The sequence below is a fragment of the Hydrogenophaga sp. ZJX-1 genome (assembly GCF_048590325.1).
In the GTDB taxonomy this organism is placed as follows: Bacteria; Pseudomonadota; Gammaproteobacteria; order Burkholderiales; family Burkholderiaceae_C; genus Hydrogenophaga.
The window spans coordinates 111,070-202,085 of record NZ_JBMBRA010000009.1 but is presented as its reverse complement, the minus strand read 5'-3'; the positions used below and the strand labels follow the sequence as shown (position 1 = coordinate 202,085).

88 protein-coding genes and 3 tRNA genes are annotated in these 91,016 nt (G+C 66.5%); 29 read left to right on the top strand and 62 right to left on the bottom strand.

The genetic code is table 11. From position 1 onward, the window contains the following. The 12 genes from tuf to trpE form a co-directional block, all read right to left on the bottom strand. On the bottom strand, positions 1 to 1,127 hold a 1,127-nt coding region (gene tuf, locus ACN5W5_RS22155), incomplete at its 3' end, for an elongation factor Tu (protein WP_420049285.1). A gap of 44 nt (positions 1,128 to 1,171) precedes the next feature. Beyond that, positions 1,172 to 1,246 (bottom strand) — tRNA-Thr (locus ACN5W5_RS22150). 62 nt (positions 1,247 to 1,308) lie between these two features. Continuing rightward, positions 1,309 to 1,382, bottom strand: a tRNA-Gly gene (locus ACN5W5_RS22145). An 82-nt stretch (positions 1,383 to 1,464) separates the two neighbouring features. After that, positions 1,465 to 1,550, bottom strand: a tRNA-Tyr gene (locus ACN5W5_RS22140). Between the two features lie 57 nt (positions 1,551 to 1,607). After that, positions 1,608 to 2,354, bottom strand: a complete 747-nt coding sequence (locus tag ACN5W5_RS22135; protein ID WP_420050600.1) for a uracil-DNA glycosylase — start codon at positions 2,352 to 2,354, stop codon at positions 1,608 to 1,610. 10 nt (positions 2,355 to 2,364) lie between these two features. Continuing rightward, on the bottom strand, positions 2,365 to 3,165 hold the full coding sequence (trpC, locus tag ACN5W5_RS22130) for an indole-3-glycerol phosphate synthase TrpC (RefSeq protein WP_420050599.1): 801 nt from the start codon (positions 3,163 to 3,165) through the stop codon (positions 2,365 to 2,367). Further along, the gene (locus tag ACN5W5_RS22125; protein WP_420050598.1) at positions 3,158 to 3,307 is read right to left on the bottom strand and encodes a hypothetical protein; all 150 of its coding nucleotides are present in this window, start codon (positions 3,305 to 3,307) and stop codon (positions 3,158 to 3,160) included. Before ACN5W5_RS22125 ends, trpC begins: the two co-directional genes overlap by 8 nt. An 8-nt stretch (positions 3,308 to 3,315) precedes the next feature. Next, entirely contained in the window at positions 3,316 to 4,383 is a 1,068-nt protein-coding gene (gene trpD, locus ACN5W5_RS22120; protein WP_420050597.1) for an anthranilate phosphoribosyltransferase, read from the bottom strand. A gap of 15 nt (positions 4,384 to 4,398) precedes the next feature. Further along, the gene (locus ACN5W5_RS22115; protein ID WP_420050596.1) at positions 4,399 to 5,052 is read right to left on the bottom strand and encodes a LysE family translocator; all 654 of its coding nucleotides are present in this window, start codon (positions 5,050 to 5,052) and stop codon (positions 4,399 to 4,401) included. Between the two features lie 20 nt (positions 5,053 to 5,072). Further along, complete coding sequence (gene ltaE, locus ACN5W5_RS22110) at positions 5,073 to 6,146, bottom strand: low-specificity L-threonine aldolase (RefSeq protein ID WP_420050595.1); 1,074 nt, start codon at positions 6,144 to 6,146, stop codon at positions 5,073 to 5,075. Further along, positions 6,143 to 6,739, bottom strand: a complete 597-nt coding sequence (locus tag ACN5W5_RS22105) for an anthranilate synthase component II (RefSeq protein ID WP_420050594.1) — start codon at positions 6,737 to 6,739, stop codon at positions 6,143 to 6,145. The genes ltaE and ACN5W5_RS22105 overlap by 4 nt, the downstream gene beginning before the upstream one ends. Before the next feature lie 5 nt (positions 6,740 to 6,744). Further along, on the bottom strand, positions 6,745 to 8,244 hold the full coding sequence (gene trpE, locus ACN5W5_RS22100; RefSeq protein ID WP_420050593.1) for an anthranilate synthase component I: 1,500 nt from the start codon (positions 8,242 to 8,244) through the stop codon (positions 6,745 to 6,747). Between the two features lie 425 nt (positions 8,245 to 8,669). Here trpE and ACN5W5_RS22095 point away from each other — a divergent pair, with 425 nt between their 5' ends. Further along, on the top strand, positions 8,670 to 9,278 hold the full coding sequence (locus ACN5W5_RS22095) for a chalcone isomerase family protein (protein ID WP_420050605.1): 609 nt from the start codon (positions 8,670 to 8,672) through the stop codon (positions 9,276 to 9,278). A 29-nt stretch (positions 9,279 to 9,307) separates the two neighbouring features. Here ACN5W5_RS22095 and gph read toward each other — a convergent pair whose 3' ends face one another. Together gph and rpe are read right to left on the bottom strand one after the other, a co-directional pair. Next, entirely contained in the window at positions 9,308 to 10,003 is a 696-nt protein-coding gene (gene gph, locus ACN5W5_RS22090; RefSeq protein WP_420050592.1) for a phosphoglycolate phosphatase, read from the bottom strand. Next, complete coding sequence (gene rpe / locus ACN5W5_RS22085; RefSeq protein WP_420050591.1) at positions 10,003 to 10,680, bottom strand: ribulose-phosphate 3-epimerase; 678 nt, start codon at positions 10,678 to 10,680, stop codon at positions 10,003 to 10,005. The genes gph and rpe overlap by 1 nt, the downstream gene beginning before the upstream one ends. An 85-nt stretch (positions 10,681 to 10,765) precedes the next feature. Between rpe and apaG the strand changes: the two genes are divergently transcribed. Genes apaG through ACN5W5_RS22060 form a run of 5 tightly spaced genes read left to right on the top strand, consistent with a single transcriptional unit; the run spans position 10,766 to position 15,523 of the window. Further along, positions 10,766 to 11,167 (top strand): Co2+/Mg2+ efflux protein ApaG, encoded by a 402-nt coding sequence (gene apaG, locus ACN5W5_RS22080; RefSeq protein WP_420050604.1) that lies wholly within the window; start codon positions 10,766 to 10,768, stop codon positions 11,165 to 11,167. Positions 11,168 to 11,216: 49 nt separating this feature from the next. Then, a complete protein-coding gene (locus ACN5W5_RS22075; protein ID WP_420050590.1) occupies positions 11,217 to 13,442 on the top strand; it encodes a site-specific recombinase in 2,226 nt (741 codons plus the stop codon). Next, a complete protein-coding gene (thiL, locus tag ACN5W5_RS22070) occupies positions 13,439 to 14,449 on the top strand; it encodes a thiamine-phosphate kinase (protein WP_420050589.1) in 1,011 nt (336 codons plus the stop codon). Before ACN5W5_RS22075 ends, thiL begins: the two co-directional genes overlap by 4 nt. Positions 14,450 to 14,496: 47 nt before the next feature. Beyond that, a complete protein-coding gene (locus tag ACN5W5_RS22065; RefSeq protein ID WP_420050588.1) occupies positions 14,497 to 15,042 on the top strand; it encodes a phosphatidylglycerophosphatase A in 546 nt (181 codons plus the stop codon). 1 nt (position 15,043) lies between these two features. Next, positions 15,044 to 15,523: a CinA family protein gene (locus ACN5W5_RS22060; protein WP_420050587.1), complete on the top strand. Its 480-nt coding sequence runs from the start codon at positions 15,044 to 15,046 to the stop codon at positions 15,521 to 15,523. A 4-nt stretch (positions 15,524 to 15,527) separates the two neighbouring features. Here the strand turns inward: ACN5W5_RS22060 and ACN5W5_RS22055 are convergent, their stop codons facing one another. Further along, positions 15,528 to 16,691, bottom strand: a complete 1,164-nt coding sequence (locus tag ACN5W5_RS22055) for an Acg family FMN-binding oxidoreductase (protein WP_420050586.1) — start codon at positions 16,689 to 16,691, stop codon at positions 15,528 to 15,530. Between the two features lie 117 nt (positions 16,692 to 16,808). Between ACN5W5_RS22055 and ACN5W5_RS22050 the strand changes: the two genes are divergently transcribed. From ACN5W5_RS22050 to ACN5W5_RS22040, 3 genes are all read left to right on the top strand, one after another. After that, positions 16,809 to 17,696, top strand: coding sequence for a LysR family transcriptional regulator (locus ACN5W5_RS22050; protein WP_420050585.1), 888 nt, complete (start codon positions 16,809 to 16,811; stop codon positions 17,694 to 17,696). A gap of 11 nt (positions 17,697 to 17,707) precedes the next feature. Beyond that, complete coding sequence (locus tag ACN5W5_RS22045; protein ID WP_420050584.1) at positions 17,708 to 18,853, top strand: DNA alkylation repair protein; 1,146 nt, start codon at positions 17,708 to 17,710, stop codon at positions 18,851 to 18,853. A 207-nt stretch (positions 18,854 to 19,060) separates the two neighbouring features. Further along, the gene (locus ACN5W5_RS22040; protein ID WP_420050583.1) at positions 19,061 to 19,528 is read left to right on the top strand and encodes a CZB domain-containing protein; all 468 of its coding nucleotides are present in this window, start codon (positions 19,061 to 19,063) and stop codon (positions 19,526 to 19,528) included. Between the two features lie 30 nt (positions 19,529 to 19,558). Here the strand turns inward: ACN5W5_RS22040 and ACN5W5_RS22035 are convergent, their stop codons facing one another. Next, positions 19,559 to 20,365, bottom strand: coding sequence for a UPF0149 family protein (locus ACN5W5_RS22035; RefSeq protein ID WP_420050582.1), 807 nt, complete (start codon positions 20,363 to 20,365; stop codon positions 19,559 to 19,561). Between the two features lie 296 nt (positions 20,366 to 20,661). Continuing rightward, a complete protein-coding gene (locus tag ACN5W5_RS22030) occupies positions 20,662 to 21,516 on the bottom strand; it encodes an SDR family oxidoreductase (RefSeq protein WP_420050581.1) in 855 nt (284 codons plus the stop codon). A gap of 89 nt (positions 21,517 to 21,605) precedes the next feature. Between ACN5W5_RS22030 and ACN5W5_RS22025 the strand changes: the two genes are divergently transcribed. Together ACN5W5_RS22025 and ACN5W5_RS22020 are read left to right on the top strand one after the other, a co-directional pair. Continuing rightward, positions 21,606 to 22,067 (top strand): winged helix-turn-helix transcriptional regulator, encoded by a 462-nt coding sequence (locus tag ACN5W5_RS22025; RefSeq protein ID WP_420050580.1) that lies wholly within the window; start codon positions 21,606 to 21,608, stop codon positions 22,065 to 22,067. Between the two features lie 127 nt (positions 22,068 to 22,194). Then, entirely contained in the window at positions 22,195 to 22,440 is a 246-nt protein-coding gene (locus tag ACN5W5_RS22020) for a hypothetical protein (protein WP_420050579.1), read from the top strand. Between the two features lie 9 nt (positions 22,441 to 22,449). Here the strand turns inward: ACN5W5_RS22020 and ACN5W5_RS22015 are convergent, their stop codons facing one another. The 10 genes from ACN5W5_RS22015 to ACN5W5_RS21970 all read right to left on the bottom strand — a co-directional run bounded on the left by ACN5W5_RS22015 (position 22,450) and on the right by ACN5W5_RS21970 (position 32,133). Beyond that, a complete protein-coding gene (locus ACN5W5_RS22015; RefSeq protein WP_420050578.1) occupies positions 22,450 to 22,842 on the bottom strand; it encodes a glutaredoxin family protein in 393 nt (130 codons plus the stop codon). Next, positions 22,839 to 23,294, bottom strand: coding sequence for a putative toxin-antitoxin system toxin component, PIN family (locus ACN5W5_RS22010; RefSeq protein WP_420050577.1), 456 nt, complete (start codon positions 23,292 to 23,294; stop codon positions 22,839 to 22,841). The genes ACN5W5_RS22015 and ACN5W5_RS22010 overlap by 4 nt, the downstream gene beginning before the upstream one ends. Continuing rightward, positions 23,291 to 24,625 carry a THUMP domain-containing class I SAM-dependent RNA methyltransferase gene (locus tag ACN5W5_RS22005; protein ID WP_420050576.1) on the bottom strand — a complete coding sequence of 445 codons (1,335 nt, stop codon included), beginning with the start codon at positions 24,623 to 24,625 and terminating at the stop codon, positions 23,291 to 23,293. Before ACN5W5_RS22005 ends, ACN5W5_RS22010 begins: the two co-directional genes overlap by 4 nt. Before the next feature lie 147 nt (positions 24,626 to 24,772). Further along, complete coding sequence (rpoN, locus tag ACN5W5_RS22000; RefSeq protein ID WP_420050575.1) at positions 24,773 to 26,425, bottom strand: RNA polymerase factor sigma-54; 1,653 nt, start codon at positions 26,423 to 26,425, stop codon at positions 24,773 to 24,775. A gap of 112 nt (positions 26,426 to 26,537) precedes the next feature. Beyond that, positions 26,538 to 27,314, bottom strand: a complete 777-nt coding sequence (lptB, locus tag ACN5W5_RS21995; RefSeq protein WP_420050574.1) for an LPS export ABC transporter ATP-binding protein — start codon at positions 27,312 to 27,314, stop codon at positions 26,538 to 26,540. Positions 27,315 to 27,319: 5 nt separating this feature from the next. Further along, the gene (gene lptA, locus ACN5W5_RS21990) at positions 27,320 to 27,955 is read right to left on the bottom strand and encodes a lipopolysaccharide transport periplasmic protein LptA (RefSeq protein WP_420050573.1); all 636 of its coding nucleotides are present in this window, start codon (positions 27,953 to 27,955) and stop codon (positions 27,320 to 27,322) included. 139 nt (positions 27,956 to 28,094) lie between these two features. Beyond that, positions 28,095 to 28,733 (bottom strand): thiol:disulfide interchange protein DsbA/DsbL, encoded by a 639-nt coding sequence (locus ACN5W5_RS21985; RefSeq protein WP_420050572.1) that lies wholly within the window; start codon positions 28,731 to 28,733, stop codon positions 28,095 to 28,097. 72 nt (positions 28,734 to 28,805) lie between these two features. Continuing rightward, complete coding sequence (locus tag ACN5W5_RS21980) at positions 28,806 to 29,480, bottom strand: SPOR domain-containing protein (protein ID WP_420050571.1); 675 nt, start codon at positions 29,478 to 29,480, stop codon at positions 28,806 to 28,808. Positions 29,481 to 29,494: 14 nt separating this feature from the next. Next, positions 29,495 to 31,168 (bottom strand): arginine--tRNA ligase, encoded by a 1,674-nt coding sequence (gene argS, locus ACN5W5_RS21975; protein WP_420050570.1) that lies wholly within the window; start codon positions 31,166 to 31,168, stop codon positions 29,495 to 29,497. Positions 31,169 to 31,206: 38 nt separating this feature from the next. Beyond that, complete coding sequence (locus tag ACN5W5_RS21970) at positions 31,207 to 32,133, bottom strand: LysR family transcriptional regulator (protein WP_420050569.1); 927 nt, start codon at positions 32,131 to 32,133, stop codon at positions 31,207 to 31,209. On the opposite strand from ACN5W5_RS21970, the gene ACN5W5_RS21965 reads away from it, so the two are divergent. Both ACN5W5_RS21965 and ACN5W5_RS21960 read left to right on the top strand, forming a co-directional pair. Next, the gene (locus tag ACN5W5_RS21965; protein WP_420050568.1) at positions 32,132 to 32,464 is read left to right on the top strand and encodes a hypothetical protein; all 333 of its coding nucleotides are present in this window, start codon (positions 32,132 to 32,134) and stop codon (positions 32,462 to 32,464) included. The two genes, ACN5W5_RS21970 and ACN5W5_RS21965, sit on opposite strands and share 2 nt — an antisense overlap. Positions 32,465 to 32,615: 151 nt before the next feature. Next, positions 32,616 to 33,071 carry a PsiF family protein gene (locus ACN5W5_RS21960; RefSeq protein WP_420050567.1) on the top strand — a complete coding sequence of 152 codons (456 nt, stop codon included), beginning with the start codon at positions 32,616 to 32,618 and terminating at the stop codon, positions 33,069 to 33,071. A gap of 146 nt (positions 33,072 to 33,217) precedes the next feature. Here the strand turns inward: ACN5W5_RS21960 and ACN5W5_RS21955 are convergent, their stop codons facing one another. Beyond that, the gene (locus tag ACN5W5_RS21955; RefSeq protein WP_420050566.1) at positions 33,218 to 34,132 is read right to left on the bottom strand and encodes an HTH-type transcriptional regulator ArgP; all 915 of its coding nucleotides are present in this window, start codon (positions 34,130 to 34,132) and stop codon (positions 33,218 to 33,220) included. 119 nt (positions 34,133 to 34,251) lie between these two features. On the opposite strand from ACN5W5_RS21955, the gene ACN5W5_RS21950 reads away from it, so the two are divergent. From ACN5W5_RS21950 to ACN5W5_RS21940, 3 genes are read left to right on the top strand one after another with little or no spacing between them, the layout of a single operon-like run. Continuing rightward, positions 34,252 to 34,893: a LysE/ArgO family amino acid transporter gene (locus ACN5W5_RS21950; RefSeq protein WP_420050565.1), complete on the top strand. Its 642-nt coding sequence runs from the start codon at positions 34,252 to 34,254 to the stop codon at positions 34,891 to 34,893. A gap of 10 nt (positions 34,894 to 34,903) precedes the next feature. Beyond that, the gene (locus tag ACN5W5_RS21945; protein ID WP_420050564.1) at positions 34,904 to 36,577 is read left to right on the top strand and encodes a flavin monoamine oxidase family protein; all 1,674 of its coding nucleotides are present in this window, start codon (positions 34,904 to 34,906) and stop codon (positions 36,575 to 36,577) included. A gap of 21 nt (positions 36,578 to 36,598) precedes the next feature. Continuing rightward, positions 36,599 to 37,405 carry a carbon-nitrogen hydrolase family protein gene (locus tag ACN5W5_RS21940; RefSeq protein ID WP_420050563.1) on the top strand — a complete coding sequence of 269 codons (807 nt, stop codon included), beginning with the start codon at positions 36,599 to 36,601 and terminating at the stop codon, positions 37,403 to 37,405. Between the two features lie 34 nt (positions 37,406 to 37,439). Here ACN5W5_RS21940 and ACN5W5_RS21935 read toward each other — a convergent pair whose 3' ends face one another. From ACN5W5_RS21935 to ACN5W5_RS21915, 5 genes are all read right to left on the bottom strand, one after another. Next, positions 37,440 to 38,222: a trypsin-like serine protease gene (locus ACN5W5_RS21935; RefSeq protein ID WP_420050562.1), complete on the bottom strand. Its 783-nt coding sequence runs from the start codon at positions 38,220 to 38,222 to the stop codon at positions 37,440 to 37,442. Positions 38,223 to 38,285: 63 nt separating this feature from the next. After that, on the bottom strand, positions 38,286 to 39,218 hold the full coding sequence (locus ACN5W5_RS21930; protein ID WP_420050561.1) for a LysR family transcriptional regulator: 933 nt from the start codon (positions 39,216 to 39,218) through the stop codon (positions 38,286 to 38,288). A gap of 126 nt (positions 39,219 to 39,344) precedes the next feature. Further along, complete coding sequence (locus ACN5W5_RS21925) at positions 39,345 to 39,728, bottom strand: DUF4189 domain-containing protein (protein WP_420050560.1); 384 nt, start codon at positions 39,726 to 39,728, stop codon at positions 39,345 to 39,347. Positions 39,729 to 39,864: 136 nt separating this feature from the next. After that, positions 39,865 to 40,785, bottom strand: a complete 921-nt coding sequence (locus ACN5W5_RS21920) for a hydroxymethylglutaryl-CoA lyase (RefSeq protein ID WP_420050559.1) — start codon at positions 40,783 to 40,785, stop codon at positions 39,865 to 39,867. A gap of 16 nt (positions 40,786 to 40,801) precedes the next feature. After that, positions 40,802 to 42,037 carry a CaiB/BaiF CoA transferase family protein gene (locus ACN5W5_RS21915; protein WP_420050558.1) on the bottom strand — a complete coding sequence of 412 codons (1,236 nt, stop codon included), beginning with the start codon at positions 42,035 to 42,037 and terminating at the stop codon, positions 40,802 to 40,804. A 366-nt stretch (positions 42,038 to 42,403) separates the two neighbouring features. On the opposite strand from ACN5W5_RS21915, the gene ACN5W5_RS21910 reads away from it, so the two are divergent. From ACN5W5_RS21910 to ACN5W5_RS21890, 5 genes are all read left to right on the top strand, one after another. Continuing rightward, positions 42,404 to 43,801, top strand: a complete 1,398-nt coding sequence (locus ACN5W5_RS21910) for a sensor histidine kinase (protein WP_420050557.1) — start codon at positions 42,404 to 42,406, stop codon at positions 43,799 to 43,801. A gap of 24 nt (positions 43,802 to 43,825) precedes the next feature. Further along, positions 43,826 to 45,202: a sigma-54-dependent transcriptional regulator gene (locus tag ACN5W5_RS21905; protein ID WP_420050556.1), complete on the top strand. Its 1,377-nt coding sequence runs from the start codon at positions 43,826 to 43,828 to the stop codon at positions 45,200 to 45,202. A gap of 225 nt (positions 45,203 to 45,427) precedes the next feature. After that, positions 45,428 to 47,644, top strand: coding sequence for a malate synthase G (locus ACN5W5_RS21900; RefSeq protein ID WP_420050555.1), 2,217 nt, complete (start codon positions 45,428 to 45,430; stop codon positions 47,642 to 47,644). A gap of 302 nt (positions 47,645 to 47,946) precedes the next feature. Beyond that, positions 47,947 to 51,663 carry an HsdM family class I SAM-dependent methyltransferase gene (locus ACN5W5_RS21895; protein ID WP_420050554.1) on the top strand — a complete coding sequence of 1,239 codons (3,717 nt, stop codon included), beginning with the start codon at positions 47,947 to 47,949 and terminating at the stop codon, positions 51,661 to 51,663. Positions 51,664 to 51,718: 55 nt separating this feature from the next. Further along, positions 51,719 to 52,018, top strand: coding sequence for a hypothetical protein (locus tag ACN5W5_RS21890; protein ID WP_420050553.1), 300 nt, complete (start codon positions 51,719 to 51,721; stop codon positions 52,016 to 52,018). 24 nt (positions 52,019 to 52,042) lie between these two features. Here the strand turns inward: ACN5W5_RS21890 and ACN5W5_RS21885 are convergent, their stop codons facing one another. The 3 genes from ACN5W5_RS21885 to ACN5W5_RS21875 all read right to left on the bottom strand — a co-directional run bounded on the left by ACN5W5_RS21885 (position 52,043) and on the right by ACN5W5_RS21875 (position 54,905). After that, positions 52,043 to 52,852 (bottom strand): crotonase/enoyl-CoA hydratase family protein, encoded by an 810-nt coding sequence (locus ACN5W5_RS21885; RefSeq protein WP_420050552.1) that lies wholly within the window; start codon positions 52,850 to 52,852, stop codon positions 52,043 to 52,045. A gap of 68 nt (positions 52,853 to 52,920) precedes the next feature. Continuing rightward, entirely contained in the window at positions 52,921 to 54,180 is a 1,260-nt protein-coding gene (locus ACN5W5_RS21880; RefSeq protein WP_420050551.1) for a c-type cytochrome, read from the bottom strand. Then, a complete protein-coding gene (locus ACN5W5_RS21875; RefSeq protein WP_420050550.1) occupies positions 54,177 to 54,905 on the bottom strand; it encodes a c-type cytochrome in 729 nt (242 codons plus the stop codon). Before ACN5W5_RS21875 ends, ACN5W5_RS21880 begins: the two co-directional genes overlap by 4 nt. Before the next feature lie 60 nt (positions 54,906 to 54,965). Here ACN5W5_RS21875 and ACN5W5_RS21870 point away from each other — a divergent pair, with 60 nt between their 5' ends. Together ACN5W5_RS21870 and ACN5W5_RS21865 are read left to right on the top strand one after the other, a co-directional pair. After that, a complete protein-coding gene (locus tag ACN5W5_RS21870) occupies positions 54,966 to 55,214 on the top strand; it encodes a cysteine-rich CWC family protein (RefSeq protein WP_420050549.1) in 249 nt (82 codons plus the stop codon). Beyond that, complete coding sequence (locus ACN5W5_RS21865; RefSeq protein ID WP_420050548.1) at positions 55,214 to 55,438, top strand: hypothetical protein; 225 nt, start codon at positions 55,214 to 55,216, stop codon at positions 55,436 to 55,438. Before ACN5W5_RS21870 ends, ACN5W5_RS21865 begins: the two co-directional genes overlap by 1 nt. Before the next feature lie 112 nt (positions 55,439 to 55,550). Here ACN5W5_RS21865 and ACN5W5_RS21860 read toward each other — a convergent pair whose 3' ends face one another. From ACN5W5_RS21860 to ACN5W5_RS21845, 4 genes are all read right to left on the bottom strand, one after another. Next, complete coding sequence (locus ACN5W5_RS21860) at positions 55,551 to 55,889, bottom strand: hypothetical protein (RefSeq protein ID WP_420050547.1); 339 nt, start codon at positions 55,887 to 55,889, stop codon at positions 55,551 to 55,553. Then, on the bottom strand, positions 55,886 to 57,394 hold the full coding sequence (locus tag ACN5W5_RS21855; protein ID WP_420050546.1) for a DegQ family serine endoprotease: 1,509 nt from the start codon (positions 57,392 to 57,394) through the stop codon (positions 55,886 to 55,888). The genes ACN5W5_RS21860 and ACN5W5_RS21855 overlap by 4 nt, the downstream gene beginning before the upstream one ends. A 250-nt stretch (positions 57,395 to 57,644) precedes the next feature. After that, entirely contained in the window at positions 57,645 to 59,006 is a 1,362-nt protein-coding gene (locus tag ACN5W5_RS21850; RefSeq protein ID WP_420050545.1) for an ATP-binding protein, read from the bottom strand. A 91-nt stretch (positions 59,007 to 59,097) separates the two neighbouring features. Further along, entirely contained in the window at positions 59,098 to 59,757 is a 660-nt protein-coding gene (locus tag ACN5W5_RS21845) for a response regulator (protein ID WP_420050544.1), read from the bottom strand. A gap of 150 nt (positions 59,758 to 59,907) precedes the next feature. Here ACN5W5_RS21845 and ACN5W5_RS21840 point away from each other — a divergent pair, with 150 nt between their 5' ends. The 3 genes from ACN5W5_RS21840 to ACN5W5_RS21830 all read left to right on the top strand — a co-directional run bounded on the left by ACN5W5_RS21840 (position 59,908) and on the right by ACN5W5_RS21830 (position 62,735). Then, positions 59,908 to 61,401 carry a DHA2 family efflux MFS transporter permease subunit gene (locus ACN5W5_RS21840; protein WP_420050543.1) on the top strand — a complete coding sequence of 498 codons (1,494 nt, stop codon included), beginning with the start codon at positions 59,908 to 59,910 and terminating at the stop codon, positions 61,399 to 61,401. Between the two features lie 228 nt (positions 61,402 to 61,629). Continuing rightward, entirely contained in the window at positions 61,630 to 62,406 is a 777-nt protein-coding gene (locus ACN5W5_RS21835; RefSeq protein WP_420050542.1) for a class II glutamine amidotransferase, read from the top strand. Next, complete coding sequence (locus tag ACN5W5_RS21830) at positions 62,403 to 62,735, top strand: DMT family transporter (RefSeq protein ID WP_420050541.1); 333 nt, start codon at positions 62,403 to 62,405, stop codon at positions 62,733 to 62,735. Before ACN5W5_RS21835 ends, ACN5W5_RS21830 begins: the two co-directional genes overlap by 4 nt. 30 nt (positions 62,736 to 62,765) lie before the next feature. On the opposite strand, the gene ACN5W5_RS21825 is transcribed toward ACN5W5_RS21830, so the two are convergent. The 14 genes from ACN5W5_RS21825 to ACN5W5_RS21760 form a co-directional block, all read right to left on the bottom strand. Then, complete coding sequence (locus ACN5W5_RS21825) at positions 62,766 to 63,353, bottom strand: hypothetical protein (RefSeq protein ID WP_420050540.1); 588 nt, start codon at positions 63,351 to 63,353, stop codon at positions 62,766 to 62,768. A gap of 204 nt (positions 63,354 to 63,557) precedes the next feature. After that, on the bottom strand, positions 63,558 to 63,836 hold the full coding sequence (locus ACN5W5_RS21820; RefSeq protein ID WP_420050539.1) for a VF530 family DNA-binding protein: 279 nt from the start codon (positions 63,834 to 63,836) through the stop codon (positions 63,558 to 63,560). Between the two features lie 133 nt (positions 63,837 to 63,969). Further along, the gene (gshB, locus tag ACN5W5_RS21815) at positions 63,970 to 64,914 is read right to left on the bottom strand and encodes a glutathione synthase (RefSeq protein WP_420050538.1); all 945 of its coding nucleotides are present in this window, start codon (positions 64,912 to 64,914) and stop codon (positions 63,970 to 63,972) included. After that, positions 64,911 to 66,098 (bottom strand): benzoate/H(+) symporter BenE family transporter, encoded by a 1,188-nt coding sequence (locus ACN5W5_RS21810; RefSeq protein WP_420050537.1) that lies wholly within the window; start codon positions 66,096 to 66,098, stop codon positions 64,911 to 64,913. The genes gshB and ACN5W5_RS21810 overlap by 4 nt, the downstream gene beginning before the upstream one ends. 140 nt (positions 66,099 to 66,238) lie before the next feature. After that, positions 66,239 to 68,107 carry a potassium transporter Kup gene (locus ACN5W5_RS21805; protein ID WP_420050536.1) on the bottom strand — a complete coding sequence of 623 codons (1,869 nt, stop codon included), beginning with the start codon at positions 68,105 to 68,107 and terminating at the stop codon, positions 66,239 to 66,241. Between the two features lie 286 nt (positions 68,108 to 68,393). Continuing rightward, the gene (gene gshA, locus ACN5W5_RS21800; RefSeq protein WP_420050535.1) at positions 68,394 to 69,686 is read right to left on the bottom strand and encodes a glutamate--cysteine ligase; all 1,293 of its coding nucleotides are present in this window, start codon (positions 69,684 to 69,686) and stop codon (positions 68,394 to 68,396) included. Positions 69,687 to 69,919: 233 nt separating this feature from the next. After that, a complete protein-coding gene (locus ACN5W5_RS21795) occupies positions 69,920 to 71,200 on the bottom strand; it encodes a glutamate-5-semialdehyde dehydrogenase (protein WP_420050534.1) in 1,281 nt (426 codons plus the stop codon). A gap of 141 nt (positions 71,201 to 71,341) precedes the next feature. Then, positions 71,342 to 72,391, bottom strand: coding sequence for a DNA polymerase III subunit delta (gene holA, locus ACN5W5_RS21790; RefSeq protein WP_420050533.1), 1,050 nt, complete (start codon positions 72,389 to 72,391; stop codon positions 71,342 to 71,344). A 7-nt stretch (positions 72,392 to 72,398) separates the two neighbouring features. Then, positions 72,399 to 72,944, bottom strand: coding sequence for an LPS assembly lipoprotein LptE (lptE, locus tag ACN5W5_RS21785; RefSeq protein WP_420050532.1), 546 nt, complete (start codon positions 72,942 to 72,944; stop codon positions 72,399 to 72,401). 59 nt (positions 72,945 to 73,003) lie between these two features. Beyond that, positions 73,004 to 75,682: a leucine--tRNA ligase gene (gene leuS, locus ACN5W5_RS21780; RefSeq protein ID WP_420050531.1), complete on the bottom strand. Its 2,679-nt coding sequence runs from the start codon at positions 75,680 to 75,682 to the stop codon at positions 73,004 to 73,006. Between the two features lie 143 nt (positions 75,683 to 75,825). Next, on the bottom strand, positions 75,826 to 76,275 hold the full coding sequence (locus ACN5W5_RS21775) for an ExbD/TolR family protein (protein WP_420050530.1): 450 nt from the start codon (positions 76,273 to 76,275) through the stop codon (positions 75,826 to 75,828). A 55-nt stretch (positions 76,276 to 76,330) separates the two neighbouring features. Continuing rightward, complete coding sequence (locus ACN5W5_RS21770; protein ID WP_420050529.1) at positions 76,331 to 76,990, bottom strand: MotA/TolQ/ExbB proton channel family protein; 660 nt, start codon at positions 76,988 to 76,990, stop codon at positions 76,331 to 76,333. A 26-nt stretch (positions 76,991 to 77,016) separates the two neighbouring features. After that, positions 77,017 to 77,838, bottom strand: coding sequence for a 4-hydroxy-tetrahydrodipicolinate reductase (gene dapB / locus ACN5W5_RS21765; RefSeq protein WP_420050528.1), 822 nt, complete (start codon positions 77,836 to 77,838; stop codon positions 77,017 to 77,019). Further along, positions 77,835 to 78,428, bottom strand: coding sequence for an outer membrane protein assembly factor BamE (locus ACN5W5_RS21760; RefSeq protein ID WP_420050527.1), 594 nt, complete (start codon positions 78,426 to 78,428; stop codon positions 77,835 to 77,837). The genes dapB and ACN5W5_RS21760 overlap by 4 nt, the downstream gene beginning before the upstream one ends. Before the next feature lie 199 nt (positions 78,429 to 78,627). Between ACN5W5_RS21760 and fur the strand changes: the two genes are divergently transcribed. After that, the gene (gene fur / locus ACN5W5_RS21755) at positions 78,628 to 79,068 is read left to right on the top strand and encodes a ferric iron uptake transcriptional regulator (RefSeq protein ID WP_226463848.1); all 441 of its coding nucleotides are present in this window, start codon (positions 78,628 to 78,630) and stop codon (positions 79,066 to 79,068) included. 61 nt (positions 79,069 to 79,129) lie between these two features. Here the strand turns inward: fur and hprK are convergent, their stop codons facing one another. From hprK to ACN5W5_RS21735, 4 genes are all read right to left on the bottom strand, one after another. Further along, entirely contained in the window at positions 79,130 to 80,080 is a 951-nt protein-coding gene (gene hprK / locus ACN5W5_RS21750) for an HPr(Ser) kinase/phosphatase (RefSeq protein ID WP_420050526.1), read from the bottom strand. Next, entirely contained in the window at positions 80,077 to 80,547 is a 471-nt protein-coding gene (locus tag ACN5W5_RS21745; protein ID WP_420050525.1) for a PTS sugar transporter subunit IIA, read from the bottom strand. The genes hprK and ACN5W5_RS21745 overlap by 4 nt, the downstream gene beginning before the upstream one ends. A gap of 141 nt (positions 80,548 to 80,688) precedes the next feature. Further along, positions 80,689 to 81,018: a ribosome hibernation-promoting factor, HPF/YfiA family gene (gene hpf, locus ACN5W5_RS21740; RefSeq protein ID WP_177132680.1), complete on the bottom strand. Its 330-nt coding sequence runs from the start codon at positions 81,016 to 81,018 to the stop codon at positions 80,689 to 80,691. 152 nt (positions 81,019 to 81,170) lie between these two features. Then, positions 81,171 to 82,424 carry an MFS transporter gene (locus tag ACN5W5_RS21735; protein ID WP_420050524.1) on the bottom strand — a complete coding sequence of 418 codons (1,254 nt, stop codon included), beginning with the start codon at positions 82,422 to 82,424 and terminating at the stop codon, positions 81,171 to 81,173. A 67-nt stretch (positions 82,425 to 82,491) separates the two neighbouring features. On the opposite strand from ACN5W5_RS21735, the gene ACN5W5_RS21730 reads away from it, so the two are divergent. Then, complete coding sequence (locus ACN5W5_RS21730; protein WP_420050523.1) at positions 82,492 to 83,760, top strand: patatin-like phospholipase family protein; 1,269 nt, start codon at positions 82,492 to 82,494, stop codon at positions 83,758 to 83,760. A 205-nt stretch (positions 83,761 to 83,965) separates the two neighbouring features. Continuing rightward, positions 83,966 to 84,952 (top strand): magnesium/cobalt transporter CorA, encoded by a 987-nt coding sequence (gene corA / locus ACN5W5_RS21725; RefSeq protein WP_177132688.1) that lies wholly within the window; start codon positions 83,966 to 83,968, stop codon positions 84,950 to 84,952. Positions 84,953 to 85,164: 212 nt separating this feature from the next. Here the strand turns inward: corA and ACN5W5_RS21720 are convergent, their stop codons facing one another. From ACN5W5_RS21720 to ACN5W5_RS21705, 4 genes are all read right to left on the bottom strand, one after another. Next, the gene (locus tag ACN5W5_RS21720; RefSeq protein WP_420050522.1) at positions 85,165 to 85,920 is read right to left on the bottom strand and encodes a 5'-methylthioadenosine/adenosylhomocysteine nucleosidase; all 756 of its coding nucleotides are present in this window, start codon (positions 85,918 to 85,920) and stop codon (positions 85,165 to 85,167) included. 119 nt (positions 85,921 to 86,039) lie between these two features. Next, a complete protein-coding gene (locus ACN5W5_RS21715) occupies positions 86,040 to 87,728 on the bottom strand; it encodes a long-chain-fatty-acid--CoA ligase (RefSeq protein WP_420050521.1) in 1,689 nt (562 codons plus the stop codon). 213 nt (positions 87,729 to 87,941) lie between these two features. Further along, on the bottom strand, positions 87,942 to 89,363 hold the full coding sequence (gene pntB, locus ACN5W5_RS21710; protein WP_420050520.1) for a Re/Si-specific NAD(P)(+) transhydrogenase subunit beta: 1,422 nt from the start codon (positions 89,361 to 89,363) through the stop codon (positions 87,942 to 87,944). 14 nt (positions 89,364 to 89,377) lie between these two features. Next, positions 89,378 to 91,003 (bottom strand): Re/Si-specific NAD(P)(+) transhydrogenase subunit alpha, encoded by a 1,626-nt coding sequence (locus tag ACN5W5_RS21705; RefSeq protein WP_420050519.1) that lies wholly within the window; start codon positions 91,001 to 91,003, stop codon positions 89,378 to 89,380. Positions 91,004 to 91,016: the final 13 nt, after the last annotated feature.

Here is a 91,016-nt window from a genome sequence, read left to right as displayed (position 1 = left end):
CGCAGACCTTCTTCCATGGCGATCGGGGCAATCAGCTTGACCGTGATCGACACGTTGTCGCCTGGCATGACCATTTCCTTGCCTTCGGGCAGCTCGATCGAGCCGGTCACGTCGGTGGTGCGGAAGTAGAACTGCGGACGGTAGTTGTTGAAGAACGGCGTGTGACGGCCACCTTCATCCTTGGACAGCACGTACACCTCACCCGTGAAGTGGGTGTGGGGCTTGATGGAGCCGGGCTTGCACAGCACCTGGCCGCGCTGCACGTCTTCGCGCTTGGTGCCGCGCAGCAGGATACCGACGTTGTCGCCAGCCTGACCCTGGTCCAGCAGCTTGCGGAACATTTCCACGCCGGTGCAGGTGGTCTTCTGGGTGTCGCTGATACCGACAATTTCGATTTCTTCGCCGACCTTGACGATGCCGCGCTCGATACGACCGGTCACGACGGTGCCGCGGCCGGAGATGGAGAACACATCTTCCACGGGCATCAGGAAGGCACCGTCCACAGCGCGCTCGGGCGTGGGAATGTAGGTGTCCAGGGCGTCGGCCAGCTTCATGATGGCTTCTTCACCCAGGGGGCCCTTGTCGCCTTCGAGGGCGAGCTTGGCCGAGCCGTGGATGATGGGGGTGGCGTCGCCGGGGAAGTCGTACTTATCCAGGAGCTCGCGCACTTCCATTTCGACGAGTTCGAGCAGTTCGGCGTCGTCGACCATGTCGCACTTGTTCAGGAACACGATGATGTAAGGCACGCCCACCTGGCGGGCCAGCAGGATGTGCTCGCGGGTCTGGGGCATCGGGCCGTCAGCGGCGGAGCACACCAGCACGGCGCCATCCATCTGGGCGGCACCGGTGATCATGTTCTTGACGTAGTCGGCGTGGCCGGGGCAGTCAACGTGGGCGTAATGGCGGTTGGCCGTTTCGTATTCCACGTGGGCGGTGTTGATGGTGATGCCGCGGGCCTTTTCTTCAGGCGCTGCGTCGATCTGGTCGTAGGCCTTGGCGGCGCCACCGAACTTGGCCGCCAGCACGGTGGTGATGGCCGCGGTCAGGGTGGTCTTGCCGTGGTCAACGTGACCGATCGTGCCGACGTTGACGTGCGGCTTGGTCCGCTCAAATTTCTCTTTTGCCATTTTTCAGCTCCAAAATCAAAATTGCCGAAACACCAGAACAAATATGGTGCCCTTGGCGGGAATCGGACCCGCGACCTCTCCCTTACCAAGGGAGTGCTCTACCACTGAGCCACAAGGGCCAAGACACCCGGACAACCCGGATACCTCAGAAAACTTCAAACACCCAGCCATCAAAAGGACATGGAGCGGGAGACGGGAATCGAACCCGCGTGATCAGCTTGGAAGGCTGGAGTTCTACCATTGAACTACTCCCGCCCGAACCGTCTTCACACCCACAGGGGCTTCCAACATTCAGAGCGCTTCGATCCCAATCGCTCGCACATCACTTATCAATCACTGGTGGAGGGGGCTGGATTCGAACCAGCGTACGCGTAAGCGGGCAGATTTACAGTCTGCTGCCTTTAACCACTCGGCCACCCCTCCATAGCGCAGCCCAGCATTATGCCATGGTTTTTGACCTTGTTGCATCCCGACCTGTAATCACCACGCCACAGGCGCCTGTCCTGACGCTTTCAGCCAGTGGTTGACGGCGCCGAAATGGCCGCAACCGAGGAACGGTGCAGGACCCCGGCTCGCCGACAGGGGCGACGGATGGTTGGCACACAGCACCTGATGGCGGGCACCATCGATCAGTGCGGCCTTTTTCTGGGCGTGGGCGCCCCACAGGAGAAACAGTTTGGGGTCGCCTGCTTCGCTGCAAAGCCGGATCAGGGCGTCGGTCAGCACTTCCCAGCCACGACCGACATGGCTGGCGGGCAGGCCGTCTTCCACGGTCAGGCAGGTGTTGAGCAGAAGCACGCCCTGCCCGGCCCAGCGCACCAGCGAGCCTCCAGCCGGCGGGGTCAGACCCAGATCGCGCTGCAGTTCCTTGAACATGTTGCGCAGGCTGGGCGGAATCCTGACGCCGGGTGCAACAGAAAACGCCAGCCCCTCGGCTTGGCCAGGCCCGTGGTACGGGTCCTGGCCCAGGATCACCACCCGCACATCGGCCAGCGGCGTCAGCGCCAGAGCCCGCAGCGGCTGCGGCGGATAGATGACGGCACCGCTGTCGAGCCGCTGCCGCAAGAAGGTTTGCAGTGACTGCCCGGCGGCAGACGCCCAAAAGCCGTTGACCAGCGCCGCCCAGTCGGCCTGGACCGGCCACTGTGCGGGATCGGCCACCTGCAGCCGCGGGGTCGAGACCTCTGAGCCCGCCGTCACGCCACCCCAATCCAATGCGCCTTGCATCGGCCCGTGCTCAGGCAAACAGCTCGGCCAGCGCCAGACCCGGCTCGGGCGCGCGCATGAAGGCTTCGCCCACCAGGAAGGCATGCACACCCGCAGCGCGCATCTTGGTGACGTCGCCGCGGCCGAGAATGCCGGACTCGGTGACCAGCAGGCGGTCGGCCGGCACGTCGGACAGCATGTCCAGCGTGGTCTGCAGCGTCACCTCAAAGGTGCGCAGGTTGCGGTTGTTGATACCCAGCAACGGTGTCTTGAGCTTCAGCGCACGCTGCAGTTCGGCGCGTTCGTGCACCTCCACCAGCACCGCCATGTTCATGCTGAGGGCAATCGCTTCCAGATCGGCCATCTGCGCGTCGTCCAGACAGGCAGCGATCAGCAGGATGGCGTCGGCCCCCATGGCGCGGGCCTCGTAGACCTGGTACGGGTCCACCATGAAGTCCTTGCGCAGCACCGGCAGGTCGCAGCTGGCGCGGGCCTGCTTCAGGTAGTCGGCGCTGCCCTGAAAAAACTGCTTGTCGGTCAACACCGACAGGCAGGCGGCGCTGACCTGGCCATCGCCTTCGGCGTAGCTCTGGGCGATGTCAGCCGGAATGAAGTCTTCGCGGAGCACGCCCTTGCTCGGGCTGGCCTTCTTGATCTCGGCGATCACCGCAGCCTGGCCGGCGGCGATCTTGGCTCTTAGGGCACCCTCGAAGTCGCGCGTGAGCAAACGGCTTTCGGCGTCGAAGCGCACCACGTCCAGCGGCTTCTTCTTGCGCGCGGCGGCGATTTCTTCGTGCTTGACGGCCACGATCTTGTTGAGGATGTCACTCATGGGTTTTGTTTTCCTGGGATGGAGGCGTCTGGAGCACCTTCTTGATGACCCGGTGCATCACCACACCGGCCACGATGAACAGCAACGAAATGCCAATGGCGATCCAGGCGCCTTCGTTTTGCAACCAGACAGGCAGGTTCATGGCATCGATCAGGGGCCGACCGGCGCCGTGGCGGCTTGCGTGAAATCGGTCAGATCACGCAACTTCTGCGCAGCCGCACCGGACTCGATGGCGCGCCGCGCCAGCGCGATGCCCTGCGGCATGCCGTCACACACATTGGCGGCATAGAGCGCCACCCCGGCATTGAGCGACACGATGTCTTTGGCGGCCTTGATGGTCGGTTCGTCGCTGTTGTTCAACACGCCCATCAGCATGGCCTTGGAATCTTCGGGCGTTTCCACCCGCAAGGTGCGGTTGCTCGCCATCGTGAGACCGAAGTCTTCGGGGTGGATCTCGTATTCGGTGATCTCCCCGTTCTTCAGCTCGCCCACCATGGTGGCCGCACCCAGCGAGACCTCGTCCATGCCGTCGCGGCCGTAGACCACCACCGCGTGTTCGGCGCCCAGGCGCTGCAGCGCACGCACCTGGATGCCGACCAGATCGGGGTGGAACACGCCCATCAGGATGTTCGGCGCCGAGGCCGGGTTGGTCAGCGGGCCGAGGATGTTGAAGATGGTCTTCATGCCCAGCTCGCGCCGCACCGGCGCCACGTTTTTCATGGCCGGGTGGTGGTTCGGCGCGAACATGAAGCCCACGCCCACCTGTTCGATGCAGCGCGCGATGGCATCGGGCGGCAGGTTGATGTTGACGCCCAGGCTCTCCAGCACGTCGGCGCTGCCGCTCTTGCTGGAGACGCTGCGCCCGCCGTGTTTGCTGACCTTGGCGCCTGCGGCCGCGGCCACGAACATGGAGCAGGTGGAGATGTTGAAGGTGTGCGAGCCGTCGCCGCCCGTGCCCACGATGTCCACCAGGTGGGTCTTGTCGGCCACATTCACCTTGGTGGAGAACTCGCGCATCACCTGCGCAGCGGCGGTGATCTCGCCGATGGTTTCTTTCTTCACACGCAGGCCGGTGATGAAGGCCGCCATCATGACCGGTGACATCTCGCCGCTCATGATCAGGCGCATCAGGTGCAACATCTCGTCGTGGAAGATCTCGCGGTGCTCGATCGTGCGCTGCAGGGCTTCCTGCGGGGTGATCTTGTGGCTGTGGGGCATGGGTGTCTCCTGAACTTAGCGAGAAGGATTGTCCGACATGGCCAGCTTGAGGCCAAAGCCGACGAACATGGCGCCGGCGGCGCGGTCCATCCAGTGCATGGTGCGCTGCACGGCGCTCACGCGGCCCGCGGCCCAGCCGGCGAGCCAGGCATAGCCGAAGTTGATCGGCAGCGAGTTGAGGTTGAACAGCAGGCCGAGCAGCAGGAATGCCGTCACCTTGTCGGGCGCGCCGGGCGCGATGAACTGCGGCACGAAGGCCAGAAAGAACAGCGCGACCTTGGGATTGAGCACGTTGGTGAGGAAGCCGCGCCGGTAGATGCGCCGAAGGTCGGCTGGGACTTTGATCTGAGCGGCATCGGCGGGCACCACCGACGAACCGCCTTTGGCCAGCAGCAGCTTGATGCCCATCCACACCAGGTAGGCGGCGCCGATCCACTTGAGCACGGTGAACGCCGTGGCCGAGGTGGCGAGCAACGCGCTCACGCCGAGCGCTGCCGCGAACACGTGCACGAAGCAGCCGCTGACGATGCCCAGCGCGGCCACGATGCCGGCGCGCACGCCGCTCTTGAGCGCGTTGCTCACGATGTAGAGCACATCGGGGCCGGGCGTGAGGTTGAGCAGCCAGCCCGCCGCGATGAACAAGAGCAGTTGCGGGGTGTCGGGCAGCATGGTGTTCTCCGGGTGGAGGCTCAGTAGGGGCCGGTTCGCCCTGCGCCGGCTGGCGCAACGGGCGCCTCGACGAAAAAGCGGCGTACGGTGGCGATGGCGTGATCGATGCCGGCCGCGGCCACGTCGAGGTGGGTGACGAAACGCAGGCCGATCAAGCCGGTGGCCAGCACGCCGTTCGCCTTCAGGAAATCCAGCAGCGCCGGGCCTCTGCCATCGGCCACATCGACAAAAACGATGTTGGTCTCGGCCGATTTCACGGTCAGTCCCTCGATGCCGCTCAGACCTTCAGCCAGGCGGCGTGCGTTGGCGTGGTCGTCTGCCAAGCGGTCCACATGGTGGTCCAGTGCGTGCAGCGCGCAGGCGGCCAGCAGCCCCGCCTGGCGCAAGCCGCCACCGGCCATCTTGCGGATGCGTCGGGCGCGCTGGATCAGTTCCTGCGAACCACACAACGCGGAACCCACCGGTGCACCCAGGCCTTTGCTGAAACAGACCGAAAGGCTGTCGAAATGGTCGGCGATCTCACGCAAGCGATCGAAGGCGTCCTGCCCCGTCGCAGTCGAGGCCACCGCGGCGTTGAACACCCGCGCACCGTCCAGGTGCGTCGCCAGCCCGTGCTCACGCGCCAGCGCCGTCGCGCCCCGCAGATAGTCATCGGGCATGACATGGCCATTCCAGGTGTTCTCCAGGCACAGCAGGCGGGTGCGGGCGAAGTGCGGGTCATCGGGCTTGATGGCGGCGGCGATGTCGCCCAGCGCCATGCGGCCCTGCGAATCCTGCGTCAGCGGTTGTGGCTGCACGCTGCCGAACACGGCTGCGCCGCCACCTTCGTAGCGGTAGGTGTGGGCCAGTTGGCCGACGATGTACTCGTCACCCCGGTCGCAGTGCGCGAGGATGCCGCAGAGGTTGCTCTGCGTGCCCGATGGCATGAAGAGTGCGGCGGCCTTGCCGGTGATGGCGGCGATGCGCTCCTGCAGCGCGTTGACCGTCGGGTCGTCGCCGAACACGTCGTCGCCCAGGGGCGCGGCCATCATGGCGGCGCGCATGGCCTCGGTGGGTTGCGTAACGGTGTCGCTGCGCAGATCAATGGTCTTCATGCGGTCTGCTCCAGGAAGTTCTTGAGCATGGCATGGCCGTGCTCGGTGAGGATGCTCTCGGGGTGAAACTGCACACCTTCGATGGGCAGGGTCTTGTGCTTCACGCCCATGATCTCGCCGTCGGGTGTCCAGGCGGTGACCTTCAGGCAGTCGGGGCAGGTCTCACGCTCAATGGCCAGCGAGTGGTAACGGTTGACCGTGAACTGCTCGGGCAGATCGGCGAACACGCCTTCCTGCGTCGTGGTGATGACGCTGGTCTTGCCGTGCATCAGTTCCTGCGCACGGATGATCTTGCCGCCGAAGGCCGCGCCGATGCTCTGGTGGCCCAGACACACACCCAGGATGGGCAGCTTGCCTGCAAAGTGCTGGATCGCCGCGACAGAGATGCCGGCTTCGGCCGGCGAGCAGGGGCCGGGGGAGATCACCAGACGGTCGACCTGCCCTGCGTCCACACGGCGCTGGATCTCGTCCACGGTGATCTCGTCGTTGCGCACCACGGTCACATCGGCACCGAGCTCACCGAAGTACTGCACGATGTTGTAGGTGAAGGAGTCGTAGTTGTCGACCATGAGGAGTTGGATTTTTTTCGTCATGGTGCTCACTCCAGCCCTTCTTCCACCAGTTCCGCCGCGCGCAAGAGCGCTCTGGCCTTGTGTTCGGTTTCCCTCCATTCCATCTCGGGAATGGAGTCGGCCACGACACCGGCCGCGGCCTGCACGTAGAGCGTCTGGTCCTTGATGATGCCGGTGCGGATGGCGATGGCGACGTCCATGTCGCCGGCATAGCTCAGGTAGCCGCAGGCGCCGCCGTAGAGGCCGCGCTTGGTGGGTTCGAGCTGGTCGATCAGCTCCATGGCGTGCACCTTGGGGGCACCGGTCAACGTGCCGGCCGGGAAGGTGGCTTTCAGCACGTCCATGTTCGTCATGCCGTCAACCAGAGTGCCTTCGACGTTGCTCACGATGTGCATCACATGGCTGTAGCGCTCAACCGCGAAAGCCTCCGTCACCTTGACGCTGCCGATCTTCGCGATGCGGCCGATGTCGTTGCGTGCCAGGTCGATCAGCATCACGTGTTCGGCGCGTTCCTTCGGGTCGTTGACCAGTTCGATCTCGGTCGCCTTGTCCTTCTCGGGCGTGGCGCCGCGCGGTCGGGTGCCGGCGAGCGGCCGGATGATGACCTTCTGGCCCTCGTCCACCTGTTCCTGGCGCACCAGGATTTCGGGTGAAGCACCCACCACGTGGAAGTCCCCGAAGTGGTAGTAATACATGTAAGGCGAGGGGTTCAGCGAACGCAGCGCGCGGTACAGGCTCAGAGGGCTTTCGGTGTAGCGCTTCTTGATGCGCTGACCCACCTGCACCTGCATGAAGTCGCCGCCGGCGATCAGTTCCTTGGCACGCTCCACGGCGGCCAGGTAGTCGGCCTTGGCGAAGTCGCGTTCGGCCGGGAAACTCTGGCTGGGCTTGACCACCGGCGCGCTCACCGAATATTTCAGAGCCTCTTTCAGCTCGCGCACACGCTTCTTGGCGTTGGCATAGGCCTCGGGTTGGGCCGGGTCGGCGTAGACGATCAGGTAGAGCTTGCCCGAGAGGTTGTCGATGACAGCCAGTTCCTCGCACTGCAGCAGCAGGATGTCGGGGCAGCCCAAGGTGTCGGGCGGGCAGGTGTTTTCGAGCTTCTTCTCGATGTAGCGCACCGCGTCATAGCCGAAGTAGCCGGCCAGACCGCCGCAAAAACGCGGCAGCCCAGGGCGCAGCGCCACCTTGAAGCGCTGCTGGTAGGCGGCGATGAAGTCCAGCGGATTGCCGTGGTTGATTTCCACCACCACGCCATCGCGCACCACCTCGGTTTTGGCCTCGGCGCCAAAGCCACTGGCGCGCAGCAGGGTGCGAGCGGGCAGGCCGATGAAGCTGTAGCGGCCGAAGCGCTCGCCGCCGACGACCGATTCGAGCAGGAAGCTGTATTTGCCGTCGCCGCGCCCGTGGGCCAGCTTCAGGTACAGCGAGAGCGGGGTTTCGAGGTCCGCGAAGGCCTCGGCCATCAGCGGGATGCGGTTGTAGCCCTGGCTGGCCAGGCTCTTGAATTCAAGTTCGGTGATCATGTTCAGACGCTCCATCGGCTTCTGGCTGCGTCGCAGCGGGGGAAACCGTTTTTCTGGGGATCCCGGTCAGACCGGCTGCCGGGTTCGGGGAGTGGGGTGGCGCGGGCGGGTCAACAGGGACGGACCGGAACCAGCGCACCTCCGGGGGGGAATGCACGTTTACGCTGGCTTGCGCCAGGGCCAGGCTCCCCGGCCATTGCGGCTCGGCAGAATGCCCGTCAGGGATGTGCGTGTGTTGAACATGGGGCCAAAGTGTAGCAAAGCCGCCGCGAAAAACCCGCGGACACTGACTGCACGCTTTGGTTCTACGGTTGAACCCTGTTGCCGGAGTCCGGGTGGCACGTCAAAATCCGGATTTTACGAACGATCGTTCTTTTTTTAACTGTCCGACAGCCAGGACTGCCCAAAGGCACACCGCCATGAACATGCCCCATCGGGTCTTGCGTACCCTGCCCACCGCACTCCTGGCGCTTGCAGCGATCCTGAGCCTGGCACCCGGGCTATCGCGCGCGGCCACTGTCGAGGTGGCCGGCGTCAATCTGGACGACCGGATCACCGTCAACGGCAGCCCGCTGCAGCTCAACGGCGCGGGCGTGCGCTACAAGGCGGTGTTCAAGGTCTACACCGCCGGTCTGTACCTGGGGCAGAAGGCCACCACCACCGAACAGGTGCTGGCCGCGCCCGGCCCCAAACGCATGACCATCACCATGCTGCGTGACATCGATTCGGCTGAGCTGGGCAAGCTGTTTTCGCGCGGCATGGAAGACAACATGGAGCGCAGTGCGTTTTCCAAGCTGATCCCCGGCGTGATCCGCATGAGCCAGGTGTTCACCGATCACAAGAAGCTGCTCGCGGGCGAGACCTTCGTGCTCGACTGGGTGCCGGGCACCGGCACCGTGCTCACGGTCAAGGGCAAGGTCGAGGGTGAACCGTTCAAGGAACCCGAGTTCTTCAACGCGCTGATGCGCATCTGGCTCGGCCCCAAGCCGGCGGACTGGCAGCTCAAGGACGCGCTGCTGGGCAAAAAGAAGTAAATCGCGCTCCGCTGCTGCGCGGGTCGCGGTCAGTCCAGCAGTTCGGCCAACGAACCGATCAACCGGTCGTGGGGCGCGTCGGCGATCGGGTCGCCGTGGTTGTAGCCGTAGGTGACCAGCGCCACCGGGCAGCCAGCCGCGCGCGCAGCGATGCCGTCGTTCTGCGAATCACCCACCATCAGGGTCTGCGCAGGCTGTGTGCCCAGCGCCTCGCAGGTTTTCAGCAGTGGCAGCGGATCGGGCTTCTTGCGCTCGAAACTGTCGCCCCCGAACACCTGGCAAAAGAAACCGTCGAGGCCCTTGCTCTCCAGCAGCGTCTTCGCAAACGCCACCGGCTTGTTGGTCAGACAGGCCAACGGCAAGCCCACGGCCCGCAGGCGCTGCAGACCGTCCAGCACACCCGGGTACACATCGGCATGTTGTCCGTTGATGAAGTAGTAATGGTGCTGGTAGCGTTCCAGCGCCAATTCACCCACCTGCTCACGCGGCCAGCTCAGCGCCACACCGGCGGCGGCCACCACCTCGGGCAGGGCCAGCTGGTGGTCCAGCACGGTGCGCACCAGGTGCTCGGAGCCCTTGCCCACCGAGTGCTCGACCAGGGTGCGTTCCACCGGTGGCAGGCCCAGGTCGTCCAGCGTGCGGTTGAGCGCGACGACGAAGTCGCCCAGCGTGTCGACCATCGTGCCGTCGAGGTCGACGATCACGGCCTTGATGCCGGCCAGCATCAAGTGAGCGCCTTGCGCATCTCGTCGATGACACTTTTGTAGTCCGGCTTGCCAAAGATCGCGCTGCCGGCCACAAAGGTGTCGGCACCCGCCTCGGCCACGCGGCGGATGTTGTCGGCCTTGATGCCGCCGTCCACTTCGAGGCGGATGTCCCTGCCGCTGGCTTCGATGCGCTTGCGGGCGGCTTCGATCTTGCGCAGCGCGGAGTCGATGAAGCTCTGGCCGCCAAAACCGGGGTTGACGCTCATGATCAGGATCAGGTCGATGTCGTCGATCAGGTAGTCCAGCACATCCAGCGGCTCGGCGGGGTTGAAGGTGAGGCCGGCCTTGCAGCCTTTGGCCTTGATTGCCTGCACGCTGCGGTGCACGTGGGCCGAGGCGTCGGGGTGGAAGCTCACCAGGTCGGCGCCGGCGTCAATGAAGGCGCCCGCGAGTGCGTCCACCGGCTGGATCATCAGGTGAACGTCGATCGGCACCGGCGTGCCGTCGGGCTTCTTCGCGTGGGGCTTGAGCGCCTGGCAGACCATGGGTCCGAAGGTCAGGTTGGGCACGTAATGGTTGTCCATGACGTCGAAGTGGATCCAGTCGGCGCCAGCAGCGATGACGTTTTTCACCTCTTCGCCCAGGCGGGCAAAGTCGGCGGACAGAATGGACGGTGCGATGCGGTAGGTGGTCATGGCGCGTGGAAGGGGTTGGAACAGAACTGGCACCGATTTTCGCAGGCCCGGCAAGGATTTGCCGCGCCGCGTTAACATGCCGCTCATGTCGAAATACCAGTTGACCTGCGAGGTCGAACCCCAGTACCTGAGCGAACAGTCCACGCCCGACGAGGACCTCTACGCCTTCGCGTACACCATCACGATCACCAACACCGGGGATGTGACGGCGCAGCTGATCTCGCGCCACTGGATCATCGACGATGCCCGCGGCCACACCGAAGAGGTCAAAGGCCTGGGTGTGGTGGGCAACCAGCCGCTGCTGCGCCCCGGCGAATCCTTCCAGTACACCAGCGGCACGCGCCTGCACACACCCAACGGCAGCATGCGGGGCAGTTTTTTCTGCGTCGCCGAAGACGGCGAGCGGTTTGAGGCCCTGGTGCCCGAATTTGCGCTCAGCGCCAGCGCTTCAGACACGGGTCCGGGCACGGCCCGCGTGCTCCACTGAGCACCGCCGGCCGCGGCGCCGGCCAGCGGGCGCCCTCCTCGACGCTTTCATGACGCTCACCGAACTGCTCGACACGCTGGACCCCGAGGCGCCCCTGGCCCGCCGCCATCTCTGGCTGATGGACGCCCTGCGCTGGGTGCGCGGCGAAGCCGAAGACCCTCAGGCCAGCGTGGGGCGCGTGCGTCAGCTGCTGGCCACGGTCCGTGAAGACCCGGCCTGGCTGGCCCGATGGCACCGCTGGTGGGCCCGGTTCCTGCAGACGGTGGACCTCACGCCGCTGCTGGCCGACTTCGGCTTTGCCCCGCGCACGGCCTTCCTGAGCGAGCTCGGTCACCGCCTGCGCCGCAAGCTGCTGCCCGGCACCCCCGAAACCAGCGATATCACCGACCTGTTCGGGCTGTTGCTGCCGAGCCGCTTTGACGTGCGCTGGCTGCAGGCGCTGGACACCCGGACGCTGGAAGAGCTCCGCCAGGTGCTGCTCAGCGACGCACCCGTGGCGTCCGATCCGCAGGTCCCGACGCACTGGCAGGCGACCCTGCTGGACGCGCTGGTATTTTGCGTGGGCCAGGTCAGCGCCACCGGTTTCGCCAGCGAGATCCGCGGCCGCATGAGCCACGAGGAGCGGGCCCGACGCGCCTTTCACGCCCTGCCGGTGCAGGTCGAGGCTGTACGCCGCAGCGCCCTGCGCCATGGCGCGCGCAGCGGACAGGTGCGCCACGAGGTGAACAAGCTGCGCCGGCAGCTCGATGTGTGCCGCGTCGCGGCCCAGTCGGTCTATGCGCACCTGGACGAACACGGCGTGTCGGTCGGCATCGTGTTCCGGCTGCGGCAGCTGGCCGAACGCATCTTGCGCATCCAGCAGCTGCTCGACTGCATGCTCGCCGACCAGCCCGACCGGGCCACGGCCGCACTGCTGGCCGATCTGGCCCTGCTCGGGCAGGACAACCGCAGCATCCGGGCGCTGGTGGCCCACAGTTCCGGCCTCACAGCGGCCAAGGTGGCCGAACGCAGCGCCGAAACCGGCGAGCACTACATCACGCGCAACGCCGCCGAGTACCGCCAGATGCTGGGCATGGCCGCAGGCGGCGGCGCTGTCCTGGGCCTGACCACCTGGGCCAAGTTCGGCGTCATCGCGCTGTCGCTCTCGGCCTTCTGGGCCGGCTTCGCGGCCGGTTTGAACTACGCGCTGTCCTTCGTTCTGATCCAGTTGCTGCATTTCACCGTGGCGACCAAACAGCCCGCCGTGACCGCGCCGGCCATGGTCGCCAAACTGCGCAACATCCACGAGACGGGCGCGGTGCGGCGCTTTGTGGACGAAGTGGCCCACCTGCTGCGCTCGCAGGTTGCGGCCATCCTGGGTAACGTCGGCCTGGTGGTACCGGTGGTGGTGCTGATCAGCATCGCGCTGTTGCAGGCCACGGGCGCGCCGATGATCGATGCGGACCAGACCGCCCACGTGGTGGACTCGCTGCACCTGCTCGGGCCGAGCGTGCTGTTCGCAGCGTTCACCGGCGTGCTGCTGTTCGCCTCCAGCATCATCGCCGGCTGGGTCGAGAACTGGTTTGTCTACTACCGCCTCGACTCCGCCATCCGTTACAACCCGCGTTTCACGCGCACGCTGGGCGCCCAGCGTGCTGCACGCTGGGCGAAGTTCTTCCGCGACAACATCTCCGGCCTGGCCGCCAACATCTCGCTCGGCCTCATGCTCGGCCTGGTGCCGGCTTTTGCCCAGTTCTTCGGCCTCGGGCTCGACATCCGCCACGTGACCCTGGCCGCCGGTCAGCTCGCAGCGGCCGCGGTCACGCTGGGACCGGCGGCACTGGTCGATCCCGGCTTCTGGTGGGCGGTCGCTGGCGTGGTGGCCATCGGACCGCTGAACCTGGTCGTCAGCTTCTACCTCGCGTTTCGCCTGGCCCTGAAGGCGCAGAACATCAACGACGTCAACCGCAGCCTGATCCACCTCGCCCTGCGCCGCCGCCTGCGCAGCCATCCTCTGGGGTTCTTCCTGCCCCCGCGCACCGAGGTCGCGCCGCCGGCCGAAGACGTCAGCGACATCGAAGCCGCCTGGACCGAAGACACCCGGCGCGACGCCATGGACGAAGCCAGCCGGCGCTGGGCCGAAGCCTACCTGGCGCGCACGGCCGACGGCACCGCACTCGCCGACGACCCCTGGGAGCGCGGCATCGCCAGCCCGAACGCCGAGGCGGCCGGTGCAAGCGATGCGCCCGCCATGGGCGGCGCATCGGCGCGCCAGACCGACCCGAGCACCCCATGACACCCCGGGAAACCGCAGCGGTCTCCGCCGGTGGCGAGTTCGACCTCATCCGGCGGCACTTCCAGCGCACCGCCTCGCCAGCAGCACCCGCCGTTGCGCTGGGCATCGGCGACGACTGTGCCTTGCTGCAGCCCAGCCCCGGCTGCCAGCTCGCCATCTCCAGCGACATGCTGGTCGAGGGCGTGCACTTCTTTCCTGACGCAGCACCCGAGGCGCTCGGCCACAAGGCCCTGGCTGTCAACCTCAGCGACCTCGCGGCCATGGGTGCGCGCCCGCTGGGCTTCACGCTCGCGCTCGCCCTGCCCCGGGTGGACGAGGCCTGGCTCACGGCGTTCTCGCGCGGTCTCTTCGTGCTGGCCGACGCCCACGCCTGCCCGCTGGTCGGCGGCGACACCACACGCGGCCCGCTCAACCTCTGCATCACCATCTTCGGCGAGCTGCACCCGGGCCAGGCGCTGCGGCGCGATGCCGCACAGCCCGGCGACGACCTCTACCTCAGCGGCGCGGTCGGCGAGGCCCGGCTGGCGCTGGAACTGCTGCGGGGCACGCCCTGGGCCACCACCCACAGTACACCCGGTGCCCTGCCCCGGCTGCGCGAACGGCTGGAGCGTCCGACGCCCCGCGTGGCGCTCGGCCAGGCGCTGGCGGGTCTGGCCCATGCGGCCATCGACGTGAGCGATGGTCTCGCGGGCGATCTCGGCCACATCCTGCGTGCCAGCCGTGTCGGTGCGCACCTGGAACTGGCGGCCTTGCCCCTGCCGCCCGACCTCGCGGGCCTGCCCGAGAACCGGCGACTCGAATGCCTGCTGCAGGGTGGCGACGACTACGAACTGATCTTCACGGCGGCGCCCGGTGACCGGGAGCGGGTGCAAGCCGCGGCCCGCGCCTGCCAGACGCCGGTGCACCGCATCGGACGCCTCACGCCCGATGCCGGTCAGCTGCGCCTGATTGGCCCACAGGGCCAGACCGTGGCCGTGCCCACCCGCGGGTTCGACCACTTCGCCTGACCGGCCCCCCTGCGGCCTGCCCCGCACCCGCGTTCCATAATCGGTCCATGATGGATGACACCGATCTCCCGCCTCGTGAGCCCCCCGCGCAGCCCGCCCCGATGGCGCGCCCGACCGTGGCATTCCTGTTCGCCCACCCGGCGCATTTCATCGCCCTCGGCGCCGGCTCGGGTCTGGCCCGCTGGGCCCCGGGCACGGTGGGCACGCTCTGGGCGTGGGCCGTGTTCGCGCTGCTGCAGCCCTCGATGTCCCATGCCGGCTGGGCCGCGCTGATCGGGCTGGGCACCCTGATCGGCTGGTGGGCCTGCACCGTGACGGCGGTGCACATGCGGATTGCCGATTCGGGCCACATCGTCTGGGACGAGGTGGTCGCCTTCTGGCTGGTGCTCTGGCTGGTGTCGCCCACCAGCTTCTGGGGCCAGCTTTACGCCTTTGCGCTGTTTCGCGTGTTTGATGCCGTGAAAATCGGTCCCATGGCCTGGGCCGACCGGACCTTCAAGGGTTTTGGTCCGCGCGGCGGCTTCGGCATCCTGCTCGACGATTTCGCGGCGGCGCTGTGCACGCTGCTGGTGATCGCCATCTGGAGGTTTTGACGTGTCCACTGTTCCGTCGCTGGTCGAACAACTGGCCGCCGAACTCAAGGCGCGCGGCCAGATGATGGCCACGGCCGAGAGCTGCACCGGCGGCCTCATCGCGGGCGCCTGCACCGAAATCAGCGGGTCGAGCGACTGGTTCGAACGCGGCTTCGTGACCTATTCCAACGCCGCCAAGACCGAGCTGCTGGGCGTGCCGGCGGCGTTGATCGAGGCGCACGGCGCGGTGAGCGAACCGGTGGCGCGGGCCATGGCGGCGGGCGCTGTGGCCCATGCCCATGCGCACTGGTCGGTGGCCGTGACCGGTGTCGCCGGCCCCACCGGCGGCAGCCCCGAAAAACCGGTCGGCACCGTGTGGTTTGGCTGGGCCACGCCGACCGGCGTGTTCACCGAACACCAGCACTTTGAAGGCGATCGCGCCACCGTGCGCCAGGCCACCGTCGCTCACGCCCTCGCCGGGCTGTTGCAACGCCTGACCTGACCGCTCATGCACGGGGCGGCATGATGTGTGCGTCGACGCCTCGTCGGGGCGCCGGCCCCACGGGCGGCGCGTAGCCCAGGCGCGCCCACATCTGCACCCTGTGGCTCGCTGGCGGTACGGCCAGCAACTCGTGGATCGCCGCATACGGGCCCGCCTGTTCCGGGTATTCCTGCAACGCCTGTTGCAAGGGGTGCATGGACAGACCGTGCGCCGTCGCGGCCAGTTGCGCCCTCACATAGGCGCGGCCCGCGTTGATCTGGGTCCGGCGGTCGTTGCCCTCGGTCACCATCCAGAAGAACGCCGGCGTGCTCGCCAGCTTGGCGTTGAAGTCGTCGATCTGCCCGCGCAACGCCATGCTGTCCGGCGCCGACGGCTGGCTGCGGTCGAACAGGCCCAGCGCGGTGATGGCGCGCAACATCGGATCGTTGATGACGAGGCCATCGCGGTGCTGCACGATCTCCTTGGGACCGATGCGCAGCACCCGGTAAGACTCCATCAGCGTGCGCGGCGTGCTCAGCTCGATGCGCCAGGCCTCCATGGCGATGGCCCGGTGGCGCTGCAGCAGCTCGGTTTGTGCCGCGTCGATGAAACCGGTGCGCACTGTTGGCGATGCCGCGCTGTCCGAGATGGCCTGCAACGCAGCGGCATCGGGCACCCGTTGTTCGTAGGCCTCGCGGTTGGTGTGGCGGTGGAAGATCTGGGCAAACAGCGGATCGGGCCGCACCGAGCCATCGGGCACCAGGCGCACCCGCGCCGTCGGCCGGCCGTCCACCGAGCGCGCATCGAAGACGCCTTCCGGGAAGAGCTCGACCTCGGCCCGCAAGCCCCGCTGCCGCGCGGCCAGATCGAGCAGCTCCAGAAACGTGCCCTGGCTCATCATCATCTGGCGGGAGTACGGGTCGGTCTCGGGCAACAGGCGGGTTCGGTCCAGGAACAGCGTGATCTGGTCGGCCACACCCAGATCCACCAGCCAGGACTGTAGGTTGTGCGAATGCGGCGCCAGCACCGCGTGCGCCAGCAACCAGCGCCGCACGTCCCCGGTCGCCTGCGGCGGGGTCCAGGCCTGCAAGGCCTCGGGCGGCAGCTCGGCGCTGCAGCCCGCAACACCGGCGGTGGCGGCCAGCACGACCCCGCCTCCCGCGATCCGGACAAACTGTCTGCGTTGCATGAAAACCTCCTGCCGGGTCAAAGCCCGGATCAATGGCATCGCGCCGATGCCGTGGCCCATTGTGGAACCCGGGAGCAGATCGCACAATACAGAAACCGGCGTATCAGCTATTCAACTGTGAATACCAAAAACTTCAACTGGAACCTCGTGCCGGCCTTTCTGGCGGCCCACGAACACGGCAGCCTGCTGGCCGCCGCGCGGGCCCTGGGCAGCAGCCAGCCCACCGTGGGCCGGCACATCAGCGAGCTGGAGGCGCAACTGGGCACGGTGCTGTTCGAGCGCACCGGCCGTGGTCTCGCCCCCACACCCGCCGGACTGCGGCTGGCCGCAGCGGCGCGCGCCATGGAGTCGGGCGCGCTGGCCTTGCTGAGCAGCGTGGGCGCGTCGCAGTCCACACTCGAAGGCACTGTGCGGATTTCGGCCAGCCAGCCCGTCGCCTGTGTGCTGCTGCCGCCGCTGCTCGCCCAGATGCGCCAGGCCCTGCCCGGCATCCAGGTCGAGCTCGTCGCCAGCAACGCGGTGAGCAACCTGCTGCGCCGTGAGGCCGACATCGCGCTGCGCATGGTGCGCCCCGACCAGGCCTCGCTGGTGGCGCGACGCATTGGCCAGGTGGCTCTGAGCGCCTGCGCGCACCGCGACTACCTGGCCCGCCGCGGCACACCGGCCGAACCCACCGATCTGCTGCAACACGACCTGGTGGGCAACGACCAGGTACAGGACATTCCGCGCGGTTTTGCCGCCATGGGCCACCCCCTGCCGCGCGAACGCCTCGTGCTGCGCACCGACGACCTGATGGCCTACTGGAGCGCGGTGCGCGCGGGTCTGGGCATCGGCTTCGTGGCCGACTACCTGCTGCGCACCGACCCGGCGGTGCAGCGCGTGCTGCCGCAGTTGCGCATTCCGCCATTGCCCGTCTGGCTCACGGTCCACCGCGAAATCCGGAGCAGCGCGCGCATCCGCGCCGTCTACGATTTCCTTGCCCAGGCAGTGCCTCCATCCCTCTGAGCAAACCACCCATGGCCGAACCGTTCAAGAACCTCATCAACGCGGGCACGGTTGCCCGTGCCGGGCAACACCTGCAGCGTGTCTGGCCCGAATTCGACCGACCGCGCTTTGAACACCATGCCGGCCACGGGCTGGATGGGCTCGAATTCAAGGCCCGTGCGATGCAACTCGCCGACGCACTCGAAGCCACGCTGCCCCCGGACTTCGGTACTGCAGCGGACCTGCTCGAAGCCAGCCTGGCGCCACCGATTCCGCTCGACGCCCAGGGCGAACCGTCGGCGCTGAGCGCTGCGCAGAGCGACGCCGGTCTCTCGGGCTGGGTGGTCTGGTCCATGGGCGACTACGTGGCGCGCCGCGGCATGGCCGATGTGCCGCGCGCCCTGCGCTGCCTGCACGCGCTCACGCAGCGTTTCTCGGCCGAGTTTGCGATCCGCCCCTTCATCCAGCGGCACCCCGACACGACCCTGTCCACGATCAGCACCTGGGTGAACGATCCGAGCGCCCACGTGCGCCGCCTCGTGAGCGAAGGCAGCCGCCCGCGCCTGCCCTGGGGTCTGCGACTGCAGGCGCTGGTGGCCGACCCGACCCCCACGCTGCCGCTGCTGCGCGCCCTGCAGGACGACCCCAGCGCCTACGTGCGCCGCAGCGTGGCCAACCACCTGAACGACATCGCCAAGGACCACCCCGAGCTGGTCGCCGGCTGGGTGCACCAACACCTCCGTGCCGCCAGCCCGGCGCGCACCGCCCTGTTGCGCCACGCCAGCCGCAGCCTGATCAAACAGGGCCATGCGCCCACCCTGTCCGCCTGGGGTCTGGGCCAGGGCCTGCGGGGCACGGCCTCGCTCAGCCTCTCGGCCACCCGCGCCGCGGTGGGCGGCGAGATCGCGCTGGCGGTCTCGCTGGCGTCCTGCAGCCCACAGCCGCAGGACCTGCTGGTGGACTACGTGGTGCACCACGTGCGCGCCAACGGGTCCACTTCACCCAAGGTGTTCAAGGGCTGGAAGCTCTCGCTGGGCCCAGGCGAGCAGCGCACACTGAACAAACGCCACAGCCTGCGCCCGGTCACCACGCGCGTGCTCTACCCCGGCCCGCACCGCATCGAACTGCAGGTGAACGGCCAGACGCTGGCCCAGGCGGCCTTTGAGCTGCTGAACTGATCCCGCCGTCCGCCCCTCGGATCGGTCCACTCAGTGTGCAATGCGTCACACCACTGATGCATCCACACCAAAAAATGACGCCCCCAAGGCCGGTGTTGTCACTTCTGACAGGCTGCCCGCGTCCCGTTTGGCCCGCGCCACTAAGGTGACGGGTTGCACCCGCTGGCCCATGGAGCGATGGCGGGGCCTTGTCACACACCCCAAGCCATGAGATTCCAGCAACTGCGTCAACGCCTGCCCTGGCTGCTCTCGTTCATGCCTAACCGTTCCGCGCCGGGGGTATCGCGTCCTCCCGCGCCGGGCCCGACCGTCCCCCTGCCGCCCGAGCGCCTCGACACCCAGGCAGCGGTCATTCACCACCTGGAATGGTGTGTGCTCTTCAACGACCACCTGGCGGTGGATTCGACCCAGACCCACCACATCAGGCCGCTGCCCGATGCGCACCACTGCGATCTCGGCCAGTGGCTGGCCCGGATGCACCCGCGCATGGCCGACCGGGACCCACGCTTTCTCGATCTGCAGCAGGAGCACCTCCGGCTTCACACCATGGCGTCTCAGGCGCTGGCGCTGGCCCGCAACAACCGCATGGCCCGCGCAAGCACCCTGCTCAACACCGAGTTCGAACGCAGCCGCGCGCGCGTGCTGACCCTGTTGCGCGAGATGCAGAAGTCCTGATCCGGCAGCGCCTGCGTCAGGGATTGCGGTTCAGGCGCCGTGGCATTTTTTGTATTTCTTCCCGCTGCCGCAGGGGCAGGGATCGTTGCGGCCCGGCTCGTCCGCCTTGCGCGCCGGCTCCACGCGAGGCCCCAGGCTCTGCCAGATCTGGCGCAGGTCGTACACCGCCCAGATCGCCGCACCAAACGCATTCAGGCGCTCGTCGCTCACGCTCGGCGGGCCGTCTTCGCTGTGCATGCACACCGTGGGTTCGTCGGTGTCGTCTTCGGTCAGGACCACGATCGCCTCCAGCGCGTCGTTGAGCATGGCCACGACTTCCTTGTCGCGCGGCTCGGCCCATTCTTCGGCCCAGTTTTCCACCACGAACATGAAGCCCAGCGCCCACACCTGCGCAAACGCCGGCAGTTCCTGATCGCCGATTTCCGCGCGCTCCGCCTCGGGCAGCCCCGCCACGGCGCCGCGCACGTCCATCACCTCGGGGTGGTAGCTGCGCTCGTCCTCCAGCGTCTCCACATTCGCACCCAGCGCGCTGGCCACCTCGTTCCAGCGGCGTGTCCAGAGCGTCATGAACTGTGCGTATTGCGCTTCATCGGCGAACCAGGTGTCGCCCTCTTCGCCGCTGGCCACGCCGGGCTGGCTGTCGCCCGTGCCCAGCAACAGGGGCAGGAACTCGTCGGGCAACACCAGGCGGCGCGTGCACAGCAGCGCGGCCATGGCGCCTTCGCAGAACTCCCACTGCGGCACGTCTTCGCCACGCGTGCGCAGGTCGTCCAGGATGGCGTCCAGCGCATCAAAGTCTTCGTTGTCCATCGGCAGGATCGGGGGTTCAGAGGTCATGTTGAAGCGGGGTCGGTTTTTACGATGCGGGCAGTGTAGTCCCTCACCTCCCTGAAGGCCCGCATGCTCGAACGCCTCAACGCCCTCGACCCGGTGGCCTGCTTGACAGCGCTGGACGGTCAGCGCACGGGGGTCAGCACTGTGCGGTGGTTCATCCCGTTCATGAAGTGCACGGGGCTTGCTTCCATCCCGGTGTCAGACGCATCAAAGCAGGTGCCCACCGTTGTGCGAGCAGGCGCCTGAAAGACCGGGACCCGGGCGGGCCAAACCCGGGCGGACCTTTGACCGCTGGCCCGTCAAGCCGCCAGAGCGGCCTTCACCACATTGGCCAGCGGCGTGGTCGGGCGGCCGATGAGCTGGCTGAGCTGGTGGCCGTCGTCGAACAAGCCGCCTTTGGAGGCACCCACGTCGGAGTCGGCGAGCAGTGCGGCGAAGCCTTCGGGCAGGCCCACCTGCATGAGCGCCGCCTTGTACTCGGCCTCGGGCATGTCCTTGTAGACGACCGGCTTGCCGGACTGTCGGGCGATCTCGGCGGCGAGATCGGTCAGGGTGTAGGCGGTGTTGCCGGCGAGTTCGTAGACCTTGCCGGCCTGATCTTCTATCGTGAGCACAGCGGCCGCAGCGGCGGCGTAGTCAGCGCGCGCGGCGGAGGCGATGCGGCCGTCTTTCGCACTGCCCATGACCGCACCGTGTTGCACGGCGGCGCCGACGCTGCCGGTGTAGTTTTCGGTGTACCAGCCGTTGCGCAGCAGCACGAAGGGAATGCCCGAATCGCGCAGCATGGTTTCGGTCTCCTTGTGTTCTGCGGCCAGGCCGAGCGGCGAGCTGTCGGCGCGCAGGATGCTGGTGTAGGCGAGCAGCTTCACGCCAGCTTTCTTTGCGGCGGCGATGACGGCGGCGTGTTGCGGGGCGCGCTGGCCGACTTCGCTGGACGAGATCAGCAGCAGCTTGTCCACGCCCTGCAAGGCCGCTTCGAGCGTGGCGGGCTGGGTGTAGTCGGCCTGGCGGACCTGCAGGCCGAGCGCGGCGAGGTCGGCGGCCTTCTCGGGGCTGCGCACGGCGGCAACAATCTCGCTGGCCGGCACGGTCTTGAGCAGGTTCTGGATGACGAGGCGGCCGAGCTGGCCGGTGGCGCCGGTGATGGCAATCATGGAAAAACTCCTTGTGGTGATGGACAGAGGAGTGGAGAATACCGACCTAACAAACTTTTTGTAAGTACGCACACAAAGGTAAGTACCCTATGAATGCCAACGAACCGTCGCCCGATGCGGAAACCCCCGCCCTCGCCACGCTCATGGAGCGCGGCGAGCTGTTCGCGGCCGAGTGCCCCTCGCGCACCGTGCTGCAGCACGTGACCAGCCGCTGGGGCGTGCTGGTGCTGGTGGCGCTGCTGGCGGGCACGCACCGCTTCAGCGACCTGCGCCGCAAGATCGGCGGCGTGAGCGAGAAGATGCTGGCGCAGACGCTGCAGTGGCTGGAGGGCGATGGTTTTGTGCTGCGCACGCAATACCCTGTTGTGCCGCCGCACGTGGAATACAGCCTCACGCCGATGGGCGTGGAGGTGGCGCGTCAGGTGGAAGGCCTGGCGGACTGGATCGAGGGCAACCTCGGCCGCATCCTGAGCGGGCGGCGCGAACGGGCCGATGCGCGGGTGGCCACGCCGCTGCCCGGCGTGCGCGCCGGTGTGCGGACGCCGGCATGAGCGCCGCACCGGGCCGTTCCCAAGCCAGTTCGCACCGCGGCCCGCAGGGCGAAGGTGCTCCAGTGAGCGCCGCCCGGCCGTTCCGAAGGCGCTCGGCCCCGCTGTGCGCAGCACGGAGGGTCGTCCAGTGAACACAGCGCCGGGACCCTTGAGCCTGCGTCCGGTGAACGAGGGCGTGTTCGCCGTGCTGGACGCCACCGGTCAGCCCGTGGGCAACTTGAAGCGCATCGGCGCGGTGTGGAAGTTCAAGGCCGTGGGCAGCACGGCGCAGGGCGAGACCGTGCCCGGCGGCGGGCCGCTGACGGAGCGGCACAACACGGTGTTTGAGCGGCCGGATGCGGCCGAGGTGAGCGCGGGCTTGCTGGCCGGCTGAGCCCGCCGCTCAGGCCTTGGCGAAACGCCCGCGCAGGTAGCCGATGATCGCGGCCGAATCGACCAGCCACTGGCTCTGGCCAGACGCATCGGTGATCTTCAGGCAGGGCACCTTGGTCGCGCCGCTGCCTTGTTGCAGCTCGGCCCGGTGGGTGGCGTTGTGCTGGGCGTCGCGCTGCTCGATGGGCAGCGAGAGGCGGCGCATCTCCTGCCGCACCTTGATGCAGAACGGGCAGGTGCTGAACTGGTAGAGCGCGAGGTTCTGGCACTGCAGGTTGACGGTGGTTTGAGCGGCGGGCTCGCGCACCACGCCTTTCGGCTGGGTGAGTCTCTCTTTCAGCAGCATGAACGGGCCGAGCACGGTGCGCAGGGTTCTGAAGAAGGCGCGGACGATGGTTTTCATGGGGTGATGTGTTGGGGTTGAATGGCCGCGGGCGCCCATTGGCGGCTCACGCTCACACCGAGTGTGGCCAGCCGTTTGGCCATGCAGAGCACGGCCTTGTCTTTGCTCAGCAGCACGGCCGTGTGGGCGACGGCGAGGTCGATGAACTTCTGGTCGTCGGCGTCCTTGCAGGTGTAGGGCGCCTTGGGGGCGATGTCTGCGGGCTGTGCGCGGGCATCGAAGGCGGCGAGCACGGCCTCGGCGGTCAGGGACCGGGCCTCCAGGCGTTTGACCACCTGCGGGTAGGCCAGCACGCGGCGCAGTTCTTCGCGCATGACGGGCGTGGCCAGCCAGCGGCTCTGCGGGTCGGCCAGGGCCGCGCGCAGCGGCAGCGTGGCCGGGTCTTCGTAGACAAACAGGTCGAGCACGACGTTGGTGTCGAGCACCAGCGTCACCGGATCCGTTCTGCTCATGCCGCGGGCGGAATGGCGTCTGGGGCACGCCTTGCGGTGAGATCAAACCGGAACAGGCGGCATTCGATCGGACCGTTCCACAGCGGCACGCGGCGCGACTCCTTGAAGCGCATCTTGCCGGGCAGCTTGAGGTCGGGCGTGAGCAGCCAGGCGCTCCAGCCGGCGTAGTGGCTTTTCCAGTGGGCGGCGAGCTGCAGGAAGAATTCGCTGCCGTCGCCGCCGTCACTCATCTGCGCGCTCTCGCGGCCCAGGCCGGGCGCGGGTGGAGCGGCCTTGCCGGCGGTGAAGGTGCGCGGTGCGCGCGGCTCCATGCGCTGGGCGCGGGCACTGGCATTCTCACCGGCCACGCCGGCCGCGGCGATGCGCTCGCCGTAGGGCGGGTTGAGCAGCATCACACCGGGCTTCTGGGTGGGCGGCAAACGTTGCAGCGCATCACCGCCACGCAGTTCGATGGCGTGGGCCACGCCCGCGCGCTCGGCGTTGCGTTGCGCAAAATCGACCATGCGGAACGAGACGTCGCTGCCGAACACGATGGGCGCGTGGCCTTCGGGCCAGTCGCGCATGTCGCGCTCGGCTTCGTCCTGGATCGCTGTCCACACGTGCTGCTGGTAGGGCAGCATCTTTTCAAACGCAAAGCGGCGCAGCATGCCAGGCGGTATGTTGAGCGCGATCTGCGCCGCCTCGATCACCACCGTGCCGCTGCCGCAGCAGGGGTCGTACAGCGGAGTGATGTCGTCCAGCGATTCGGCCGCGCCGCCGTTCCAGCCGGTGGCGGCGATCATGGCCGCGGCCAGGGTTTCCTTCAGCGGCGCGTCGCCCTTGTCTTCGCGCCAGCCGCGTTTGAACAGCGGTTCGCCCGAGGTGTCGATGTAGAGCGTGAGTTCGTCGGTGGTCAGGTGGGCGTAGATGCGCACGTCGGGCCAGGTGGTGTCCACGCTGGGGCGCTCGCCGCGTTTGTCGCGGAAGCGGTCACAGATGGCGTCCTTGATCTTCAGTGCGGCGAAGTTGAGGCTGGTCAGCGGGCTGTGCTGCGCGGTGATCTCGACCTTGATGGTCTGCTGCGGCGTGAACCAGATTTCCCAGGCGATCTCGCCGGCCGCGTTGTACAGGTCCTGCTCGCTGCGGTAACCACCGTGCCACAGCTGCACCAATACCCGTTGAGAGAGTCGGCTGTGCAGGTTCAGACGCATGGCGTCGCGCCACGAGGCCTTGATGCCCACGCCGCCGCGTGCCTTGAAGGCCAGCGGTTCGTTGGTGATGCGCTGCACCTCGTCGGCGAGCATGTCCTCCACGCCAGCGGCGCAGGGGAGAAAGAGTTTGAGCTGGTTCACGGCAGGTACTGAAGATGTTGAGCGCGGGTGCGTCCGCAGGTGGCGACTACGCGGCCCAGCTTCCGGCACGTGCCACGGAACTGGCTTTGCCAGGCCGCGGGTGCGGTCCCCCTTGAGGGGGGAGACGCGAAGCGGCGCAGGGAGTGTTCACAGCGCTTTGCGCAGGTTGGCCGGCGCGATGCGCAGCGCCTCGCGGTACTTGGCCACGGTGCGGCGCGCGCATTCGATGCCCTGCTCCTTGAGCAGGTCGGAAAGCTGATTGTCGGACAGCGGTTTCTTCGGCTCTTCCGAGGCGATGAACTGCTTGAGCAGGGCGCGTACCGCGGTGCTCGACGCGTTGCCCCCAGTTTCGGTACCGAGCGAGGATCCGAAAAAGTACTTGAGCTCGTAGGTACCAAACGGCGTGGCCATGTACTTGGCGGTCGTCACGCGGCTGATGGTGGACTCGTGCAGGCCCAGCTCGTCGGCGATCTCGCGCAGTACCAGCGGGCGCATGGCGAGTTCACCGTGCATGAAGAAGTTGCGCTGGCGCTCGACGATGGCGCTCGACACGCGCAGGATGGTGTCGAAGCGCTGCTGGATGTTCTTGATGAACCAGCGCGCTTCCTGCAGGCGCTGCTGCATGGCGGCGTGGCCGGCTTCACCGCCGTTGTCGCGACCACCGCGGTTTTGCCGCATGGCGTTGGCGTAGACGTCGTGCACACGCAGGCGCGGCATCACGTCGGGATTCAGGATGACCTTGAAACCCCGGCCGGCGCGCGTGACGATGACGTCGGGCACGACCACGTTGCGCTCGACATCGATGAAGCGGCGCCCGGGTTTGGGTTCCAGCCGGGCGATGATGGCCAGCGCAGCACGGGCGGTTTCATCGTCGATGCCGCACAGGGCACACAGGCGCTTGATGTCGCGTTTGGCCACCAGTTCCATGGACTGGTTGCAGATGGCCAGCGCCGCGCGAGCTTCGGGGGAGTTGCGCAGCTCCTCGATCTGCAGCCGCAGGCATTCGCCGAGGTTGCGCGCGCCCACACCGGTGGGCTCCATGTGCTGCAGCAGGCCCAAGGCCATGCGCAGCTGGGCTTCAGCGACCTCCAGCTCCTCGATCCCGGGAGCGGCCGCCTCGCGGCCGTGCATGAGCCGCCAGAAGCCCAGGGCGAGCTCGGCCAGGTCGTCTTCCAGGTAGGCGTCGTCGTTGAGCGACTCGATCAGGAAATACAGCGCCGCCTGGTCTTCGTCGCTCAGCCGCAGACAACGGGCCTGCTCGTGCAGGTGGTCCTGCAGACTGACGGGGCTGCGGGCCAGGTCGGCTGCGCTGGCGGTTTCGTCGTCGTCGCCGCCCGAACCGCTGTTGCGCGCGGGTGCGTCACCGCCCCATTCGCTGTCGTCGGGCGCCATCTCGACCGTGCCATCGCCTTCCCAGCTTTCTTCCACCGGGGTGGCACCGTCGAGCCGGCTTTCAATCTCGTCGCCAGAGCCGCTGTCAGCGGGCGTGTCGGACGTGCTGCTGACGCGGTCGGGCAGCGGGCCGTCGTATTCGGTCGGCGCGGCCACGGCGTCGGCCACCGGCAACGCGGCCTCGGCGATCTGTTCGCCCGCGCTCACCGGCGCATCGACCTGCTCCAGACCGAAGGCTTCGCGCTCGGCGATGTCTTCGGTGCGCTCCAGAAACGGGTTTTCGTCGAGCATCTGCTCGACCTCCTGCGCCATTTCCAGCGTGGAGAGTTGCAGCAGCCGGATGGACTGCTGCAACTGGGGCGTCAGCGCCAGATGCTGCGAAACACGCAGGGACAGGCCTTGTTTCATGCCTGGAAGTACAGCAGTGCGAAACGGAGATTCGCCGCCGGGCCGCCCCAAGGCGAATCAGCCCCCTCGGGGGGCAGCGAAGTACATGAAATGACGATCGTGGAGGTCATGTTCACATGCGGAAGTTCTCACCCAGGTACACACGGCGTACTTCGGCGTTTTCGATGATCTCGGCCGTCGTGCCGCTGGCCAGGACGTGACCGTCGCTGATGATGTAGGCGTGGTCGCAGATGCCCAGGGTTTCGCGCACGTTGTGATCGGTGATCAGCACGCCGATGCCGCGGGACTTCAGGAACCCGATGATGTGCTGGATCTCCAGCACGGCAATCGGGTCGATACCGGCAAAGGGCTCGTCCAACAGGATGAAACGCGGGCGCGTGGCCAGGGCACGGGCAATCTCCACCCGGCGCCGCTCGCCACCGGACAGGGAGGGTGCGGGCGAATCGCGCAGATGGTCCACCCTCAGATCCTTGAGCAGTTCGTCGAGCCGGCTGGCGATTTCAGGTTCGCTCAGGGCATGGCCATCCACATCGTGCTGCAACTCCAGCACGGCGCGCACGTTTTGCGCCACCGTGAGCTTGCGGAAGATCGAGGCTTCCTGGGGCAGGTAACCCAGGCCCATGCGGGCACGGCGGTGGATCGGCAAGGCTTCGATGCGCTGGCCGTCGAGCAGGATCTGCCCACCATCAGCGCGCAGCAGGCCCACGATCATGTAGAACGAGGTGGTCTTGCCCGCGCCGTTGGGGCCCAGCAAGCCGACCACTTCACCTTTGTCGACCTTGAGGGAGACATCCTTGACCACCTTGCGGCTGCCATAGGCCTTCATCAGACCCTGAACTTCCAGACTGCTGCGCACCGCCATCGCCGGTGGCGTACTGGCCATGGGCATGGTCGTCACTGCTTCTTCTCGTTGAGATTGGTGCTGGGGCGCAGTTGGGCTGGATCGGTGGCGGGAGCGGGTGCCGCATCTGCCTCCGGAATGGGTGTCAGCATCGCCCGCACCCGACCCGAGGGGTTGGCGGCGGTGCGGTTGGCGGGGCCACCCTTGACGGTGAACACCTCGGTCAGGCTGTTGTAGGTGATCTGGTTGCCCACGCTTTCGTCGTTGAGCAGGGTGCCGCGGTAGCGGCGCAGCACGGCGCTGCCGGTGAACACCACGGTCTGGGCCTTGCCGTCGTATTCGATGCGCTCGCCCTCGCCTTCGATCCACTCGTCCAGGCCCTCGCGCTTCTGGCGGAAGAAGCCAGGCGCTGCCGCCGTGCCGGTCACCACGCCGAACTGGTTGCCCTGCGGGTCCTGGCGCACGTCCATCTTGCTGCCCCGCATGACGATGGTGCCCTTGGTGATCAGGACGTTGCCGGTGAAGACGCTGGTCTGCCGCGTGTCTTCGTAGCGCAGCGAGTCCGCCTCGATGTTCATGGGCTTGTCTTTGTCGGCCAGCTCCGCCTGGGCCGCGCCTGCCAGCACCAGACCGGCCATCGAAGCCAGGAAGCGAAGGGTCCATCGGGGGGGAAAGTGGTGTGTGGGCATGGCTTTAGTGGGGCACAAATCTTGCATTCATTGTAACGGCGCAAAGCCGACTTGTTGGCGATCGGCACTCAATCGACAGCCCCTGAAAACACAAGACCCGCCAGATGCGGGTCTTGTCTCGAGCTGGGGGAAGCAAAGATCAGGCTTTGCGCGCTTCGACGATGAGCGAATCGGCAATCAGCATGGTGCGTGGCCCCTGTCCGCCGATGTAGAAACGGCCCGCCACGCCCAGTGCCGGCGTGCCCTCCACGTCGTAGGCGTTCTGCAACGCAGTGGCGGCCTCGGCCATCTTGACGGCACTGCCGTTGAAGAAGCCGATGAACTTTTCACGGTCGACGCCCTGCTTTTCCACCCACGCGATGATCGCCGGCGCCGTGGTCAGCGGCAAGCGCTCTTCGTGAAAGGCCTTGAACACCTTCCCGTGCAAGGTGTCGACCAGGCCCATGGACTCCAGTGCGAAATACAGGCGCTGCATGGGCACGAACGCCTGGGTGAACGCCACCGGCACGCGACGCACCTTCACGTCGGCGGGCAGCTTCTTGATCCAGGCGTTGAGCAGCGGTTCGAAATTGAAACAATGGATGCAGGAGTAGGCAAAAAACTCCACCACCTCCACCTGCCCGGGCGGCGTGCTGACCGGCACCGGCTGGCTCAGGCGGACATAGTCCTTGCCTTCCTTGAACCCGACGCGCTGGGCCCAGGCGGGGCTGATGCCAAGGCCACTGGCGGCGAGGGCACCGGCAGCCAGCAGAGAACGGGAAATATCGCGGCGTTGCATCAAATCAAACTCCTTGTGTTGGCCTGCTTGGTCTCAAGGGCCCGGGCAAAAGTTCCGGAACACGCACCCGTCTCAGCGCTGAACGCGCACCAGGGCGGCTTCCACCCCGTTGATCTCGAGTTGCTCCAGTGTCGCGTCGGCCATGGCTTTCTGGCTGAATGGTCCGACGCGCACCCGGAAAACGGCGCGCCCCGACTGTTCCCGCTCGCTGATGTCGGCCGCCATGCCCAGCATGGCTAGACGCGCGCGCTGGGCTTCGGCTTCTTCGGGTGCACGGAAGGCGCCCGCCTGCACGAAGTACGTGAAAGGATCGGCAGCCGCCGGCGCGCCGGCCGACGGGGCTCCCCCATTGGCGGCACCGGTGCGCGAGCGCATCAGTTCACCGAGGGGATCGGCCTGCGTGGGCGCCGTTGCCGGCTGCGGGGCGACGGGCTTGCCAGCGGCCGGACTTTCCGCCGGTGCGGCCACGACCGGCGCGGGCGCCGGGTCCGGGATCACCACCATTGGCGGCACGGTCGCCGGGCTGGTGCCCAAGGCGGCGTTCGGGTTCCAGCCCTTGTTGCGCTCGGCTTCCTCCACATCCTGCGCCGGCTTGCGCGACACGCCCCGGTCGACAAAGGGCACCGGGACGCGCGTGACGTACACCGCCACCGACAGCGCAATGCCCAGCCCCACGAGCAGGCCGATCACGAAGCCCGTGAGCGTGCCGCCAAAGTGTTTCCGGGCCAGCAGGGTAGGTTTTTTCATGGGGAACATCAGCTTCACATCTTTTGTGGGGCGCTCACGCCCAGAACCGCCAGACCATTGTGCAACACCTGGGCGGTGGCTTTCACCAGCGCCAGACGGGCCAGCTTCACCGCCTCGTCGTCCACCAGGATGCGCTCGGCGTCGTAGTAGCTGTGGTAGCTGGCGGCCAGCTCGCGCAGGTAGAAGGTGACGTCGTGCGGCGCGAAGTCGCGCGCGGCGTCGGCCAGCATGGCGGGGTATTTGGCCAGCAGCAGCATCAGCGCCTGCGCGGCCGGGCTCTCCAGCGCCGCGAGGTCCACGCCGCTCAGCGTGGCCGGGTCGCCGCCCCAGGAAGCCAGCACCGAACAGATGCGCGCGTGCGCGTACTGCACGTAATAGACCGGGTTGTCGTTGTTCTTCTGCACGGCCAGGTCGACGTCGAAGGTGTATTCGGTGTCGGGCTTGCGGCTCAGCAGGAAGAAGCGCACCGCGTCTTTCGACGTCCATTCGATCAGGTCGCGCAGCGTCACGTAGCTGCCGGCGCGTTTGCTGATCTTGACCTCTTCGCCGCCCTTGACCACGCGCACCATGGTGTGCAGCACGTAGTCCGGATAGCCCTCTGGAATGCCCACGCCCGCGGCCTGCAGGCCGGCGCGCACGCGGGCAATCGTGCCGTGGTGGTCGGTGCCCTGGATGTTGATCACCTTGGTGAAACCGCGCTCCCACTTGCTGATGTGGTACGCCACGTCGGGCACGAAGTAGGTGTAGGAACCGTCGCCCTTGCGCATCACGCGGTCCTTGTCGTCACCGTAGTCGGTGGACTTGAGCCACAGCGCACCGTCCTGCTCGTAGGTCTTGCCGGCGTCGCGCAGCTTCTGCACCGTGGCGTCGACCTTGCCGCTGGTGTAGAGGCTGGATTCGAGGTAGTAATGGTCGAACTTGACGGCGAAGGCCTGCAGGTCCAGGTCTTGTTCGTGGCGCAGGTAGGCCACGGCGAAGAGGCGGATGTCGTCGAGCGCGTCCACGTCGCCGCTGGCGGTGAATTCGCGGTCGTCGGAGTGCACCGTCTTCCTGGCCAGGTAGTCGTTGGCGATGTCCTGGATGTAGTCGCCGTTGTAGGCGGCTTCGGGCCATTCGGGGTCGCCGGGCTTGAAACCTTTGGCGCGCAGCTGGGTGCTGTTGGCCAGGGTGCCGATCTGCACGCCCGCGTCGTTGTAATAGAACTCGCGGTGCACGTCCCAGCCCTGGGTCTGGTACAGGCTGCAGATCGCGTCGCCGAGGGCGGCCTGGCGGCCGTGGCCCACGTGCAGCGGGCCGGTGGGGTTGGCGGAGACGAACTCGACCATCAGGCGCTGGCCGTTGCTCGGCGCCATCCCGAAGCGTTCGCCGCCTTCGAGCACTTCTTTCACGATCTGCTGCTTGGCCGCGGGCTTGAGGCGGATGTTGATGAAGCCGGGGCCGGCGATGTCGATGTCGCTCACCCACTGCTGGTACACCGGCTGCTCCAGCAAGGCCGTGCGCAGACTTTCGCCAACCTGGCGCGGGTTGAGCTTGAGCGGCTTGGCCAGCTGCATGGCCGCCGTCACGGCGAAATCGCCATGCGCCGCCACCTTGGGCGATTCGAAGGCGGCCTTGGCGCCCGCGCCGGGCGAGAGCGCGTCGAGCGCGGTGGCCAGACCGGCCAGCAGTTCCTGTTTGATCTTGAGCATAGGGATGGGATTTTAGGCGGCGGGCCTGGGTGGTCGCTTCAGGCCGGGGCTGAGCCAGCCGACACCTCGCCCGAGAGCCAGCGCGCCCAGTGGTCGGTGCAGGCGCGCACCTTGGGCAGGCGGTGGCGCTCGGGCAGCATTACCGCGTAGATCGGCACGCGGCTGCGGCCGAACCAGGTGTCGAGCACCGGCACCAGCGCCCCGCTGGCGAAGTGCGCACGGGTGAGCAGGTCGTTGAGCCGGGCGATGCCCACCCCCTGCAGCGCCAGCGCCATCGTGAGGGCCGAGTTGTCGCTGCGCGTGTGCCCCTTCGCCAGGTAGAAGGCGCCCGCGGGCTGCTGCGCCCGCGGATCCCAGGGCCAGCGGTTGAGCCCCGGGCTGGCGCTGCTGGTGATGAGGCGGTGCGCGGCCAGCTCGTCCGGGTGCTGCGGGGTGCCGAAGCGCGCCAGGTAGGCCGGCGAGGCGCAGAGCTGGCGCCCGTGTTCGGCGATCTGGCGCGCCACCAGGTTGTCGCCCTGGGGCGATCCGGTGCGGATCGCGATGTCCACGCCTTCGCGCGCCATGTCGCTCATGCGGTCGTCGGCCAGCACCTCCACCTGCAGCTGTGGAAAGGCCTCGTACAGCGAAGGCAGGCTCGGGGCGATCACGGTTTCGGCCAGCACCGGGCTCACCGCCAGACGCACCCAGCCGCTGGGCCCGCTGCGGCTGTGGCGCAAAGCGGCGGCCAGCTCGTCGCGGGTGTCCACCAGCCGACGCGCGTGGGCGGCGAAGGTATCGCCCTCGTCGGTGAGCGACAGGCCGTGGGTGCTGCGGTGCATCAGACGTGCGTCGCAGCGCGCTTCCAGCCGCACCAGGGTGCGCGACACCTGGCTCACCGGCATGTCGCGCTCGCGCGCCACCGCCGAAAGCGAGCCGAGCTCGGCCACGCGCAAAAACAGGGCCGCATCGTCCAGATCGAGTTTCATGACCGGCATCGTAGTGGTTTTGCATAAATTGCAAAACCTATATGTGATTCCTGCTGTTTCCAGCGAATGGTCAATTCAATACAGTGAAAACATCCCTGCTTCACCGGAGACCACCATGCCCAGCAACACCCTGCCCGATCCCCACGACTATCCCCGTGCCCGACGCGATGCCGAACATCTGCGGCGCGAGATCCTGGACGACTTCTGGCGCGGTGCCGACGCCGCCTGGGCGCGCATCCAGCTTGACGCAGGTGCCAGACTGGTTCGCAGCACACAGCGCCTGCAGGCCCGGTTGCGGCACCGGCACGCGAAGGTGCCTGTCTGCACTTGACGTGAAGCCTCGGTCTTCAAAGAAGAATCGTGCGGGAAAGCCCGGGGACCCGTTGTCACGGACCCGCCCCGTGGGTGCGGTATCGTCACCGGGCCCGGCTCCGGGCAACCCGCGCCCACGGCCCGGGACAGAACCCATCGCATGCAAAGCCATGAAAAAACTGTTGACCCTGATCGCCCTGACGGGCGCCCTCTCCGTGACCCTGGCCCAGACCACGGCCGCCCCGGCGGCGACCCCCGCGCCCGCTCAAGCCACAGCGGCCGCACCCACGGGTCAGCAAAACCGCATGGTCACCTGCAACAAGGAGGCCGGTGCGAAGAACCTGGCGGGCGAGCCGCGCAAGGCGTTCATGAAGTCGTGCCTGAGTGGTGACACCGCACAGACCTCGCAGCAAAACCGCATGGTGACCTGCAACAAGGAAGCGGGTGAAAAAGCCCTCAAGGGCGATCCGCGCAAGGCGTTCATGAAGACCTGCCTGAGCAGCGACACCGCCACCGCGCCCGTCACCCAGCAAAGCAAGATGACGAGCTGCAACGCCGAAGCCACCGCCAAGGCACTGAAGGGCGACGAGCGCAAGGCGTTCATGAGCACTTGCCTGAAAGGCTAACCCCCAGGCGAGCCAACCCCCTGCGCCGCTGCGCGGCTTCCCCCTTGAAAGGGGGACCACACCAGCGGCCTGGCAGAGCCAGTTCCGCGGTGTGTGCCGGGTTGTGCACGCGCTCCGGGCGTCGCCCTGGCAATCCCCTTTGGTCGTCAACCGGTTTGCACCGGCGGCAGGCTGGCGTGGGCCGCGGCCTTGACCGCCTGCGTCAGGCGCTGGGCCGACAGCGGCTCGCGCGCCCAGTGTTGCCAATACAGCACCACATCCACCGTGGCGCCGGGCAGCACCTCCTGCAACCCCGGCCGCAGGGCCAGGTGCTGCTCGGGCACCATGCCCCAGCCCAGGCCGAGTTCGATCGCGGTCTCGAACGCTTCCACCGCGGGGGCGAAGTGCCTCGGGTAGTTCGGCTGCTTCAGGCCAAAGTGCTGCGCCAGAAACGTGTCCTGCAACGCGTCCTTGCGGTTGAAGATGATGGCCGGCTGCGCCAGCAGCTTGTGCGGTGATACCGCGCCGCGCGGTGTGCGGCAGCGCTGCGCCATGGCCGGTGCGGCCACGCAGCGGTAGCGCATCACGCCCAGCGGCTCGGCCACGCAGCCCCTCATGGGCTCGGCGAGCGTGGTCACACAACCCACCACGTCACCACTCTTGAGCGCATCGTGCGTGTGGTCCTGGTCGTCGATCAGGATCTCCAGCAACAGGTGGTGGCGCTGCAGCAGCGGCGCCACGCCGGGCAGAAACCAGCCCGCCACCGAATCGGCGTTGATCGCCACGCTCAGGCTCTGCCAGCGCACGCCGTCTCGCGCACCCACGCCGCCACCCTGCAAACCCGCCAGCAGGTCCGACTCCATCAGCCGCAGCTGTTTCACATGGGCCAGCAGCGCCTGCCCCGCGGGCGTGGCGCGCACCTGCTTGCCGCGCACCAGCAGGCGCTGACCGAGCGTTGCTTCGAGCGATTTGATGCGCAGCGACACCGCCGCCAGCGTGAGCGACAGCGCCTGCGCGGCCGGCCCGAAGCCGCCCTGTTCGACCACGGCGGCAAGGGCTTCGAGCTGGCGGGCGTCAAGCACGATCAGATTAAATATTTATTGAGTTATCAGAGTTTAAGTTAACTTCATTTAATTTTTGACGATCCCGGCGCACACTGGCGGCCCGTTCCGCACAACAACAGGTTTCCCCGGAGTTCACCATGGTCCTCGCCTTCCCCACCTTCACCGCCGGCATGGTGCTGAGCATGTCGCTGATCATGGCGATCGGCCCGCAGAACGCCCACGTGCTGCGCATGGGCCTGCAGCGCCAGCACCTGTGGCTCACAGTGGCCGTGTGCGCCGTGGCCGACATCGTGCTCATCTCGCTCGGCGTGCTCGGTCTGGCGCAGCTCGGCGGCCTGAGCGACAAGCTGCTGGGTGCGCTGGTGGGCGCAGGCATGCTGTTCCTCGGCGTCTACGGCTGGCAGGCGTTCCAGCGTTTCCTGAAGCCTCAGGCCCCGGTCTCGCTGGGCGACGAAAGCGGCGCACAACACCGTGCACCTGCGCCCGTGACACGGCGCCAGGCGGTGCTCTCGGCGCTGGCCTTCTCGGTGCTCAACCCGCACGCCTGGCTCGACACCGCCGTGCTCATCGGCAGCGCCTCGCTCGCCTACGGGCAGGGCAGCACCACGTTTGGCCTGGGTGCGGCCGCCGGCTCGGTGGTGTGGTTCGTTTTGCTCGGCGCGGCGGCGTTCTGGCTTGGCCGGCGCCTCAATTCGCTGCACATCTGGCGCTTGCTGGACGGCGCCGTGGCGCTGATGATGTGGGGCACGGCCGCCTGGCTTCTGACCAGCCTGTTTTGAGACGCCCACCATGACCGCCACCCGCACCGCCGACGCCCCCGTCACCATCTTCGGCCCGGACTTCCCCTTCGCCTTCGACGACTGGATCACCCACCCGCAGGGGCTGGGCGAGTTGCCGCCCGAGCGGCTGGGCAGCGAGGTCGCCATCGTGGGCGCGGGCATGGCCGGCATGGTGGCGGCCTACGAGCTGATGAAGCTGGGCCTCAAGCCCGTGGTCTACGAGGCCTCGCGCATGGGCGGGCGGCTGCGCTCGCAGCCGTTTGAAGGCGGCCAGGGCGTGGTGGCCGAGCTCGGTGGCATGCGCTTTCCGGCGTCGAGCACGGCGTTTTTCCACTACGTGAACCGGCTCGGCCTGCAGACCCGGCCCTTCCCCAACCCGCTCACCCCCGCCGCGGGCTGCACCGTGATCGACCTCGAAGGCCAGACACACTGGGCGCGCGGCCTGGTCGACCTGCCGCCGCTGTTTGCCGAAGTGGCCGAGGCCTGGGCCAGCGCACTCGAACACGGTGCCGGTTTCAGCGGCCTGCAGCAGGCGCTGCGCGAGCGCGACGTGCCGCGCCTCAAAGCCCTGTGGGACCGCCTGGTGCCGCTGTGGGACGACCGCACGTTCTACGACTTCGTTGCGCAGTCGCCGGCGTTTGCCGCGCTCTCGTTCCGCCACCGCGAGGTGTTCGGCCAGGTGGGTTTCGGCACCGGCGGCTGGGACTCGGACTTCCCCAACTCGATGCTGGAGATCCTGCGCGTGGTGCTGACCGGTTGCGACGAAAACCAGCACCTGATCGTGGGCGGCGCGCAGCAGGTTCCCGTGGGCCTGTGGCACCACGCACCCGGGGCACATGAACTGCGCCACTGGCCCGCCGGCACCACGCTGGCCCGCCTGCACCACGGTGCGCCGCGCCCGGGCGTGACCGCCATCGCGCGAGCACCCGACGGCCAGCTCGCGCTGACCGACACCTGGGGCAATACACGCCACTTCCCGGCCGTGCTCACCACCTGCCAGAGCTGGCTGCTGACCACGCAGATCGCGGTGGAAGAGTCGCTGTTTTCGCAGAAGCACTGGATGGCGCTGGACCGAACCCGCTACATGCAGTCGAGCAAGACCTTCGTCATGGTCGACCGCCCGTTCTGGAACGACCTGAAGGCCGACGGCTGGCCCACGCTGGGCATGACGCTCACCGACCGGCTCACGCGCGGCACCTACCTGTTCGACAACGGAACGGACAAGCCGGGCGTGATCTGCCTGAGCTACGCCTGGATGGGCGACGCGCTCAAGATGCTGCCGCACGACACACAGAAGCGCGTGCAACTCGCGCTGTCGGCGTTGCAGAAAATCTACCCCGACGTGGACATCGCCAGTCACATCATCGGCGACCCGATCAGCGTGTCGTGGGAAGCCGACCCGCATTTCCTCGGCGCCTTCAAGGGCGCCCTGCCCGGCCACTACCGCTACAACCAGCGCATGTACAGCCACTTCATGCAGGACGCCTTTCCCGAGGCCGAGCGCGGCATTTTCATCGCGGGCGACGACGTGTCGTGGACGCCGGCCTGGGTCGAGGGCGCGGTGCAGACCTCGCTCAACGCGGTCTGGGGCATCGTTCACCACCTGGGTGGCTGGTGCCATGCCGCCAATCCGGGGCCGGGCGAGGTGTTCCAACAGATCGGGCCCATGGCCTTGCCCGACTGACGGCCCCCAGCCGTTGACCCCATGAACACCGAGCCCCTCACCCTCGCCCTCTGGCAAACCGACTACGCGGCCACGCCGGTCGAGGCGCTGCAAGGGCTCGATGACGCGGCAGCACAGGCCCGTGCGCAGGGCGCACAGCTGCTGGTCTGCCCCGAGATGGGCCTCACCGGCTACGCCATCGGCGCCGAACGGGTGCAGGCCCTGGCCGAACCGGCCGATGGCGCGCTGGCGCAGGCGGTGGCGGCCACCGCGCAGCGCCACGGCGTCGCCATCGTCTACGGCTACCCCGAACAGCACCCGCAGGGCCGGCCCTTCAACGCCGCGCAGGCCATCGGCCCCGACGGTCGGTCCCTCGCCCGCTACCGCAAGACCCACTTGTATGGCGACCTGGACCACGCGCAGTTCAGCGCGGGCGACGTGGCCTCGCAGGTGTTCACCTGGCGCGGCTGGCACCTGGGTCTGCTGATCTGCTACGACGTGGAGTTTCCCGAGACCGTGCGCCTGCTGGCGCTGCAGGGGGCGGACGCGGTGCTGGTGCCCACGGCCAACATGGCAGCGTTCGACGAGGTGCAGAACCTGCTGGTGCCCGCACGCGCCTGCGAAAACCGGGTGTTCGTGGCCTATGCCAACGCCTGCGGCCACGAACCGGGCATTGACTACGGCGGACGGAGCACCGTGGCCGGCCCCGACGGTGGTGTGTTGACCCGCGCTGGCCGCGAAGGGGGCCTGCTGTTCGCCACGCTGACGCGGGAAGCCCTCGACCTTGCGCGCCGGTCGTCGCCGTGGTCCGCGAGGCGACCGGATCTCTACGGTCCGCTGGCGGGTTGACGCTCGCAGGGCCGAAAGGGTCAGCGGCCGGACTTCAGATTTCTGCCGCGCCCGGCGCCTGCGAACGGATGAAGCCCAGCACCGACGCACCCTGCGTGTTGGTGAACAGCGAACGGTCGCCCACTTCGCAATTGGTGGCCGTACCCGACGACGTCAGTCCCACCACGCCCTGGCGGCCGCCCACGGCCCGGTAGACCGGGCCGCCGGAATCGCCTGCGCAGGCATTGCTGAGTTTGCCTGTGAAGGTGAAACCCACGTGATTTTCGTTGACCATGGTCAGGCTCGCATAACCCACCGCGAGCTCGAACCCCGGGCCGCCCCAGCCCGAGAGGAACACCTCGTGGCCCACGCTCGACGGCTGGCTGACCAACAGGGGCATGGTGGGGTTGGGCATGCCACCGGGCAGGGTCACCACGGCCGCATCGTTCACATAGCCGCGACTGCTCTGGGCGAAGCCGGGATGGGCCACCCAGCCGCTGGCGAACAACGCCGTGGAACTGCCGTCGGCGCGCCACACGGCGGCGGCCACCCGCCGCGTACCGGCGGTCACACAATGCGCCGCCGTCAACACCTTCACCGGTGTAAGCAGCACGCCCGAGCAGATGCTGGAGCTGCCGTCCGCACCCACCACCACCAGCAGGATCACCGGTGTTTTTTCAGGCGAAGCGCAGTTGCTGCCGTTCGCGATCTTGGGCTGCACACCCACGCTGCCGCACAGCTCTGCCGCGCTGGGCAGCGACACGTCGTCGCCACCACCACCGCAGCCCGCCAGCAGCAAGGCCATCACCACACCCAGGTATTTGAATCCGTGTTTCATGTCATCCCTTAAGAATCCGACCACCCGCCCGCGGCGGCACGAAGCCCAGACTGTAGCGCCAGATCAGACGCGACCGACCGACCAGAAATCGGGTTGCCCATAATGGTGCTTGAGGAAGTCTATCCACAGCCGCACGCGCAACGCCAGGTGCTTGCGCTGCGGGAACAGCGCGAAGATGCCGTTGGGCGGCGCGGCGTAGTCCTCCAGAACGGCCTCCAGCCGACCGGCCGCGATATCGGCCTCCACCTCCCAGATGCTGCGCCAGGCGATGCCGTAGCCGGCCAGACACCATTCGTGCAGCACCTGCCCGTCCGAGCAGTCCAGCGGCCCCCCTGGGCGCAGGTGCACGAGGTCGGTGCCACCCCCTTCGGCCGCCGGCACCGCAAAGGCCCAGCCGCGCGTCTGCGAGGCATCGCTGGACAAGGTGAGACAGTCAAAGCGCGACAGATCGGTCGGCGTGGCGGGCCGGCCGTGTTGCTGCAGGTACTTCGGCGTGGCCACACACAGCCGGCGGTTGTCGGCCAGGCGCACGCTCACCAGCGACGAGTCGGGCAGATCGCCCACGCGCACCGCGCAGTCGTAGGCTTCGCCGGCCACGTCCACCACGCGGTCGCTCAGGTTGAGCGAGATCGTCACCTCGGGGTGCAGTTCGCGAAAGCGCGGCACCAGCGGCGCCACGTGACGGCGGCCAAAGCCGGCCGGCGCGGTGAGGCGCAGGTGTCCGCTGGCCTTGACGCCGCCGGCGCTGACGCTCGCCTCGGCGTTGGCGAGGTCGGTCAGCAGGCGCTGGCAATCCTCCAGGAAGGCGCTGCCTTCGTGTGTGAGGGTGATGCGGCGCGTGGTGCGCACCATGAGCTTGACGCCCAGGCGCGACTCCAGCCCGTCGAGCCGGCGCCCGATGATGGCCGGTGCAACCCCTTCGGCTTTGGCGGCGGCGGTGAGGCTGCCGCGGGTCGCCACGGAGGCGAACGTTTCGAGCTGCTTGAGCTTGTCCATGGAGCCGCAGATTACCTCAACAAAAGAGGGTAATCAACGGAAATCGTGCGTCAATTTTTAACCAAATCCGCCACACTGAGGCGGTGCGACCGGCAACACCGGCGCGCTGCAGCGCTCAAGCGCAGCTCAGTTGCACCGCGCTTCGAGGTTGGGGATCGGACCACAACCCTCCCCGCCCTGGGCGGTACAGGCGTTGTTGGCCGCTGTTTGCGCATCGAAGGCCGTACCCGCCCCTTTCGCGACCACCACAAAACCACCACCGGCCTTGGTGCCCGCGGAGACCGCACCGCACTGCTCGAACTGGAGCACCACCCGGCAATCGCTGGCATCGCATTCGTCGCGTGCTTCGTCGTTGGCAATCGACTGCGTCAGCTCGCCGGAAGAGAAGCCCACGCGCCGCGTCGAATCGCTCACGGCCACCGATCCATAACCATCGTCGTTGCCGCCGCAGGCGGTCAACAGCAGGGAAGCCACGCACACAGCACACAGGCTCCACAGCGATGTTTTCATACCCAACCTCCTCTGAAAAACACAACAGGCATGAACGCGAACCCCGCGTTCCGCAAAGAGTTTATTCCAGCCGAGGGCTTGCATCCACCACGGAAAGCCGCCCCGGCCCCGGCTGGCGGGGTGGCCTTCCTGAACCTCAGGCGCGCCAGCCTCTGGGCAGGCCGGCTTCGGGCGTCATGCCGTAGACAGGCTCGCCGGGCAGGCCGGCTTTGAGCGGTTCGCGCGCGGCAAAGAGTTGCTGAAGATCGATCCCGGTGGACACGCCCATGGCCTCGAACATGAAGACCAGGTCTTCGGTGACCACGTTGCCGCTGGCGCCGGGCGCGTAGGGGCAGCCGCCCAGACCGCCGAGCGAACTGTCGAAGCTGCGCACACCCACATCGTAGGCGGCCAGGCAGTTGGCCAGACCGAGGCCACGCGTGTTGTGCATGTGGGCCGCGCCGGCGTGCGCGCCCAGCTCGGCGCGCAACCGGGTGAACAGGCGGCGCACCTGCGCCGGGTGGGCCATGCCGGTGGTGTCGGACAGGCCGACTTCGTCCACGCCCGCATCCACGCAGGCGAGCGCGAGGCGGATCACGTCGTCTTCGGCCACCGCGCCCTGCAAGGTACAACCGAAGGCGGTGGACAGGCCCACCTCCACCGGCACGCCGGGCGCCACCTCGTTGCGCAGCGCGACCACGCTGCGCAGTTCTTCGACCATCTGCGCGCTCGTCTTGCGCACGTTGGCCAGCGAATGCGCTTCACTCGCGGACACCGGCAGGGTGAGCTTGTGCACGCGAGCCGTCAGCGCGGCCTCGGCGCCGCGCCGGTTGGGCACCAGCGCCATCACGCGCAGACCGGGCAGCGTGAGTGCGTGCCGCACCACCTCGGCCACATCGGCCATCTGCGGCAACAGCTTCGCGGGCACGAAGGAGCCGACTTCGATCTCGCGCAGGCCGGCCGCGGCGAGTGCGCTGATCCAGCGGCACTTGTCCGCCGTCGGCATGGTGGCCTTGACGGACTGCAGTCCATCGCGCGGGCCGACTTCGCTGATGTGGACGTCGAGAGAGGTGCTCATGGTTGAGGCCCCCGGTTCAGGCCACGGCCGCGAGCGCACGAAGGCGTTCGATGTCGGACGCCGCGTAGCCCAGGCCTTGCAGCAACTCGCTGGTGTGTTGCCCCGTCGTGGGGGGCTGCAGGCGCACGCCGAGGCGGTGGCCGTCCATGGTGAAGGGGAACAGCGTGGTCTTGGCGGTCTGTCCGGCGCGCGCACCATCGGGCAGGGTGATGTCGGCCAGGCCGCCGGTGGCCAGCAGGTGCTCGTCGTCGTACAGTTCCTCGGGCTTGCGGATCGGCGCGAAAGGCAGACCCACTTTTTCGAACAGCGCGGCCAGTTCGGCGGCGCTGCGGTGGGCCAGCCGCTCACGCAAGATCGGCAGCAACTGGGGGCGCAACGTCACGCGGGCATTGTTGTCGGGATAGCGCGGGTCGGCCTTGAGGTCGGCGAAACCGAGCGCATCGCAAAACGTGGCCCACTGCGCGTCGCTCACCGCGGCCAGGAAAATCTGTTCGCCATTTTTCACGGTGAACACGTCGTACACCGCCCAGGCCGAAATGCGCTCGGGCATGGGCGCAGCCGCCTGGCCGGTGATGGCGTACTGCAGCATGTGCTGGCCGACCAGAAAGACGTTGTTCTCGAACAGCGCGCTCTGCACCTCCTGACCCTTGCCGGTGATGCCGCGCTGGATCAGCGCGCCCAGCGCGCCGATGGCGCCGAACATGCCGCCCATGATGTCGTTCACGCTGGTGCCGGCGCGCAGCGGATCACCCGGGCGACCGGTCATGTAGGCCAGGCCTCCCATCATCTGCACCACTTCGTCGAGCGCGGTGCGGTGGTCGTAGGGGCCAGGCAGAAACCCCTTGTGGCTGACGTAGATGCAGCGCGGGTTCACCTGCGACAGGGTCTCGTAGTCGAGCCCGTATTTCTTCATGGTGCCGGGCTTGAAGTTCTCGGCAACGATGTCGGCACTCGCCGCCAGGCGGCGAGCGGCGTCGGCGCCATCCGGGTGGTGCAGGTTGATCGCGATGCTCTTCTTGTTGCGGTTGAAGAGCGGGAAAAACCCCGCGCCCGAGCCCAGCAGGTGGCGCGTGCGGTCGCCGTCGATGGGTTCGACCTTGATGACCTCGGCCCCCATGTCGGCCAGCACCATGCCGCAGGTGGGGCCCATGACCATGTGGGTGAACTCGACCACGCGCAGGCCCTTGAGCGGCTGCGGGATGGTGGAGGCTGTGGCGTTGGGCTCGGCGTTCATGGGTTCGGATTCGTTCATCAAGGTACACATCATGCCCGCACCCCCTGTGCCGGATCGAACCCTCGTGGGCCCCATGGGCAAAAGATGGACGGCATTTTCCGGCGTCCATGCGGCAGATCATGTGGGAACACCCGGGCGGATCGAGGGTAGCGCCCTGACCCTGTCGTTACAAAGAGTCGCAGGGGTGTTACCCCAGCTTGGGCGCCATGCGATCCGCTGCCAGCCAAGCACCGGTGGCCACTTTCGGCGGTGCGGCCATGGCTCGCCATGGCGTCGCAAGATACCCAGTTCTCGGTATTGACAGCCCCAGGGGCCGCTGGCAATGTAACCAACCGTACACGCCGAATTCCTTGCGCGCCGGAACTGGACACCAGGTTACCCAAAATGACCGTTTCCGAGATCCTGAGGCCCCCACAGCCGCTGAACCTGCGCAAACGGTTCGCGCTGGCGAGTCTGCTTGTGATCTCGGCGATTGCCATCGTGCTTGGCCTGGTCCTGTCCAACGTGCTGACCGAGCGCATGTTGCAGCGCGAGGGCGAAGTCTCCCGGGCCTTCCTGCAGAACGTCCTGACGACCGACCAGTCGGCCGAGTTCCTCGCCAACCCCACTGACCCGGCGCTCCGTCAACGCTTCCTGCGCTCCATGGAACACGTCGTCGCCATGCGCGACACCGTGCGCTCGAACGCCTATGGGCTCGACAAGTCGGTGCTGTGGTCCACCAACAAGAGCCTGGTCGGCCGCAAGTTCGAGGACAACCCCGAGCTCGACACCGCGCTCATGGGCCGCCTCGAAGTGCATGCGGAGAGCATCAGCATCGAAGAAGCGTTCAAGGACAGCAAAGCGGAACACGTCGGCATGTCGCAGCATGACGGCTTCTTTGTCGAAACCTACATGCCGATCCTGGCCCAGGACAGCAACCGGGTGCTGGGCGTCATGGAACTCTACAAGTACCCCACCCAGCTCAACGCGGCGATCCAACGCGGCCTCTGGCAGCTCTGGATCGCCTGCTTTCTTTGCGCCATCGGCCTCTTTGTCACCCTGTACTGGATCGTTGCGCACGCCGACAAGACCTTGCGCGACCAGCAGTTGCGCCTGACCGAAGCGCAAAGCCTGGCCTCGGCGGTCGAGTTGGCCAGTGCCGTGGCCCACAACCTGCGCAACCCATTGGCCTCCATCCGCTCGGCGGCCGAACTCATGAACGGCGGCCACCTCGATGAAGATGAAATCAGCGAAGTCAGCGAGGAAGTGATCGACGCCGTGGACCGGGCCGACCGCTGGATCACGGAGCTGGTGCACGTGTCCCAGGCGCCCCAGCTGCAGCCCGAAGCGGTGGACCTGGGGCCGCTGGTCGACACCTGCCTGCTGGAGATGGCCCCCGAGATGAACCGCCGCCACATCGTCTGGAAGGTGGACAGCGTCACGGCCCTGCAGGTCGATGCCCACCCGGCCACCCTGCGGCAGATCCTGTTGAGCATCATGGCCAACGCCATCGAAGCCATGCCCGGCGGGGGGCACCTGGACATCAGCTGGTGCAGCACGCCCACCCTGGCCGGCATCCGGCTCGCGGACAGTGGCACAGGCATCTCGGACGAAGTGCAACAGCGCCTGTTCCGCCCGTTCTTCACCACCAAAGGCGGTGGCCTGGGCATCGGTCTGGCCCTCGTCAAGCGCATGGTCGAGCAGTGGCAGGGCCACCTCACGCTGGCGCCGGCAGGAGCGAAAGGCACCGTCGTCGAAATCCTGCTGCCCCGTTCCGCGCCCTGCCTGACCCAACCGGCCTGAAAGCCCCAACCCGAGAGCTGCACCATGGCAACCCTACTGGTCATCGAAGACGAGCCGATGCTGGCGAAGAACATCGCACGCTTCTTCCAGCAACACCACCACACGGTGGAGATCGCCGGCGATGGCGTCGCGGGCCTGGAGGCAGCCCGCCGTCTCATGCCCGACGTGGCGATCGTGGACTACCAGTTGCCCGGCATCAACGGGCTCGAAGTGATCCGCGAACTGCACCGCAACGACGACCAGGTGCGCACCGTGATGGTGTCGGGCCACGCGAACGTGGCGGTCGCGGTCGACGCCATGAAAGCGGGCTCTTTTGACCTGCTCACCAAACCGGTCCCTCTCAAGACCCTGAAAGACGTGATCGACCGGGCCCTGGTGGAAGCCAACGCCCGCCGCGCCCTCGACTACTACAAACGCCGCGAGGCCGAACACGGCGGCATCGAATGCATCCTCGGCGAATCGCGCCCCATCCAGGCCCTGCGCGAACTGATCCAGGTGCTGATCCAGAACGAACCCTCCGACGCCTCCCCCGTCGCCCCGATCCTGATCTGCGGCGAGACCGGTTCCGGCAAGGAGCTGGTGGCCCGCGCCTGCCATTTTTCCGGCCCGCGGGCCGGGGGCGCCTTTGTGGAAGTCAGCTGCGCCTCGCTGCCCGCACACCTCATGGAGGGCGAACTGTTCGGTCATGAAAAGGGCGGCGACCACGCCGAACGGCGCATCGGGCTTTTTGAGGCGGCGGACGGCGGCACCCTGTTCCTCGACGAGATCGGCGAACTCGATCTGGGCCTGCAGGCCAAACTGCTGCGCGTGCTGGAAAACCTCCGGGTGCGCCGGCTGGGCGCCGTGACCGACCGGCAGATCAATGTGCGTGTCGTGGCCGCGACCAACCGCGATCTGGAGGCGATGATGCGCGCCGGGCAGTTCCGCGCCGATCTGCTGTACCGGCTGCGGGTGTTCGCGGTCCGCGTGCCACCGCTGCGTGCCCGCGGGAGCGATCTCTGGCTGCTTGCGCAGCACTTCACAACCGTGTTCACCAAGCGCTACAACAAGCCGCCCACCACGCTCGACCCCTCCGCCGAGGCCGCTCTGCTGCAACACACCTGGCCGGGCAACGTGCGTGAACTCAGCAACGTCATCGAGCGTGCCGTGCTGCTGAGCACCGATGGCCGCATTTCCTCCACCGACCTGCTGCTCACGCCCAGCGCGCCCGTGGACTTCGCGGAGAAACCATCCGAGCAGCCGGTCTTCGCCCGCAACGACGAACTGGAGCGCTCGCACCTCGTGCGCGCCCTGGAAGAAACCCACTGGGACCTGCCGGCGGCGGCCACGATGCTGGACGTGAGCGTCGACACGCTGCAGCAGCGCATGGACCGGCACGGCCTGTATGCGCCCGCCAAATGAGTGATGCATTGCCGCTCCGATGCGGCAAATTACCATCATAAAAGTCACTTATCAATCGGTCCTCTGTTATTTAATACCGATCCAGGTATGGAATAACATCGTCCCTCGTGTATCCCGGTATGGGCGATTTCCTTCTCCCGTGCATGGCGCGGCCGCCTCTGGTCCGCGCAGTCCGGGACACCTGACACCCCTGCCCAGTTCGTTTCACCTGTTCGAGGTATTGCCATGTCCGCCACCACCGCACGCACTTCCGTTCACGGCCTGCAGGTCGCCACCGCGCTCTACGACTTCATCAACCTGCGCGTGCTGCCCGGCACCGGCGTGAGCGCCGAAACCTTCTGGAAAGGCTTCGACGCCATCGTCGCCGACCTCGCCCCGAAGAACGCCGCCCTGCTGGGTGAACGCGACCGCCTGCAGGCCGAGCTGGACACCTGGCACAGCGCCAACCCCGGCCCGATCACCGACATGGTGGCCTACCGCAAGTTCCTGGAGACCATCGGCTACCTCGTGCCCGTGCCCAAGAAGGTCAAGGCCACCACCAAGAACGTGGACGACGAGCTCGCCACGCAGGCCGGCCCCCAGCTGGTGGTGCCGATCCTGAACGCGCGCTACGCGCTGAACGCCGCCAACGCGCGCTGGGGCAGCCTGTACGACGCGCTCTACGGCACCGACGTGCTGAGCGAAGACAAGGGCTGCGAGAAAGTCGGCAAGAAGGGTGGCTACAACCCCAAGCGCGGCGCCAAGGTCATTGAATACGCGCGCCACGTGCTCGACCGTTGCGCCCCGCTGAAGAAGGGCTCGCACGTCGGCTCCACCAGCTACAAGGTGAACAAGGACGGTGAACTCGTCGTCGGCCTCGCCGAAGGCGGTACCAGCAAGCTGGCCGACAAGTCGCAGTTCATCGGCTACCAGGGCGAGGCCAAGGCGCCCAGCGCCGTGCTGCTCAAGCACAACGGCCTGCACCTGGACATCCAGATCAACCGCGCCACAGCGATCGGCAAAACCGACGCCGCTGGCGTGAGCGACCTCGTGGTCGAAGCCGCGCTGTCCACCATCCTGGACCTGGAAGACTCCGTGGCCGCGGTGGACGCCGAAGACAAGCTGCTGGCCTACCAGAACTGGCTCGGCATCCTGCAGGGCACGCTGGTCGAATCGTTCGAAAAGGGCGGCAAGACGCTCACGCGCGGCCTGAACGCCGACCGCGAATACACGGCACCCAACGGCAAGAAGGGTGTGCGCCTGCACGGCCGCTCGCTGATGTTCGTGCGCAACGTCGGCCACCTCATGACCAACCCCGCCGTCCTGTGGGGCGCCGAGGGCAAAGAGATTCCCGAAGGCATCCTGGACGCGATGGTCACCACCACCATCGCCATGCACGACTTGAAGCGCACGAAGAAGGACGCCATCCGCAACTCGCGCAAGGGCTCGGTGTACATCGTTAAGCCCAAGATGCACGGCCCGCGGGAAGTGGCGTTTGCCAGCGAGCTGTTTGGTCGCGTCGAGCAGGTGCTGGGCCTGCCGGACAGCACCGTCAAGCTCGGCATCATGGACGAAGAGCGCCGCACCTCGGTCAACCTCAAGGCCTGTATCGAAGCCGCCGCCAGCCGCGTGGCCTTCATCAACACCGGCTTCCTGGACCGCACCGGCGACGAGATGCACAGCGCCATGCTGGCCGGCCCCATGGTGCGCAAGGGCGACATGAAGACCAGCGCCTGGATCCAGAGCTACGAGCGCAACAACGTGCTGGTGGGCCTCTCCTGCGGCCTGCGCGGCAAGGCGCAGATCGGCAAGGGCATGTGGGCCATGCCCGACCTGATGAAGGCCATGATGGAGCAGAAGATCGCCCACCCCAAGGCCGGAGCCAACACCGCCTGGGTGCCCAGCCCCACCGGCGCCACGCTGCACGCCCTGCACTACCACCAGGTGCTGGTGTCCGACGTGCAGAAAGAGATGGAGAAGATCGACGCCAACGCCGAGCGCGACAACCTGCTCACCGGCCTGCTGACCATCCCCGTGACCGCCAACCCGAACTGGACCGCGGCCGAGAAGCAGCAGGAACTCGACAACAACGCCCAGGGCATCCTGGGCTACGTGGTGCGCTGGGTGGACCAGGGCGTGGGCTGCTCCAAAGTGCCCGACATCCACAACGTGGGCCTGATGGAAGACCGCGCCACGCTGCGCATCAGCAGCCAGCACATGGCCAACTGGCTGCACCACGGTGTGGTGACCGAGGCCCAGGTGCGCGAGACCTTCGAACGCATGGCCGCCGTGGTGGACCAGCAGAACGCGGGCGACCCGTTCTACAAGAAGATGGCCGGCAACTTCAAGACCAGCATGGCCTACCAGGCCGCCTGCGACCTGGTCTTCAAGGGCCTGGCCCAGCCCAGCGGCTACACCGAGCCGCTGCTGCATGCCTGGCGTTTGAAGGTCAAAGCGGCCTGACGATCACGCGGAGCCGAGGAAACGGAAACGGCGCCCTGCGGGGCGCCGTTTTCTTTGAGCAGATGATGGCCTGCTTTGCTTAAAAATTAGGCAGATAGATAATAAACTGACGCAAAGATCTTTGTTTTACAAACGTTATTTCGGGTTTTTGATTTCATTGTCCAAACCAAAAAAATAATGAACAAGGCATCCCGCGCGCTGCACCGACCTGGCTGACGCGCTCAACGCGTCCCACAGTGCCCACAAGTGCCGACGGGTACCATCGCATTCAACGTCATTCCAGAAGAAGCTGAGCCACACATATGAACGAATGGGGATTCACCGGTGAAGTCAAGAGCTGGATCGATCAGATCGCCAAGCTCAACTCCAATCTCCCATTTGCTGGCGCAAGGGTCGAAGACGTTGGCAAAGGCTCCCAAAAGCGGCGCGACCTGACACTGATCGACCGGAACGGAGAAGCCATCATGACCGGCGAGGTCAAGCTTCCCGACGCACCCGACGGGGGAAGCCCCTATCGGGCCGAAGTGGTCAAAGATGCGCAGCAAAAAGCACTGCGTGCAGGCGTCAAGTTCTTCTTCACCTGGAACGTGAACGAGTGCGTTCTTTGGGAAACCGCGACCGCTGGCGCCGGACTGAAAGACCGCGCCTATGAACGCTGGACGGTCGCCGCACTGACCAACCGCGCTCAACTGGAGGCGGCTCCCGTTCAGGCCAAGATCCATGAATGGCTCGTCGTCTTCTTGCATGAAGCGGCCCGGATACTGAAGTCCGGCAAGGTGGGCGGTGGGCGGACGCCCGACGTCAAGTTCGTTGAGGCACTGGAAGCCGCGCTCACGGTTCCCATTCGGCACACCCACGAAGCCTTGGCCAAGCGGTATGTGAGCAATCACAGCTTCAAGCGCGACCTCGATCAATGGATGGTGTCACTCGGCTGGACCGTGGTGAGCGATGCAGAAGGTCTGCACGATCTGCTGGAGCGTGCCGCCAAGTTCGGCTGCTACCTGTTCGTCAACAAGCTGGTCTTCCACGAAGCGCTTCTGAAGAAGTATGGCAAGACAATGGCGCCGCTGAACGCGCCACCGGAAATCACCACTGGCGACGACCTGCAAATGCGCTTGCAGCATTTCTTTGCTGAAGCAAAACAAGTCACAGGTGACTACGAGACCATCTTTGGCGATGACCCCAAAGACATGGGGCGCCGCATCCCGTTCTACGCCGATGCCGCTGTGCAAGGCTGGCGCGGCCTGATCGACCAGATTCACGAGTTCGATTTCTCCAAGCTCGACTACGAAGTGGTCGGCAGCATCTTTGAACGTCTGATCGGCCCGGAGGAGCGCCACAAATACGGCCAGTTCTACACGCGCGTTGAAGTGGTGGACCTGATCAACAGCTTCTGCATCCGCACCGGCGATGCCAAAGTGCTGGACCCAGCCTGCGGCGGTGGAACTTTTCTGGTGCGCGCCTACGCGCGCAAGAAGGTGTTGGCTGAAAACCGCAACCACCGGGACTTGCTCACCGACGTATACGGCACCGACATTTCCCAGTTCGCCGCGCACCTGACGACGATGAACCTGGCCACCCGCGATCTGGTGGAGGACGAAAATTACCCACGCGTTGGGCGCTCGGATTTTTTCAATGTGTTGCCCGATTCACCCTTCGTCAAGCTTCCGCAGAAGCTGAAGTCGGAAGGGCTTGGGATCAAGTACCAGAACATCTCGATCCCACCGCTGGATGCCGTGATTGCCAACCCGCCCTATGTGCGGCAGGAAGACATCCCCCGGGCCAAGAAGAAGCCCAAAGATGGTGGACCTGAGGCGGGCACCAAAGAGTTCTACAGCCGCAGAGTCGAACAAATGGCCAAGGCAAAGTTGCCTGGGCGATCCGACCTGCACTGCTATTTCTGGCCGCATGCATCCACCTTCCTCAAACCAGAAGGCATGCTCGGCTTCATCACATCCAGTCAATGGCTGGATGTGGAATATGGGTTCCATCTGCAACGCTGGTTGCTGCAGAACTTCGAAATTCTGGCCGTGCTGGAAAGCCCGGTAGAACCTTGGTTCGTGGGTGCTCGGGTGGCAACCACGGTCACGATTGCTAGGCGCTGTGACAACTCGGCCAAGAGAGCAGCGAATACGGTTCGCTTCATCCAGCTGAGAAAACCGCTGAGCGAACTGCTTGAACACGACGACACCACTTTGGGTGCCGTGCTGGCAGCCGACGCGCTGCGCGACGAAATCCTGCAGATCGCGGAAGACGTGACGCACAGCCGGTATCGCGCCCGCTTGGTGAACCAAGGCCTGCTCTGGCAAGAAGGTGTTGAGCTGGGCCGCATCATGCGCGGTGAGGAACCCGCGGCAGATGAAGCGGACGGTGAAGAAACCTCCGACGAAGGGTCGGACACGCACAAGGCCGCGGACGACTACTACGGTGGCAAGTGGGGTGTCTACGTCCGGGCTCCGGATCTCTGGTTTGAGCTTACGAACCAGTTTTCTCAGAAGTTTCGACCGCTTGGCGAGCTGGTAGAAATCCGGTTCGGCGTGAAGAGCGGCAAGGACGACTTCTTCTATCCAAAAGACTCAACAGCAGATTGCCTCGCGGCCTTCGCTGATCCGATCGGATTCGAACACGAGTACGGCGTGTCGCGCTCCCAGGTTGAAAACGGCAACATAAAGCTGGTTCTCGCCGGAGAGAAACGCGGCGAACTGCACGCCATCGAGTCCGAGTACCTTGAACCCGAGGTCCACAGCCTCATGGAAGTCAAGGGCTTCGTCGCGCGTGCGAGCGACTGCTCCCGATTGATCTTCCTTGCACCATCGCCCAAGAGTGCTCTGAAGAAATGGGCCAAGGCTTATGTGAAGTGGGGAGAAGAACGAGGCGTTCACCTGGGCTCCACTTGCGCGCAGCGGGTGACCAAGGAAAAGGAGTGGTTCGACCTGACCGGACATCGGCGTGGCGTCGCCTATTGGCCCAAGGCGCAGCAGTACAAACACGCCATACCACTCAACAGTGACAACCTGCAAGCCAACTGCAACCTCTACGATTTGTTCCCGGCGGAAGGCGTCAGTGGCAAAGCACTCGCAGCGCTGCTGAACAGCACGCTGGTCATTCTGGCCAAGCATCAATTTGGTCGGCCTGTGGGCGTTGAGGGCAACCTAAAAACAGAAATCGTCGATGTTTCGATGATGCTCGTACCCGACCTCAGGCTCGCACCTCGCAAGACGATCCTGTCTTTGGAGGCGGCCATGGATGCGCTGGCCGAACGCGAACCCAAGCAGTTGCTTTCAGAGCGTCGGCTCAGAACCATGGCTTTCGAGAAATCGGGCAAGCATGCGGAACTGGAACTGCTGGCAGACGACTGCGAACTGGACATGCCAGATCGCCGCGCGCTTGATCACACGGTGCTTGAACTGCTCGGCGTCAAGTCCAAGAAGGAGCGAGACGAGTGGATCAACCGGCTGTACGACTACCTGCGCCAGTTCTTTGAAGAAACCCGCCGCAAGGAAGAGCAGGCGATCGTCAACAAGAACACCACCAAACGCAAAGGCGCGGTGAGCCCGCAAGACCTGGCCACGCAACTGGCGGCTGAACTCAATACGCATGAGCCCCACCTGTTCCGCTCGTACAAAGATTTCTTCAACGAGTCGGGTGTCGGCGACAGCTGGATCGCCCGGGAAGTGCCCGCCGATGGGGTACCCGAATTGCACGCCGATCTGCACGACGTGGGTGTGCGCTTCATGCGCGGCAAAAAGCAAACCGAGTTCATCCGCATGCCATCGGAGGCTCACGCCGAGCTGGCGGTGGTGGCGATCCGGGAAATGCGCCGAGAGACGGTTCAACTGCCCCGCGCCGACATGTCCTGCGTCACCTTGCTCCGCGACTACCAGGCTTTCTTGGACAAGCGCGACCAGCGCTTGCGCGACACCATTGCCGAACGGGTCGCAGACGAGGAGGTTCAAACCAACGTGTTCGAATTGCTGATCGATCACGTGCGCAAAGGTGCACGGGCACCGACCATCTGAAGCGCGTTACTGAAACCGACATGAGCCGTCTCGCCAAGCCACGTACCGGTAGAACGTGTCATTGAACTACCTGATCTTCGACGCCAGCGACGATGGTGAAGGCACCGGCACCTGGGACGCCATGGCCAGCGTGCGGGCAGAGCAGTTGCCTGATGTGATGAAGGAGGTGCAGGCCGTGCTGGACTGGGCCGCACGCCACAGCCCCGGCCCGCGCGGGCCGCTGGACGAAGGCGGCGCCTGGGACGCCGACCAGCAGGTGCAGACCGACGGCGACTGGACCACGGTGACGTTGACGATCACCGGGCCGTGGGAGTGGGGTGAGGCGCTGGTGGCGCGGTTTTCTGGGAGCGTCTGAATCGAATTGCCGATCGGTAGCGGCTCAGCGCCCTTTGAACACCGCCGCCCGCTTCTCTTTGAACGAAGCCACACCCTCTCGTGCATCCTCGCTGTTCGCCAGCCGCTGCTGCACCGCATCGAACTCGGCCATGGCGACCAGCGGCCCCTGCTCCACCGCCTTCCACACGTTGAGCCGCGTCGCCACCACGGCCAACGGGGCCTGCTGGGCGATCTGCGCCGCGATGCGCAGGGCTTCGTCGAGCTCCTGGCCGACGGGCACCACGCGTTGCACGAAATGCAGGCGCAGCGCCTCGGCGCTGTCGAACACGTCGCCGGTCAGCAGGTGCAGCAGCGCATTGCCCAGGCCGGCGCGTTCGGCCATGCGCAGCGTGGCGCCGCCGGTGGCCATGATGCCGCGCTGGACTTCGAGCTGCGAGAAGCGGCAGTTATCCGCCGCGACCACGATGTCGGCCGCGAGCATGAGTTCGATGCCCAGCGTGTAGGTGATGCCTTTGACCGCCACCACCATCGGCTTGGTGCGGCGGCGCCAGCCGGCGTCGCCCAGGTTGAGCGGGTCCACCAGGCCGTGCGGCACGGCGTACTCGCCGCGCTGCATGAGCGGCGCGAAGATGGGCAGGTCGAGGCCGGCGGTGAAGTGCTCGCCGTGGGCGTGCAGCACGCCCACGCGCAGCGCGGGCTCGTCGTCGAGCCGGGTGTAGGCCTCGGCCAGTGCGCGCAGCATGGCCGGGGTGAAGCCGTTGCGCTTGGCCGGACGGTCGATGCCGATCAGCAGCACATGGCCACGCAACTCGGTGCTGATGCGGCCTTCGTCGGAGGATGTGGCGGTGTTCATGGCACCATGGTAGTGACCCGGTGCCCCCCCGCGCGGTCACCCAGGCGCCACGCGACGCCGACCCAAGCTCAGCGAATGCGTTGCACGTCCAGTGAAGACACCGCGCCCGCCTGGTTCCCCCAGCTCTGGCGGACGAAGCTGGCCACCGCAGCGACCTCGGTGTCGTTCAGCAGGGTGCGGAACGGTGGCATGCCGTAGGGCTGCGGATGGCCGGCGGTGGCGGGTGCAAAGCCACCGCTCAGGATCGCCTGCACCGGGTTCACGGACGACGCCATCGTGACGGCGCGGTTGCCGGCCAGCGGGGGGTAGGCCCCGGTGGCGCCTTGCCCCTGGGCACCGTGGCAGTCAACACAGTGCCGCTGGTAGAGCTGTTCGCCCAGCGCCTTTTGCGAGGCGTCGGCCGCTTCGAATTCGGCCGCTGGCACGGGCTGCGGCGGCACCGCCTGGAGGTAGACGGCCATGGCCCGCAGGTCCTCGGTGCGCAGGTGTTGCGTGCCGTGGAACACCACCTCGGCCATGGGGCCCATGACCGAAGCCCCGTCCACGCTGCCTTGCTGCAGCAGTGCAACGATGCGTTCGACGGCCCACGGCTGCACGCCTGCCTGTTGCGGGTCGCGCAGCGAAGGCGCGAGCCAGCGACCGTCGGGCATGGCACTGGCACCCAGGGACCCTGTGGCGCCGCCCAGGGCGTTGCGTTCGCTGTGGCAGGCGGCGCAGTGGGCCGGCCCGTTGACGAGGTAGGCGCCCCGGTTCCATTCGGCGGACTGCGCGGGATCGGGCTGGAAGCGACCGGGCTCGAAATGCACCAGCCGCCAGACGGCGAGCGCGGCCTGGGTGTTGTAGGGGAAACGCAGGCTGTGCGGCTGGTTGGCCTGTCGCACCGCGGGCAGGCTGCGCAGGTAGGCGTGCAGGTCGGCCACGTCGGCGTCCGGCATCTGCGTGGTGTGGGTGTAAGGGAAAGCGGGGTACAGCAGGTGGCCGTCGCGCGAGCGGCCTTCATGCAGGGCACGCCGGAAGGCCTCGGGCGACCAGCGGCCCAGGCCGGTTTGTGGGTCGGGCGTGAGGTTGCCGGCGACGATGGTGCCAAAGGGCGTGGCGATGCCACGGCCACCGGCATAGGCTTCGCCGCCGCGTGCGGTGTGGCAGGCCATGCAGTTGCCGGCACGCGCCAGGTAGGCCCCGCGCGCCACCTGCTCCGGTGTGGCGGGTGGCCACGTGGCTGCCTCGGGCAGGGCCTCACCACGCAGTTCGGACCACACGGCCGCCGTCAGCACGCCGCAGGCCAGGAGCAGCACCGCCAGCGCGGTGCGCAAAGGGGTGAAGCTCATCGCGCACCCCCGCTGCGCTGGGGCGAAAGGCCGCATTTCAGTGGCAGGGTCTCGCGGGTCGGCGGTGCCGGGTGCGCATCCGCGGGCACGGGCTGGGCCGCGAGCCAGCTGGACACGGCGGCCACATCGGACGGAGCCAGGCGCTTCGCGACGTGGGCCATGCAATCGGGCACAAAGGCCTGGCGCAGGCCGGTCTGCCAGGCACCGAGCTGGCCGACCAGGTAGTCGCGCGGCAGTCCCAGCAGGCCCGGCACGGCGGGGCTGACGCCGGTCAGGGCCGCTCCGTGGCAGGCGGTGCAGGCGGGCAGTTCGCGCGCCGGGTCGCCGTGGCGCACCAGGGCTTCGCCCCGCGACAGTTCGGCCGGCGGCGCGGAGGCTGGCTGCGGCGGCGGGTAAGGCAGATCCAGACCGGCGAAGTGGCCCGCGATGTCGCGCAGGTAGGCGTCGTTCAGGTGGTCGAGCAGATCGCGCATGCCGGCGTTGTTGCGCCGGCCCTCGCGAAAGTGCAGCAACTGGTGGTACAGGTAATCCGCCGGTTTGCCGGCGATGCGCGGGAAGTAGCCGGCGTTGGTGGCGCGGCCTTCCTGGCCGTGGCACAGGGTGCAGGCCATCACGCGCTGGGCCAGGGTGTCGGGCACCACGCGCAGCGGTTCGGCGGCGATCACGGCGCCGTGCCAGAGCAGCGCCGCGAGGACGAGGAAAATGGGGGTTCGAAGGAGGGGCATGGACGCTTTGAAAGTACCACAGCCATTCGGTCGGTACACTGATCAGATCGCGCCATTTCCATGCAGACCACCGCCTTGTCCACCTTGTCCATCGACCCGACCCGTTGCCCGCTGTGTGGCGGCGACAACCGCTGCGCGATGGAGGTCGAAAAGGCCACGGGCGAACCCCAGCCGCCGTGCTGGTGTGTCACCGCAACCTTCACGCCCGACCTGCTGGCGCGCTTGCCCGCAGAGGCACAGGGCCAGGCCTGCATCTGTGCACGCTGCCTCGCCCGCTTCAACGCCAACACCCAAGAAAGCACCCCCTGATGGCCTGGCTCGACCGCTTCCCCCTGGGTCTTCTGATCGCCGTCGCGCTCTGGCTGACGGTGGCGCCCATCATTCCGGAGCCGCACCTGATCGAGAAGCTGCGCATGCTCAGCGAGGGCACGCTGGTCAAGCCCATCGACATCTTCGACCTGCTGCTGCACAGCGTGCCGCTGGTGCTGCTGGCGGTGCGCCTGTGGCGCAGCGCCCGGCGCGGCCGAAGCTGAACGACAACGCTCGCAGGCAGCGGCGCTGCACAGGGCAGCGCCGGGCCTGCTTAGCCGGACGGCCAGTGCCGTCCCCTTGAGGGGGTCGCGCGCAACGCGGCGGGGGTGGTCACTAATTCACGACAAACGCCAGCACCAGGGCGCCCAGGGCCAGCAGGCCCAGCGCGCCGATGAACACGTTTTCGCCCAGGGCCTCGAAACGTGAACCGCCGTCGTGCACGCGCATGGAGACGAACGAGAGCACCGCGCTGACGAGGAACACCAGCGCGTCCACCGCCAGCAGCTTGTCAACCACCACCCGCCCGGCGCTGAAGGGGCTGAGCAGGCTGATGTAGAGCGCCGTCAGGCAGACCCCGATCATGGTGGCCGAGGTCGGCAGGATGTGGGCCGACAGCCCGCTGTGGCGCCGGGGACCGTCCACGCAGGCCTCGGCGTGCGGCGCTGCCTTCATCCGAGGCGCACCGGCACGAAGATGGTTTCGCCGTCGCGCCGGATCAGCAGCGCCACCGACTTGGCCGACTTCGCCACCGCGGCCCGGACCTGGTCCACGCTCTGCACCGGCGTGCCGTTGACCGCCATCAGCAGGTCACCCGGCTGCACGCCGGCGAGCGCCGCAGGCCCGCCCACGTCCTCGACCACCAAGCCCGAGCTGACCCCGGCTCCGCGCCTTTCCTGCGGCTGCAGCGGGCGCAGCGCCAGACCGAGCTTGCCCTGGCCCACGCCATCAGCGGCCTGGGCCACCTGGGTCTTCTTGTCGCTCGCGTCACCGAGCTTGGCGGTGAGCGTCTCGGTCTGGCCCTGGCGCCAGACCTCCAGCGTCACCTGACTGCCCGGGGTGGACTGGCCGATCAGCGCCGGCAGGTCGCCCGAGGCCACGATGCGCTGGCCGTTCGCCTGGCGGATCACGTCGCCCGGCTTCAGCCCCGCCTTGTCGGCCGGGCCACCGGCCTCCACGCTGGCGACCAGCGCACCTTCGGGCTTGTCGAGCTTGAAGGAGTCGGCCAGGGTCTGGTTCACTTCCTGCACCGCCACGCCCAGGCGCGCATGGCTGGCCTTGCCGGTGGCCACGATCTGGTCCTTGACCTGCGTGGCGATCTCGATGGGGATGGCGAACGACAGGCCCTGGTAGCCACCGGACTGGCTGTAGATCTGCGAGTTGATGCCGACCACCTCGCCGCGGCTGTTGAACAGCGGCCCGCCCGAATTGCCCGGGTTCACCGCCACGTCGGTCTGGATGAAGGGCACGAAGCTGTCGTCGGGCAGCGAGCGGCCCTTGGCGCTGACCACGCCGGCGCTCACGCTGTTCTCGAAGCCGAAGGGCGAGCCGATGGCCAGCACCCACTCGCCGACCTTGAGGTCGCGCGCACTTCCCAGCGGCACGGTGGGCAGGTCCTTGGCATCGATCTTCAGAACGGCCACGTCGGTCTTCGGGTCCGAGCCCAGCACCCTGGCCTTGAACTCGCGCCGGTCGGTGAGCTTGACGATGACTTCGCTGGCATCGCGCACCACGTGGGCGTTGGTGAGGATCAGGCCGTCGGCACCCACAACGAAGCCCGAGCCCTGGCCGCGCACCGGCTGCGAGCGCTGGCCTGGCGCACCACCGCCCTGGCCCTGGAAACGGCGGAAGAACTCGAAGAACGGATCGTCCGGATCGATGCCGGGAGGCAGGCCGCGCGCCGCGGCGGCCTCTTCGCCCTCGGCGGAAGCGTGGCGCACGCCGCTGACACTGATGTTGACCACGGCCGGTCCGTAGCGTTCGGTGATGCGCGAAAAATCGGGCGCACCCTGCGGGGTGGCCGGCTGGGCCATGCTGCTCGCGACCGGCGCGCTGGCCGATGCCGATGCCGCCGCCCGCGCGGGGCCGCCGGCCATGTAGGTGGCACCGGCGCCGCCGAGCAAGCCGGCGGTGAGCAGGGCGAGAACGAGGCGGGTGGGTGAGAGGGTTCGGGTGTTCATGTGTGCTCCTTGTGAAGCCATGGGTTGGACATGGCTTCACTGTCGAAGCAAACACTTAGACCGGGCTTAAGCACCACGGCGGGCAGGGTTTGCCTTGTCTTCCATCTGATGTGATCGGACAGCGCCTGCCGCAACCAGCAGTGAATCGGCTCTCCACCGGTCGCGTGCCAACACCGTTGTTGGCCAAGGCGAGTGCGCTCAGGCCTTGGCGCGCGAGGGGCACCGAACGGGACACAGACGGTCCATCTGTTCACCCAGGATGAAAAGCCACCCGCACGCGCAAGCCCCCCAGCGTGGGCGAAGCATCCAGCTGCAGCGTGGCGCCGTGCAGATCGGCCACCGCCTTGACGATGGCCAGCCCCAGGCCACTGCCGGAGGACGCCGCCTCGGGCACGCGGTAGAAGCGGTCCAGCACACGCCCGCGTTCGGCCTCGGGAATGCCCGGCCCGCTGTCTTCCACGCTGAGCTCCAGCGGGCCCGTGCCGGCGCGCAGCGCCACATCGACCCGCCCGCCCGCCGGGGTGTACTTGACCGCGTTCTCCAGCAGGTTGCGCACGAGAATGCGCAAGGCCTCGGCGTGGCCGCTCACCCGCGCGGCGTCGGCCTGGGCGAGGCCGAGGTCGATGCTGCGCACCTGGGCCGCAGGCGCCATGTCGGCCACGGCCAGGCGCACCAACTCGTCCAGCGCCACCGGCTCGGGCCGCTCCCCCGACGCCGCATTGGCCTGCTGGCGCGCCAGCACCAGCAGTTGCTCGATCAGCCGCGTGGCACGGTCGATGCCCGAGCCCAGGCGCTCCAGCGCGCGCTCGCGCGTGGCGTCATCGGGTGCGCGCTGCAGGCCCTGCACCTGCAGTTTGAGCGCGGCCAGCGGCGAGCGCAGCTCGTGCGCGGCGTCGGCCACGAAGCGCTGCTGCGCGTCAAAGGCCTGCGCCACGCGCCGCAGCAGGCCGTTGAACTCGTGCACCAGCGGGCGCACCTCGTCGGGCAGGTCGGTCTCGGTGAGCTCGGTCAGGTCGTCGGCCTGGCGTTGTGCCACCTGGCGCTGCGCGCGCGCCACCGGCGCCAGCGAGGTGCTGACCACCCAGCCCACCAGCAGCATGAGCAGCGGCGCCAGCAGCAGGATCGGCACCGCCGTGCGCAGCGCGAGCGAGCCGGCCATGCGCTGGCGCACCGCCATGTCCTGCGCCACCTGGATCACGAAGCTGCGCGCCTGCACCGAAAACACGCGGTAGCGCGTGCCGTGCGCGAGCACGTCGGTGAAGCCCAGCACCGCGCGCTGCGGCAGCTCGGCGCGCGCGGCCGACTCGAACACCAGCTCGCCATCGAGTGTCCAGATCTGCAGCACGAAGTCGAAGTCCTGCCCCTCGGCGGGCACGGGGATCACCCCGGTGACGAGGCCCTGCGGCAGGCCGGCGCGCAGCGACAGCGCGGTCTGCTGCATGTGGTAGTCAAAAATCTCGTCGGTCTCGGCGCGCGCGGCCCGCCAGGCCAGCCCCGCCTGCAACAGCGCGGTGGCCAGGATGGCCAGCAGCACGAACACCAGGAGCCGGGCGCGCAGGGATGAGAGGTAGCGCTTCACGTCAGCACTCCCGCCAAAGCGCCGATGGGGCATGGAACCTCTACCCAGAGGTGCCGTGGAACCGGCTTTGCCGGGCCACAAGCACCATCCCCCTGGGGGGAAGCCGCGAAGCGGCGCAGGGGGTTCATATCTTCTTCACCATGTAACCCACGCCACGCACGTTCTGGATGATGTCCGGCCCGAGCTTCTTGCGCAGGCCGTGGATGTAGACCTCCACCGCGTTGGAGCTGACCTCGTCTTTCCAGCCGTAGAGCTTTTCTTCCAGCTGCGGGCGCGAGAGCACCAGACCGGGCCGCGCCAGCAGGGGCTCGAGCACCGCCCATTCGCGCGCCGACAGCACCACCGGCTGGCCGTTCACCGAGACCTCGCGCGTGGCCGGGTTGATGCTCACGCCCTGGTGTTCGTACACCGGCTCGGCGCGCCCGGCGGCGCGGCGCAGCAGGGCGCGGATGCGCGCGAGCAGTTCGTCCATGTCGTAGGGCTTGAGCACGTAGTCGTCGGCCCCGGCGTCCAGCCCCTCGATGCGCTGCTGCACCGAATCGCGGGCGGTGGCGATCAGCACCGGCAGGCGGTTCTTGCGCGCGCGCAGCGCCCGCAGCACCGACAGGCCATCGCGCCGGGGCAGGCCCAGATCGAGCAGCAGCAGGTCGTAGTTCTGGGTGCGCAGCGCCGTGTCGGCCAGCTCGCCGTCTTTCACCCAGTCCACCGCGTAGTGTTCGGCGCGCAGCAGATCGAGCACGGACTCGCCGATCATGGTGTCGTCTTCAACCAGCAGCAGCCGCATGGTGGATTCCTTTGGAGGACCGGGGGTCGAACGGCCCACACGGTCATTCTGCCAGCGCGCCCCGAGCCAAGCTTAGGCGAAACTTAGGCCGCATCCTGTGCCGGGCATTGCGCGGGCGGTTATCGTTGCAGGGTCCCCATCCTCCCCGCCATGACACAGCCCACCGACCATTCCATCACCGCACTGCGCGAGCGCTACGGCGAACGCTACCGCTGGTTGCTGCTGCTCTCGGTGATGGTGGGCACCATGGCGTCGATCATGTCGTCGACCATCATCAACGTGGCGATCCCCGACATGAGCCAGCACTTCACGCTCGGCCAGGAGCGCGCGCAGTGGGTCACCTCGGGCTTCATGGCCGCGATGACCGTGTCCATGCTGACCACGCCCTGGCTGCTGGCGCGCTATGGCTACCGGCGCACGTATTCGGGCTGCATGTGGCTGCTGATGGCCGGCGGCGTGGCCGGCGGTTTTGCCAATCACTTCCCGCTGGTGCTGGCGGCGCGCGTGGCCGAGGGTCTGGCGGCGGGCGTGGTGCAACCCATTCCCGCCATCATCATCCTGCGGGCTTTCGAGCCGAACGAGCAGGGCCGCGCCAGCGGCATCTTCGGCATGGGCGTGGTGCTGGCACCGGCCATCGGCCCCAGCATCGGCGGCCTGCTGGTCGACGGCTTCGGCTGGCGCTCCATCTTCTTCATGGTGGTGCCGTTCTGCATCGCGTCGCTCTGGCTGGCGCAACGCTTCGTGCCCGGCACGGCACCGGGGGGGGGCGCTGCCAACACCCAGGGCGCCGGGCTTGACTGGCGTGGCCTGCTGCTCGCCACAGTGGGCACGCTGTGCCTGCTCAACGGCCTGGTCGACCTGCAGGGCGGCACCGCTGCCAGCGCCGCCGGCCTGCTGGGCGGCGCGGCGCTGGCGCTGCTGTTGTTCGTTTGGCTGCAGCGGCGCACGCTCAAGCGCCGGCTGCGGCGGCCCGACGAAGGCACCGACCCGCTGATGAACCTCTCGCTGTTTGCCGACCGGCGCTTCGCCATGGGCAGCATCGTGGCCTTCATCTACGGCATCGCGCTGTTCGGCTCCACCTACCTGCTGCCGGTCTACATGCAGATGGGGCTGGGGCTCTCGCCGTCCTACGTGGGCAGCATCCTGCTGCCGGCGGGTCTGGTGCTGGCGATCACCATCGCCATCGTCGGGCGCCTCGCCGACCGCCAGCCCACGCACCGGCTGGTCACCATCGGGCTGGTGTTGCTGGCCGCCTCGTTCGCCCTCATGTTCACGATCGACCTGCGCCGACCCAGCCACATCATTCCGCTGCTGGTGACCTGGGCGATCCTGGGCCGCATCGGGCTGGGCTTCATCCTGCCCTCGCTCAACATCGGCGCCATGCGCGGCCTGGAGCGCAGCCACATCCCGCAGGGGTCGAGCGTGATCAACTTCCTGCGCATGCTGGGCGGCGCCGCGGGCGTCAGCCTGTGTGGCATCGTGCTCGAATGGCGCGTCGCCGCCCACGGCTTCCGGCTCGACACAGCCAACCCCAACCCGGAACGGCTGGCCGCGTTTGACGAGACCTTTGGACTGCTCGCCGCGATCTGCGCCCTGGCGATCATCGCCGCGTGGCGGCTGCGAACGGAGCGCGCAGCCGACTGAGAAGCTGATCCTGCGGTGGACCCGCGCAACCCGACAGAAGCGGCGCCCCACAGCGAACAGTCCGCCGCACAATACAAGCTCTGCCACCACAAAGCCTCCGACCGAGGCGCGACGCTGGAGCGAGGAAGCCCTCACCCAGCACGCACCGTGGAACCGGCTTCGCCGGGCCACTGGTGCGGTCCCCCTTCCAGGGGGGAAGCCGCGCAGCGGCGCAGGGGGGTCTTCCAAATGTGCCAACTGCTCGGACTCAACTGCGCCACCCCCACCGACGCCTCGTTCAGCTTCACCGGTTTCTGCCAGCGCGGTGGCAACACGGGAGAACACGCCGACGGCTGGGGCATTGCTTTCTTTGAAGGTCGCGGCCTGCGGCTGTTTGTGGACCACCAGAGTGCGGCCCGGTCGCCGATGGCGGAGTTTCTGCAGAAATACCCGCTCAAGAGCAAGAACATCATCGCCCACGTGCGCAAGGCCACCATCGGCGAGGTGTCGCTGGAAAACGCCCACCCGTTCACACGCGAACTCTGGGGACGGCACTGGGTGTTTGCCCACAACGGTGACCTGAAGGACTATTTCCCTCCGCTGCACAGCCACTTCCGTCCCATCGGCAGCACCGACAGCGAGCGCGCGTTTTGCTGGCTGATGCAGGAGCTGTCCAAATCCCACGCCAGCCTGCCCAGCACCGAAGAGCTCACGCTCACGCTGCGCGAACTCGTGCCCCAGGTGCGCCACTTCGGCAGCTTCAACTTTCTGCTCTCCAACGGCGAAGCGCTGTGGGCGCATTGCAGCACCAAGCTGCACTACCTCGTGCGCCAGCACCCGTTTGCACTGGCCACCCTGATGGACCAGGACTGGACCGTCAACTTCGCCGATCTCAACCATCCCGGTGACCGCGCCGCCGTGATCGTCACAACGCCCCTCACCCACAACGAGACCTGGACCGCCTTCGAGCCCAACGAGCTCAAGGTGTTCGTGGACGGCCTGCCCGTGGCGGAGAAGACCGCTTGAACGCCTGGCTGACACTGGGGATCGCGATCGTGGCCGAGGTCATCGGCACGACCGCGCTCAAGGCCAGCGAAGGGTTCACGCGGCTCGGTCCTTCGGCCATCGTGGTGGCGGGTTATGCGGTGGCGTTCTACTGCCTCTCGCTGGTGCTCAAGACCATCCCGGTGGGCGTGACCTATGCCATCTGGTCGGGCCTGGGCATCGTGCTCATCACGCTGGTGGCCTATGTGGTCTATGGGCAGAAGATCGATCTGGCCGGCTTGCTCGGCATGGGCCTGATCATGGCGGGCGTGGCGGTACTCAACATCTTCTCAAAAACCGCCGCGCATTGAAGCCTGCGCGCACGGTGCGCCCTCAGCCCGTCAGAGCACCTTGAACAGCTTCTCACGCAGCTCCGGCAGGCGCTTGGCGCCCATGCCGTGGTTGGACATGCTGCTCGCCCAGGCGTGGTAGACCACACGCAACTGCTCGGTGGTCTCGGCATGGAAGATGTCGTGCACCAGCGAAACGCGCATGTTCTGGCCAATGATGGAGTTGACGGAGTTGATCATGAAGTTGCGCGCCATCTCGTTGTCTTTGGCGCTGCGTGATCCGGCGCTCGGCAGGCCCGGTATCTCGCTGGACGACGACTCGACCCCCTCATTTGTCGCCGTCGACGTTGCCGTCGCTGCAGGGGCTGGGGCTGGGGCAGCAGCGGCCTGCGAGGCCATGGGTTTGGTGCGCGCCTGCGCCTCGACGCAATCCAGTGTCAGCAACTGACCCAGGATCTCTTCAATGTCGCCATTGCCGCTCAGAAAAGGGGCGAGTTCGCTGCCCGAGCGTTTGCCATCGACCAGCACGAGGATGCGGCGCACCAGCGGCGACAAGCCGAGCGATCGGGTCTGGATTTCCTGTTGCCCAACGGCCGTTTTGGCATAGACAGCGGTGGTCAGATCAAAGGTTTCGGGCATGGAACGTGTGGTGTGTCGGTGTGGGCAGGGCACCCTGAACACCCGCTTTTACTGCACCCGTTCGTGCGCAACAAGGCGGGAATGCCATGACATGGCACGAAAGCACTTCTTTTGACTGACAAATCCGGGCCCGAAGTCCGGTGCAAACGATGCCCCCGTGGTGCATGCACGACACACGCCCACGCAAGGGATGTTGCTATGCAATTAAGTACGGCCCCGGGGACCGCCGGCCCGCCGCTCTTCGCGCAGCATGAAAAGGTACAGGCCTTCGACCTTCTCGCGCGCCCACGGCGTCTTGCGCAGGAAGCGCAGGCTGGAACCCACGCTCGGGTCCACGTTGAAGCAGCGCACCGGGATGCGCTGGCCCAGTTCTTCCCAGCCGTAGTGGTCGGCCAGCGCGGTGACTATTGTTTCCAGCGTCAGGCCGTGCAGCGGGTTGCGCGCCTGTTTCGTCGGCTCTGCGGGCTTTTCGATGTCGCTCATGTTGATTTTTGGGACCGCCGGAGCGCGATCCCTGTGCATGCCAAGGTGGCGCCCAGGGCACCGCCGGGCCGGTTTTGCCGGACGGCCAGTGCCGTCCCCTTGAGGGGGTAGCGCGAAGCGCTGCGGGTGAGGCTCATCTCAGGGCGGCCTCCAGCGCATCGACGAACATCGCCGGCACGTCGAAGCCGGTCTGGTCGGTGATCTCCTGGAAGCAGGTCGGGCTGGTGACGTTGATCTCGGTCACGCTGTTGCCGATCATGTCCAGCCCCACCAGCAACAGGCCACGCGCGGCCAGCACGGGCGCGATGGCTTCGGCCACGGCGCGGTTCTCGTCGGACAGCGGCTGGGCCACGCCCTTGCCGCCGGCCGCGAGGTTGCCGCGCACTTCGTTGCCTTGCGGAATGCGTGCCAGCACGAAGGGTGCGACCTTCCCGCCGATCAGCAGCAGGCGCTTGTCACCCTGTGCGATCTCGGGCAGGTAGGCCTGCGCCATCACGCTCGTGGCCCCGCCCTCGTTGAGGGTTTCCACAATCGACCCCAGGTTCATGCCATCGGCACCGACGCGGAAAATGCCCGTGCCGCCCATGCCGTCAAGCGGCTTCAGGATGATGTCGCGGTGCTCGGCGTGGAACGCCCGCAGTTCGTTGGCGTTGCGCGTCACCAGGGTCGGCGGCGCGAAGGCCGCGAACTCCATCAAGGCGAGTTTTTCAGGGTGGTCGCGCAGCGCACGCGGGCTGTTGAACACCTTCGCGCCTTCGCGCTCGGCCTGTTCGAGCAGGTGCGTGGTGTAGAAGAACTCGCTGTCAAACGGCGGGTCTTTGCGCATGAGCACGGCATCAAAGCTGTGCACAGGCTCCAGCGCCTCGCTGGTCACGGTGTACCAGTCGTCGGCGTGGTTGTTGAGCTGCAAATGGCGCACCTGCGCGATCACGGACTGGCCGCTGCGCCAGCTCATGAAGCGCGGCTCGGTGCTGGCCACGCGGTGGCCGCGCTTTTGCAGCTCGCGCATCATGGCGAAGGTGGTGTCCTTGTAGATCTTGAAGGACTCGATGGGATCGGCAACGAAGAGGATGTTCATGGCGTGTCGGTTTTCTGAGCCCTGTACTGTTGCACAAACAGCGCGAGCGCGCCGGCGACCACGCCCCAGAAGGCCGAGCCGATGCCGGCAATGACCACACCGCTGAGCGTGACAAGGAAGGTGATGAGCGCGGCTTCGCGGTGGCTGTCCTCGCACAGCGCGGCGTGCAGGCCGCCACCGATGCTGCCCAGCAGCGCCAGACCGGCGATCGCCAGCACCAGCTCTTTCGGGAACGCGATCAGCAGACCGGTGACGGCCGCGCCGAACAGGCCGATCAGCACGTAGATGGCGCCGCAGGCCACCGCCGCGGTGTAGCGCTTCTTCTTGTCCGGGTGCGCCTCTTCGCCCATGCAGATGGCGGCGGTGATGGCGCTCAGGTTGAGCGCAAAGGCACCGAAGGGCGCGAGCACCAGCGTGACCACGCCGGTCATGGTGATGATCTTCGAGATCGGCATGTCGTAGCCCGCTGCGCGGATGGCCACCACCCCCGGCAGGTTTTGCGAAGCCATGGTGACGATGAACAGCGGCAGCGCCAGGCTCACGAAAGCGCTGAAGGTGAACTCGGGCGCTGTGAACACCGGCCTGGCCCATTCCAGCGTCAGCGCGCCCGCGTTGAACTGGCCCCGGGCCAGCACATACACCACCGCCACGCCCAGCGTGAGCGGCACCGCATAACGCGGCAGCAGGCGCCGGCCCAGCAGGTAGGCCAGCAGCATGAGCAACACCAGCGGCAGCGCGGTCTGCGCCGCCGCAAACGCCTGCAGGCCAAAACGCGCCAGCACACCGGCCAGCAGCGCCGAGGCGAGGGCCATGGGAATGCGGTTCATGATGCGCTCGAACGAGCCGGTGGCGCCCGCGAGTGCGATCAGCACGGCGGAGGCCATGAAGGCACCGACAGCCTGCGGCATGGTGAAGCCGCCCGCCAGCCCGGCCGTGGCCAGAACGGCCGCGCCGGGCGTGCTCCAGGCCACCATCACCGGCTGCTTCCAGAGGAGCGAGGGGATGGCCGAGCACAGGCCCATGCCCAGGCCGAGCGCCCACATCCACGAGGTGATGAGTTCGGGCGTGGCGCCGAAGGCCTGTGCGGCCTGGAAAACGATGGCCACCGAACTGGTGAAACCCACCAGCACGGCCACGAAACCGGCCGTGGCGGCCGACAGGTTCAGGTCACGGAAAAAAGACATCGGGCGATTGTGCAGGGTGAAACGCCCCCCGCGCCGTGCCTGACGGCGCGTCACCCCCCAAGGGGCGATGCGAGTGGCCCGGCAAAGCCGGTTCCACCGCATCCTTGGTTCGGTCACGCGCTCCGGGCATATGGAGCGACCTAAATCTCTATTTTTGACCCCAGCTCAATCACCGCATTGCTCGGCAAATTGAGAAACTCGGCCGCAGCGCCCGCGTTGTGGTGCATCTGGGCGAAGATCTTTTCGCGCCAGGGCGCCATGCCGCTGCCCAGTGTGGGCACAACCAGGTCGCGCGAGAGAAAGTAGCTGGTGGTCATGGGCTCCAGCTCGCAGCCTTGGGCACGCATGAGCCGCAGCGCCTTGGGCACATCCGGGTCGTCCTTGAAACCGTAGTGGATCACCACCTGCCAGCAGTCGTGCCCCAGCGGCTCGACTTCCAGCCGCTTGTCCAGCGCGATCCAGGGCACCTCGTGGCTGCGCACCGTGACGAACAGGTTCTGCCTATGCAGCACCTTGTTGTGCTTGAGGTTGTGCAGCAGCGCATTGGGCACGGTGCCGGTATCGGCCGTCAGGAACACGGCCGTGCCTTCCACCCGCAACGGCGGGGCCAAGAACACCGCTTCCAGAAAGCTGTCGAGGTCCAGCGATTCGGCCTGCTGCTTGGCCGCCATCAGGGCGCGACCCTGCTTCCAGGTCATCATGAGCGCGAACACCACGCCGCCGATCAGCAGCGGGAACCAGCCGCCAGCGAACAGCTTGAGCAGGTTGGAGCTGAAGAAGGCCAGATCGACCACGAAGAAGAAGCCGGTCGCCAGCAGGCACAGCCACAGCGGGTACTTCCAGCCGTAGCGGATGACGAAGAAGGTCAGCACCGTGGTGATCAGCATGTCCAGCGTCACGGCGATGCCGTAGGCCGCGGCGAGGTTGGTCGACGACTTGAACATCACCACCGCGAGCACGATGGCGGCAAACAGGCCCCAGTTGACGATGGGCAGGTAGATCTGGCCGGTGTCGTGCACGCTGGTGTGATGCAGGTTCAGGCGCGGCAGGTAGCCGAGCTGCACCGCCTGCTTGGTCACGCTGAAGGCGCCGGAGATCAGCGCCTGGGAGGCGATCACCGTGGCCATGGTGGCCAGCCCCACCAGGGGCAGCAGCGCCCAGTCGGGCGCCATGTTGAAGAACGGGTTCTTCACCGCTTCGGGGTCGGCCAGCAGCAGCGCGCCCTGGCCGAAGTAGTTCAGCGTCAGGCAGGGCATGACGATGGCGAACCAGGCCACGCGGATCGGCTTCTTGCCGAAGTGCCCCAGGTCGGCGTAGAGCGCTTCTCCGCCGGTCACGCACAGCACCACCGCGCCCAGGATGATGAAGGTGGTGCCCGGCTGCTGCCACATGAAGCGCAGCGCGTGGTGCGGGCTCAGCGCCGCGAGGATTTCAGGATGACCCACGATGTGCGACACACCCAGCACCGCAATCGACACGAACCACAACACGGTGATCGGGCCGAAGAACTTGCCAATGCCGCCGGTGCCGCGTTTCTGCACGAAGAACAGGCCGAACAACACCACCAGCGTGATCGGCACCACGTACCGCTTGAAAGCCGGGGAGACCACCTCCAGGCCCTCGACCGCCGAGAGCACCGAGATCGCGGGCGTGATCACGCCGTCGCCATAAAACAGCGAGGTGCCGAAGATGCCGATGGCCAGCAGCCATTTGCGCAGCTCCGGTTTGTCCTTCACCGCCTGCGACGCCAGCGCCAACATGGCGATCAGGCCGCCCTCGCCCGCGTTGTCGGCCCGCAGCACCAGCACCACGTACTTCAGCGAGACGATGACGGTCAGGGTCCAGAAGACGATCGACAGCACGCCATAGACGTTTTCGTGGGTGAAAGGAACGTGGCCCGATCCGAAGATTTCCTTGATGGCGTACAGCACGCTGGTGCCGATATCGCCATACACCACACCGATGGCGCCCAGGGTGAGCGCGGTGAGCGAAGATTTGTTGCTGGACACAAAAACACCCGGGACTTGTCGGCCCGGGTTCGGCTGTCAGGATGGGGGCGATTCTGCGCTCACGGCCCTCGCGCCGCCAGTAGGCGGGATCGCTGAAAGGGCCATGACGTGACGGATGTTGCAACGCAACACCCCGTCGACAACCGAGGTCCCCACCCGCCACGTCGCAAAACCCGACTTCAGCCGGAGCGGCGCGCCTGTGACCCGGATGCGGTGGAACCGGCTTCGCCGGGCCACTCGCACCACCCCCTTCAGGGGGTGACGCGCTGCAAGCGCGGCGCGGGGGTCATTCGTATATTTCAGCGTCCGGGTCGGTGGCTTCCAGCTCGTAGCTCGCGGCCAGCATGGCCAGGCGACCGATCACGCCGTACATGTAGAAGCGGTTGGGCACACTGGCGCCCGGCTTCACACCCGGTTGCGGCAGCTGCGCACTCTGCTCGAAAGCCAGCGGCACGAAGCTGGAGCCCGGTGCGTTGAGGTTCTCGTCCACGCCACGTTGCGCGTGCACGCGGTAGAAGCCGCCCACCACATAGCGGTCCATCATGTAGACCACCGGCTCGGCCACCGCCGCGTTGATGCGCTCGTTGGTGAGCACACCCTCCTGGATGATGACCTCGTGAACCGGCTGGCCGGCCTGCACCGTGGCCATGCGCTCGCGCGTTCCCATCGACAGGGCATCGATGTCCTTGGCATCGCGCACGGTGAGGATGCCCATGCCACCGGTGCCGTTGTCGGCCTTGACCACGACAAACGGCTTCTCGTTGATGCCGTATTCCTTGTACTTGCGGCGGATCTTGCCGAGCAGCGCGTCGGCGTTGGTGCGCAGGCATTCCAGACCATGCTCTTCGGCAAAATTGACCTGGCCGCACTGGTTGAACATCGGGTTGATGAGCCAGTGGTCCATGCCCAGCAGCTTGCCGAAGCGCTTGGAAACCTCTTCATACGCCTTGAAGTGGTTGCTCTTGCGACGCGTACCCCAGCCCGCATGCAGCGGCGGCAGCAGGTACTGTTCGTGCAGGTCTTCCAGGATGCCGGGCACACCGGCGCTGAGGTCGTTGTTGAGCAGGATGGTGCAGGGGTCAAAGTGCTTGAGGCCCAGGCGGCGCTTGCTGCGGATCAGCGGCTCCAGCGTGACCGACTCACCGCCGGGCAGGTCGATGGTGGTGGGCGCCTTGATGTCGTTGGACAGCGAGCCCAGGCGCACATTGAGCCCGGCCTGGTAAAAGATGCGCTGCAGTTGCCGCAGGTTGCTCAGGTAGAACACATCGGTGCTGTTCTCAGGCACCAGCAGCAGGTTCTTGGCCTCGGGGCAGATCTTCTCGATCGCGGCCATGGCAGCCTGCACCGCCAGCGGCAACATCTCGGGCGTGAGGTGGTTCCAGCCGCCGGGGTAGAGGTTGGTGTCCACCGGCGCGAGCTTGAAACCGGCGTTGCGCACGTCCACCGAGGTGTAGAACGGCGGCGTGTGCTCCATCCACTCCAGCCGGAACCAGCGCTCGATCACGGGCGTGGATTCCAGGATGCGCTGTTCGAGTTCGTTGATGGGGCCGGTCAGGGCGGTGACAAGATGCGGAACCATGTGGACCTTTTGATGAGGACTGCCCTGCCCATTGTAGGGAGCAGAATTGGCAGTCGAAAGGCAGAAATGGGGACGATCGGCGCACCTGCAAGACTGGGGTGACCGAAATTCAGACCATCCGCCAACCCGCTGAGCTCGCAAGGGTTTCATCCAGGGACACCGCCAGACCGGCTTTGCCGGACGGCAGGTGTCGCCCCCCTTCCAGGGGGTGGCGCCGAAGGCGACGCAGGGGGTCAGTTCCGAACCTCACCCTCGCCGAGCACCACGTATTTGAGCGAGGTCAGACCCTCGACACCGACCGGCCCGCGGGCGTGGAACTTGTCGGTGCTGATGCCGATTTCGGCGCCCAGTCCGTACTCGAAACCGTCGGCGAAGCGGGTGCTCGCATTCACCATCACGCTGGCCGAATCAACCTCACGCAGGAAACGCTGGGCATGTATGTGGTCGGTGGTGAGGATGGCGTCGGTGTGGTGGCTGCTGTAGCGGTTGATGTGGGCGATGGCTTCATCCAGGCCATCGACGATCTTCACGCTGATGACCGGCGCCAGGTATTCCTCGCTCCAGTCGGCCTCGCTGGCAGCCTTCACGCTCGCGCCGGGCACACCGGCCAGGATGGCCATCGCCGCCGGGCAGCCGCGCATTTCCACACCCTTGGCGGCGTAGATGGCACCGATCTTTGGCAGAAAGTCCGCCGCCACGCCGCGCGCCACCAACAGGCTTTCGGTCGCGTTGCAGGGGCTGTACTTCTGCGTCTTGGCGTTGTCGGCCACCTTGACCGCCATGTCGATGTCGCAGGGCTGATCCACATAGGTGTGGCAGTTGCCGTCCAGGTGCTTGATGACCGGCACCTTGGCCTCGGCGCTGATGCGCTCGATGAGTCCCTTGCCGCCGCGCGGGATGATCACGTCCACGTACTGCGGCATGGTGATGAGCTGGCCCACGGCGGCACGATCGGTGGTGGGCACCAGCTGCACGGCGTCGGTCGGCAGACCGGCGGCGGCCAGCGCCCGCTGCACCAGCGCGGCCAGAGCACGGTTGGAGTCGATGGCTTCGGAGCCGCCGCGCAGGATGCAGGCGTTGCCACTCTTGATCGACAGGCTCGCCGCCTCGATGGTCACGTTCGGGCGGCTTTCGTAAATCATGCCGAACACGCCGATCGGCACGCGCATCTGGCCGACACGGATGCCGCTCGGCATCTGCTTCATGCCGGTGATGTCGCCAATGATGTCGGGCATGGCGGCCAGCTGCTCGCAGCCTTCGGCGCAGGTTTCGATGACCTTGGGCGTGAGTTTGAGGCGGTCCACCATCGGCTCGGTGAGTCCGGCGGCACGGGCGCGCTCCAGATCCTTGGCGTTTTCGGTCTGCAAGCCGTCCACATTGGCGCGCAGCAGCGTGGCCAGCGAGCGCAGCGCCTTGAGCTTGGTGGCCGCACTGGCCTTGGCCATCAGCGCCGAGGCGGCCTTGGCCTGGCTGCCCAGCGTGTTCATGAGTTCGGTGGTGGAAGTCGCGTTCATCTGGTGATTTTCGCACCTTGCCTTGAATCCTGCCGCAGTCCGGAGCGCGTGACCGAACCTGCACACACCGAGGAACCGGCTTCGCCGGACGAAAGGCGTGGCCCCCTCCTGGAGGGAAACCGCGTCAGCGGCGCAGGAGGGTCACACTTTGCAGGCCTGGGTCACCCGCAAGGCCATCTGGTGCAACGCCAGCCATGGGTCGGCTGGCCAACCACTGGCTTTGAGACCTTTGACGATGCCGTCCACGGTGTGGGCGTCGTCCAGCCATCTGGCCAGACTGGCCGCCGAGATCAGCGGCAAGGCGCGTTCCATGAGTTTTTCCTTCAAACCCCAGACGCGGTTTTCGCGCAACGCCATCGGCAATGGACGACCCGCATCCATGGCACTTCGGACCCGGTTGAGCGTGCGGATGTCTTCCGCCAGCGCCCAGTGCACCAGCACAGCGGCCTCGCCTTCGGCCTGCAGGCCATCGAGCATGCGCTGCACGCGCAGCACCTGCCCGCCCAGCACCGCCTCGGCGAGCTTGAACGGGGTGTAACGCGCCACGTTCAGCACGGCATTTTCAACCTGCTCCAGCGACAGCTCACCCGGCGGATGCAGCAGGCCGAGCTTCTGGATTTCCTGGTGCGCGGCCAGCAGGTTGCCCTCGACCCGGTCGGCAAAAAACTGCAGCGTGCGCTGGCCTTCTTCCCCGGCCGCCACGCGTTGCCCCTGCTGCTGCAGGCGCTGCGCGATCCATGCGGGCAGCGCCTGTCGCTCCACCGGGTCCACCTTCACCGTCGCGCCAAAACTGTCGAGCGCGGCAAACCAGGCGCCCTTCTGGGTGGCGGCATCGAGCCGGGGCAGGATCACCAGCGTGAGCGTGCTGTCGTTGTCCCGCGCGGCCTCGGCCATCTGCTGCAGCACCTGCGAACCGTCTTTGCCCGGCTTGCCCGAGGGCACACGGATCTCGATCAGCTGCTTGTCGGCAAACAGGCTCATGGAGCCGCCGCTGGCCAACACCTCGCCCCAGTCAAAGTGCGCACCGGCCACGGTGTGCACGGTGCGTTCGGTATAACCCTGCTCGCGGGCGGCGGCGCGGATGGCGTCGGCCGCCTCCTGTATCAGCAGGGGTTCGTCGCCATGCAGGGTGTACAGGCTCTTGAGCCCGCGTTGCAGCTGGCTGGCAAGCTGCGTTGCAGAAACCTGCATGACGCCCTTACAGCGACTTCACCGCCGCCAGGCGGCGCATGATCTGCTGCACGATGTCGCTCTGCATGTCGTTGAACATCAGCTGCTCTTCGGCCGCTTTGGCCAAAGCACCGGTTTCGGTGAAGCTGATGTCGCGCTCCTGCAGCATTTCGGTTTCGTCGATCAGGTATTTGCCACTCGATGTGCTCAGGCGGAAGCGAAAGCGCGTGCGCAACTGCAGTTCACGCACCTGGCCGGAGGTGGTCTGCCCCACGACCACGCGCTCGCGCTGATCGGTGAGGACTGCCAGGACCACCTGGACGGGTGGCTGGCCCGCCACCGCAGCGGTGTTCACGACCTGAATCCCGGCAGCAGCGAGTTCGCGCTGCAAGGCCCGGGACACCGGGGTGGCGACGAAATTTGTAAACCGCAGCGATGTGAACGCAAAGCTGGGCGCCTGACGCAGAGCAAAACCGCAACCGCTCAACCCTCCGGTCGCCAGCAGGATACCCGCGCCGGCCAGTCCGGCCCACACCACGCGCCGACGGGCATCAGCGGGCATATCGCTTGACATGGAGGCAGAACGTGGTGTCATGGCAGATGGTTTCGATATGGGATTCATGGCTCAAGGTTTTATACCACCACGTTGACCAGACGCCCCGGCACCACCACCACCTTCTTGGGCACAGCGCCGTTGGCCTGCTTGACGAAGGCCTCGCTGGCCAGCGCCGCGGCTTCGATGGCGGCCTTGTCGGCGGCGGCCGGCACCGTGATGCTGCCGCGCAACTTGCCGTTGATCTGCAGCATGAGTTCGATCTCGTCGCGCTGCAGCGCGGCCTCGTCGGCCTGCGGCCAGGGCGCGTCGAGCAGCTCACCCGAGGTGGCGGCGTAGCCGAGTTCGGTCCAGAGACTGTGCGCAATGTGCGGCGTGGCCGGGTAGATGCAGCGCAGCAGCATGCCGAAGCCTTCGGCCAGCGCGGCGTTGTCACCAGCGGAGCCGTCGGCCTTGAAGTCGTCCAGGGCATTGAGCATCTTCATCGCGCCGGAGACCACAGTGTTGTACTGCATGCGCTGGTAATCGTAGTCCACCTGCTTGAGCACGGTGTGTACCTCCAGGCGCAGCGCCTTGGCGGCTTTGGAGAGCGACTGCTTGCCCACGCCGGCCGCGAGCGCACCCAGGCCAGCCGTGGCCGAGAGCTTGTTGCCAAAACCCCAGACCCGGCGCAGAAAACGGTAGCTGCCCTCCACGGCCGCGTCGTTCCACTCCAGCGTGGCTTCCGGCGGCGCGGTGAACATGGTGTACAGGCGGGCGGTGTCGGCGCCGTATTTCTCGATCAGGTCCTGCGGATCGACGCCGTTGTTCTTGGACTTGGACATGGTGCCCACGCCCTCGTAGTCGATCGCCGTGCCCACCGGCAGGTCGCCCACGGCCTTGATGAGCTTCGCGCCGATCACCTTGCCGGCTTCGTCCAGTACATGCTCCACGTCCTGCGGCCAGAAGTAGTCCTTGCCGCCCTTCTCGGTGCGGCGCGAGTAGATGTGGTTGAGCACCATGCCCTGGGTCAGCAGCTTGCTGAAGGGCTCGTCCACCTTCACCAGGCCGAGGTCGCGCATGACCTTGGTCCAGAAGCGTGCGTACAGCAGGTGCAGGATGGCGTGTTCGATGCCGCCGATGTACTGGTCCATCGGCATCCAGTAGTCCGCACCCTCGGCCACCATCTTCTCGCTGTTGGTCGGATCGCAGTAGCGCATGAAGTACCAGGACGAGTCCACGAAGGTGTCCATGGTGTCGGTCTCGCGCCGCGCGGCTTTGCCGCAGATGGGACACACCACGCCAGCGTGGAAGCCTTCGTGTTTGTGCAGCGGGTTGCCCGAACCGTCGGGAATGCAGTCCTGCGGCAGCACCACCGGCAGGTCCTGCTCGGGCACCGGCACCGCACCGTGTTCGGCGCAGTGGATGATGGGAATGGGCGTGCCCCAGTAGCGCTGGCGGCTGATGCCCCAGTCGCGCAGGCGGAAGGTGGTTTTCTTTTCGCCCAGGCCTTGGGCGGCCAGCAGCTCGGCGACCTTGTCCACGGCGGCCTTCTGGCCCAGGCCGTCGAGCACGCCGGAGTTCACGCACGCGCCGCGCTGCTTGTCGGCGTACCAGTCGGCCCAGGCAGCGGTGGAGAACGTCTCACCGTCCACCGCCACCACCTGCTGGATCTTCAGGTCGTATTTCAATGCGAACGCAAAGTCGCGTTCGTCGTGCGCGGGCACGCCCATCACGGCGCCGTCACCGTAGCTCATGAGCACGTAGTTGCCGACCCAGACCTCGACCTGTGCGCCGGTGAGCGGGTGCGTGACGAACAGGCCGGTGGCCATGCCCTTCTTTTCCTGCGTGGCGAGCTCGGCTTCGGTGGTGCCGCCGGTCTTGCACTCTTCGATGAACGCCGCCAAGGCAGGGTTGGTCAAGGCGGCGTGGTGGGCCAGCGGGTGCTCGGCGGCCACGGCGCAGAAGGTCACGCCCATGATGGTGTCGGCGCGCGTGGTGAACACGTACATCTTGCCGTCACCAATCAACGCACCGTCCGCACCTTTGATGGCGTGAGGGAAGGCGAAGCGCACGCCTTCGCTCTTGCCGATCCAGTTCTCCTGCATCAGGCGCACCTTGTCGGGCCAGCCGTTCAGCGTCGCCTTGGGGTTGCCCAGCTGCACGTGGTCGAGCAGTTCGTCGGCGTACGAGGTGATGTTCAGGTAGTAGCCGGGGATCTCGCGTTTTTCCACCGTGGCGCCGGTGCGCCAGCCCTTGCCATCGATCACCTGTTCATTGGCCAGCACGGTCTGGTCCACCGGGTCCCAGTTGACGATCTGGGTCTTGCGGTAGGCGATGCCTTTTTCCAGCATCTTCAGGAACAGCCACTGGTTCCATTTGTAGTAGCTCGGGTCGCAGGTGGCAACCTCGCGCGACCAGTCGATGGCCAGGCCCATGGCCTGCATCTGCTGCTTCATGTAGGCGATGTTCTCGTACGTCCACTTGGCCGGCGGCACGCCGTTCTTCAGCGCCGCGTTTTCGGCTGGCAGGCCAAAGGCGTCCCAGCCCATGGGCATCAGCACGTTGTGACCGTTCATGCGCAGGTAGCGCGTGAGCATGTCGTTGATGGTGTAGTTGCGCACGTGGCCCATGTGCAACTTGCCGCTGGGATAGGGCAGCATCGAGCAGGCATAGAACTTCTTCTTGCCGGCGACCTCGGTCACGCGGTAGGCGTCGTTGGCGTTCCAGTGGGCGTGCGCGGCGCGCTCGACATCCTTGTGGGCGTATTTTTCTTGCATGAAGCAGAGACAGGGAGTTCAGGAACAGTGGAAAGGAGGACGGGTAGCGATGCGCACATTCAGATCCTGGGCTGCAACGCATCATTGTCCGAAAGCGAATTCTAGGCCTTGGCCATCAGCTGGCCAGAAGTCCGAACCGAGCCTCAACGGGCTGGGGACTGTGCACCACCTGTGGCCGGGTCTGCCACAAAACCAATCCGAGAGAGTCCTGCCGCCTGACTCATGCCGATCAACTGGACGACCCGCCCATAAGGCACCGCCGTGTCTGCTCGGAGCTGCAACTCAGTGGCCGGGTTGATCCGTGCGGTCTGCTGGAGGCGCAGAAACAAGGCTTCGTTGTCAACGGGTTGTTCGTCCCAGAAAATCTGGCCTTTGGCATCGACACTGAGGGACACAAAGGCTTCGGGTTCCGACGCGGCCCCGGTGGCTGGGCTGGTGGTCTGTGGCAGCTCCAGCTCAAGACGGCTGGCCATGAGCGGTGCCGTGATGATGAAGATCACCAGCAGCACCAGCATCACGTCCACCAGCGGGGTGACGTTGATGTCGCTCATGGGCTGGTGCCCGGCAGGCTTTTCCAGACGACCAAAGCTCATGACGGACGGTCTCCGAGATGAGGCCGGAACGCACACCCAGCGTGGGCCAGGCGGCTCATACCGCGGACTCCTTGTAGGCCAGCAGTTCACGCAGGTCACGCGCAAAACCTTCCAGGTCGGCCTCGATGCGTGCCACCTGACGGCCGAGCACGTTGTAGGCCAGTACCGCGGGAATGGCGACCGCCAGCCCCGCAGCGGTCATGACCAGCGCCTCACCCACCGGGCCGGACACCTGTTCGATCCGGAACTTGCCATCCTGTCCGATTTCGGTGAGGGCGTGGTAGATGCCCCAGACCGTGCCCAGCAGACCCACAAACGGCGCGGTGGACCCCACCGTGGCGAGCAGAACCTGCCCGAACTGCAGGCGATGCAGCACCAGGTGCAAGGCGTCGCGCAGCACACGGGTGAGCTGCTGGGAGCGGTCGCCAGCAGCTGCCAGTGTCTGGGGCGCAGCCTGCTCGATGGTGCGTGCGGCCTGCAACAGGGGCAACACCAGACGGCGCGGGTCAAAAGCCTGCAAGCGCTGCTGCGCATCGTCAAGGTGCGCCGCCTGCCAGAAGGCCGCCGTGGACAACTGCACATCCTTCACGGCCCTGCGCAGCATCCAGCTTTTCCAGAAGATCACCACCCAGCTGGCCACCGACATCGCGAACAGCAACAAGGCCACACTGCGGCTGATCGCATCCCCCTGCAGCACCGTTTGCCACACACCCATAGAACGTCCTTCTGGTTGGCTCGCGCTCAGTGCAGTCCGAGCACGTCGTACATGTCGTACAGGCCGCTCGTCTTGTCCGCCAGGAACCGCACGGCGCGCAGACTGCCCTGGGCATAGGTCACGCGGCTGCTGGATTTGTGCGTGATCTCGATGCGCTCGCCGGTCCCGGCGAACAGCACAGTGTGGTCGCCCACGATATCCCCGCCGCGGATGGCGGCGAAACCGATGCTGGACGGGTCCCGCTCGCCGGTCACGCCTTCGCGGGCGTAGACCGCACAGTTCTTCAGATCCCGACCCAGCGCCTCGGCAATCACCTCACCCATCTTGAGCGCGGTGCCGCTGGGCGCATCCACCTTGTGGCGGTGGTGCGCCTCGATGATCTCGATGTCGTAGCCGGTGGACAGCGCCTTGGCCGCCATTTCCAGCAGCTTGAACGTGACGTTCACGCCCACGCTCATGTTGGGTGCCATCATGATGGCGATGGACTTCGACGCCTCGGCGATCTCTGCCTTTTGTTCGTCGGTGAACCCGGTCGTGCCGATCACCACATTCACCCCGTGCTTCACGCATTCGCGGATGTGGCCCAGGGTGCCCTCGGGCCGTGTGAAATCGATCAACACCTGGCTGGCCGCGAGACCCGCGCCCAGATCGGCGGTGATGGCGACACCCGTCGCCTGTCCGGCATAGGCGCCGGCATCCAGGCCGATGGCGGGGCTGGCCGGGATGTCCAGCGCACCGGTCAGAACGCAGTCGCCGCTGGTGCGCACCGCCTCCACCAGCATCTGTCCCATGCGGCCGCTGGCACCGGCCACACACACACGGTGCGGATTACGGAGCACGGCGCTCATCGGACAGACCCCGGGGTTTCCAGAGGCGGATAGCTGGTGGATGCCGGTGGCGCGTCGGGCACCGGTGCTTGTGTGCCGGCTGGCGCGGCGTTGCGTTCCTGGAAAGTCTTGAGCTGCTCGTCAGTGGCTTGCATCGCAGGGGCCTTGCCGGACTTGCGCTTCACATCCAGCGATGACACGAACTCCTCTTCACTGGGCAGTTCGTCGGCCTCAAACCGTTCCAGAGCCTCGGCCTTGAAATACACGGTCAACTTGCGTTGCTGGGTCGCCTGCCCCTGGCGGCGGAACGTGAACACATAGTCCCAGCGATCGGCGTGGAACACGCTGGCCAACAAAGGCGAACCCAACAATTCGCGAACCTGCTGGCGCGACATGCCCACCTGCAAGGCCTGGGCCTGTTCGCGCGTGACCACATTGCCCTGGACAATGTCAATTTTGTAAGGCGTCACCAGCCCGCCGAGGAAGGACACATCGGGCAGTTTGGCACCCCAGCCGGAGCAGGCTGAGAGCAGGCTTGCGACAGCCAGCGCGCCCAGGGCGCGCGCCACACGGCGCGGACGCACGGCCAGACAGGAAGTAGAACAGGACATTGACTGGTGCATGAAGGCAACCCATGTAAGGCACGCGTTACCGCCTTGGGCCGCAGGGACATGCAGCAGGCAACACGCTGGCGATATGATCGCTTCATTGTAGCCCCGGGGTCCGGCCTGCCGTGCCGCCCGGGCACCCTGCGCAGCGGCGACCAGGGCCACGGACCCGCCGTTCCACTCCATGCAAACAGCCTCGCCCATGACCAACATCGATGAACTGAAAAGCACGGGACTCAAAGCCACGCTGCCGCGTCTGAAGATTCTGGAGGTGTTCCAGAACGCCAAGCAACGCCACATGACGGCCGAAGACGTCTACCGTGTGCTGCTCGAAGAGCATTCCGACATTGGTCTGGCCACGGTGTACCGCGTGCTGATGCAGTTCGAGCAGGCCAGCCTGCTCACGCGCAGCAACTTCGAGTCGGGCAAAGCGGTGTTCGAACTCAACGAAGGCCAGCACCACGACCACCTGGTCTGCCTGGACTGCGGGCGGGTGGAAGAGTTTTACGATCCGGAAATTGAAAAACGCCAGCAGATGGTCGCCAAAACGCGCGGGTTCATCCTGCAGGAACACGCCCTGTCGCTCTACGCGAACTGCAACAAGGTGAACTGTCCCCACCGCAGCGAGCCGGGCCACCGCTGACCCAAGCACCACTGCGCGAGCCAATCCGCGCTGAAACGGCGCCACCCGCAGCCAGCAGCGATCACTCGCTGTGCAACATGGCCGCCCGGTGGCGCGCAACGAACTCCTGATAGGTATCGATACCGCGCAACTGCAGGATCGTGTTGCGCACCGCCGCCTCCACCAGAACAGCAATGTTGCGACCCGCCACCACCTGGATCACGGCCTTGCGCACCGGCACCCCAAGCACGTCCTGGTACAGCGGCTCGTGCGGCATGCGGTCGTAATCGCGCTCCATGGTTTCCTTGCGAACCAGGTGCACGATCAGGGTCAACCGCATCTTGCGCCGTACCGCGGTCTCGCCAAAGATGGCCTTGATGTCGAGCAGACCGATGCCGCGCACTTCGAGCAGGTTCTGCAGCAGCTCGGGACACCGGCCTTCAATACTGGTCTGGTTGATGCGGTAGAGGTCGACCGCATCGTCGGCCACCAGCCCATGGCCACGTGAAATCAGCTCCAGTCCGAGCTCACTCTTGCCGAGGCCGGATTCACCGGTGATCATCACACCCATGCCCAGGATGTCCATGAACACGCCGTGCATCGAGGCGCGGTCGGCAAAATGGCGCGAGAGGTAGGCGCGCAGCACATCGATCACGAACGCCGCCGGCTCGGGCGTGGCAAACATGGGGATCTGGGCCCGCTCACACATGGCCATGAGCGCGTCGGGCACGGTCTGCCCATCGGCCACCACCAGAACAGGAGGCTCCAGCGTCACGATGCGGGCGACCCGGCGGCGATTGTCTTCTTCGCTCGGGCTCGTCAGGTAAGCGACTTCGCGCTCGCCAAATACCTGCACGCGATAGGGATGAATGTAGTTGAGATAACCGACCAGATCGGCCCCGGAACGGGCCTCCCGGATGGCCACCTCGTCAAACCGCCGCTCCGAAGCCCCCAGCCCGGCCACCCACTGCCACTTCAGGGCATCGCGGTGGTCTTCAAACAGGACATCCGCGCTGACGACGGTGGGCTTCATGCAGCCGCATGGGCCGACTGCCAACCGGTGATCAGGTCATGCAGCGCACCCGACTCCACCGAGGTCTTCATCTGCTCGCGCAGAACGCTGTCGCTCAACAGTTCAGCGATTTCCGAGAGGATCTCCAGATGCTTCTGGGTAGCGGCTTCGGGAACCAGCAGAAAGATCATGAGCTGCACAGGCTGCTCATCGGGAGCATCAAAACCGATCGGACTGGCCAGCTGGAACACCGCCGCCAGCGGTTGTTTCAGGCCTTTGATGCGACCATGCGGAATGGCCACACCGTGACCCAGGCCCGTGGAGCCCAGGCGTTCACGGGCGAACAGACTGTCGGTGATCAGGGCCCGGTTAAGACCATGCAGGGTTTCGAAAAGCAAACCCGCTTCTTCAAACGCACGTTTTTTGCTGGTCGCGTCCACGCTGACGAGCACTTGCGCAGCGGGCAATATGGCAGATAGTCGGTTCATGGGGGCCTCTTGGACCGCAAATTATGCCGAGTTGGGCGGCGTTGGCTAGACTGCAGGCACAAAAAAGCCGCTTGACTTTTGAAGCGGCTTGTTGCATTGCAACAATGCGGCCGGGCAGCGTTGCGCAGCCCGGTTCACACATCACATCAGGCGCTTGGCCGAATCGTGGTGGTGGTCCTGGCTTTTGTCCTTGTAGCGCAGGACCTGGCGGTCGAGCTTGTCTGCCAGCTCGTCCACGGCGGCGTACAAATCGGCGTGTGCACTTTCGGCAAATAAATCCCTACCTTTCACATGGATGTTGCATTCGGCCTTCTGGCGCAAGTCTTTCTCCTTCAGGTTGTCCACTGTCAGCAGCACCTTGATATCGACCACCTGGTCAAAATGTCGGGAAATGCGTTCGAGCTTGGTCGTGACGTAACCGCGCAAGGCGGGCGTGACTTCGAGATGGTGACCGCTGATCGTAAGGTTCATAAAAGAGCCTCCTTATGCTCCGGGTTGACACAAACCGCCGGAAGGGCAGACCTCCCGGCGGCCACGGGGATGTCCTGAACCCACTATGCCCATGAATCCGCAGGGACGCAAGCCTGCACTGCAACAAAGCTGTAAAACACGAACCTTGTCATTCACCTCGATCGCACCAGATCGCCAGCTGAGGGATGCACCACGGCAGCCGAACCGTGCATCCTCAGAAGGCGCACCATCAGGATCGCCGCCACGCTGACACAGGCACCGAGCAGACCCGACACCCAGTAGTGCTGCACCAGGCCTGCGGCATCACGGCTGATGATGAGCCCGCCCAGAAAGGAGGCCAGCCCCATGGCAGCCGATTGCACCGAAGCGTTGAGCGCCATGAAGGTGCCGCGCAAGGCCGGGTTGGCCGCGCCAGTGACCAACGCCATGCCGGGAATCATGCGACCACTCATGAAGATGAACAGGCTGGTGGACACCACGAGCACGGCCCACAACGGCCACCGCGGCATGAGCGTGGTCGCCAGCAGCGGCACGATCACGGCCAGCGCGAGGATCGTGAACGTGCGCTGCTTGCCCCAACGGTCGGCCAGACGGCCGAACAGCCGCGCGGTGAACAGGGTGGCCACGCCGCCACACAGGTAGAGGTAGGGCACCTCTTCGGGCAACACGCCCACGTTCGCCTGCAGGTAGATGGTGAGGTAGGGCAAGACGGTGAAGCCGGTGAACATCAACAAGGCCGAGAAGGCGAAGGCCCGCTGGTGGTTGGGTTCCGCCAGCACTATGCCGATGCCGCGCCAGGCGGACGGCCGGTCCGCAACGCGCAGGTGGTGATCCAGCGCAGGCAAGGTCAATGCCGCTCCAATGGCGAAAGCCCCGCTCAGCAGGGCGATGCCGATGAAGGGTGCCTGCCAGCTCAGGTGACTCGCCAGAAACAGGCCCAGCGGCACGCCCGCCACCGTGGACACCGAGAACGACGACATCACGATGCCCATGGCACGCCCGCGCCGCTCGAACGGGATCACGTCGGCCACGATGGTCTGCGACAACGCCGACAGCACGCCCCCGAACATGCCGGCGGCCACGCGCGCCACCATCAGGAACCCGTAGCCCGGGGCCAGCCCGCAGCCGAGTGTGGCCACCGCAAACAGCCCATACAGCACCAGCAACAGGCGCTTGCGGTCAAAGCGATCCACGTAGGTGGCGGCCGCCAGACCCGACACACCCGCCGCGAGCGTGTAGGCCGACACGAGCAGGCCAAACTGCGCGTCCGTGATGCCAAAGAGCCGCGTGAACTGCGGCCCCAAGGGCATCATGATCATGAAGTCGAGGATGTGGGTGAACTGGATGCCGGCAATGGTCAGCAACAGCCCGAGTTCGCGGCGGGGTGTGAGTCGGGGATGTGTCATGATTTTGGTGAATGGCACACTGTATCTGCACACCCCAAGCAGCGGCCCGGAAAGGTATTTTCATCCTGTGTCCCTCGATACGCTGATCGCCCGGAACCTGCTGGGCGCCGATGTGCCCGATCATGCAGGCAATGCCTGCGCCCTGGTGCTCCTGGGCGGCGGCGCGCGCACCGCCTACCAGGTCGGCGTGCTCAAGGCCCTTGCTGCCATGCTGGCAGCCAACAGCCCCGCGGCGGACAACACGGCGCCAGCATTCCCGTTCAAGTGGCTGTTTGGCACCTCGGCGGGCGCACTCAACGCCAGCTACCTGGCCAGCCGGGCTTCGCTCGGACTGCAGGCGCTGCCCCAACTGGCGGCGTTCTGGAGCCAGCTGAGATCGCGCCACATCTACCGGCTGGAGGCCCCGGGCTGGGTCCGCGCCAACCGGGTGTTTGCCGGCTGGACGCTGGCGCGCCAGGTCAAGCGGCACCGCGCGCTGCTCGACACCCTGCCCCTGGTGGACACGCTGCACCATGCGATCGACCTGCCCGGGCTTGAGCGCGCGCTGCACCAGCAAGACATCGATGTGCTGGGCGTCACCGCCTCCAGCTACACCACCGGCGAACACTGGACGTTCTGCCAGACCCGGCCCGATACGGCCACCCGACCCTGGAGCCGCCCCGGACGGCGCGCGTCCTTCCAGCCCATCACCATCGAACACCTGATGGCGTCCAGCGCCATCCCGTTCCTGTTTCCGGCGGTGCCGCTGTGGGTCGAAGGCCACAAGGAACATTTCGGTGACGGCTCCATGCGCCAGCTCTCGCCGCTCTCGCCCGCCATCCAGTTCGGTGCCCGGCGCATCCTGGTGATTGGCGTCGGACAACCTCAGCGCTCCGGCCTGGGCGGCAACAGCAACGGCGAACCCACCGCCGGCACCATCGCCGGCCACGCCATGGCCAGCGTGTTCCACGACACGCTGCAGGCCGACGTGGAGCAGGCCCAGCGGGTCAGCCAGACCTTGAGCCGTTTGCCGCCCGAGCTCGCAGCGGCCCTTCCCTACAAGCCGCTGGAAGTGCTGGCGCTGCAACCCAGCTTTTCCCTCGACGAACTGGCCAGGAAACACATCGGATCCCTGCCCGCCCCCACGCGCAACACCCTGACCGGACTGGGGGCGCTCGACACCGGTCGGGGCTCCGCCGGCAGCGCGGCCGCACTCGCCAGCTACCTGTTGTTTGAACCCGATTTTGTCCAGGCCCTGATCGAACTGGGCGAACACGATGCCTGGCGTCGAAAAGACGAATTGATCGCCTTTTTTGGGGCGTCACAACCGGTCGGTGCATCGTTGGCGATGCCATAATCCACCGCAGTTCCCTCATGGAGTTCCCTATGGAAAGCACACCCCCCAGTTGTGTGCTTTCAGCCATCCCCGCTCCCGTCTGAGCGCCGCGCCCTGCGCGGTGGTCAAGGCCAGGCTGCAGGACGGTTGAAAGCGCCGTCCGCCCCGCCCGCCGCTGCGGCTTTCGCACGCACCGGCCTCACAGACACCCCGCCCGGGAGCACCCATGCTCAACGTATTCACCCTGGCCAATGGCCGACTGTTCCAGGAAGAAATCGAGTCGCTCGAAGAACTGGCCCAGTTCAAGCCCATCTGGGTCGACCTCGAAGACCCCACGCCCGAAGAGCGCCGCTGGGTCAAACAGCATTTCGGGCTGTCGATTCCCGAAGACGCGATGGACGACGACATCGAGGAGTCGGCCCGTTTCTTCGAGGAAGACAACGGCGAGCTGCATGTGCGCAGCGACTTTCTGATCGATGACGACGAGGATCCGCGCGCCATCCGCGTGGCCTTCATCCTCAACGAACACAACGCCGAGCTCAGGAGCCAGGGCGTTCTGTTCTCCATCCACGACGAGGATGTGCCGGTGTTCCGCCTGCTGCGCATGCGCGCGCGGCGCATGCCGGGGTTGATCGAAAACGCCAAGGATGTGTTGCTGATGCTGTTCGATGCCGACGCCGAGTACTGCGCCGACACGCTGGAGAACATCTACGACGACCTGGAAAAAGTCAGTCGCCAGGTGCTGGCCGGCGCAGTGACGGACGACACCGCCGGGCAGGTGCTCTCGGCCATCGCGCGCCACGAAGACATGTCGGGTCGCATCCGCCGCAACGTGATGGACACGCGCCGCGCCGTCAGTTTCATGATGCGCACGCGCATGTTGAGCGCCGAACAGTTCGAAGACGCGCGCCAGATCCTGCGCGACCTCGATTCGCTCGACAGCCACACCGCCTTCCTGTTCGACAAGATCAACTTCCTGATGGACGCCACCGTCGGTTTCATCAACATCAACCAGAACAAGATCATCAAGCTCTTCTCGGTGGCCAGCGTCGCGCTGCTGCCCCCGACCATGATCGCCAGCCTCTACGGCATGAACTTCGAGTACATGCCGGAACTGAGCCAGCGGTGGGGTTACCCGTTTGCGCTCGGATTGATGGTGCTCTCGGCCGTGGGGCCCATGCTCTATTTCCGCAAGCGCGGCTGGTTGAAGTAGGTCCACCCCCGCGCCGGGCTCACTGCGTGGCCCGTCACCCCCTCAAGGGGCGGCACTGGCGGCCCGGCGAAGCCGGTTCCGCGGTGCCCTGGGACCAACTCCCCCTCCAGCGCAACGTGTCTTCACCCAGGATGCGGTGGAACCGGCTTTGCCAGACCACTCGCATCGCCCCCTGGCGGGAGTAACGCCGCTGGCGGCGCAGGGGTGGTCCATCAGGCCATCATCGATTCGATGATGGCGCCGCTGTAGCGCGATGCCACTTCGCGCAGGAAACGCGGGAAGTCCACGTGCGCGGCGTCGTCCGCGCGGTCGGAGATGGTGCGCACCACGGCCAGGGGCACGGCGAAGTCGTGGCAGACCTGCGCGAAGGCTGCGCCCTCCATTTCCACCGCCAGCGCATCGGGCAGCGCCCGTTGCAGCGCCTGGCTCTCGGCGGTGGTGGCGACAAAGCGGTCGCCGCTGATCAGCAGGCCCTGGTGCAGGCGCGGCGCCTGCAAGCCGAAGGCGGCCACCGTCTCTGCCCCCAGCCGCTGCGGCAGTGTGTGCAGCATGCGGTCGCAGGCCAGCTCCAGCGCATCGGTCAGCGCCGCATCCGCCTCAAAGCGGGCGCGGCCGTAACCCGGCACCTCGTGGCGAGGGAACAAGGGTGATGCGTCCATGTCGTGCTGCAGGAACTGGCGTGCGAGCACCACGTCGCCCACGTTCACACCTGCGCCCAGGCCGCCAGCCACGCCGGTGAAAACGATGCGGTTCACACCGAAGTGCTGGATCAGCAGCGAGGCCGTGGTGGCCGCAGCCACCTTGCCGATGCCGCTGAGCACCGCGACCACGTCCTGCCCGTGCAGGTGACCGACCCAGAACTCGCGCCCGCCGATCACCTGTTTGTGTTCGTCGGGCATCAGTTCCAGCACGCTGGCGAGTTCGTCGTGCAGGGCGGCAACGACCGCAGTACGGGAAGTCTTTTTCATGCCCACATTGGACCAGAGTCCGAAGCGACTCCGGCGCGCGTGACCAGGCCCAGAACGCGACGGAACCGGCTCCGCCGAGCCGCATCGCGTTGCCCCCTGGAGGCGCGGGGGGAGCCCGGTTACTTCTTGTCCCGGAGTTCGCGGCGCAGGATCTTGCCCACCGGCGTCTTGGGCAGCTCGGTGCGGAACTCCACAACCTTGGGTTGTTTGTAGCCGGTGAGGTTGCTCTTGCAGAAGTCTCGCACCTGGGCTTCGGTGAGCGCTGCATCCTTCTTCACGATCACCAGCTTGACGGCCTCGCCCGACTTGTCGTCGGGCACGCCGACCACGGCGCATTCCATCACACCGGGGAGTTGAGCCACCACGTCTTCCACCTCGTTCGGATAAACGTTGAAGCCACTGACCAGCACCATGTCCTTCTTGCGATCGACTATTCTGAAATAGCCGCGCTCGTCCATGACGCCCACGTCGCCGCTCTTGAAGTAACCGTCGGCCGTCATGACCTTGGCGGTTTCATCCGGTCGCTGCCAGTAACCGGCCATCACCTGCGGGCCTTTGATGGCGATCTCGCCGGCCTGGCCCTGCGGCACTTCGTCGCCCTCGTCGTCCAGGCACTTCATGAAGGTGTTGGGCAGGGGCACGCCGATGGTCGCGGTGAACTCGGTGTTGGTCACCGGATTGCAGCTCGCCGAGGGACTGGTTTCGGACAAGCCATAACCTTCGCAGATCGGGCAGCCGGTTTTCTCCAGCCAGAGCTTGGCCACCGCGCCCTGCACCGCCATGCCACCACCCACCGACACCTTGAGGTTCCTCCAGTTGACGGTGTTGAAGTCCGGGTGGTTCGCCAGACCGTTGAACAGCGTGTTCACCGCCGGGAAGCTGTGGAAGGTGTGCTTGGAGAGCTCCTTGAGCACAGCGGGCAGATCGCGCGGATTGGGGATGAGGATCACTTTGCCGCCGGTGCGCATGCCCAGCATCATGTTCACCGTGAAGGCGAAGATGTGGTACAGCGGCAGGGCGCAGACACTGGTGGGCTGCTCACCCGCCGGCACCTGCTTCATCACGGGGTCGTTCCAGGCCTCGGACTGCAGCACATTGGCGATCACGTTGCGGTGCAGCAGCACCGCGCCCTTGCTCACGCCGGTGGTGCCACCGGTGTACTGCAGCACGGCCACGTCTTCCGGTCCGATTTCGGGGCGCTTGAGCGTGCCGCGTGTGCCCTTGGCAATGGCGTCGTTGAAGCGCACCGCGTGGGGCAGGCTGAAGGTGGGCACCATCTTCTTCACGTTGCGCACCAGGTAGTTGACGATGGCGCCCTTGAGCAGTCCCAGCAGGTCGCCCATGGCGGCCAGCACCACGTGCTTGACCGGCGTGTTCGCGATGCATTGCTCCAGCGTGCTGGCGAAGTTCTCGATGATCACGATCACCTTGGCGCCCGAATCCTTGAGCTGGTGCTCCAGTTCGCGCGGGGTGTACAGCGGGTTCACATTGACCACCACGAAGCCGGCGCGCAGGATGCCGGCCACCGCCACCGGGTACTGCGGCACGTTGGGCATCATGATGGCCACACGGTCGCCCTTGACCAGGCCCAGGCCCTGCAGGTAAGCCGCAAAGGCCTGTGAGAGGCTGTCGGTCTTGGCAAAGCTGACGTCCTTGCCCATGAAGCTGTAGGCCGTGCGGGGCGCGTTTTTCTGGAAGCTCTCCTCCAGCAGGTGCACCAGCGACGGGTACTGCGCCACATGGATGTCGGCGGGTACACCCGCGGGGTAGGCGCCCAGCCAGGGTCGATCGGCCGTCGGTTCGGTCATGCGGTATCTCCAGATATCTTGCGGGTCATCGGCAACTGCGCATTGTCGTTCGGACCGAGGCCTTTCGGCCTCGTGTTTTTCCCTTACGAACGACTGACAGGCTACTCTAAAACCTGTGGTGTCCACGCCTCGGTGCTACAAAAACAAAGAGCCGGTGGGAACACCGGCTCTTGGCTGCGGAAGGGCGCACGCGCCGCGTGCCGCAAGGCGTGCTCAGGTCTTCAACGCGACCAGCACCTCGTCCAGCATCTTCTTGGCGTCGCCGAACAGCATGCGGTTGTTGTCCTTGTAGAACAGCGGGTTGTCCACACCGGCGTAACCCGAGGCCATGCTGCGCTTCATCACGATGGAGGTGCGCGCTTTCCAGACTTCGAGCACCGGCATGCCGGCGATGGGGCTGGCCGGGTCGTCCTGCGCCGCCGGGTTCACGATGTCGTTGGCGCCGATCACCATCGCCACGTCGGTTTCGGGGAAGTCCTCATTCAGCTCGTCCATCTCGAACACGATGTCGTAGGGCACCTTGGCCTCGGCCAGCAGCACGTTCATGTGACCGGGCATGCGACCGGCCACCGGGTGGATGCCGAAGCGCACGTTGACACCCTTCTCGCGCAGGTGCCTGGTGATCTCGTACACCGTGTGCTGCGCCTGCGCCACCGCCATGCCGTAGCCGGGCACGATGATCACGCTCTTGGCGTCGCGCAGCATCTCGGCGGTCTCCTGCGCGAGGATGGGGGTCACCTCGCCGGCCGGCTCGGCCGCTGCACCACCGGCCGCTTTGGGCGCGGCGGCGGTCGTGCCGAAGCCGCCGGCGATCACGCTGATGAAGCTGCGGTTCATCGCGTTGCACATGATGTAGGACAGGATGGCGCCGCTGGAGCCGACCAGCGCGCCGGTCACGATCAGCAGGTCGTTGCTCAGCATGAAGCCGGTGGCCGCGGCCGCCCAGCCCGAATAGCTGTTGAGCATGGACACCACCACCGGCATGTCGGCGCCGCCAATGGCCATCACCATGTGGATGCCAAACAGCAGCGCGATGGCGGTCATGACGAACAGCGGGAGCATGCCTTCCTGCAGCGTCTCGGCCTGCAGGAACAGGCGGCCAAAGTAGATCACCGCGATCAGACCGGCCAGGTTCATCCAGTGCCGACCGGGCAGCAGCATGGGCTTGCCGCCGACGCGGCCCGAGAGTTTGCCGAAGGCGATGACCGAGCCCGAGAAGGTGACCGCGCCGATGAAGATGCCGATGTAGATCTCCATCGCATGGATGGCGTGCGCCGCACCCTCGAAGCCCTTGGTGGCCTCCGGATCGACGTAGGTGGCGTAGCCGACCAGCACCGCGGCCATGCCGACCATGCTGTGCATCAGCGCCACCAGTTCGGGCATCTGCGTCATCTGCACGGTGCGCGCGGCGTACAGCCCGATGGCCCCGCCGATCACCATGGCACCGATGATCCAGGGCAGCCCGGCGGCGGTGACCTGCGGGCCGAACACCGTGGCCGCCACGGCCAGCGCCATGCCGACCATGCCGAACAGGTTGCCACGGCGCGAGGTTTCCTGGTTGGACAGGCCGCCCAGGCTGAGGATGAAGAGAATGGTCGCTCCGATGTAGGAGACCGTGGCCAGACTTGCAGACATTCAGGGTCTCCTTCTTATTTGCGGAACATCGCCAGCATGCGCTGGGTGACGGCAAAGCCGCCGAACATGTTGATGGCGGTCAGCACCAGCGCCAGCGCGGCCAGGGCGACGATCAGGGTGTTGGGCCGCTCGGTCGCATTGCCCATGGGCGATATCTGCACCAGCGCGCCAATGGCGATGATGGAGCTGATGGCGTTGGTCACGCTCATCAGCGGCGTGTGCAGCGCGGGCTTGACGTTCCACACCACCATGTACCCCACGAAGCAGGCCAGCACGAACACCGTGAAGTGCGACAGGAACGCGGCCGGCGCATAGGCGCCCACCAGCGCGAACAGCACGGCGGTGACGCCGGCCACGATGGCCAGCTTGCCCGCGGGCATCGGCCCCGAAAGCTCGCCGTGGCCTTTCTTCGCCACTGGCGCGGCGGCGGGCTTGGGTGCCGGTTTGGGCGCGGCCACCAGGGGGGGCGCGGGCCAGGTGATCTCGCCGTTCTTGATCACGGTCAGGCCACGGATCGCGTCGTCGTCCATGTTGACGTTGATCACGCCGTCCTTGGTCTTGCACAGCTCTTCGCTCAGGCGGAACAGGTTGGTCGCGTACAGCGTGGACGACTGCTGGGCCATGCGCGAGGCCAGGTCGGTGTAGCCGACGATGGTCACACCGTGCCGCACCACCGCCTCGCCAGGCACGGTGAGCTCGCAGTTGCCGCCCTGCTCGGCCGCCATGTCGACGATCACGCTGCCGGGCTTCATGCTCCTCACCATCTCGGCGGTGATCAGCTTCGGCGCCGGTTTGCCGGGGATCAGCGCGGTGGTGATGATGACGTCCACCTCGCGCGCCTGCTTCGCGTACATCTCGCGCTGGGCCTGCTGGAAGCCTTCGCTCATGACCTTGGCGTAACCGCCGCCACCCGAGCCCTCTTCTTCGTAGTCGACCTTGACGAACTCACCGCCCAGCGAGACCACCTGGTCGGCCACCTCGGCGCGCGTGTCGTTGGCGCGCACGATGGCGCCCAGGCTGGCGGCTGCGCCAATGGCGGCCAGCCCGGCCACACCGGCGCCAGCGATGAACACCTTGGCCGGCGGTACCTTGCCCGCCGCCGTGATCTGGCCGTTGAAGAATCGGCCGAAGGCGTTGGTCGCCTCGACCACGGCGCGGTAGCCGCTGACGCCGGCCATCGAGGTCAGCGCGTCCATCTTCTGCGCGCGGCTGAGCGTGCGCGGCAGCGCGTCGATGGACAGCACCGTGACCTTTTGCGCGGCCAGCTGCTGCATCAGATCCGGGTTCTGGGCCGGCCAGATGAAGCCGATCAGCGTCTGGCCTTCGTGCATCAGCGCCACCTCGTCCGGCGTGGGGGCGCGCACCTTGAAGACGATGTCGCTGCCGCTCCAGAGCTCGGCAGCTGTGGGCGCGATGCTGGCGCCGGCTTCGCGGTAATCGTCGTCACTGAGGTTGGCGAGCGCGCCCGCACCACTTTCCACCACGACACCAAAGCCCAGCTTGATCAGCTTGACCACGGCCTCGGGCACGGTAGCCACCCGTTTCTCGCCAGGAAAGATCTCGCGCGGCACACCAATGCGCTGCGGTGTGGGAGCAGCCGCGCTGGCTGCGGCGGTTTCGGTCGGAGCGCCAGAAGTCATGGGGAAAGTCCTC

Excerpts from the sequence above, each read along its gene's own strand:
- rpoN (WP_420050575.1), bottom strand. The coding sequence starts at position 26,425 with ATGAAACAAGGCCTGTCCCTGCGTGTTTCGCAGCATCTGGCGCTGACG.
- ACN5W5_RS22135 (WP_420050600.1), bottom strand. The coding sequence starts at position 2,354 with ATGCAAGGCGCATTGGATTGGGGTGGCGTGACGGCGGGCTCAGAGGTC.
- ACN5W5_RS22040 (WP_420050583.1), top strand. The coding sequence starts at position 19,061 with ATGAGATTCCAGCAACTGCGTCAACGCCTGCCCTGGCTGCTCTCGTTC.
- ACN5W5_RS21925 (WP_420050560.1), bottom strand. The coding sequence starts at position 39,728 with ATGAAAACATCGCTGTGGAGCCTGTGTGCTGTGTGCGTGGCTTCCCTG.
- ACN5W5_RS21900 (WP_420050555.1), top strand. The coding sequence starts at position 45,428 with ATGTCCGCCACCACCGCACGCACTTCCGTTCACGGCCTGCAGGTCGCC.
- ACN5W5_RS21840 (WP_420050543.1), top strand. The coding sequence starts at position 59,908 with ATGACACAGCCCACCGACCATTCCATCACCGCACTGCGCGAGCGCTAC.
- ACN5W5_RS21825 (WP_420050540.1), bottom strand. The coding sequence starts at position 63,353 with ATGCCCGAAACCTTTGATCTGACCACCGCTGTCTATGCCAAAACGGCC.
- ACN5W5_RS22065 (WP_420050588.1), top strand. The coding sequence starts at position 14,497 with ATGATGGATGACACCGATCTCCCGCCTCGTGAGCCCCCCGCGCAGCCC.
- gshB (WP_420050538.1), bottom strand. The coding sequence starts at position 64,914 with ATGAACATCCTCTTCGTTGCCGATCCCATCGAGTCCTTCAAGATCTAC.
- ACN5W5_RS21935 (WP_420050562.1), bottom strand. The coding sequence starts at position 38,222 with ATGAAACACGGATTCAAATACCTGGGTGTGGTGATGGCCTTGCTGCTG.
- ACN5W5_RS21940 (WP_420050563.1), top strand. The coding sequence starts at position 36,599 with ATGAACACCGAGCCCCTCACCCTCGCCCTCTGGCAAACCGACTACGCG.
- hprK (WP_420050526.1), bottom strand. The coding sequence starts at position 80,080 with ATGAAGCCCACCGTCGTCAGCGCGGATGTCCTGTTTGAAGACCACCGC.
- ACN5W5_RS22075 (WP_420050590.1), top strand. The coding sequence starts at position 11,217 with ATGACGCTCACCGAACTGCTCGACACGCTGGACCCCGAGGCGCCCCTG.
- argS (WP_420050570.1), bottom strand. The coding sequence starts at position 31,168 with ATGCTCAAGATCAAACAGGAACTGCTGGCCGGTCTGGCCACCGCGCTC.
- ACN5W5_RS22055 (WP_420050586.1), bottom strand. The coding sequence starts at position 16,691 with ATGCAACGCAGACAGTTTGTCCGGATCGCGGGAGGCGGGGTCGTGCTG.
- ACN5W5_RS21820 (WP_420050539.1), bottom strand. The coding sequence starts at position 63,836 with ATGAGCGACATCGAAAAGCCCGCAGAGCCGACGAAACAGGCGCGCAAC.
- ACN5W5_RS21920 (WP_420050559.1), bottom strand. The coding sequence starts at position 40,785 with ATGAGCACCTCTCTCGACGTCCACATCAGCGAAGTCGGCCCGCGCGAT.
- ACN5W5_RS21985 (WP_420050572.1), bottom strand. The coding sequence starts at position 28,733 with ATGCAACGCCGCGATATTTCCCGTTCTCTGCTGGCTGCCGGTGCCCTC.
- ACN5W5_RS21875 (WP_420050550.1), bottom strand. The coding sequence starts at position 54,905 with ATGCCCCTCCTTCGAACCCCCATTTTCCTCGTCCTCGCGGCGCTGCTC.
- ACN5W5_RS21870 (WP_420050549.1), top strand. The coding sequence starts at position 54,966 with ATGCAGACCACCGCCTTGTCCACCTTGTCCATCGACCCGACCCGTTGC.
- ACN5W5_RS21775 (WP_420050530.1), bottom strand. The coding sequence starts at position 76,275 with ATGAGCTTTGGTCGTCTGGAAAAGCCTGCCGGGCACCAGCCCATGAGC.
- ACN5W5_RS21745 (WP_420050525.1), bottom strand. The coding sequence starts at position 80,547 with ATGAACCGACTATCTGCCATATTGCCCGCTGCGCAAGTGCTCGTCAGC.
- ACN5W5_RS21970 (WP_420050569.1), bottom strand. The coding sequence starts at position 32,133 with ATGAAACTCGATCTGGACGATGCGGCCCTGTTTTTGCGCGTGGCCGAG.
- trpD (WP_420050597.1), bottom strand. The coding sequence starts at position 4,383 with ATGCCCCACAGCCACAAGATCACCCCGCAGGAAGCCCTGCAGCGCACG.
- ACN5W5_RS22105 (WP_420050594.1), bottom strand. The coding sequence starts at position 6,739 with ATGACGAAAAAAATCCAACTCCTCATGGTCGACAACTACGACTCCTTC.
- ACN5W5_RS21980 (WP_420050571.1), bottom strand. The coding sequence starts at position 29,480 with ATGAAAAAACCTACCCTGCTGGCCCGGAAACACTTTGGCGGCACGCTC.
- pntB (WP_420050520.1), bottom strand. The coding sequence starts at position 89,363 with ATGTCTGCAAGTCTGGCCACGGTCTCCTACATCGGAGCGACCATTCTC.
- ACN5W5_RS22115 (WP_420050596.1), bottom strand. The coding sequence starts at position 5,052 with ATGCTGCCCGACACCCCGCAACTGCTCTTGTTCATCGCGGCGGGCTGG.
- ACN5W5_RS21795 (WP_420050534.1), bottom strand. The coding sequence starts at position 71,200 with ATGAACGCGACTTCCACCACCGAACTCATGAACACGCTGGGCAGCCAG.
- ACN5W5_RS21915 (WP_420050558.1), bottom strand. The coding sequence starts at position 42,037 with ATGAACGAATCCGAACCCATGAACGCCGAGCCCAACGCCACAGCCTCC.
- lptA (WP_420050573.1), bottom strand. The coding sequence starts at position 27,955 with ATGCCCACACACCACTTTCCCCCCCGATGGACCCTTCGCTTCCTGGCT.
- ACN5W5_RS21720 (WP_420050522.1), bottom strand. The coding sequence starts at position 85,920 with ATGAAAAAGACTTCCCGTACTGCGGTCGTTGCCGCCCTGCACGACGAA.
- ACN5W5_RS22010 (WP_420050577.1), bottom strand. The coding sequence starts at position 23,294 with ATGAGCAGAACGGATCCGGTGACGCTGGTGCTCGACACCAACGTCGTG.
- corA (WP_177132688.1), top strand. The coding sequence starts at position 83,966 with ATGCTCAACGTATTCACCCTGGCCAATGGCCGACTGTTCCAGGAAGAA.
- trpC (WP_420050599.1), bottom strand. The coding sequence starts at position 3,165 with ATGAGTGACATCCTCAACAAGATCGTGGCCGTCAAGCACGAAGAAATC.
- ACN5W5_RS21770 (WP_420050529.1), bottom strand. The coding sequence starts at position 76,990 with ATGGGTGTGTGGCAAACGGTGCTGCAGGGGGATGCGATCAGCCGCAGT.
- ACN5W5_RS21705 (WP_420050519.1), bottom strand. The coding sequence starts at position 91,003 with ATGACTTCTGGCGCTCCGACCGAAACCGCCGCAGCCAGCGCGGCTGCT.
- trpE (WP_420050593.1), bottom strand. The coding sequence starts at position 8,244 with ATGATCACCGAACTTGAATTCAAGAGCCTGGCCAGCCAGGGCTACAAC.
- apaG (WP_420050604.1), top strand. The coding sequence starts at position 10,766 with ATGTCGAAATACCAGTTGACCTGCGAGGTCGAACCCCAGTACCTGAGC.
- ACN5W5_RS21860 (WP_420050547.1), bottom strand. The coding sequence starts at position 55,889 with ATGAAGGCAGCGCCGCACGCCGAGGCCTGCGTGGACGGTCCCCGGCGC.
- lptE (WP_420050532.1), bottom strand. The coding sequence starts at position 72,944 with ATGTCAAGCGATATGCCCGCTGATGCCCGTCGGCGCGTGGTGTGGGCC.
- ACN5W5_RS21960 (WP_420050567.1), top strand. The coding sequence starts at position 32,616 with ATGAAAAAACTGTTGACCCTGATCGCCCTGACGGGCGCCCTCTCCGTG.
- thiL (WP_420050589.1), top strand. The coding sequence starts at position 13,439 with ATGACACCCCGGGAAACCGCAGCGGTCTCCGCCGGTGGCGAGTTCGAC.
- ACN5W5_RS21910 (WP_420050557.1), top strand. The coding sequence starts at position 42,404 with ATGACCGTTTCCGAGATCCTGAGGCCCCCACAGCCGCTGAACCTGCGC.
- dapB (WP_420050528.1), bottom strand. The coding sequence starts at position 77,838 with ATGAGCGCCGTGCTCCGTAATCCGCACCGTGTGTGTGTGGCCGGTGCC.
- ACN5W5_RS21880 (WP_420050551.1), bottom strand. The coding sequence starts at position 54,180 with ATGAGCTTCACCCCTTTGCGCACCGCGCTGGCGGTGCTGCTCCTGGCC.
- ACN5W5_RS21835 (WP_420050542.1), top strand. The coding sequence starts at position 61,630 with ATGTGCCAACTGCTCGGACTCAACTGCGCCACCCCCACCGACGCCTCG.
- ltaE (WP_420050595.1), bottom strand. The coding sequence starts at position 6,146 with ATGAAGACCATTGATCTGCGCAGCGACACCGTTACGCAACCCACCGAG.
- rpe (WP_420050591.1), bottom strand. The coding sequence starts at position 10,680 with ATGACCACCTACCGCATCGCACCGTCCATTCTGTCCGCCGACTTTGCC.
- ACN5W5_RS22015 (WP_420050578.1), bottom strand. The coding sequence starts at position 22,842 with ATGAAAACCATCGTCCGCGCCTTCTTCAGAACCCTGCGCACCGTGCTC.
- ACN5W5_RS21965 (WP_420050568.1), top strand. The coding sequence starts at position 32,132 with ATGACCGGCATCGTAGTGGTTTTGCATAAATTGCAAAACCTATATGTG.
- ACN5W5_RS22045 (WP_420050584.1), top strand. The coding sequence starts at position 17,708 with ATGGCCGAACCGTTCAAGAACCTCATCAACGCGGGCACGGTTGCCCGT.
- ACN5W5_RS21945 (WP_420050564.1), top strand. The coding sequence starts at position 34,904 with ATGACCGCCACCCGCACCGCCGACGCCCCCGTCACCATCTTCGGCCCG.
- ACN5W5_RS21950 (WP_420050565.1), top strand. The coding sequence starts at position 34,252 with ATGGTCCTCGCCTTCCCCACCTTCACCGCCGGCATGGTGCTGAGCATG.
- ACN5W5_RS22030 (WP_420050581.1), bottom strand. The coding sequence starts at position 21,516 with ATGATTGCCATCACCGGCGCCACCGGCCAGCTCGGCCGCCTCGTCATC.
- ACN5W5_RS21855 (WP_420050546.1), bottom strand. The coding sequence starts at position 57,394 with ATGAACACCCGAACCCTCTCACCCACCCGCCTCGTTCTCGCCCTGCTC.
- ACN5W5_RS21735 (WP_420050524.1), bottom strand. The coding sequence starts at position 82,424 with ATGACACATCCCCGACTCACACCCCGCCGCGAACTCGGGCTGTTGCTG.
- ACN5W5_RS21715 (WP_420050521.1), bottom strand. The coding sequence starts at position 87,728 with ATGACCGAACCGACGGCCGATCGACCCTGGCTGGGCGCCTACCCCGCG.
- ACN5W5_RS21930 (WP_420050561.1), bottom strand. The coding sequence starts at position 39,218 with ATGGACAAGCTCAAGCAGCTCGAAACGTTCGCCTCCGTGGCGACCCGC.
- fur (WP_226463848.1), top strand. The coding sequence starts at position 78,628 with ATGACCAACATCGATGAACTGAAAAGCACGGGACTCAAAGCCACGCTG.
- ACN5W5_RS22025 (WP_420050580.1), top strand. The coding sequence starts at position 21,606 with ATGAATGCCAACGAACCGTCGCCCGATGCGGAAACCCCCGCCCTCGCC.
- holA (WP_420050533.1), bottom strand. The coding sequence starts at position 72,391 with ATGCAGGTTTCTGCAACGCAGCTTGCCAGCCAGCTGCAACGCGGGCTC.
- ACN5W5_RS21885 (WP_420050552.1), bottom strand. The coding sequence starts at position 52,852 with ATGAACACCGCCACATCCTCCGACGAAGGCCGCATCAGCACCGAGTTG.
- ACN5W5_RS21850 (WP_420050545.1), bottom strand. The coding sequence starts at position 59,006 with ATGCCCCATCGGCGCTTTGGCGGGAGTGCTGACGTGAAGCGCTACCTC.
- ACN5W5_RS21845 (WP_420050544.1), bottom strand. The coding sequence starts at position 59,757 with ATGCGGCTGCTGCTGGTTGAAGACGACACCATGATCGGCGAGTCCGTG.
- gph (WP_420050592.1), bottom strand. The coding sequence starts at position 10,003 with ATGCTGGCCGGCATCAAGGCCGTGATCGTCGACCTCGACGGCACGATG.
- gshA (WP_420050535.1), bottom strand. The coding sequence starts at position 69,686 with ATGGTTCCGCATCTTGTCACCGCCCTGACCGGCCCCATCAACGAACTC.
- ACN5W5_RS21810 (WP_420050537.1), bottom strand. The coding sequence starts at position 66,098 with ATGTCTTTTTTCCGTGACCTGAACCTGTCGGCCGCCACGGCCGGTTTC.
- lptB (WP_420050574.1), bottom strand. The coding sequence starts at position 27,314 with ATGCCCATGGCCAGTACGCCACCGGCGATGGCGGTGCGCAGCAGTCTG.
- ACN5W5_RS22095 (WP_420050605.1), top strand. The coding sequence starts at position 8,670 with ATGCCCCATCGGGTCTTGCGTACCCTGCCCACCGCACTCCTGGCGCTT.
- hpf (WP_177132680.1), bottom strand. The coding sequence starts at position 81,018 with ATGAACCTTACGATCAGCGGTCACCATCTCGAAGTCACGCCCGCCTTG.
- ACN5W5_RS22125 (WP_420050598.1), bottom strand. The coding sequence starts at position 3,307 with ATGAACCTGCCTGTCTGGTTGCAAAACGAAGGCGCCTGGATCGCCATT.
- ACN5W5_RS21905 (WP_420050556.1), top strand. The coding sequence starts at position 43,826 with ATGGCAACCCTACTGGTCATCGAAGACGAGCCGATGCTGGCGAAGAAC.
- ACN5W5_RS21760 (WP_420050527.1), bottom strand. The coding sequence starts at position 78,428 with ATGTCCTGTTCTACTTCCTGTCTGGCCGTGCGTCCGCGCCGTGTGGCG.
- leuS (WP_420050531.1), bottom strand. The coding sequence starts at position 75,682 with ATGCAAGAAAAATACGCCCACAAGGATGTCGAGCGCGCCGCGCACGCC.
- ACN5W5_RS21895 (WP_420050554.1), top strand. The coding sequence starts at position 47,947 with ATGAACGAATGGGGATTCACCGGTGAAGTCAAGAGCTGGATCGATCAG.
- ACN5W5_RS22035 (WP_420050582.1), bottom strand. The coding sequence starts at position 20,365 with ATGACCTCTGAACCCCCGATCCTGCCGATGGACAACGAAGACTTTGAT.
- ACN5W5_RS21865 (WP_420050548.1), top strand. The coding sequence starts at position 55,214 with ATGGCCTGGCTCGACCGCTTCCCCCTGGGTCTTCTGATCGCCGTCGCG.